This is a genomic window from Nocardia acididurans, from assembly GCF_016741815.1.
Lineage (GTDB): Bacteria > Actinomycetota > Actinomycetes > Mycobacteriales > Mycobacteriaceae > Nocardia > Nocardia acididurans.
The window spans coordinates 55,895-168,564 of record NZ_JAERRJ010000008.1 but is presented as its reverse complement, the minus strand read 5'-3'; the positions used below and the strand labels follow the sequence as shown (position 1 = coordinate 168,564).

The 112,670-nt window shown below is 68.3% G+C and carries 113 protein-coding genes and 1 pseudogene (2 of these 114 running past the window's edge); 48 read left to right on the top strand and 66 right to left on the bottom strand.

Annotation, left to right across the window (positions count from 1 at the left end):
• Together JK358_RS21700 and JK358_RS21695 are read right to left on the bottom strand one after the other, a co-directional pair.
• Positions 1-154, bottom strand: the 5' portion of a protein-coding gene (locus tag JK358_RS21700; RefSeq protein WP_201949608.1) for a hypothetical protein. It extends 269 nt beyond the left edge of the window; the window shows 154 of its 423 coding nt (coding positions 1-154); its start codon is at positions 152-154; its stop codon lies beyond the left edge, outside the window.
• Between the two features lie 74 nt (positions 155-228).
• Positions 229-807, bottom strand: a complete 579-nt coding sequence (locus JK358_RS21695; protein WP_201949606.1) for a TetR/AcrR family transcriptional regulator — start codon at positions 805-807, stop codon at positions 229-231.
• Positions 808-914: 107 nt separating this feature from the next.
• Here JK358_RS21695 and JK358_RS21690 point away from each other — a divergent pair, with 107 nt between their 5' ends.
• Complete coding sequence (locus tag JK358_RS21690; RefSeq protein WP_201949605.1) at positions 915-1,415, top strand: SRPBCC domain-containing protein; 501 nt, start codon at positions 915-917, stop codon at positions 1,413-1,415.
• 4 nt (positions 1,416-1,419) lie between these two features.
• Here JK358_RS21690 and JK358_RS21685 read toward each other — a convergent pair whose 3' ends face one another.
• The 11 genes from JK358_RS21685 to nuoE all read right to left on the bottom strand — a co-directional run bounded on the left by JK358_RS21685 (position 1,420) and on the right by nuoE (position 15,460).
• A complete protein-coding gene (locus JK358_RS21685) occupies positions 1,420-2,325 on the bottom strand; it encodes an NAD-dependent epimerase/dehydratase family protein (RefSeq protein WP_201949604.1) in 906 nt (301 codons plus the stop codon).
• A gap of 57 nt (positions 2,326-2,382) precedes the next feature.
• Positions 2,383-2,757, bottom strand: a complete 375-nt coding sequence (locus JK358_RS21680) for a VOC family protein (protein WP_201949603.1) — start codon at positions 2,755-2,757, stop codon at positions 2,383-2,385.
• Positions 2,758-2,873: 116 nt separating this feature from the next.
• A complete protein-coding gene (gene nuoN, locus JK358_RS21675; RefSeq protein WP_307817664.1) occupies positions 2,874-4,511 on the bottom strand; it encodes an NADH-quinone oxidoreductase subunit NuoN in 1,638 nt (545 codons plus the stop codon).
• Positions 4,508-6,118, bottom strand: coding sequence for an NADH-quinone oxidoreductase subunit M (locus JK358_RS21670; RefSeq protein WP_201949602.1), 1,611 nt, complete (start codon positions 6,116-6,118; stop codon positions 4,508-4,510). The genes nuoN and JK358_RS21670 overlap by 4 nt, the downstream gene beginning before the upstream one ends.
• Positions 6,115-8,004, bottom strand: a complete 1,890-nt coding sequence (gene nuoL / locus JK358_RS21665; RefSeq protein WP_201949599.1) for an NADH-quinone oxidoreductase subunit L — start codon at positions 8,002-8,004, stop codon at positions 6,115-6,117. Before nuoL ends, JK358_RS21670 begins: the two co-directional genes overlap by 4 nt.
• Position 8,005: 1 nt before the next feature.
• On the bottom strand, positions 8,006-8,305 hold the full coding sequence (gene nuoK, locus JK358_RS21660) for an NADH-quinone oxidoreductase subunit NuoK (protein WP_067563639.1): 300 nt from the start codon (positions 8,303-8,305) through the stop codon (positions 8,006-8,008).
• Positions 8,302-9,144: an NADH-quinone oxidoreductase subunit J gene (locus tag JK358_RS21655; protein WP_201950214.1), complete on the bottom strand. Its 843-nt coding sequence runs from the start codon at positions 9,142-9,144 to the stop codon at positions 8,302-8,304. Before JK358_RS21655 ends, nuoK begins: the two co-directional genes overlap by 4 nt.
• A gap of 5 nt (positions 9,145-9,149) precedes the next feature.
• The gene (gene nuoH / locus JK358_RS39385; RefSeq protein ID WP_372440695.1) at positions 9,150-10,970 is read right to left on the bottom strand and encodes an NADH-quinone oxidoreductase subunit NuoH; all 1,821 of its coding nucleotides are present in this window, start codon (positions 10,968-10,970) and stop codon (positions 9,150-9,152) included.
• Positions 10,963-13,434, bottom strand: a complete 2,472-nt coding sequence (locus JK358_RS21645; protein WP_201949596.1) for an NADH-quinone oxidoreductase subunit G — start codon at positions 13,432-13,434, stop codon at positions 10,963-10,965. The genes nuoH and JK358_RS21645 overlap by 8 nt, the downstream gene beginning before the upstream one ends.
• Positions 13,431-14,771, bottom strand: a complete 1,341-nt coding sequence (nuoF, locus tag JK358_RS21640) for an NADH-quinone oxidoreductase subunit NuoF (protein ID WP_307817663.1) — start codon at positions 14,769-14,771, stop codon at positions 13,431-13,433. The genes JK358_RS21645 and nuoF overlap by 4 nt, the downstream gene beginning before the upstream one ends.
• Positions 14,768-15,460 (bottom strand): NADH-quinone oxidoreductase subunit NuoE, encoded by a 693-nt coding sequence (gene nuoE / locus JK358_RS21635; RefSeq protein ID WP_201949594.1) that lies wholly within the window; start codon positions 15,458-15,460, stop codon positions 14,768-14,770. Before nuoE ends, nuoF begins: the two co-directional genes overlap by 4 nt.
• A gap of 113 nt (positions 15,461-15,573) precedes the next feature.
• Between nuoE and JK358_RS21630 the strand changes: the two genes are divergently transcribed.
• Entirely contained in the window at positions 15,574-16,539 is a 966-nt protein-coding gene (locus JK358_RS21630; protein ID WP_201949591.1) for an RNA-guided endonuclease InsQ/TnpB family protein, read from the top strand.
• A 28-nt stretch (positions 16,540-16,567) separates the two neighbouring features.
• Here the strand turns inward: JK358_RS21630 and nuoD are convergent, their stop codons facing one another.
• The 5 genes from nuoD to JK358_RS21605 form a co-directional block, all read right to left on the bottom strand.
• Entirely contained in the window at positions 16,568-17,893 is a 1,326-nt protein-coding gene (gene nuoD, locus JK358_RS21625; protein WP_201949589.1) for an NADH dehydrogenase (quinone) subunit D, read from the bottom strand.
• Positions 17,893-18,690, bottom strand: a complete 798-nt coding sequence (locus tag JK358_RS21620) for an NADH-quinone oxidoreductase subunit C (RefSeq protein ID WP_201949587.1) — start codon at positions 18,688-18,690, stop codon at positions 17,893-17,895. The genes nuoD and JK358_RS21620 overlap by 1 nt, the downstream gene beginning before the upstream one ends.
• Positions 18,687-19,241, bottom strand: a complete 555-nt coding sequence (locus JK358_RS21615; protein ID WP_201949585.1) for a NuoB/complex I 20 kDa subunit family protein — start codon at positions 19,239-19,241, stop codon at positions 18,687-18,689. The genes JK358_RS21620 and JK358_RS21615 overlap by 4 nt, the downstream gene beginning before the upstream one ends.
• Before the next feature lie 80 nt (positions 19,242-19,321).
• Positions 19,322-19,702 (bottom strand): NADH-quinone oxidoreductase subunit A, encoded by a 381-nt coding sequence (locus JK358_RS21610; protein ID WP_201949582.1) that lies wholly within the window; start codon positions 19,700-19,702, stop codon positions 19,322-19,324.
• 259 nt (positions 19,703-19,961) lie between these two features.
• Positions 19,962-20,372 (bottom strand): Rv3143 family two-component system response regulator, encoded by a 411-nt coding sequence (locus JK358_RS21605; RefSeq protein WP_201949580.1) that lies wholly within the window; start codon positions 20,370-20,372, stop codon positions 19,962-19,964.
• 214 nt (positions 20,373-20,586) lie between these two features.
• Between JK358_RS21605 and JK358_RS21600 the strand changes: the two genes are divergently transcribed.
• The 7 genes from JK358_RS21600 (at position 20,587) to JK358_RS21570 (ending at position 26,469) form a co-directional block, all read left to right on the top strand.
• Positions 20,587-21,720 (top strand): FHA domain-containing protein, encoded by a 1,134-nt coding sequence (locus JK358_RS21600; protein ID WP_201949578.1) that lies wholly within the window; start codon positions 20,587-20,589, stop codon positions 21,718-21,720.
• 73 nt (positions 21,721-21,793) lie between these two features.
• On the top strand, positions 21,794-23,170 hold the full coding sequence (locus JK358_RS21595; protein WP_201949576.1) for a dihydrolipoyl dehydrogenase family protein: 1,377 nt from the start codon (positions 21,794-21,796) through the stop codon (positions 23,168-23,170).
• A gap of 90 nt (positions 23,171-23,260) precedes the next feature.
• A complete protein-coding gene (locus JK358_RS21590) occupies positions 23,261-23,689 on the top strand; it encodes a CBS domain-containing protein (protein ID WP_201949574.1) in 429 nt (142 codons plus the stop codon).
• Positions 23,690-23,722: 33 nt separating this feature from the next.
• Complete coding sequence (locus tag JK358_RS21585; protein ID WP_201949572.1) at positions 23,723-24,019, top strand: C40 family peptidase; 297 nt, start codon at positions 23,723-23,725, stop codon at positions 24,017-24,019.
• 38 nt (positions 24,020-24,057) lie between these two features.
• Positions 24,058-24,591, top strand: a complete 534-nt coding sequence (locus JK358_RS21580; RefSeq protein ID WP_201949571.1) for a hypothetical protein — start codon at positions 24,058-24,060, stop codon at positions 24,589-24,591.
• 188 nt (positions 24,592-24,779) lie between these two features.
• On the top strand, positions 24,780-25,967 hold the full coding sequence (locus JK358_RS21575) for a lipase family protein (RefSeq protein WP_201949570.1): 1,188 nt from the start codon (positions 24,780-24,782) through the stop codon (positions 25,965-25,967).
• Between the two features lie 145 nt (positions 25,968-26,112).
• Positions 26,113-26,469 (top strand): hypothetical protein, encoded by a 357-nt coding sequence (locus JK358_RS21570; protein ID WP_201949569.1) that lies wholly within the window; start codon positions 26,113-26,115, stop codon positions 26,467-26,469.
• Positions 26,470-26,805: 336 nt separating this feature from the next.
• Here JK358_RS21570 and JK358_RS21565 read toward each other — a convergent pair whose 3' ends face one another.
• Positions 26,806-27,870 (bottom strand): GlxA family transcriptional regulator, encoded by a 1,065-nt coding sequence (locus tag JK358_RS21565; RefSeq protein WP_307817662.1) that lies wholly within the window; start codon positions 27,868-27,870, stop codon positions 26,806-26,808.
• Here JK358_RS21565 and JK358_RS21560 point away from each other — a divergent pair.
• Positions 27,869-28,789, top strand: coding sequence for an NAD-dependent epimerase/dehydratase family protein (locus JK358_RS21560; protein ID WP_201949567.1), 921 nt, complete (start codon positions 27,869-27,871; stop codon positions 28,787-28,789). The two genes, JK358_RS21565 and JK358_RS21560, sit on opposite strands and share 2 nt — an antisense overlap.
• On the opposite strand, the gene JK358_RS21555 is transcribed toward JK358_RS21560, so the two are convergent.
• The 4 genes from JK358_RS21555 to JK358_RS21540 form a co-directional block, all read right to left on the bottom strand.
• Complete coding sequence (locus JK358_RS21555; protein WP_201949566.1) at positions 28,768-29,754, bottom strand: TAXI family TRAP transporter solute-binding subunit; 987 nt, start codon at positions 29,752-29,754, stop codon at positions 28,768-28,770. The genes JK358_RS21560 and JK358_RS21555 overlap by 22 nt on opposite strands.
• Positions 29,751-31,151: a sensor histidine kinase gene (locus tag JK358_RS21550; protein ID WP_201949565.1), complete on the bottom strand. Its 1,401-nt coding sequence runs from the start codon at positions 31,149-31,151 to the stop codon at positions 29,751-29,753. The genes JK358_RS21555 and JK358_RS21550 overlap by 4 nt, the downstream gene beginning before the upstream one ends.
• Positions 31,152-31,811 carry a response regulator transcription factor gene (locus tag JK358_RS21545; RefSeq protein ID WP_201949564.1) on the bottom strand — a complete coding sequence of 220 codons (660 nt, stop codon included), beginning with the start codon at positions 31,809-31,811 and terminating at the stop codon, positions 31,152-31,154.
• Between the two features lie 100 nt (positions 31,812-31,911).
• Positions 31,912-33,255 carry an MFS transporter gene (locus tag JK358_RS21540; protein ID WP_201949563.1) on the bottom strand — a complete coding sequence of 448 codons (1,344 nt, stop codon included), beginning with the start codon at positions 33,253-33,255 and terminating at the stop codon, positions 31,912-31,914.
• A gap of 208 nt (positions 33,256-33,463) precedes the next feature.
• Here JK358_RS21540 and fadD11 point away from each other — a divergent pair, with 208 nt between their 5' ends.
• The 3 genes from fadD11 to JK358_RS21525 all read left to right on the top strand — a co-directional run bounded on the left by fadD11 (position 33,464) and on the right by JK358_RS21525 (position 36,636).
• A complete protein-coding gene (gene fadD11 / locus JK358_RS21535) occupies positions 33,464-35,281 on the top strand; it encodes a fatty acid--CoA ligase FadD11 (RefSeq protein WP_201949562.1) in 1,818 nt (605 codons plus the stop codon).
• Positions 35,282-35,352: 71 nt separating this feature from the next.
• Entirely contained in the window at positions 35,353-35,952 is a 600-nt protein-coding gene (locus JK358_RS21530) for a TetR/AcrR family transcriptional regulator (protein WP_201949561.1), read from the top strand.
• 21 nt (positions 35,953-35,973) lie between these two features.
• Positions 35,974-36,636: an enoyl-CoA hydratase-related protein gene (locus tag JK358_RS21525; RefSeq protein WP_201949560.1), complete on the top strand. Its 663-nt coding sequence runs from the start codon at positions 35,974-35,976 to the stop codon at positions 36,634-36,636.
• Positions 36,637-36,746: 110 nt separating this feature from the next.
• Here JK358_RS21525 and JK358_RS21520 read toward each other — a convergent pair whose 3' ends face one another.
• The 3 genes and pseudogenes from JK358_RS21520 to JK358_RS21510 all read right to left on the bottom strand — a co-directional run.
• Positions 36,747-37,646, bottom strand: a complete 900-nt coding sequence (locus JK358_RS21520) for an alpha/beta fold hydrolase (protein ID WP_201949559.1) — start codon at positions 37,644-37,646, stop codon at positions 36,747-36,749.
• A gap of 39 nt (positions 37,647-37,685) precedes the next feature.
• On the bottom strand, positions 37,686-37,955 hold the full coding sequence (locus tag JK358_RS21515; RefSeq protein WP_201949558.1) for a hypothetical protein: 270 nt from the start codon (positions 37,953-37,955) through the stop codon (positions 37,686-37,688).
• An 88-nt stretch (positions 37,956-38,043) separates the two neighbouring features.
• Positions 38,044-38,844, bottom strand: a pseudogene (locus JK358_RS21510) (NAD-dependent epimerase/dehydratase family protein); the annotation flags it as partial.
• Positions 38,845-39,034: 190 nt separating this feature from the next.
• Between JK358_RS21510 and JK358_RS21505 the strand changes: the two are divergent.
• On the top strand, positions 39,035-39,955 hold the full coding sequence (locus tag JK358_RS21505; RefSeq protein WP_201949556.1) for a LysR family transcriptional regulator: 921 nt from the start codon (positions 39,035-39,037) through the stop codon (positions 39,953-39,955).
• Positions 39,956-39,972: 17 nt separating this feature from the next.
• Here JK358_RS21505 and JK358_RS21500 read toward each other — a convergent pair whose 3' ends face one another.
• The 5 genes from JK358_RS21500 to JK358_RS21480 form a co-directional block, all read right to left on the bottom strand.
• Positions 39,973-41,118, bottom strand: a complete 1,146-nt coding sequence (locus JK358_RS21500; RefSeq protein WP_201949555.1) for an RNA polymerase sigma factor — start codon at positions 41,116-41,118, stop codon at positions 39,973-39,975.
• Between the two features lie 6 nt (positions 41,119-41,124).
• Positions 41,125-41,532 (bottom strand): YciI family protein, encoded by a 408-nt coding sequence (locus tag JK358_RS21495; RefSeq protein ID WP_201949554.1) that lies wholly within the window; start codon positions 41,530-41,532, stop codon positions 41,125-41,127.
• 126 nt (positions 41,533-41,658) lie between these two features.
• Complete coding sequence (locus JK358_RS21490) at positions 41,659-44,610, bottom strand: type II toxin-antitoxin system Rv0910 family toxin (protein ID WP_201950205.1); 2,952 nt, start codon at positions 44,608-44,610, stop codon at positions 41,659-41,661.
• Between the two features lie 330 nt (positions 44,611-44,940).
• The gene (locus JK358_RS21485) at positions 44,941-45,504 is read right to left on the bottom strand and encodes an adenylate kinase family protein (RefSeq protein ID WP_201949553.1); all 564 of its coding nucleotides are present in this window, start codon (positions 45,502-45,504) and stop codon (positions 44,941-44,943) included.
• 373 nt (positions 45,505-45,877) lie between these two features.
• Positions 45,878-46,465 (bottom strand): TetR/AcrR family transcriptional regulator, encoded by a 588-nt coding sequence (locus JK358_RS21480; RefSeq protein ID WP_201949552.1) that lies wholly within the window; start codon positions 46,463-46,465, stop codon positions 45,878-45,880.
• Positions 46,466-46,554: 89 nt separating this feature from the next.
• On the opposite strand from JK358_RS21480, the gene JK358_RS21475 reads away from it, so the two are divergent.
• Positions 46,555-46,983 (top strand): tautomerase family protein, encoded by a 429-nt coding sequence (locus tag JK358_RS21475; protein WP_201949551.1) that lies wholly within the window; start codon positions 46,555-46,557, stop codon positions 46,981-46,983.
• A 283-nt stretch (positions 46,984-47,266) separates the two neighbouring features.
• Here the strand turns inward: JK358_RS21475 and JK358_RS21470 are convergent, their stop codons facing one another.
• The 3 genes from JK358_RS21470 to JK358_RS21460 all read right to left on the bottom strand — a co-directional run bounded on the left by JK358_RS21470 (position 47,267) and on the right by JK358_RS21460 (position 48,765).
• Positions 47,267-47,557, bottom strand: a complete 291-nt coding sequence (locus JK358_RS21470; RefSeq protein ID WP_201949550.1) for a hypothetical protein — start codon at positions 47,555-47,557, stop codon at positions 47,267-47,269.
• Positions 47,558-47,729: 172 nt separating this feature from the next.
• Entirely contained in the window at positions 47,730-48,293 is a 564-nt protein-coding gene (locus JK358_RS21465) for an alpha/beta fold hydrolase (protein ID WP_201949549.1), read from the bottom strand.
• A 133-nt stretch (positions 48,294-48,426) separates the two neighbouring features.
• Positions 48,427-48,765: a hypothetical protein gene (locus JK358_RS21460; RefSeq protein WP_201949548.1), complete on the bottom strand. Its 339-nt coding sequence runs from the start codon at positions 48,763-48,765 to the stop codon at positions 48,427-48,429.
• Positions 48,766-49,423: 658 nt separating this feature from the next.
• Between JK358_RS21460 and JK358_RS21455 the strand changes: the two genes are divergently transcribed.
• Entirely contained in the window at positions 49,424-49,825 is a 402-nt protein-coding gene (locus JK358_RS21455) for a nitroreductase family deazaflavin-dependent oxidoreductase (protein WP_201949547.1), read from the top strand.
• Between the two features lie 80 nt (positions 49,826-49,905).
• Here JK358_RS21455 and mshC read toward each other — a convergent pair whose 3' ends face one another.
• The 5 genes from mshC to JK358_RS21430 form a co-directional block, all read right to left on the bottom strand.
• Positions 49,906-51,144: a cysteine--1-D-myo-inosityl 2-amino-2-deoxy-alpha-D-glucopyranoside ligase gene (gene mshC, locus JK358_RS21450; RefSeq protein WP_201949546.1), complete on the bottom strand. Its 1,239-nt coding sequence runs from the start codon at positions 51,142-51,144 to the stop codon at positions 49,906-49,908.
• Between the two features lie 169 nt (positions 51,145-51,313).
• A complete protein-coding gene (locus JK358_RS21445; RefSeq protein WP_307817661.1) occupies positions 51,314-52,090 on the bottom strand; it encodes an SCO1664 family protein in 777 nt (258 codons plus the stop codon).
• A 3-nt stretch (positions 52,091-52,093) separates the two neighbouring features.
• On the bottom strand, positions 52,094-52,681 hold the full coding sequence (locus JK358_RS21440) for a DUF3090 domain-containing protein (RefSeq protein ID WP_201949545.1): 588 nt from the start codon (positions 52,679-52,681) through the stop codon (positions 52,094-52,096).
• Positions 52,682-52,710: 29 nt separating this feature from the next.
• Positions 52,711-53,445 carry a histidine phosphatase family protein gene (locus JK358_RS21435; protein WP_201949544.1) on the bottom strand — a complete coding sequence of 245 codons (735 nt, stop codon included), beginning with the start codon at positions 53,443-53,445 and terminating at the stop codon, positions 52,711-52,713.
• 16 nt (positions 53,446-53,461) lie between these two features.
• Positions 53,462-54,403, bottom strand: coding sequence for an undecaprenyl-diphosphate phosphatase (locus JK358_RS21430; protein WP_201949543.1), 942 nt, complete (start codon positions 54,401-54,403; stop codon positions 53,462-53,464).
• Between the two features lie 244 nt (positions 54,404-54,647).
• Here JK358_RS21430 and JK358_RS21425 point away from each other — a divergent pair, with 244 nt between their 5' ends.
• The 5 genes from JK358_RS21425 to JK358_RS21405 all read left to right on the top strand — a co-directional run bounded on the left by JK358_RS21425 (position 54,648) and on the right by JK358_RS21405 (position 59,615).
• Positions 54,648-55,610, top strand: a complete 963-nt coding sequence (locus tag JK358_RS21425; RefSeq protein WP_201949542.1) for an aldo/keto reductase — start codon at positions 54,648-54,650, stop codon at positions 55,608-55,610.
• Between the two features lie 191 nt (positions 55,611-55,801).
• Positions 55,802-56,842 (top strand): heme/hemin ABC transporter substrate-binding protein, encoded by a 1,041-nt coding sequence (locus JK358_RS21420; RefSeq protein WP_201949541.1) that lies wholly within the window; start codon positions 55,802-55,804, stop codon positions 56,840-56,842.
• A gap of 116 nt (positions 56,843-56,958) precedes the next feature.
• On the top strand, positions 56,959-58,038 hold the full coding sequence (locus JK358_RS21415; RefSeq protein WP_201950188.1) for a FecCD family ABC transporter permease: 1,080 nt from the start codon (positions 56,959-56,961) through the stop codon (positions 58,036-58,038).
• Positions 58,035-58,880, top strand: a complete 846-nt coding sequence (locus JK358_RS21410) for a heme ABC transporter ATP-binding protein (protein WP_201949540.1) — start codon at positions 58,035-58,037, stop codon at positions 58,878-58,880. The genes JK358_RS21415 and JK358_RS21410 overlap by 4 nt, the downstream gene beginning before the upstream one ends.
• Before the next feature lie 225 nt (positions 58,881-59,105).
• Positions 59,106-59,615 (top strand): GNAT family N-acetyltransferase, encoded by a 510-nt coding sequence (locus JK358_RS21405; protein WP_201949539.1) that lies wholly within the window; start codon positions 59,106-59,108, stop codon positions 59,613-59,615.
• Positions 59,616-59,663: 48 nt separating this feature from the next.
• Here JK358_RS21405 and JK358_RS21400 read toward each other — a convergent pair whose 3' ends face one another.
• The 3 genes from JK358_RS21400 to JK358_RS21390 form a co-directional block, all read right to left on the bottom strand.
• A complete protein-coding gene (locus JK358_RS21400; protein WP_307817660.1) occupies positions 59,664-61,709 on the bottom strand; it encodes an MMPL family transporter in 2,046 nt (681 codons plus the stop codon).
• A 56-nt stretch (positions 61,710-61,765) separates the two neighbouring features.
• The gene (locus JK358_RS21395) at positions 61,766-62,305 is read right to left on the bottom strand and encodes a WKL family lipoprotein (RefSeq protein ID WP_201949537.1); all 540 of its coding nucleotides are present in this window, start codon (positions 62,303-62,305) and stop codon (positions 61,766-61,768) included.
• A gap of 196 nt (positions 62,306-62,501) precedes the next feature.
• Positions 62,502-62,855 carry a hypothetical protein gene (locus JK358_RS21390; RefSeq protein WP_201949536.1) on the bottom strand — a complete coding sequence of 118 codons (354 nt, stop codon included), beginning with the start codon at positions 62,853-62,855 and terminating at the stop codon, positions 62,502-62,504.
• A 208-nt stretch (positions 62,856-63,063) separates the two neighbouring features.
• Between JK358_RS21390 and JK358_RS21385 the strand changes: the two genes are divergently transcribed.
• Genes JK358_RS21385 through JK358_RS21375 form a run of 3 tightly spaced genes read left to right on the top strand, consistent with a single transcriptional unit; the run spans position 63,064 to position 65,461 of the window.
• Positions 63,064-64,077 (top strand): YncE family protein, encoded by a 1,014-nt coding sequence (locus JK358_RS21385; RefSeq protein WP_201949535.1) that lies wholly within the window; start codon positions 63,064-63,066, stop codon positions 64,075-64,077.
• Positions 64,077-64,346 (top strand): DUF5703 family protein, encoded by a 270-nt coding sequence (locus JK358_RS21380; RefSeq protein WP_201949534.1) that lies wholly within the window; start codon positions 64,077-64,079, stop codon positions 64,344-64,346. The genes JK358_RS21385 and JK358_RS21380 overlap by 1 nt, the downstream gene beginning before the upstream one ends.
• 35 nt (positions 64,347-64,381) lie before the next feature.
• Positions 64,382-65,461, top strand: a complete 1,080-nt coding sequence (locus JK358_RS21375; protein WP_201950187.1) for a quinone-dependent dihydroorotate dehydrogenase — start codon at positions 64,382-64,384, stop codon at positions 65,459-65,461.
• A 75-nt stretch (positions 65,462-65,536) separates the two neighbouring features.
• On the opposite strand, the gene JK358_RS21370 is transcribed toward JK358_RS21375, so the two are convergent.
• Positions 65,537-65,845 (bottom strand): hypothetical protein, encoded by a 309-nt coding sequence (locus JK358_RS21370; protein ID WP_201949533.1) that lies wholly within the window; start codon positions 65,843-65,845, stop codon positions 65,537-65,539.
• Positions 65,846-65,945: 100 nt separating this feature from the next.
• Between JK358_RS21370 and JK358_RS21365 the strand changes: the two genes are divergently transcribed.
• The gene (locus tag JK358_RS21365; protein ID WP_201949532.1) at positions 65,946-66,341 is read left to right on the top strand and encodes a hypothetical protein; all 396 of its coding nucleotides are present in this window, start codon (positions 65,946-65,948) and stop codon (positions 66,339-66,341) included.
• Between the two features lie 444 nt (positions 66,342-66,785).
• Here JK358_RS21365 and JK358_RS21360 read toward each other — a convergent pair whose 3' ends face one another.
• Positions 66,786-67,178, bottom strand: coding sequence for a hypothetical protein (locus JK358_RS21360; protein WP_201949531.1), 393 nt, complete (start codon positions 67,176-67,178; stop codon positions 66,786-66,788).
• Positions 67,179-67,368: 190 nt separating this feature from the next.
• Positions 67,369-67,653, bottom strand: a complete 285-nt coding sequence (locus JK358_RS21355) for a hypothetical protein (RefSeq protein ID WP_201949530.1) — start codon at positions 67,651-67,653, stop codon at positions 67,369-67,371.
• A 770-nt stretch (positions 67,654-68,423) separates the two neighbouring features.
• Between JK358_RS21355 and JK358_RS21350 the strand changes: the two genes are divergently transcribed.
• The 4 genes from JK358_RS21350 to JK358_RS21335 all read left to right on the top strand — a co-directional run bounded on the left by JK358_RS21350 (position 68,424) and on the right by JK358_RS21335 (position 73,730).
• On the top strand, positions 68,424-69,893 hold the full coding sequence (locus JK358_RS21350) for a carbohydrate kinase family protein (RefSeq protein WP_201949529.1): 1,470 nt from the start codon (positions 68,424-68,426) through the stop codon (positions 69,891-69,893).
• A gap of 104 nt (positions 69,894-69,997) precedes the next feature.
• Entirely contained in the window at positions 69,998-71,008 is a 1,011-nt protein-coding gene (locus tag JK358_RS21345) for a GTP cyclohydrolase II (RefSeq protein WP_307817659.1), read from the top strand.
• 77 nt (positions 71,009-71,085) lie between these two features.
• Positions 71,086-71,703: a GTP cyclohydrolase II gene (locus JK358_RS21340; protein ID WP_201949528.1), complete on the top strand. Its 618-nt coding sequence runs from the start codon at positions 71,086-71,088 to the stop codon at positions 71,701-71,703.
• Between the two features lie 197 nt (positions 71,704-71,900).
• A complete protein-coding gene (locus JK358_RS21335) occupies positions 71,901-73,730 on the top strand; it encodes an AMP-dependent synthetase/ligase (protein WP_201949527.1) in 1,830 nt (609 codons plus the stop codon).
• A gap of 235 nt (positions 73,731-73,965) precedes the next feature.
• On the opposite strand, the gene JK358_RS21330 is transcribed toward JK358_RS21335, so the two are convergent.
• From JK358_RS21330 to JK358_RS21320, 3 genes are all read right to left on the bottom strand, one after another.
• The gene (locus JK358_RS21330) at positions 73,966-74,493 is read right to left on the bottom strand and encodes a YbhB/YbcL family Raf kinase inhibitor-like protein (protein WP_201949526.1); all 528 of its coding nucleotides are present in this window, start codon (positions 74,491-74,493) and stop codon (positions 73,966-73,968) included.
• Positions 74,494-74,511: 18 nt separating this feature from the next.
• The gene (locus JK358_RS21325; protein WP_201949525.1) at positions 74,512-75,861 is read right to left on the bottom strand and encodes a M20/M25/M40 family metallo-hydrolase; all 1,350 of its coding nucleotides are present in this window, start codon (positions 75,859-75,861) and stop codon (positions 74,512-74,514) included.
• Positions 75,862-76,024: 163 nt separating this feature from the next.
• Positions 76,025-77,248: a hypothetical protein gene (locus tag JK358_RS21320; protein ID WP_201949524.1), complete on the bottom strand. Its 1,224-nt coding sequence runs from the start codon at positions 77,246-77,248 to the stop codon at positions 76,025-76,027.
• Between the two features lie 179 nt (positions 77,249-77,427).
• Here JK358_RS21320 and JK358_RS21315 point away from each other — a divergent pair, with 179 nt between their 5' ends.
• Positions 77,428-78,357, top strand: a complete 930-nt coding sequence (locus tag JK358_RS21315) for an LURP-one-related family protein (RefSeq protein WP_201950183.1) — start codon at positions 77,428-77,430, stop codon at positions 78,355-78,357.
• 130 nt (positions 78,358-78,487) lie between these two features.
• A complete protein-coding gene (locus JK358_RS21310) occupies positions 78,488-80,020 on the top strand; it encodes an FAD-dependent monooxygenase (RefSeq protein ID WP_201949523.1) in 1,533 nt (510 codons plus the stop codon).
• A 4-nt stretch (positions 80,021-80,024) separates the two neighbouring features.
• Here JK358_RS21310 and JK358_RS21305 read toward each other — a convergent pair whose 3' ends face one another.
• The 4 genes from JK358_RS21305 to JK358_RS21290 all read right to left on the bottom strand — a co-directional run bounded on the left by JK358_RS21305 (position 80,025) and on the right by JK358_RS21290 (position 84,699).
• Positions 80,025-81,527 (bottom strand): serine/threonine-protein kinase, encoded by a 1,503-nt coding sequence (locus tag JK358_RS21305; RefSeq protein ID WP_201949522.1) that lies wholly within the window; start codon positions 81,525-81,527, stop codon positions 80,025-80,027.
• Between the two features lie 10 nt (positions 81,528-81,537).
• Positions 81,538-82,743 carry a DUF7373 family lipoprotein gene (locus tag JK358_RS21300; protein ID WP_201949521.1) on the bottom strand — a complete coding sequence of 402 codons (1,206 nt, stop codon included), beginning with the start codon at positions 82,741-82,743 and terminating at the stop codon, positions 81,538-81,540.
• Positions 82,744-82,765: 22 nt separating this feature from the next.
• Positions 82,766-84,271, bottom strand: a complete 1,506-nt coding sequence (locus JK358_RS21295) for a serine/threonine-protein kinase (protein ID WP_372440694.1) — start codon at positions 84,269-84,271, stop codon at positions 82,766-82,768.
• Positions 84,272-84,339: 68 nt separating this feature from the next.
• On the bottom strand, positions 84,340-84,699 hold the full coding sequence (locus tag JK358_RS21290; protein WP_307817658.1) for a winged helix-turn-helix transcriptional regulator: 360 nt from the start codon (positions 84,697-84,699) through the stop codon (positions 84,340-84,342).
• Between the two features lie 141 nt (positions 84,700-84,840).
• On the opposite strand from JK358_RS21290, the gene JK358_RS21285 reads away from it, so the two are divergent.
• Complete coding sequence (locus JK358_RS21285) at positions 84,841-85,701, top strand: NAD(P)-dependent oxidoreductase (protein ID WP_201949519.1); 861 nt, start codon at positions 84,841-84,843, stop codon at positions 85,699-85,701.
• Between the two features lie 208 nt (positions 85,702-85,909).
• On the opposite strand, the gene JK358_RS21280 is transcribed toward JK358_RS21285, so the two are convergent.
• Both JK358_RS21280 and JK358_RS21275 read right to left on the bottom strand, forming a co-directional pair.
• Positions 85,910-87,133: a hypothetical protein gene (locus JK358_RS21280; protein ID WP_201949518.1), complete on the bottom strand. Its 1,224-nt coding sequence runs from the start codon at positions 87,131-87,133 to the stop codon at positions 85,910-85,912.
• 5 nt (positions 87,134-87,138) lie between these two features.
• Positions 87,139-87,360: a hypothetical protein gene (locus JK358_RS21275; protein WP_201949517.1), complete on the bottom strand. Its 222-nt coding sequence runs from the start codon at positions 87,358-87,360 to the stop codon at positions 87,139-87,141.
• 220 nt (positions 87,361-87,580) lie between these two features.
• On the opposite strand from JK358_RS21275, the gene JK358_RS21270 reads away from it, so the two are divergent.
• Positions 87,581-88,711 (top strand): glycosyltransferase, encoded by a 1,131-nt coding sequence (locus tag JK358_RS21270; RefSeq protein WP_201949516.1) that lies wholly within the window; start codon positions 87,581-87,583, stop codon positions 88,709-88,711.
• An 89-nt stretch (positions 88,712-88,800) separates the two neighbouring features.
• Here the strand turns inward: JK358_RS21270 and JK358_RS21265 are convergent, their stop codons facing one another.
• Entirely contained in the window at positions 88,801-89,916 is a 1,116-nt protein-coding gene (locus JK358_RS21265; RefSeq protein ID WP_201949515.1) for a hypothetical protein, read from the bottom strand.
• Positions 89,917-90,165: 249 nt separating this feature from the next.
• Between JK358_RS21265 and ald the strand changes: the two genes are divergently transcribed.
• On the top strand, positions 90,166-91,272 hold the full coding sequence (gene ald, locus JK358_RS21260) for an alanine dehydrogenase (protein ID WP_201949514.1): 1,107 nt from the start codon (positions 90,166-90,168) through the stop codon (positions 91,270-91,272).
• A gap of 31 nt (positions 91,273-91,303) precedes the next feature.
• Here the strand turns inward: ald and JK358_RS21255 are convergent, their stop codons facing one another.
• The gene (locus tag JK358_RS21255; protein WP_201949513.1) at positions 91,304-91,810 is read right to left on the bottom strand and encodes an Lrp/AsnC family transcriptional regulator; all 507 of its coding nucleotides are present in this window, start codon (positions 91,808-91,810) and stop codon (positions 91,304-91,306) included.
• Between the two features lie 259 nt (positions 91,811-92,069).
• Between JK358_RS21255 and JK358_RS40410 the strand changes: the two genes are divergently transcribed.
• Entirely contained in the window at positions 92,070-92,984 is a 915-nt protein-coding gene (locus tag JK358_RS40410) for an EamA family transporter (RefSeq protein WP_201949512.1), read from the top strand.
• 24 nt (positions 92,985-93,008) lie between these two features.
• On the opposite strand, the gene JK358_RS21245 is transcribed toward JK358_RS40410, so the two are convergent.
• The 3 genes from JK358_RS21245 to JK358_RS21235 form a co-directional block, all read right to left on the bottom strand.
• Positions 93,009-94,445, bottom strand: a complete 1,437-nt coding sequence (locus JK358_RS21245) for an amino acid permease (protein WP_201949511.1) — start codon at positions 94,443-94,445, stop codon at positions 93,009-93,011.
• A 77-nt stretch (positions 94,446-94,522) separates the two neighbouring features.
• Complete coding sequence (locus JK358_RS21240) at positions 94,523-95,551, bottom strand: YdcF family protein (protein WP_201949510.1); 1,029 nt, start codon at positions 95,549-95,551, stop codon at positions 94,523-94,525.
• A gap of 62 nt (positions 95,552-95,613) precedes the next feature.
• Positions 95,614-95,790, bottom strand: a complete 177-nt coding sequence (locus JK358_RS21235; protein ID WP_201949509.1) for a hypothetical protein — start codon at positions 95,788-95,790, stop codon at positions 95,614-95,616.
• An 89-nt stretch (positions 95,791-95,879) separates the two neighbouring features.
• On the opposite strand from JK358_RS21235, the gene JK358_RS21230 reads away from it, so the two are divergent.
• The 5 genes from JK358_RS21230 to JK358_RS21210 all read left to right on the top strand — a co-directional run bounded on the left by JK358_RS21230 (position 95,880) and on the right by JK358_RS21210 (position 100,583).
• Positions 95,880-96,455: an NUDIX domain-containing protein gene (locus JK358_RS21230; protein ID WP_201949508.1), complete on the top strand. Its 576-nt coding sequence runs from the start codon at positions 95,880-95,882 to the stop codon at positions 96,453-96,455.
• Positions 96,456-96,554: 99 nt separating this feature from the next.
• Positions 96,555-98,168 (top strand): FAD-dependent monooxygenase, encoded by a 1,614-nt coding sequence (locus tag JK358_RS21225; RefSeq protein ID WP_201949507.1) that lies wholly within the window; start codon positions 96,555-96,557, stop codon positions 98,166-98,168.
• Between the two features lie 228 nt (positions 98,169-98,396).
• A complete protein-coding gene (locus JK358_RS21220) occupies positions 98,397-99,179 on the top strand; it encodes a helix-turn-helix domain-containing protein (RefSeq protein WP_307817657.1) in 783 nt (260 codons plus the stop codon).
• Between the two features lie 56 nt (positions 99,180-99,235).
• Positions 99,236-100,204 carry an alpha/beta fold hydrolase gene (locus JK358_RS21215; RefSeq protein ID WP_201949506.1) on the top strand — a complete coding sequence of 323 codons (969 nt, stop codon included), beginning with the start codon at positions 99,236-99,238 and terminating at the stop codon, positions 100,202-100,204.
• On the top strand, positions 100,197-100,583 hold the full coding sequence (locus tag JK358_RS21210) for a cupin domain-containing protein (protein WP_201949505.1): 387 nt from the start codon (positions 100,197-100,199) through the stop codon (positions 100,581-100,583). Before JK358_RS21215 ends, JK358_RS21210 begins: the two co-directional genes overlap by 8 nt.
• On the opposite strand, the gene JK358_RS21205 is transcribed toward JK358_RS21210, so the two are convergent.
• Together JK358_RS21205 and JK358_RS21200 are read right to left on the bottom strand one after the other, a co-directional pair.
• Complete coding sequence (locus tag JK358_RS21205) at positions 100,569-100,976, bottom strand: low affinity iron permease family protein (protein ID WP_201949504.1); 408 nt, start codon at positions 100,974-100,976, stop codon at positions 100,569-100,571. The genes JK358_RS21210 and JK358_RS21205 overlap by 15 nt on opposite strands.
• 105 nt (positions 100,977-101,081) lie before the next feature.
• Positions 101,082-102,527 (bottom strand): MFS transporter, encoded by a 1,446-nt coding sequence (locus JK358_RS21200; RefSeq protein ID WP_307817656.1) that lies wholly within the window; start codon positions 102,525-102,527, stop codon positions 101,082-101,084.
• Positions 102,528-102,577: 50 nt separating this feature from the next.
• On the opposite strand from JK358_RS21200, the gene soxR reads away from it, so the two are divergent.
• On the top strand, positions 102,578-103,039 hold the full coding sequence (soxR, locus tag JK358_RS21195; RefSeq protein WP_201949503.1) for a redox-sensitive transcriptional activator SoxR: 462 nt from the start codon (positions 102,578-102,580) through the stop codon (positions 103,037-103,039).
• 102 nt (positions 103,040-103,141) lie between these two features.
• A complete protein-coding gene (locus JK358_RS21190; protein ID WP_232851665.1) occupies positions 103,142-103,642 on the top strand; it encodes a hypothetical protein in 501 nt (166 codons plus the stop codon).
• 58 nt (positions 103,643-103,700) lie between these two features.
• Here JK358_RS21190 and JK358_RS21185 read toward each other — a convergent pair whose 3' ends face one another.
• Positions 103,701-105,290 carry a hypothetical protein gene (locus JK358_RS21185; protein ID WP_201949502.1) on the bottom strand — a complete coding sequence of 530 codons (1,590 nt, stop codon included), beginning with the start codon at positions 105,288-105,290 and terminating at the stop codon, positions 103,701-103,703.
• Between the two features lie 235 nt (positions 105,291-105,525).
• Between JK358_RS21185 and JK358_RS21180 the strand changes: the two genes are divergently transcribed.
• From JK358_RS21180 to JK358_RS21165, 4 genes are read left to right on the top strand one after another with little or no spacing between them, the layout of a single operon-like run.
• Positions 105,526-105,849 (top strand): hypothetical protein, encoded by a 324-nt coding sequence (locus JK358_RS21180; RefSeq protein WP_201949501.1) that lies wholly within the window; start codon positions 105,526-105,528, stop codon positions 105,847-105,849.
• A 47-nt stretch (positions 105,850-105,896) separates the two neighbouring features.
• Complete coding sequence (locus tag JK358_RS21175; protein WP_201949500.1) at positions 105,897-106,274, top strand: ArsR/SmtB family transcription factor; 378 nt, start codon at positions 105,897-105,899, stop codon at positions 106,272-106,274.
• Positions 106,271-107,011, top strand: coding sequence for an aquaporin (locus JK358_RS21170; RefSeq protein ID WP_201949499.1), 741 nt, complete (start codon positions 106,271-106,273; stop codon positions 107,009-107,011). The genes JK358_RS21175 and JK358_RS21170 overlap by 4 nt, the downstream gene beginning before the upstream one ends.
• Positions 107,012-107,026: 15 nt before the next feature.
• Positions 107,027-107,446, top strand: a complete 420-nt coding sequence (locus JK358_RS21165; protein ID WP_201949498.1) for an arsenate reductase ArsC — start codon at positions 107,027-107,029, stop codon at positions 107,444-107,446.
• Between the two features lie 20 nt (positions 107,447-107,466).
• On the opposite strand, the gene JK358_RS21160 is transcribed toward JK358_RS21165, so the two are convergent.
• Both JK358_RS21160 and JK358_RS21155 read right to left on the bottom strand, forming a co-directional pair.
• A complete protein-coding gene (locus tag JK358_RS21160) occupies positions 107,467-108,687 on the bottom strand; it encodes an MFS transporter (RefSeq protein ID WP_201949497.1) in 1,221 nt (406 codons plus the stop codon).
• An 8-nt stretch (positions 108,688-108,695) separates the two neighbouring features.
• The gene (locus JK358_RS21155) at positions 108,696-110,045 is read right to left on the bottom strand and encodes an FAD-dependent oxidoreductase (protein ID WP_201949496.1); all 1,350 of its coding nucleotides are present in this window, start codon (positions 110,043-110,045) and stop codon (positions 108,696-108,698) included.
• A gap of 100 nt (positions 110,046-110,145) precedes the next feature.
• Here JK358_RS21155 and JK358_RS21150 point away from each other — a divergent pair, with 100 nt between their 5' ends.
• A complete protein-coding gene (locus JK358_RS21150) occupies positions 110,146-111,006 on the top strand; it encodes a helix-turn-helix domain-containing GNAT family N-acetyltransferase (protein WP_201949495.1) in 861 nt (286 codons plus the stop codon).
• Positions 111,007-111,038: 32 nt separating this feature from the next.
• Here JK358_RS21150 and JK358_RS21145 read toward each other — a convergent pair whose 3' ends face one another.
• Positions 111,039-111,929, bottom strand: a complete 891-nt coding sequence (locus JK358_RS21145; RefSeq protein WP_201949494.1) for an alpha/beta fold hydrolase — start codon at positions 111,927-111,929, stop codon at positions 111,039-111,041.
• Positions 111,930-112,009: 80 nt separating this feature from the next.
• On the opposite strand from JK358_RS21145, the gene JK358_RS21140 reads away from it, so the two are divergent.
• A complete protein-coding gene (locus tag JK358_RS21140; RefSeq protein ID WP_232851703.1) occupies positions 112,010-112,639 on the top strand; it encodes a winged helix-turn-helix transcriptional regulator in 630 nt (209 codons plus the stop codon).
• Between the two features lie 17 nt (positions 112,640-112,656).
• On the opposite strand, the gene JK358_RS21135 is transcribed toward JK358_RS21140, so the two are convergent.
• Positions 112,657-112,670 carry the final stretch of an SDR family NAD(P)-dependent oxidoreductase gene (locus JK358_RS21135; RefSeq protein WP_201949493.1) on the bottom strand. 736 nt of this gene lie beyond the right edge of the window, so 14 of the gene's 750 nt are visible here — the last part of the coding sequence; the start codon falls outside the window, past its right edge; the stop codon is at positions 112,657-112,659.

Here is a 112,670-nt window from a genome sequence, read left to right as displayed (position 1 = left end):
AGGCGAGCAGCCGCCGTTCGAACGCGGCCACGATGGCGTCCTGCCGCGCGGCGAGTTCGGCCGGGAATCCTGGATCGACCAGGCGCGCCATGCCTAGCGCCAGCGCCGGATACGACAGGTACGCATGCCCGTTCGCGCTGTCGAGGTCGGCCATGCCGTCGACCGTACCCGCCGCCGCGACGGCGGCCGGTGGGCAACGGTCGTGCGGCCGGGCTGCCGAGGTCGTCGTCAGGTGGCCAGGCCGCCCAGGACCGAGCGCAGCACATCGAGGGCGTGCTCGCCGGTGAGCGGCAGATCGCGCAGCAGAACCCGGTAGTAGAGCGGCCCGTACAGCAGTTCGACCATATCGGCGGTCGGGATGTCGGCGCGGATCTGGCCCTGGGCGACCGCGATGTCGAGGCGGCGCGCGCACGCCTCGGCGCGCGGGCCGAGGAAGGTGGCGGCCACGGCCTCGGCTACGCGCAGGTCGGACTGGGCATCGGCGATGACACCGCGGAAGATGCCGGCCATCGGGCTGTTGAACAGCGTGGCCACGGCGGTGATCTGGGTGGTGAGGTCGGCGGTGATGTCACCGGTGTCCGGGAAATCGGTTGCCGCGCCGATGCGGTCGTTCAGGACATCCAGGGCGAGAGCGGCTTTCGAGGGCCACCACCGGTAGATGGTCTGCTTGCCGACGCGGGCGCGCGCGGCGACACCCTCCATGGTGAGTTTCGCGTACCCGTGTGCCATCGCGAGTTCGAACGCCGCGTCCAGAATCTCCTTGCGGGAGCGGGCAGTACGCGGTTTCGGCGTGGAAGACGGCGGCATGAGCCATTCTAAGAACGAGACGTTGCGTTTTGACAAGTCTGCGTGAGCGGCGCATACTTCGACAAACGAGACGCGCGTCTCGTTTTATTGGCTGGGGTGGGCAGGCGATGGCATCCACCGCATCGCACACCCCCTCCTCGAAAGTTGAAGTCCCCATGCGTGAGATCAGCACCTCCATAGAGATCGACGCGTCGCCCGACTACGTCTGGCAGGTCCTCACCGACCTGGATCAATACCCACGCTGGAATCCCTTCATCGTGGAAGCCGTCGGCGATTTGCGGCCCGGCTGCCGGCTGCGCCTGCGCATGGTCCCCGCGCACGCCAAAGAGATGACCTTCGACCCCGAAGTACTCACCGCCGACCCCTGCCGGGAACTGAGCTGGCTCAACCGGCTGCTGCTGCCCGGAATCTTCGACAGCGAACACCGTTTCGCCCTCACCCCGCTGCCCGGCCGCCGCACCCGGCTCGAGCACAGCGCCCGCTTCACCGGCCTGCTGGTGCCCTGCACCCGCGAGGCGATCGACAATTCCGGCACGGCGTTCGCGCGGCTCAATGTGGCCTTGAAGCAGCGCGCCGAACGCATGGTCCGGCTCCAGATGAACCGCTGACGGCTCAGCACCCCCTCGCCCGCCAGGTATCGCGCACCAGCTCGTCGATACCGGAATGCGTTGCCGTCCAGCCGAGTTCGGCCCGCGCCTGTGCCGGGTCGGCGATGAGCACGGCCGCTTCCGGCGCTGCGGGCCGGTGCCGCACCGGCACCGGCCGCCCGGTGACGCGCTCGACGGCCGCGACGATATCGAGAATGCTGGTGCCGCGCCCGCTGCCGATGTTGTAGCGGCGGCTCGTCCCCGGTGCGGCCGGATGGTCCAGGGCCGCGACGCATGCGGCGGCGGCATCGGCGACGTGCACGTAATCGCGGCACACGCTGCCGTCCCCGTTGATCTCGAGCACGCCGTCGCCCAGCGCCGCGGCGAGTGTTCGCGGTATCAGCCGGGTCGGGTTGGGGTCGTGTCCGCCGGTGAGGTTCATCAACCGCAGCACGGTCGCCGCCACGGCCCCCGTGCGCGCCTGCGCGTCGATGGCCCATTCCGCCGCCAGCTTGCTGCTCGCATACGGGTGCGCGGGTGCGGCCGCGGCGTCCTCACCCAACGCCACACCGTCGGCGGTCGCGTAAATGGCAGCGGTGGAGGCGAAGACGAGTGTCTGGACCCCCGCGCCCGCCATGGCCTCGAGCAGGCTGACCGTACCCGCCGTGTTCACCCGGTAGTACCGCAGCGGCTCCTCGATCGATTCGCGCGCATTGCCGAGCCCGGCCAGATGACACACCGCCTCGACCCCGCGCACCGCGCGGCGCAGCGAATCCGGATCGAGCAGATCCGCAACGCGCACCTCCGCAACCCCGCCGATCTCCGCGTTCGGCTTGTGCACCATGGCAATCGGCGCATGCCCGGCCGCGGCGAGCGCCGAAACCACCGCCCGGCCCAGATACCCGGCCGCGCCGGTGACGAGTACACGCACGCGCCTGAGCCTACGGGAGCCGGCCCCGGCCTCACGCGAGCGCGGTCGCCCGCCCGATCAGAGGCCGGCGGGCGGAAGGGTCAGACAGAAGGGGTGGCCTGCGGGGTCGAGGAGGACGCGCCAGTTGTCCGGGGCGGGTTGGTGGCTGGGTTTGGTTGCGCCACAGGCGATCGCGGCGTGTTCGGCGGTGTCGAGGTCGGTGACGAACAGGTCCAGGTGCATTTGTTTGGGGATCTGGTTGGCGGGCCAGTCCGGGCGGATGTGTTCTTCGACCCGTTCGATGCTGAGCATGAGGTGCTCGTTCTGCAGGACTACCGCGTCGGTGGATTCGTAGATCGGTTTGAGGTCCAGCAGGGCTCGGTAGAACTGGGCGAGTGCACCGGGGTTGTCGGTGTCGAGAGAGATCGCACCGAAGGTGGCTATCGCTGTCATGGGTCTTCTCCTTCGTCCGGTTCAGTCCTACCGTCGGATGTCCTGTGCCGCAATGGGTTCTGAAAAGTGCGGGAGGCCCGCCGCTGGTGCGGCGGGCCTCCCGGGTGGGGGTCGGGTCAGCGGGCGAAGGTGGCCGCGTTCTCGGCGAGGTCGAGCAGGGGTTGGGGGAAGATGCCGAGGACGAGGGTGGCCGCCGCGGTGAGGGCGATGACCGAGGTGGTGAGGGTGGGTGAGACCAGGGTGGGTGGGGTGTCGGGGGCGTCGGTGAAGAACATGAGGACGATGACGCGGATGTAGAAGAAGGCGGCGATGGCGCTGGTGATGACGCCGACGATCACCAGGGGGGTGGCGCCGCCGGAGGAGGCGGCCTCGAAGACCGCGAACTTGGCGATGAAACCGGAGGTGAGGGGGATGCCGGCGAAGGAGAGCAGGAACAGGGAGAAGATGGTGGCCAGCCAGGGGGAGCGGCGGCCCATGCCGGCCCAGGCGGACAGGGCGGTGGCCTCGTCGCCGTTCTCGTCGCGGACCAGGCTGACGACGGCGAATGCGCCGAGGGTGCCGAAGCCGTAGACGGCGAGGTAGAACAGGACCGAGGAGACGCCCGCGGTGTTGGCCGCGACCAGCGCCGTGAGAATGAAACCGGCGTGGGCGACAGCGGAATACGCGAGCATGCGTTTCATATCGGTCTGGGTGATGGCCATGACCGCGCCGACGACCATGGTGGCGATGGCGATGGCCGCGAGCACCGGCCGCCAGTCGTCGCGCAGGCCGGGGACGGCGATGTACAGCACGCGCAACAGCGCACCGACTGCCGCGATCTTGGTGGCGGCGGCCATGAACGCGGTGATCGAGGTGGGTGCGCCCTGGTAGACGTCGGGCACCCAGGACTGGAACGGCACCGCGCCGATCTTGAAGAGCAGGCCGACGGCCAGCATGGCCACGCCCAGGATGGCGAGAGTGTGCGAATCGCTGGTGTCGCGGGTGACGGCGTCGGCGATACCGGACAGGCGGATGGTGCCGGCGTAGCCGTAGAGCAGTGCCATCCCGTAGAGGAAGAACGCGGACGAGAACGCGCCCAGCAGGAAGTATTTCAGCGCCGCCTCCTGCGAGAGCAGCCGCCGCCGCCGGGCCAGCCCGCACAGCAGATACAGCGGCAGCGAGAGCACCTCGAGGGCGATGAACATGGTGAGCAGGTCGTTGGAGGCCGGGAAGAGCATGAGCCCGGCGACCGCGAACAGGGTGAGCGGGAAGACCTCGGTGGTGGCGACTCCGGCTCGGGCGGCGGCGATTTCGTCGGAGCTGCCGGGCATGGAGGCGGCCTGCGGGGTGAACCCGTCGACCCCGCGCGAGGCGGTCAGACTCCAGGTGCCGGGGCCTTCCTTGGCGATGGGCAGCCGGTCGGCGCGGCGTTCGGCGATGAACAGCAGCCCGAGGATGGACACGACCAGGATGGTGCCCTGCAGGAACAGGGTGACCCCGTCGACGGCGACCGCGCCGACCACGACGGTCTGGTTGCTGCCGCGCAAGCCGATGACCGCGCCGAGGGCGACGCCCATGCCGCCCAGTCCGAGGATCAGGTGCAGCAGGTAGCGGGAACGCCGGGGCGCGAACGCTTCCACCAGCACCATGACCACCGCGACACCGAAGACGATGAGCATCGGCGACAGGGCGCGGTATTCGATCGAGGGCGCGGGCACCGCCGCGGCCAGCCACGAATCGGCTGCCGCGGCGAGGTTCAGGGGTGTGCCGCTCACTTGTGCGTACCTCCTGTGGGCGAGGCTTCCGGCTTGACGGCCGGCGCCGGATCATGCTGTCCGATGGTGGTGAGGGTGCGGGCCACGGCCGGATCCACCGCGTCGAGCACGGGTTTCGGGTAGGCCCCGAGGAACAGCAGCGCACCGATGAGCGGCACCACCACGAGCATTTCGCGCGGCAGCAGATCGTAGATGCGTTCGTTGCCCGGCTTCACCGGACCGGTCATCATGCGCTGGTACATCCACAGCACGTACAGCGCCGCCAGCACCAGCGCCACGGAGGCGAGGATCGCGGCCACCGGGTAGCGCGTGAATGTGCCGACCAGCACCAGGAATTCGCTGATGAACGGTGCGAGTCCCGGCAGTGACAGGGTGGCGAGCCCGGCGATGAAGAAGGTGCCCGCCAGGATCGGCGCGACCTTCTGCACCCCGCCGTATTCGGCGATCACGCGGGTTCCCCGGCGCGAGACCAGGAATCCGGCGATCAGGAACAGTGCGGCGGTGGAGATGCCGTGGTTGACCATGTACAGCGTGGCCCCGGTGCCGCCCTGGGTGGTGAGGGCGAAGATGCCGAGGATGATGAATCCGAAGTGCGAGATCGAGGTGTAGGCGATCAGGCGCATGACATCGGTCTGCCCGATGGCCAGCAGGGCCCCGTAGATGATCCCGATGACCGCAAGCACGCAGATGACCGGCGCGTAATCGGCGGTGGCGGTGGGGAACAGCAGCAGGCAGTAGCGCAGCATGCCGAAGGTGCCGACCTTGTCGACGATTGCCATCATGAGCACCGCGCTGGCCGGTGTCGCGGCGACGGCGGCGTCGGGGAGCCAGGTGTGCAGCGGCCACAGCGGCGCTTTCACGGCGAAGGCGAACATGAAGCCGAGGAACAGCGCGTTGAGCACCACCGGCCCGGCCCCGAGCTGCCCGGAGTTGGCGGCTTCCATGACGACCCGGAAGTCGAAGGTGCCGTTGCCGTTCGCGCCGAGCTGCTCGCGGGCGGTGAGCACGTAGAGCCCGATGACGGCGGCGAGCATGATGAGTCCGCCGAACAGGTTGTAGAGCAGGAATTTCACCGCCGCGCGCGAACGCTGTTGCCGCAGTGCCGGATCGGTGCCGCGCGGCCCGAATCCGCCGATGAGGAAGTACATCGGGATGAGCATGACTTCGAAGAACACGTAGAACAGCAGGATGTCGAGCGCCACGAACGAGATGAGCACCATGGCTTCGACGACCAGGGTGAGCGCCACGTAGTAGTGCACGACCCGCGGCCCGGAGCCGACTTCGCGGTCGTCGCGCCAGCCGGCGAGCAGCAGCAGCGGCACCAGTCCGGCGGTGAGCAGCACCAGGACGAGTGCGATGCCGTCGATGCCGAGGGTGTAGCCCGCACCGAATGCCGGGATCCACTGGTGGGATTCGACGAACTGGAAGTGTTCGCCGCCGGGCACGAACCGGGAGGCGAGATAGATGCCGACGCCGAGTGTCCCGAGGGATACGATCAGCGCCCAGGCGCGCGCGGCGGTCTGCCAGCGGGCCGGGAACAGCAGTGTCAGCAGCGCTCCGGCGAGCGGCACCGCCCACAGTGTTGTCAGCCAGGGATATTCGCTCAAAGCAACCTCACCGCCAGCAGGGCGGCGGCCACCAGGGCCGCGCCGGTGAACATGGACAGGGCGTAGGAGCGCACGAATCCGGTTTGCACGCGCCGGATCCGGGCCGACAGGCCGCCGATGACGGCGGCGGTCGTATTGACCAGGCCGTCGATGCCGCGGTTGTCGACGAAGACCAGCGACCGGGTCAGGTGCTGGCCGGGACGCATGAACGCGGCCTCGTTGAACGCGTCGCCGTAGAGGTCGCGGCGGGCGGCTTCGATGACCGGGGTTGCGGCGGGCGCGGTTTCGGGGATGGTCTGCTTGGCGTACTGGTCGTAGGCCACCCAGACGCCGGCCGCGACGACGGCGAGGGCGAAGAAGGTGATGGCCCACACCGGGATGACCGGTTCGGCGTGGTGGTAGCCGACGACGGGTTCGAGCCAGTTCTGCAGTGCGTGCCCGTATGCCAGCAGTGCACCCGAGGCGAGAGAGCCGAAGGCCAGCAGGATCATCGGGCCGGTCATGGAGGCGGGGGCCTCGTGCGGATGCGTGCCTTCCTTCCACCGCTTCTCGCCGAAGAAGGTGAGGATCATGACGCGGGTCATGTAGAAGGCGGTGATGCCCGCACCGACGAGAGCGGCGAGGCCGGTGATGATTCCGGCGAATCCGCCGTGCGCGAAGGCGGCTTCGATGATCCGGTCCTTGGAGAAGAATCCGGCGAAGGGCGGCACGCCGAGGATGGCGAGGTAGCCGAATCCGAAGGTGACGTAGGTGATCGGCAGCAGTTTGCGCAGTCCGCCGTAGCGTCGCATATCGGTTTCGTCGTCCATGGCGTGCATGACCGAGCCCGCGCCGAGGAACAGCCCGGCCTTGAAGAATCCGTGGGTCAGCAGGTGCATGATGGCGGCGGCGTAGCCGATGGGTCCGAGGCCCGCCGCGAGGATCATGTACCCGATCTGACTCATGGTCGAGGCGGCGAGCGCCTTCTTGATGTCGTCCTTGGCGCAGCCGATGACCGCACCGAACAGCAGCGTGATGGCGCCGACCGCCATGACGGCCGCCTGGGCACCGGGTGCGAGATCGAAGATCGGATTGGACCGCGCGATCAGGTACACGCCCGCGGTGACCATGGTGGCCGCGTGGATGAGCGCCGACACCGGCGTCGGGCCCTCCATCGCGTCCCCGAGCCAGGACTGCAGCGGCACCTGCGCGGACTTACCGCACGCACCGAGCAGCAGCAGCAACCCGATCGCGGTCAGTGTCCCTTCGCCCGCGGCGTCGGCAGCCCCGAACACGGTGGCGAAGTCGATGCTCCCGAACGTCGCGAACATGATCATCAACGCGATGGCCAGCCCCATGTCGCCGACCCGGTTGACGATGAACGCCTTCTTGGCCGCGGCGGCGGCCGAGGGCTTCTGGTACCAGAACCCGATCAGCAGATACGACGCCAGGCCGACGCCCTCCCACCCCAGGTACAGCACCAGGTAGTTCCCGGCGAGCACGAGCACGAGCATGGCGGCCAGGAACAGGTTGAGGTAGGCGAAGAACCGCCGCCGTTCCGGATCATGGCTCATGTATCCGATGGAGTAGATGTGGATGAGCGATCCGACACCGGTGATCAACAGCGCGAAGCACATCGACAGTTGGTCGAGTTGCAGCGCGAAGTCCACCTGCAGTCCGGTGACGGGCACCCAGCTGAACAGACTGTGGGTGACCGACCGGTCGGCGTCGGCGCGGTCGAGCATCTCGACGAACGCCCACGCCGCGACGCCGAAGGAGCCCAGCGCCATCACGGTCCCGAGGACGTGTCCCCACGCATTGCTGAATCGTCCTGCCAGCAGCAGGATCACGGCCCCGGCGAGCGGCAGGGCGGGCAGCAGCCACAGCATCATCTGTGCGGTATCCATGTCAGTACCGCAGGAGATTCGCGTCGTCGACCGAGGTCGAGCGGCGGGCGCGGAAGATGGTCATGATGATCGCGAGGCCGACGACGACCTCGGCGGCCGCGACGACCATGGTGAAGAAGGCGAACACCTGGCCGTCGAGGTTCGCGTGCAGGCGGGCGAAGGTGACGAAGGCCAGGTTGACCGCGTTGAGCATGAGCTCGATGCACATGAATACGACGATCGCGTTGCGGCGCACCAGCACACCGGCGGCGCCGATGGTGAACAGCAGCGCCGAGAGATACAGATAGTTGTCCGGGTTCACCGCAAGCCTTCCTCGTGGGAGTCGTTGCCGTTCTTGCCATTCGCGTCGTGCCCGTTGCCGTTGCCGTTGTCGCTCACCGACAGCACCGCGGCCTGTTCGTGGGCGCGGTTGCGGCGGTGCCGCAGGATGGTGGACACCGACAGTTCCTCGAAGGAGCCGTCGGGCAGCCGGGCGGGGGTGTCGACGGCGTTGTGGCGCGCGTACACGCCGGGGGTGGGCAGCGGGGTGACCCGCGTGCCGTCCCGGAATCGCTGTTTGGACAGTTCCCGCTGATCTGTCGGCGGACCGAACCGTTCCCGGTGCGCGAGCACCATCGCGCCGATGGTCGCGGTGATCAGCAGCGCGCCGGTGAGTTCGAACGCCCACACGTAGCGCACGAAGATCAGTTCGGCGAGGGCGGCGACGGTGTTGTCGCCACCGAGGCCGGGTCCGGTGGTGGCGACGGACTGTTCGGTCATGCCGCGTGCGATGGCGGCGATGAGCAGCATGCCGAACCCGACACCGACCACGAGCACGGCCAGGCGCTGCCCGCGGATGGTCTCCTGGAGCGATTCGGCGGAGTCGACGCCGACGAGCATGAGCACGAACAGGAACAGCATCATGACCGCGCCGGTGTAGACGACGATCTGCACGATGCCCAGGAACAGGGCGCTCTGCGCGATGTAGAACGCCGACAGTGTGATCATGGTGGCGGCCAGGCACAGCGCCGAGTGCACGGCCTTGCGCGCGCAGACCATGCCGAGCGCGCCGAGCACCGCGACCACCGACAGGATCCAGAACTGCACGGATTCTCCGGTGGAGGTGTGGGTGATGACCTGCCCGGCCTGTGCGAGATTCAGGGTGTTCACTGCTTCCCGCCTTCCGCTGCCGCGAGTTCGCTCGGCGCGCCGGGGACTTCACCGCGGTAGTAGGAGCCTTCGTCCGCGCCGGGATACATGGCGTGCGGCGGGGCGAGCATGCCCGCCTGCAGATCGGCGAGCAGGTCCTTCTTCTCGTAGATGAGGTCGGCGCGATTGTCGTCGGCCAGTTCGTAGTCGTTGGTCATGGTCAGTGCCCGGGTGGGGCAGGCTTCGATGCACAGGCCGCAGCCGATGCAGCGCAGGTAGTTGATCTGGTACACCTGCCCGTACCGTTCACCGGGTGAGTAGCGGGCTTCCTCGGTGTTGTCCGCGCCTTCGACGTAGATGGCGTCGGCCGGGCAGGCCCACGCGCACAGCTCGCAGCCGATGCACTTCTCCAGCCCGTCGGGATGCCGATTCAGTTGGTGCCGGCCGTGATAGCGCGCGGCGGTCGGGGTCTTGACCTCCGGGTACATCTCGGTGTTGGGCTTCTTGAACATGGTGGCCGCGGTGACGAAGAACCCGCCGAGCGGTTCGAGCAGTCCGGGTTTCGGTCCCGCCGCGGCCGGTTCGACGGGCATGGGCGGCACCGGGAAATCGGAGTACATGGTGGTGGCGGTGGGGTCCGGGGCGGCTTTGGTGCGGTCGTCGCCGGCGTGCCCGGCGCGAATCACCATGCCCAGCAGCACGAGTGCCACCACGACCCCGCCGATGATCATGCCCGGCGTCTGCACGTGGTAGCCCTCGTTCTCGAGCGCGCGCAGGGTGGCCACGAACATGACCCAGGCCAGCGACACCGGGATGAGCAGCTTCCAGCCCAGGTTCATGAACTGGTCGTAGCGCAGTCGCGGCAGGGTGCCGCGCAGCCAGATGAACACGAACAGGAACGTCCACACCTTGAGGGTGAACCACAGCATGGGCCACCAGCCGGAGTTGGCTCCGGCCCACAGGCTGATCGGGAACGGTGCGTGCCAGCCGCCGAAGAACAGGGTGGTGGCGAGCGCGGAAACCGTTGCCATGTTGATGTATTCGGCCATCATGAACATGGCGAACTTGAGCGAGGAGTATTCGGTGTGGAAGCCGCCGACCAGTTCGCCTTCGGCCTCGGGCAGGTCGAAGGGGGCGCGGTTGGTCTCACCGACCATGGAGACGGCGTAGATCATGAACGAGGGCAGCAGCAGGAACACGTACCAGGTGCCGTACTGGGCTTCCACGATGCCGGAGGTGGCCATGGTGCCCGAGAGCAGGAACACCGCCGCGAAGCACAGCGCCATGGCGATCTCGTAGGAGATGACCTGCGCGGTGGAGCGCAGGCCGCCCAGCAGCGGATAGGTGGATCCGGAGGCCCAGCCCGCCAGCACGATGCCGTACACGCCGACACTGGCCATGGCCAGCACGTAGAGCACGCCGACGGGCATATCGGTGAGCTGCAGCGGGGTGCGCACCCCGAACATGGACACCTCGGGCCCGAACGGGATGACCGCGAAGGCCATGACGGCGGGGATCAGCGAAATGATCGGGGCCAGAATGAAGATCGGCTTATCCACGATGGCCGGGATGATGTCCTCTTTGAGAAGCATCTTCACACCGTCGGCGATGGACTGCAGCGAGCCGCGCGGGCCGACCCGGTTGGGGCCGACGCGCATCTGCATGAACGCCACGATCTTTCGTTCCGCGTACACCGCCAGCATGGGGGTGAGCAGCAGGAATACGAAGATCCCGACGGATTTGACCAGGATCAGCCACCACGGGTCGCGTCCGAAGACGCCGAGGCCGCCGTAGTCCCCTGGCGCAGCCGCCAAAAGATACAGGGACAGGTCACTCACGGTGGTCCTCCCGTCGAATGCGGACGATATGGCCGGGTGTGGTGCCCAGTTGCACCAGCACATCCGAGCCCGGGGAATTCATGGGCAGCCACACCACGCGGTCGGGCATCTCGGTGATGACCAGCGGCAGGGTGATGTGGCCGTGATCGTTGCCGACCGTCACGGGATCGCCTGTGGTGGCGCCGATTTCGGCGGCGGTGTCCGGGGACAGCCGGACCACGGGGGTGCGGGCGGTGCCGGCGAGGTTGGGTTCGCCGTCCTGGCCGCGGCCGCGGTCGATGAGCATGCGCCACGCCGAGAGCACCGCGGTACCCGAGGCCGGGCGCGCGAGGGGCCGCGGGGCGAGCGCGGGGGTGGCCGGCGCGGGTCCGTCCCATACGCCGAGGTCGGCGAGTTCGGCGCGGGCGCTGGCGGCGTCGGGCAGGCCGAGCCGGATGCCCATCTCGTGGGCGATGGCGTCGAGGACCCGGTATTCGGCCAGGGGCGCGGCTTCGCGGCGCACGGTGGAATCGCGCAGTGCGGCGTCGAATTGGCGGTGGCGGCCTTCCCAGGTGAGGAAGGTGCCGGTCTTCTCCATGGCCGAGGCGACGGGGAACACGACATCGGCGCGGTCGCTGATATCGCTGCGCCGCAACTCCATCGAGACCACGAAGCTGGCGGCGTCGATGGCGGTGAGCGCGGCGTGCGGGTCGGGCAGGTCACCGACTTCCACCCCGCCGACGAGGATCGCACCCAGATGCGGTGCGGCGTCGAGGATGGCGGCGGTGTCGCGGCCGGGCTCGGCGGGCAGTTCGTCGACACCCCAGGCATCGCGGACCTGATGGCGCGCAACGGAATCGGCGACGTGGCGGCCACCGGGCAGCAGCACCGGCAGGGCTCCGGCCTCGAGGGCTCCGCGTTCCCCGGCACGGCGCGGCACCCACGCCAGCATCGCTCCGGTGTCGTTGGCGAGGCGGGCGGCGGCGGACAGGCCGCCGGGGATGCCGCCGAGCCGTTCCCCGGCCAGGATGATCGCGCCGGGCTGGCGCAGCCGGGTGTTGATATCGGCGAGCCAGCGCGAATCCAGTGCGGCGGTGGTGGTTTCCCCGGTGCGCAGCGCCTCGAGCACGTGCGGTTCCGCGCCGGGCGCGGTGGGCACGAGGGTGCCGGACATGCGCTGCAGGCCCCGCGTCTCGTACGGTGCGAGCGACAGGATCCCGGCCCCGGTCTTGCGGGCGGCCTTGCGCAGCCGCAGGTAGATGATCGGGGATTCCTCTTCGGCTTCGAATCCGGCGAGCAGCACGAGGGGTGCGCGTTCGAGGGCCGCGTAGTCGACGGTGAGGCCCTGCCCGGCCACGCGCGCGGCGAGGAAGTCGGCTTCCTCGGCGGAGTGGTCGCGGGCGCGGAAGTCGATGTCGTTGGTGTTCAACGCGACTCGCGCGAATTTCGAGTAGGCGTAGGCGTCCTCGAGGGTGACGCGGCCGCCGACGAGCACCCCGGCGTTGCCGCGCGCCGCGGCCAGCCCGCGTGCGGCGGCGGCGATGGCTTCGGACCAGGAGGCGGGCTCGAGCTGCCCGTTCCAGCTGCGCACCAGCGGGGTGGTGAGCCGGTCGCGTTCGGTGGCGTAGGCGAAGGCGAATCGGCCCTTGTCGCAGTTCCATTCCTCGTTGACCTGCGGGTCGTCACCGGCCAGGCGGCGCATGACCTTGCCGCGCCGGTGGTCGGTGCGCTGCGCGCAGCCCGAGGCGCAGTGCTCGCACACCGCCGGGCTGGACACGAGATCGAAGGGCCGGGCCCGGAATCGGTAGGTGGAGCCGGTCAACGCGCCGACCGGGCAGATCTGCACGGTGTTGCCGGAGAAGTAGGAGTCCATCGGCTCCCCGGCGGCGATGCCGACCTGTTGCAGCGCACCGCGATCCATGAGTTCGATGAACGGGTCACCGGCGACCTGCTGGGAGAACCGGGTGCAGCGCGCGCACAGGACGCACCGTTCCCGGTCGAGCAGGATGGCCGAGGACAGCGGAATCGGCTTGGGGTAGGTGCGTTTCACCCCGTCGAAGCGGGATTCGGCGCGCCCGTTGGACATGGCCTGGTTCTGCAGCGGGCATTCGCCGCCCTTGTCGCACACCGGGCAATCCAGCGGATGGTTGATGAGCAGCAGCTCCATCACCCCCTCCTGGGCCTTCTCGGCGGCGGGGGAGGTGAGCTGGGTGTGCACGACCATGCCGTCGGCGACGGTCATGGTGCAGGAGGCGACGGGTTTGCGTTGTCCTTCCACGTCGACCAGGCATTGGCGGCACGCGCCCACCGGGTCGAGCAGCGGGTGGTCGCAGAAGCGCGGGATCTGGATGCCGAGGAGTTCGGCGGCGCGGATGAGCAGGGTGCCCGGCGGCACGGACACGGTCGCGCCGTCGATGGTGACGCTCACCATGTTCTCGGCCGGGCTCAGGCCGCCGCTGGTGCTCGAGCTGACTGTCGAGGTCATCGTGCTGCTCCTTGCGCCCAGACGGTGGACCGGGCCGGATCGAACGGGCAGGCCCCGAGGCGGATGTGGTCGGCGTACTCGTCGCGGAAGTACTTCAGGGAGGAGAAGATCGGGCTGGCGGCGCCGTCCCCGAGGGCGCAGAACGATTTGCCGTTGATGTTGTCGGCGATGTCGAGCAGCTTGTCGAGATCGGTGTCGTCGCCGCCGCCTTTCTCGATGCGTTCGAGCAGCTGGACGAGCCAGTAGGTGCCTTCGCGGCAGGGGGTGCATTTGCCGCAGGATTCGTGGGCGTAGAACTCGGTCCAGCGCAGCACCGCGCGCACGACGCAGGTGGTGTCGTCGAAGATCTGCAGGGCTTTGGTGCCGAGCATGGATCCGGCGGCGGCCACGCCCTCGTAGTCGAGGGGGACGTCGAGGTGTTCGTCGGTGAAGATCGGCGTGGAGGAGCCGCCCGGGGTCCAGAACTTCAGGGTGTGTCCCTTGCGGATGCCGCCGGCGTGATTCAGCAACTCCCGCAACGTGATTCCGAGGGGCGCTTCGTACTGCCCCGGTTGCGTCACGTGACCCGACAGCGAATACAGGGTGAAGCCGGGGGATTTCTCGGTGCCGAAACCGCGGAACCAGTCGACGCCGTTCGCGATGATCGCCGGAACCGACGCGATGGATTCCACATTGTTCACCACGGTCGGGCAGGCGTAGAGACCGGCGACGGCGGGGAACGGCGGGCGCAGGCGCGGCTGACCGCGGCGGCCCTCGAGGGAGTCGAGCAGCGCGGTTTCCTCACCGCAGATGTAGGCTCCGGCTCCAGCGTGCACGACCACCTCGAGGTCGTAGCCCGACCCCTGGATGTTGCGGCCGAGATAGCCTGCGGCATAAGCCTGTTCGACCGCGGCCTGCAGCCGGCGCAGCACCGGCACCACCTCGCCGCGCAGGTAGATGAAGGCGTGCGAGGCGCGGATGGCGTAGCTGGCGATGATGACGCCCTCGAGGAGGGTGTGCGGGCTGGCCAGCATGAGCGGAATGTCTTTGCACGTGCCGGGTTCGGACTCGTCGGCGTTGACCACCAGGTAGTGCGGTTTGGTGATGCCGTCGGGTCCGGGGCCCTGCGGGATGAATCCCCATTTCATGCCGGTGGGGAAGCCCGCGCCGCCGCGTCCGCGCAGTCCGGAGTCCTTGACGGTGGCGATGACTTCGTCCGCGGGCATGCGCAGCGCCTTGGGCAGGGCCTGATACCCGCCCTGCCCCTTGTACGCGGCGAGGGTCCACGAGTCCGGGTCGGCCCAGTATTTGGACAGGACCGGCGTCAGACCCGAGGGGGAGGGAAGAGTCTGTGTCACCTGTCGCCTCCAGTCGAATCCTGTTCGGCCGCACGCAGTCCGGCGAGGGTGGCCGGTCCGGGCTGCCCGTCGGTGGCGCCGGGGCGCTGGTCGGGGAAGCCCGCGAGAATGCGTGCGGTCTCGCGGAACGTGCACAGCGGGATCGCGCTGCGGCTGCCGGTCACTTCTTCGCCGCGGCGCAGTGCATCCACCAGCGTCTTGGCCGATTCCGGGGTCTGGTTGTCCAGGAATTCCCAGTTGACCATGACCACGGGCGCGAAATCGCAGGCCGCGTTGCATTCGATGTGTTCGAGAGTGATCGCGCCGTCGGCGGTGGTCGCCCCGTGCTTGATGCCCAGATGGTCCTTCAACTCGGCGAGGATCTGATCCCCGCCCATGACCGCGCACAGCGTGTTCGTACACACGCCCACGTGGTAGTCGCCGGTCGGTGTGCGCCGGTACATGGAGTAGAAGGTGGCGACCGCGGTCACCTCGGCATCGGTCAAACCCAGTTGCTCGGCACAGAATTCGATGCCGGTACCCGACACGTACCCCTCCACCGATTGCACCAGGTGCAAAAGGGGAAGCAGCGCCGAACGCGGGTGCGGATACCGCCCGATGATGACCTTGGCTTCTACCTGTAGCCGGTCATGTACTTCCTGCGGGTACGGAATTGGCCGCACGCTCAAGTTGAGAAGGATTTCGGTCATTGGTCGTTTGGCGCGAGTACCGCCCGTATGGGCGAGGCTGCGGTTGCGCCATCCTCCTTGCAGGGTGCTTGTGGCAGCTTGGTTTGTCGGTGGTTGCAGCTAGGTTGTCGACCATGGAAGAGGTTGTCCGGTATAGCTTTCGGTTGCGGCCGGGCCGTACCGCGCAGTCTGCGCTGATGGCCGAGTGGCACCGCTGCCGATTCCTCTGGAACGAGGCCGTCTACCTTCAACAGTCGGGTGAACGGCCGACGTACTCCAAGCTGAGCAAGCTGCTGACCGATGCTCGAACGCGCAGTGCGTGGTTGCGGGACGGGGCGCAGGTCCCGCAACAGCAGATGTTGCGAACCTACGCCCAAGCACTCGCCCAGTCGTTCAGTGTTCAGAGCCGAGGTTGGCCCAAGTTCAAACCGCGCAAATCCACTCGGTTGTCGCTCGAATACACGCGACGTGGATTCACGATCCGAAATGGACGACTGATGCTTGCGAAAGGCGTCAGTGTTCCGGTGGTCTGGTCGCGCAGGCTGCCGTCCGAACCTACGAGCGTTCGCGTTCACCAGGATTCGCTGGGCGATTGGTACGCATCGTTCGTCGTCCGCCGGTCCGCCGAGCCCGTGACCAGCGCCGGAGAGAACACCGGTATAGGCATCGACCAGAGCCGACACGATTCCCGAGTGTGGGCCAAACGGATTGTCGACCACCACAGCTTGATCGCCGTGGAGGACTTCAGACCTCAGTTCTTGGCCAAGTCCACGCTGGCTCGCAAGGCGGCCGATGCAGCCATCGGTTTTGCCAAGCGGGAGTTGGTGAATCGTGGTATCCGGGCTGGCCGGAAGGTGGTGTTGGTACAGCCCGCATACACGACGATGACGTGTTCGAGGTGTTTCGCGAGAGCCAAGCAGCAACTCGAACTCGCCGAACGAACTTTCCGATGTAGCGACTGCGGCTATTGCGGCGGTCGGGATCGGAACGCTGCCAGAGTGATTCTGGCTGTGGCAGAACGCGGCCACACACGTGTTGACGATGTCAGTCAATCGAGTCACCTCCTTCGGGCGGGTGGATCGGTTGCGGTCCGAGCGTGAAAGCTTCTGTTCTCGGATAGGAGCAGCGTTAACGGTCGACGCCACCCATCACTGGATCGATACTGGCCACCGCGGCGATGACGTCGGCGACCATGCCGCCCTCGCACATCGCCGCCACCGCCTGCAAATTCGTGAACGAGGGATCGCGGTAGTGCACGCGGTAGGGGCGGGTGCCGCCGTCGCTGATCATGTGCACGCCGAGTTCGCCGCGCGGGGATTCCACCGCCGTGTACACCTGGCCGGGCGGAACGCGCAGGCCCTCGGTGACAAGTTTGAAGTGGTGGATGAGCGCCTCCATGGAGGTGCCCATGATCTTGCCGATATGCTTGGGCGAATTGCCGAGTCCGTCCGGCCCCAACTGCAGGTCGGCAGGCCATGCAATTTTCTTGTCCTCCACCATGACCGGGCCGGGCCGCAGTTTGTCGAGGCACTGTTCGACGATCTTGAGCGATTCCTTCATCTCGTTGACGCGGATGTGGTAGCGGCCGTAGCAGTCGCAGCCGGTGTCGGTCATGACGTCGAATTCGTAGTTCTCGTACCCGCAGTAGGGCTGGGCTTTGCGCAGGTCGTGCGGCAGTCCGGTGGACCGCAGGACGGGGCCGGTGATGCCGAGGGCCATGCAGCCGGTGAGATCCAGGTAGCCGACGTTGCGGGTGCGGGCCTTCCAGATCGGGTTCTCGTTGAGCAGCAGTTCCATATCGCGCAGCCGTTTCGGCATGAGCTGCAACAATTCCCGGATCTTGGGCACGGCGTCGTCGGGCAGGTCCTGGGAGACGCCGCCGGGCCGGATGTAGGCGTGGTTCATGCGCAGCCCGGTGATGTTCTCGAACACGTCGAGGATCAGCTCGCGTTCCCGGAACCCGAACAGCATGGGCGTGAGCGCGCCCAGTTCCATGCCGCCGGTGGCCAGGGCCACCAGATGCGAGGAGATGCGGTTGAGTTCCATGAGCAGCACGCGAATCACGCTGGCGCGCTCGGGAATATCGTCGGTGATGTCGAGGAGCTTCTCCACGCCCAGGCAGTACGCGGTCTCGTTGTAGAACGGGGACAGGTAGTCCATGCGCGTGACGAAGGTGACGCCCTGCACCCAGGACCGGTACTCGAGGTTCTTCTCGATCCCGGTGTGCAGGTAGCCGATTCCGCAGCGCGCTTCGGTGACGGTCTCGCCCTCGATCTCGAGAATCAGGCGCAGCACCCCGTGCGTGGAGGGGTGCTGCGGGCCCATGTTCACGACGATGCGTTCCTCGGCGGCCCCGTCCAGGGCGGCGGTGAGTTCGTCCCAGTCGCCGCCGGCCACCGTGATCTCGCGCGGGGCGGGCTTGTCGGTGCGGGACCTGGTGTCGATGTCGTTCATTAGGAGTAGGCCCTCCGCTCGTCGGGCGGCGGGATGCGCGCGCCCTTGTACTCGACCGGGATCCCGCCGAGCGGGTAGTCCTTGCGCTGGGGGTGTCCGCGCCAGTCGTCGGGCATCGCGATCCGGGTCAGTGAGGGGTGACCGTCGAACAGGATGCCGAAGAAGTCGTAGGTTTCGCGCTCGTGCCAGTCGGTGGTGGGGTACACCGGGTACAGCGACGGCAGGCGCGGATCGTTGTCGGGCACCGAGACTTCCACGCGGACCCGGCGATTGTGGGTGATGGAGTTGAGGTGGTAGACCGCGTGCAGTTCGCGGCCGGTCTCCTCCGGGTAGTGCGCGCCGCTGACGCCCAGGCACAGCTCGAAGCGCAGGGCGGCGTTGTCGCGCAAGGTTTTCGCGACCACGAGCAGATGCTCACGGTGCACGTGCAGGGTGAGCTCGCCCCGGAACACCACGATCTTCTCGATCGCCTCGCGGAACCGAACCCCCAGCGCCGCATGCAGATCGGCGACCAGGTCGTCGAAGTAGCCGCCGTAGGGGGGCGCGCTACCGCCGGGCAGGGCCACGGTGCGCACCAGACGGCCGTAGCCGGAGGTGTCGCCGGTGCCGCTGACGCCGAACATGCCGGTGCGCACGCCGATCACTTCATCGGCGGGCGCAGCGGATTCCGTTGTGGGCGAGACATTTTCGGCCTGCCCCTCGGATGCTTTCGGATCGATGGGCTCGTTCGATTCACCGTGCGATTTCACGGCATCCTCCGGGGGACTTTCGGTACGGCTCGGTGCGTCGAAGGTCATCGCAGCAGCCCCTTCAGCTGAATGGTGGGGGTGCTGGCCAGGGCGGCGGCCTCGGCGGCGCGGATCGCCTCTTCGCGGTTGACGCCGAGCGGCATCTCCTGAATCTTCTCGTGCAGCTTCAGGATCGCGTTGAGCAGCATCTCCGGGCGCGGCGGGCAGCCGGGCAGGTAGATGTCGACCGGGACCACATGGTCGACGCCCTGCACGACGGCGTAGTTGTTGAACATGCCGCCCGAGGACGCGCACACGCCCATGGCGAGCACCCATTTCGGTTCGGTCATCTGGTCGTAGACCTGGCGCAGCACCGGGGCCATCTTCTGGCTGACCCGGCCCGCGACGATCATGAGATCGGCCTGGCGCGGGGAGGCGCGGAACGCCTCCATGCCGAAGCGGGCGATATCGAATCGCCCGCCGCCGGTGGCCATCATCTCGATCGCGCAGCACGCGAGGCCGAACGTCGCCGGCCACAGCGAACTCTTGCGCAGATAGCCGGCCAATCCTTCTACCGTGCTCAGCAGGAAACCACTGGGCAGTTGTTCCTCGAGACCCATATCGGACTTGTTCTCCTGTGCGGCTCAACACCCCGCGAGCGCGGGGTGTTCTCGAAACGACGAAATCCCCCTGGCGCCGATCAATCCCAGCTGAGGCCGCCGCGCCGCCACTCGTAGGCGTAGGCGACCGAGACGTTGAAGATGAACAACGCCATGGCGGCCAGGCCGAACAGGCCCAGTGCGTCGAAGTGCACGGCCCACGGGTAGAGGAACACGATCTCGATGTCGAAGATGATGAACAACATGGCGGTGAGGTAGTACTTCACCGGAAAGCGTTGTCCGGCAGCGTTTCCCGGACCGCCCGCAATCGCGTGCGGGGTGGGTTCGATACCGCATTCATAAGCTTCGAGCTTGGCCCGGTTGTAGCGTTTGGGACCGACGAGGGCCGCCAAGAGAATGGAAAAGACCGCGAACCCGGCGGCTACCGCACCGAGAACGAGAGTCGGCACCTCGATATTCACAACAGCACTACCCCTCCTGCGAACTGGACGACGCACTACGGACGGCAGCAGAGCCGAGGCGCGGGCCGACACCACGCCTCATGAGGAAACGACGATGTCAGTGATGCATGTCAGTCATACATCCCGCGCACTCGGTGTGAGCTACGGCACAGACTACAACTCGGCCGACACCATACATGACGTTTCGCGATCGGTGTTTGATCGAATTCGGAACGGTCTTTTATGACCGATTAGACGCAATCGCGAGGGGTGCGGAAGATCAAGCCGCAGGGCGATTTCGGAGCACGCCGAGCACCGCGTCGGTCAGGCGAATCGGGTCCAGCGGATGGGGGACCGCCGCCTCGGCCCGCGACCAATTCGCCAGCCAGGCATCATCGGGCCGACCGGTGAGCACCACGATCGGCGGGCAGTCGGCGATCTCGTCCTTGAGCTGCTTGGCCAGACCCAGACCACCGGTCGGCGCGGACTCACCGTCGAGGATCAGCAGATCGAAATCATGGGCGTCGACCCGCTCGATCACGATCGGCCCCGTCGCCACCTCCGAATACTCGATCGGGGGCAACTCGGGGTGCGGCCTCCTGCCCAGGGCCAGCATCACCTGGCTCCGGGTATCGGCATCATTGCTGTACACGAGGACCCGCACCGCGGCGGGACGTTTCGCATCGGCCACGCACCGGATGGTACGTGTTCGATATGAGTCCTGGTGGCAGGTTCGGCGGAACTGCCTCGCGCGTCGTACATCCCACGCCGCCCACGATGTCGAGGGCAGGCGCGAGCGGGGCCGCGGCCGGTACCATCCGGCAAATGCGGGGAGAGCACACCGCGGCGCAGACCGCCCGGGGCCGCGCGGAATTCGAACGACACCGACACGACAGGCACGGGCCATGAGAGGACGCGTGGAAGTGGTGCCCGGCACGCACCTGGTCGCCCGCATCGACGGAGTCGTCGTCGTGGTCGCCCACCGCACCCCCGCACCGGTGACACCCCGCTCGGAATCGGTGGCGACCCTCGACACCCTCGAGAAACTCGTGCGCGAATCCTCCTCGCGCGAAACCCGCCGCACCGGACGCACCTTCGCGCGCCTGGCAACCACCTGGCTGATGAGCCGCGACGACGAGGAATCCGTCGAATTCGGCGTCCTGACACCGGGCACCCGCGGCATGGCCGTCTTCCTGCACGGCGGCGTGACAGCCCTCCTCCACGGCGACGACCACCACGAGATCCTGCACGGCCGCGACGCCGGATTCAGCGTCGACCGCGTCGTCTTCCCCGCCCCCGAACACGCCGCCGGCATCTTCGTCGACACCGAAACCCCCTGGGAACTACCCGAACCGGGCGTGTGGTCCCTGGTCGCGGGCCGCATGCCCGGCGCGGGCGCGGTGCTGTGGCTACGCGAACCACCACACGACCTCGCCGCACCGAGCGCAACACCCGCCGGATCCCCGTGGGAGCCGGCCGATTCGCGCACACCGCGCACAGTTGCACCCGCCGCCGTTCCCACGCCGGCCGACCCCGCCTCGTCCACACCCGCCCACGGCGACGCACCCGTCGCGACCGTGATGGTGCGCGGATTCCTGTGTGCGCGCGGCCATCTCAACGACCCTCGGCTGCCGTTCTGCACGGTGTGCGGTGTCCGCATGGATCAGGGCGACTGCGTTCCCACCGAAGGCCCCCGCCCACCCCTGGGCGCACTGCTGCTCGACGACGGCACCGCCTACCCGCTCGCCACCGACCTCGTCATCGGCCGCGAACCCGAACGCTCGGAGCGAATCCGGCACGGCGCGCAACCGGTCCGCATCCCCGACGCCTCCGGGGGAATGTCCCGCGTGCACGCCGAGATCCGCCTCCTCGACTGGGATGTCACCGTCGTGGATCGCGGCTCGGCCAACGGCACGCACCTGCGCCCACCCGGTCGCGCCGACTGGACCCGCACCGTGCCCGGCCACCCCACGGTGCTCGAGCCCGGCACCCAAATCCTGCTCGGCGGCCGCGTGTTCACCTACGACCCCCACACCTGAGCCGGGCACTCCTGCGCCACCGCCGGGCGCGCCCGCACTAGCGTGGACGACACCTGCGAACAAAGGAGCGGCCATGGCTGCCGAGAACGTGGATGTCGTAGTAGTCGGAATGGGTCCGGGTGGCGAGGACGCGGCGACCCGATTGGCGCAGGCCGGGTTATCGGTGATCGGCGTGGACGGACGGCTGGTCGGCGGCGAATGCCCCTACTACGCCTGTGTTCCCACCAAGGCGATGGTGCGAGCGGCCGGAGTGCTGGCCGAGGCGCGGCGCGTACACGAACTCGCGGGAACGGCGACGGTGACACCCGACTGGTCGATCGTGGCCGCGCGAATCCGCGACGAAATCACCGACAACTGGGACGACACCGCGGCCGTCGTGAAATTCGAGAAGGCGGGCGGGCGCTTCGTGCGCGGGTGGGGGAGAATCACCGCGCCCGGCGAAGTCACCGTGGCCACCGCGGACGGCGCGCGGGTCTTCGCGGCCGGGCGGGCCATCGTGCTCAATCCCGGCACCGCACCCGCGATACCGGGATTGCCCGGCCTCGACGGCACCCCGTACTGGACCAACCGGGACGCCGTCGCCGTCACCGAGGTGCCCGAATCGCTGATCGTCCTGGGCGGCGGACCCGTCGGTGTCGAATTCGCGCAGATCTACGCCCGCTTCGGCGCCCGAGTCACCGTCGTCGCCGGACGCCGGATGGTGCCCAACAACGAACCCGAAGCCGCCGCACTGCTCACCGACGTCTTCACCGCCGAAGGCATCACCGTCCGCACCGGCGCGCGCGCCCGATCCGTCGAACACGACGGCCACACCTTCACCGTGCACCTCGACGACGACTCCACCGTGCGCGGCCAGCGGCTGCTGGTCGCCACCGGGCGCCGCATCGACCTGCCCGCCCTCGGCATCGGCGTCCTCGGCCTCGACGAGTCCGCGAAATCCATCCCCGTCGACGACCGCCTGCGCGCCGCCGACAAGGTGTGGGCCATCGGCGACGTCACCGGACACGGCGCGTTCACCCACACCTCCATGTACCAGTCACGGATCGCGGTCGCCGACATCCTCAACCAGCACACCACCGGCGCCGAATACCATGCCATGCCGCACGTCACCTTCACCGATCCCGAGATCGGCGGCGTCGGCCTCACCGAAGAACAGGCCCGCGCACAGGGATTGACCATCCGGGTCGGCCTCACCCCACTGCCCGACTCCACCCGCGGCTGGCTGCACAAAACCGGCAACCAGGGCTTCATCAAACTCGTCGAAGACGCCGACCGCGGCGTGCTCGTCGGCGCCACGTCCATGGGCCCCGACGGCGGCGAAGTGCTCTCCGCCCTCTGCGTCGCCGTCCACGCCGAAGTCCCCACCAGCACCCTGCGCGAAATGATCTACGCCTACCCGACATTCCACCGCGCCATCGAGGCCGCCCTCGATGCTCTTGTTCCGGGTTAAGCCACCACCTCGGAATCGTTGCTGTTCACCCGCTCGGAAACGCGAGATCCTGATAGGCATCGGCTATCCGAGCGGTTGGACGGTGGACATATGCGAATCTCGGAAATCCTGCGCCGCAAAGGCAGCGGCGTCGTCACCATTGCACCCGATGCCACAGTGCGCGACCTGCTGAGAGTGCTCTCCATCCAGAACGTGGGCGCGGCCATCGTCTCACCCGATGAAGTCCTCATCTCCGGCATCGTCTCCGAACGAGACATCGTCCGCCGCCTGCACGTCGACGGCGCCGACCTGCTCGACCGCCCGGTCTCGGCCATCATGACCGCCGCCGTCCACACCTGCTCGCCGGACGACCGCGTCGAAACCCTCAACCACACCATGACCGAGCACCGCATCCGCCACCTGCCCGTCCTCGCCGACGGCCGCATGATCGGCATCGTCAGCATCGGCGACGTGGTCAAGAGCCAGATCTCCGAACTCGAAACCGAACGCGAGCATCTCGTCCGCTACCTGCACGGCTGACCCACACCCGCGCACCACGCGGAGCATGACGTCATGGCGTCAAACTTTCCCCTCCGGGGCCTCAGCGAGACCGACAGGTACCTGCTGCAGCGCGCCGCCGCACAGCAGGGAATGTCGCAGAACCAGTACGCCCTGGCCCGCCTGCGCGCCGCCCTCGACGCCGACCTGCCCGGCGCCCGGCACGCCTACGAACACCGCGACGAATTCGCCGAACGCGCCATGCGCCGCCTCGGCATCGACCCCGATTCCCCCGAATTCGCCCGCAACCAGGTCGAAGCACGCGCAGTCCTCGCCCGCGCCGACCAACTGCGCCAGGGCAACACCGCGTGAGCGCCGCTGCCGGAATCATCGTTGTCTAGGCTGCAGGAGTGGCAGCCACCGTGAATGTCGTTCGTATCAACCGGCTTCGGGCACTCGTCGAACACCCGCGAACGGGGGAGAGCGAGCGGGCCGCCGCGCAGCGGATGCTCGAGCGGATCCTGGCCAAGACCACGCCGGCGCCGACGGGGGAGCGCAACTACGGGGAGCGGCATCACCGCGGCGGGCGACATGAGCGGCTCGACGCCGTCGCGGAATTGATTCGCGACGATATCCGGTTCGCGCGCAAAGGATTCGGGGTGGCGGGGCAGGCGGGGGAGTTGGCGGTCAGCGATCCCGTGGCCGATGCGCCCGGGGACATCGAGTTCACCGTGGACCTGCCGTTCGAGGGGAGCATCGTCGTCACCCTCGAGAGGATTCCGCGCGACTGGGGGTGGACCGCGGCGGGGGAGGTGAGCCCGGCCCTGCGGAGGCTCGCCGAGGAGGTCGCCACGATCATGAACGCCTACAACCACTCCGGGCCCGACATCGGGCCGCGGTTCTTCGCGAAGGTGCGCACCGAGCAGGAGACGTTGATCTTCTGAAGTGGGGAGTCGTTGTGAGGGTTGACATTTCTCGCCAGCGATGATTGTTTGTTGCCTGATCATTGCCTCGTCGGGGCGAAGTCTAGGGCGTCCCGCCGTAGCTTTCGTTGGGGCTTGCTTCACCGGTCAACGGCGACCGGTGGGCAGGATCCGAAGTCCCAGTGAAATTCTCGTTTCCGAAGGTTGGCATGTTCAGAGCCGCAGCCAAGAGTTTGATCTTGGCGCTGTGTGTTGTTTCGATGGGTTTGCTGGTGACACCGGCGAACGCCAATCCGCTGTACCCCACACCCGACCCTGACCCGTTCTTCCAGGAACCCGGCGACCTCGCCGACCGGGCACCCGGCGACGTCATCCGCGTCAAACGCATCGACACCGGGTTCTACGTCGGCACCGACGGCTGGCAGGTGGCATTCCGGTCCACCAACTCCGCGAACAAACCCATCCTCGCCGTCACCACCGTGCTGATGCCGCAGGGCGTCAAGAACCCGCCCCTGGTGTCCTACCAGGCGCTCATCAATTCGCTGGGCACACAGTGCAGTCCATCGCGCTCACTGTTCAACGGTGAACTCCAGGACTCCGTGGGCGCCATGCTGCCCATCGGACGCGGCTGGGCCATCTCCATGCCCGACTACCTCGGACCCACCGTCGCCTACGGCGCCGCCCGCCTCGGCGGCATGGTCACCCTCGACAGCGTCAAAGCCGTCCAGAAGGTCACCGAACTCGGCCTCTCCCAAGCCCCCGTCGTCCTCGCCGGATACTCCGGCGGCGGCATGGCCACCGCCTGGGCCGGAGCCCTGCAACCCACCTACGCACCCGACCTGAAACTCGCCGCGGTCGTCGCCGGCGGCATCCCCGCCGACCTGCGAGAAATGGCCCTCGCACTGGGCTTCGACCCGCACCCCGGCTTCGGCCTCGCCTTCGCCGCCGCCATGGGCCTCGAACGCGAATACCCCAACCGGCTCCCCATCTCCGACCAGCTCAACGAGAACGGCCTCTGGTTCCGCGACTTCACCAAGGACGCCTGCCGCCGCTTCCTGCTCTTCCACGGCATCACCCGCAACGCCGAACAACTCGCCGCCTCCAAAGACCTCATGAACAGCCCCGAAGCCCACACCGTCCTGCGCGAGAACAGCCTCCGCTACGACGACCACCTACCCACCGCACCCACCTTCTTCTGGCAGGGCCGCTACGACACCATGACCTTCTTCGGCCCCGTCGAAGAAGTCGCCCAACGCTATTGCCGCGGGGGAGTACCACTCACCTTCCGCCCCTACGAAATAGCCGAACACCTCACCACCGCCGTAGCCGGCTTCCCCGAAGCTTGGACCTACGTCGAAGCCCGCTTCCGCGGCGACCCGGTAACCACCACCTGCTGATCCGGAACACAGAACGGCCCTGCCACCAGGCAGGGCCGTTCCCGTGACGTCAGACGCAGGGGACAGCAGATCTTCCCGCGTTCGGCCGGATCAACCGGGGTCGGCAGGCGTAGAGTTGTCTACCCGCGGTGACAGGGAGACGACGATGTCCATACGCGCCAGAACAGTGATGATCCGGACCGCCGTGACCGCTGCGGCCGTGGGTGCCGCGACGCTCTTCGGCACGACCGGTCAAGCGTTCGCCGACGTCGAACCCGGCACGTACATATCCACGACGTGGTCGTCGGGCATCGTGCTCCTGCAACGCGACGCCCGCGTCGAGGGCGGGGAGCTGGTCTTGATCGGCCGCTACCCAATTCACTCGACGCCCGACGGTGGCTACGTGGACCTGTTTCCCGGCCACCGAGTCGTCATGGTCAGCGACGGGAACGGCGGGTACAGGGGACCGGCGTATCTGGGTGGAGTGGAGATCGGCGCCATCACGCTGACGCCCCGGCGCTGACCGATCAAGGCTCTACTTGACATAGTGTAGATTATCGGCGTTCTTACAACGGGCGCCGGAGAAGTTGATCTTGCTGTGCGACAAGCGCATTCGGCTTTGGACGTCGGTTCGGCGTGCACTTACCCGGCGGCCCGAGCTCGCCCGCCGGCTGGTTCGGCACATCGCCATGTGCATGCGTCTGTGACGAATTGATCTGCGCTCCGGAACTTTTCATGATCTCGCCGCCTGGCTGGAAAATTTCCGGATCAGCTTGGAATACTCGAGCGGGGCTCGAATCGGCGGGATGGCCCTTGTTCAGCACTTCTCCCCTAGGTCCCGTTTCATGGCCTCAAATCGTCACTGTGACGTATTGCGGTGGGTGAAGGTGGCACGGTAGGTGCTGGGCGGGACGCCGTTGCGCCGGATCATATGCTGGCGGAGGGATTCTGCGGTGCCGAGTCCGGATCGCCGGGCTACATCGTCCATCGGCAGATCGGTGACCTCGAGCAGTTCTCGTGCTCGGTCCACGCGCTGATGCAGCAGCCATTGCAGTGGGCTGGCACCGGTTTCCGCTCGGAAGCGCCGGGTCAGGGTGCGCGTGCTCATGTGGGCGTGGGCGGCGAGTTCCCGCAGTGTCAGGGGTTCGTCCAGGCGGGCCAGCGCCCAGGCGCGGGTGTCTGCGAGGGATGTTCCGGATTCCGGCGGTAACGGGGTTTCGAGGAATTGGGCTTGTCCGCCCGGCCGGGTCGGGGCGATCACGCCCAGGCGGCCGACTGTATTCGCTACGGCCGCACCGTAATCGCGCCGGATGAGGTGCAGGCACAGGTCCAGTCCGGCGGCGACTCCCGCTGAGGTGAGGATGTCTCCGTCGTCGACGAACAGCACGTCGGGTTGCAGTCGTACCGCCGGGAATCGGTGCCGCATCTCGTCGCTGTAGAGCCAGTAGGTGGTGGCGGGTCGGCCGTCCAGCAGTCCGGCTTGGGCGAGGACGAATGCGCCGGTGCAGATCGACGCGATGCGCTGTCGGTTGCGTGCCGCGTCGCGGAGTGCCCGCAGGATTCGTGGGTCGCCGTCGGTGCGTGCCCCGGTTCCGGCGACGATCACGGTGTCGGCGCTGGTGAGTGCCTCGAGGCCGGTGTCGATGACGACCGGGACTCCGGAGTAGGACGGCACCACGCCGGTGTCGGCGGTGCAGACGACGACCTGGTATCCGGGTTCGCCGTCGATTTGCACTGCGGGGAACAGCAATTCGGGTATCGAGAGGTCGAAGTTCGTCACCGGAGGGACAGCGAGGACGGCGATTCGATGCGTGGCTCGATCCTTGGGATATATGGCATTCCAGCCACTATCGTACCGTGCGGCGGCCCGGCAGGGTGGAGTCCGCGCCGCCGCCGGGTGGCGCGAATCAGGAGGATTCCCCATGTCTTTGCATGTCATCGCCGGTGCCGGGAGTACGGGTGGCCGTGCGGCGCTGTTGTTGGCGGAGCGGGGCGAGCAGGTTCGCCTGCTCAGCCGCGGTGGTGGCGGGCCGGAGCATCGGCTGATCGAGCGTGTGCGCGCCGATGTCACCGACGCCGATCGGCTGACCGAATTGACCCGGGGCGCGGCAACTCTCATCAATACCGCGTGGGCTCCCTACGACCGTTGGCCGACCGAGTTCCCGCCCCTGGCCGCGGCCGTGCTGAGCGCTGCCGAACGAACCGGTGCGGGCTATGTCGCGCTCAGCAACACCTACGGCTACGGTCTGGTGGACGGCCCGATGTCCGAGTCGACCCCGTTGGCTCCCTTCTCCGTGAAAGGCGCTGTGCGAGCGCGGATGTGGCTGGACGCGCTGGCGGCGCACGAGGCGGGCCGGGTGCGTGCCACCGAGGTGCGTGCGTCGGCGTTCCTGGGCGCGGGCGCCGGTTCGGTCTACAACCTCGTGGTGGTCCCCGAGGTGCTGGCCGGTCGCCCCGCCGCCTATCCGGGCGATCTGGATGTCCTCAAAACCTGGTCGCATGTCGACGATGTGGCCCGCACGCTGGTCACCGTCGCCGTGGACGACCGTTCCTGGGGCCTCCCCTGGCATGTGCCGTCCCATGCGATCTCGGTGCGCGCGTTGACTTCTCGGATCGCCGAGGCGGCCGGTGTTCGCGCCCCGCTCCTCACGGCGCAGTCCCGTCAGGATCTGGCGTGGGCGGGTAGTCAGGATCCGGTGATCGCCGAGCTGATCGAAATGTTCTATTCCCTGGAGTATCCCGATCTGATCGATGCGAGCCACACGGAGCGTACGTTCGGCCTGTCCCCCACCCCGTTGGATGTCGTTGTCGCTGACACCGTTCACCCGTGGTTGGTCCGGTAGGCGTGGGCCGCGCCGGGGTGCAGGGGGATGCTGCCGGTGCCGATGAGGGAGCGGGCGTCGAGGAATTGGGTGCCTGCGGCTTCGGTGGGGACGAGGGAGTCGGCGTGGCGGAGCAGGACGTCGGTGAGGGCGGTGGCGGTGTCGTCGGGGAGGGTGGGGGTGGCGACGAGGAGGTTGGCGACGCCGATGGTGTGGATGGCGGGGCTGGCGGGGCTGGCGGGGTAGGTGCCGGCGGGGATGAGGACGGGGTCGTAGAGGTAGCCGAAGCGGTTGCGCATGGGGGTGGTGAGGGTGCCGAGGTCGAGCAGGCGCAGGGCGGGGGTGGTGAGGGCCGGGGTGGGGACGCCGCCTGCCCAGAGGAGGGCGTCGAGGGTGCCGGTGGTGAGGGCGGTGGCGGCTTCTTGCAGGGGTAGGTGGGTGATGGTGAGCTGGGTGGGGTCGAGATCGGCTGCGCGGAGGAGTTTTTCGCCGGTGCGGGTGGCTCCGGAGCCGGCGGAGCCGAGGTTGATGCGGGTGCCGCGCAGGTCTGCGACGGTGTGGAGGGGGCTGTCGGTGGCGACGGCGAGTTGGAGGTAGTTCTCGTAGACGCGGCCGATGGCCTGGGGTGGGTCGGGGTTGTCTTCGAGGGAGTCGGCGAGGATGAGGGCGGTGTCGGCGTCGCCGCGGGCGAGCAGGGCGAGGTTGTCGAGGGATCCTGCGGTGGTGAGGGGTTCGATGCGCAGGCCGGTGGTGGCGGCGGTGCGGGCGAGGAGTTGGGCGAAGGCGTGGTAGAAGCCGCCCTTCTCCCCTGCCGCGAGCCGGATGGTCACCTCGGTGCCCGGGGTGGCGCAGGCGGTGGTCGCGAAGGGTGCGGCGAGGGCCAGAGCCGCTGTGCGGGTGAGGAATCCGCGTCGTGTGATCGCATCGGCACCGGGAGGGAGTCCGGCCGAAGGGAGGTCTGCGGGCGACTGGGATCGGCGGGTCATGTCTGCTCCGCGGCGGGGAGGCGGATGGTGACGGACAGTCCGTGGGGTTCCACGGCTTCGAGGGTGAGGGTGCCGTGGCGGGCGGTGGTGAGGGCGGCGGCGATGGGCAGGCCGAGGCCGGAGCCGCCGATGCCGTCGGCGGAGCTGCCGCGGTAGAAGCGGGTGGTGAGCCGGTCGAGTTCGGTGGCGGAGACGCCGACGCCGTTGTCGGTGAGGATGATTTCGACTCGGTCGGGGCTGGTGGCGACGGTGAGCCGGGTGGTGGCTCCGGGCCCGGCGTAGCGGCAGGAATTGCTCAGTGCCACGTCGAGGATCTGGGCGAGGGTGTCGGCGGAGACGGCGGTGTCGGCGTGGGTGGTGCGGGGTTGGCTGTGCAGGGTCATGCCGGCGGTGTCGAAGGCGCTGTGCCAGGCGTCGACGCGGTCGGCGGCGACCTGGACGGCGTCGCAGGTGTCGGATGCGGCGGGCAGGTCGAAGTGGTTGCCTTCGGCGACGGCGAGGGTGAGCAGGCCGTCGAGGAGTCCGGTGAGGCGTTCGACTTCGCGGGTGGCGCCGTGGAAGGTGCCGCGGGCGGGTTCGGGGATGGCGGCTTCGAGGGAGTCGAGGCGGATGGTCAAGGCGGCGAGGGGGTTTCGCATGGCGTGGGCGGTGTCGTCGACGAGGCGGCGTTGGGCGGCGGCGGAGTCGCGGACGGCGGCGGCCATGGTGTCGACAGATTGGGCGACGGCGCGTAGTTCGGGTGGTCCGCCGTGGTGGCGGGTCATGGTGGCGGGTGTGCGGGGGGCGGGCAGGCTGGCGGTGAGTTCGGAGACGGCGTCGGAGAGTCCGGCCAGTGGTCGCAGGACCCAGCGGGACAGTTGCAGGGCGAGCGCGGTGCATACGGCCATGGCGGCGAGCGCGCCGACGGCGACGATTGCCCAGACGCGGGTGATGTCGGTGCGGGCGGTCTGGGTGGAGGCGGCGATCAGTACGGCTCCGTCGACGTGGACGTCGCTGCCGATGGGGCGTGCGATGAGGACGCTGTGTGTCCCCCACGGGGTGAGTCGTGCGGGGGTGGTGGCGCGTTGGTTGCGGCGGGCGGCGCTGACGGCCGCGGTGACTGCGGGGTCGGTGAGGTCGACTCCGGCGTTGACCACGGGTTCGCCGCGGGCGTCGACGATGAGCACGGGTTCGTTGTACAGCTGGTGGTATCGGTCGACTTCGCGGATGAGGCCGCGCCGGTCGCCGAGGCTGTTGGCGGTGACGGCGAGGGCGGCGAATCGGTCGGCGTCGCCGGTGCGTCCGCCGACGAGTTGCTGGGTGCGGCTGGTCGCGGCGGTCAGGCACAGGGGTACGGCGAAGGCGAGGACCGCGAGTGCGGCGAAGGCGGTCAGTGCGGCGAGCAGTCGGCGTCGCATTCAGTCGCCCCAGCGGTAGCCGTAGCCGCGGATGGTGGTGATGAGTCCGGGCCGGTCGAGTTTGGCGCGTAGTCCGGTCATGTGGACGTCGAGGGTGCGGGAGACCGCGACGAAGGCGTCGCCCCAGATGCGGTCCATCAGCTGCTGTCGGCTCACGGCCGCGCCGGGTCGTTCCACGAGGGCTTCGACGAGTTCGAATTCTTTGGTGGTGAGCGGTATTTCGACGCCGTCGACGTCGACGCGCCGCCGGTCGAGGTCGACGCGGACGTCGTCGGTCTGCACGATCCGGGCCGTGGCGGCCGGGACCGCGAGGGGCCGCCGTGTCACGTTGTCGATGCGGGCGAGCAGTTCGGCGATGCGCGGGGGTTTGATGACGTAGTCGTCGGCTCCGCTGCGCAGGCCGCGCACGATGGAGCGTTCGTCACTGCGCGCGGTGAGGATGACGACGGGCACGCCGCTGACTTCGCGCAGTTGCCGCAGGATGGTGAGGCCGTCGGCGTCGGGTAGCCCGAGGTCGAGGACGACCGCGTCGTATCCGCGGTGGGCGGTGAGTATTTCGCTGCCGCGTCGCATCCGGTCGGCGTGGTGTCCGCGTGCGGTGAACGCCTCCACGAGGGCGTCGCCCACTCCGTCGTCGTCCTCGACCACCGCCAACCGCATATCCCGATTCTCTCTTCCGCTGGAACCACCCGGTCCCCCGCCCTCCCGTGGCCCGGGGCAACCGCTCCCCCGGGCCACTCCCCTCCCGCTGACGGCGTTGTCAGCGCACCGGAACTGGTGCTGCCTCCTCGGCGGAGGCTGGTGCGGTGTCGGCGTCGATGGTGGATTCGGTGGAGGTTTCGCGCATGAAGAAGTAGGTGGCCAGGGAGATGAGGATGCAGCCGGACACGTACCAGAAGTACAGGGATTCGTGGCCGGCTTTCTTCAGGGCGAGGGCGATCATTTCGGCGGTGCCGCCGAAGATGGCGACGGTGAGCGCATAGGGCAGGCCGACGCCGAGGGCGCGGATGCGGGTGGGGAACAGTTCGGCTTTCACGATGGCGTTGATGGAGGTGTAGCCGGTGATGATGACCAGTGCTCCGAGCATGAGCCCGAACGCGAGGACGGGGTCGGTGGTGTCGCCGAGGAGGGTCATGAGCGGCACGGTGGCCAGGGTGCCGGTGACGCCGAAGAAGATGAGGAGTCTGCGGCGTCCGATGCGGTCCGACAGTGCGCCCGCGATGGGTTGCAGGACCACGAACACCAGCAGGGCGAGGAAGTTGATCCAGGCGACGGTCGACTTCGAGATGCCGGAGGTGTTGACCATGTATTTCTGCATGTAGGTGGTGTAGGTGTAGAACGCCACCGTGCCGCCGAGGGTCAGTCCGACCACGAGCAGGCATTCGCGCGGGTACTGCAGCAGCACGCGCAGCGAACCGCGCGACGATTTCGACTGTGCCCCGGCGGCTTCGGCTTGGAACGACGCCGATTCCTCCATCCCGCGGCGCAGCACCATGACCACGAGCGCGCCGGCGGCGCCGATGAGGAACGGGATGCGCCAGCCCCACGAGTACATCTGCTCGGAGGTGAGGAATTGCAGCAGCACGATCTGTACGCCGAGGGCGGTGAGCTGTCCGGCGACCAGGGTCACGTATTGGAAGCTGGAGTAGAACCCGCGTTTGCCCGCGGAGGCGACTTCGGACAGGTAGGTGGCGCTGGTGGCGTATTCCCCGCCCACGGACAGGCCCTGCAGCAGCCGGGCCAGCAGCAGGATCACCGGGGCGGCCAATCCGATGGTGGCGTAGCCGGGGGTGAGCGCGATGAGCAGTGATCCGGCGGCCATGACGGTGACCGACAGGGTGAGTGCGGCGCGGCGTCCGAACCGGTCGGCGTAGCGTCCCAGTGCCCAGCCGCCGAGTGGCCGCATCAGGAATCCGACCGCGAATACCGCTGCGGTGGAAAGCAATTGGGCGGTGGGGTCGCCGTCGGGGAAGAACGCCTTGGCGAAGTACACGCTGAACGCGGCGTAGACGTACCAGTCGTACCATTCGACCAGGTTGCCGATCGAGCCGCGCAGGACGTTGGCGACGACCCGGCGCTCCCCGGCGGGTGGTGTCGTTTTCACTTCGGGTTCTCCTTCCGCGGACGCCGCATCGCGTCCGTGCCGCACCCACTGTGGCGGGCGACACAGCGCGGCAGAAGTGGTGCCGGGATTTCCTAACAGTCGCTTAGGACGATCGGCGCGGGTGCGATGTGCGGCATTCGGCCACGGGCACCCCGGTGCGGGATCTACCGTCTGAGAAAGCCCGGCGGTGAGTGGATCGAGAGTGGTTATGAGCGAACCGAATACGTCCTGTGCAGCGTTCCAGGCGGTGGCCGCGGTGGATCCGGCCGCGGTCGCGGTCCGGTCGATCGGTGGCGCGCATGCGTTGACCTGGGGTGAGTATGCCGAGCAGGTGCGGGCGGTGGCCGGCGGATTGGCGGCGCTCGGGGTGGGCCGCGGGGACACGGTGGCGTTGATGATGGCCAACCGGGTGGAGTTCTATCCGCTGGAGGTGGGTGCGCAGCACACCGGCGCGACCTCGTTCTCGGTGTACAACACGCTGTCGGCCGAGCAGTTGGAGTATGTGTTCACCAATGCCGGGAATCGGGTGGTGATCTGCGAGGCCCAGTACGTGGAGCGGATTCGGGAGGCGGGGGTGCCGATGAAGACGATCGTGTGCGTGGACCGGCCGGTGCCGGGAACGTTGAGTGTGGCCCAGTTGATGTCGTTGGCGCGCACCGATTTCGATTTCGAGGCGACCTGGCGGGCGGTGCGTGCGGACGATATCGTCACCCTCTGCTACACCTCGGGCACGACCGGCAATCCGAAGGGCGTGGAGATCACGCACGCGAGTCTGGCGTTCGAGTGTCGTGCTTACGCGTCGGTGATGCCGGTGCGGTTCGGCGATCGCATCACCTCCTATCTGCCGACCGCGCATATGGCCGATCGGGTGACCTCGCTGTATCTGCAGGAGTTTTTCGGCACTCAGATCACGGTGGTGCCCGATCGCACGCAGTTGCCGGCCGCGCTGGCCGACGTGCATCCCACGATCTGGGGTGCGGTGCCGCGGGTGTGGGAGAAACTCAAAGCGGCGGTGGAGTTCTCGGTGGCCAATGAACCGGATCCGGCGCGCAAGCAGGCGTTGACGTGGGCGCTGGAGGTGGCCGGGCGCAAGGCGGCGGCCCAGCTGGCGGGCACGGCCCTCGACGATACGCAGGCCGCGGAGTGGGCCAAGGCCGATGAGCTGGTGTTGTCGAAGTTGCGCGCGAAGCTGGGTCTGGATCAGTTGACGTGGGCGCTGTCGGGGGCGGCGCCGATTCCGGCGGAGACGCTCGGGTTCTTCTTCGGGCTCGGGATCCCGATCTCGGAGGTGTGGGGGATGTCGGAGCTGACGTGCGTGGCCAGTGTCAGCCCGCCCGAGCAGGCGCGGCTGGGCACGGTCGGGAAGTTGTTGCCCGGCTTGGAGTCTCGTATCGCCGAGGACGGGGAGTTCCTGGTGCGCGGGCCGCTGGTGATGCGCGAGTACCGCAAGGAGCCGGAGAAGACCGTCGAGGCCCTCGACGCGGACGGCTGGCTGCACACCGGCGATATCGTGACCGAGGACGCGGACGGGTATCTGCGGGTGGTGGACCGCAAGAAGGAATTGATCATCAACGCGGCGGGCAAGAACATGTCTCCGGCCAATATCGAGAACACCATCAAGGCCGCGACGCCGTTGATCGGGGCGCTGGCCACCATCGGGGATCGGCGCTCGTTCAATACCGCGCTCATCGTGCTGGATGCCGAATCGGCGGGACCGTATGCGGCGCAACGCGGTTTGCCGGATGCGTCGGCGGCCGCGCTGGCGGCGGATCCGACCGTGGTGGCCGAGATCGCGCGCGGGGTGGCGGCGGGCAATGCGCGGTTGTCGCGGGTGGAGCAGATCAAACGGTTCGTGGTGCTGCCGACCTTCTGGGAGCCCGGCGGTGACGAGGTCACGTTGACGATGAAGTTGCGCCGCAAGCCGATCGCGGAGAAGTACGCCGACGAGATCGAGCGCATGTACTCCCCCGAGCTCGGTGACGGCGTGCTGGAGCCCGCGGCGGACGAGAGCGCGACTCCGGCCTGATTCGTCCGTGGCGTCGGTGGTGGCGCGGACCACACTTCATTTCAGAGCAGTTGCTCTGTTATGGTTCGGTCATGCCTCGCCCCCGCACGCACGATCCGGATACGGTGCTCGACGCCGCGGAATCGCTCGCGGTGGCCTCCGGGGCGGCCGCGGTGACCATCCGCGCCGTGGCCGCCGCCACCGGAATGTCGAACGGGGCGCTTTACCACACTTTCGGCTCTCGGGCGGAACTGCTGGGGCGCACCTGGATTCGCGCCGCGCAACGGTTCCTCGACGTGCAGGCCGAACTCGTCGCCGACTGCGGTGGCGATGCCACGCACGCGGTGATCGCCGCCGCGGAAGCGCCGGTGGTGTTCGCCCGGCGGTTCCCGGCGTCGACCACACTCATGTTCGTCGCCCGCCGCAACGAACTGCTGGGCGGCGAACTGCCCGACACGGTGACCGCGGAGCTGGCCGTTACCGACCGCCGCCTGATCGGCATGCTCAAGCAGCTGGCCCTGAACCTGTGGGGCCGCAAGGACTCCCGGGCCGTCGACACCATCACCACCTGTGTCGTCGACCTGCCGACCGCGATCCTGCTCGACCGCGACCGGCTCGCTGATCCCACCGCTCACGCGCATCTGCGCGCCGCCGTGCGCGCCGTGCTCGAGATCGGTCCGCCACCGCAGTAACCCATCGATGAAGGGACACCGATGTCCGCCTCCCTCACCTACCGTGACAAGATCGCCGTGCTGGATCTCGGCGACGACGAGAACCGCTTCTCCCCCGCCTTTCTCATCGAGATCAACGAGCACCTGGACGCGGTCCTCGCCGACGGCGCGCACGCCCTGATCACCACCGCCGGCGGCAAGTTCTACTCCAACGGCCTGGACCTGGACTGGCTCAGCGCCAACGGCGACCGCGCCGAATGGTATGTGGCGCAGGTGCACGCCCTGTTCGCGCGCGTGCTCACCTTCCCGATGCCGACCGCGGCCGCCCTGCCCGGCCATGCCTTCGGCGCGGGCGCCATGCTCGCCGTCGCCCATGATGTGCGGGTCATGCGTGCGGACCGCGGCTACTTCTGCTTCCCCGAAGCCGACATCCGCATCCCGTTCACCAAGGGCATGGCGGCGTTGATCCAGTCCAAGCTGACCCCGAAAGCCGCCGTGGCGTCCATGACCACCGGCCGCCGCTTCGGCGGACCCGACGCCCTGTCCTACGACATCGTCGATGCCGTCGCCGCCGAAAACGCGGTCACCGACACGGCTTTCGCGCAGCTGGCCCCGCTGGGCCCCAAGGATCCCGGCACCATCGGCGCGATCAAGAACGTCATGTTCGCCGACGCCGTCACCGCCTTGACCCTGCCCAGCGTCTGAGACCGTCCACGGCGCGCCGAGCCGAACTCCACCGACTCTGGTGGCCGGACCCCGCTGATCGCCGCGGCGCGCAGTGCCTGCACGGGACGTCTCGCCGTGCCGGGGTCGAGTCAGTGTGCGGCCGCCGCCAGATGCGGCAGCAGCCGCGCGGCCACCCCGGCAGGATCCTCGGCATGCAGGAAATGCCCGCACTCCGGCAATTCCGCGTGCGCGGCCCCGGCGCCCTCGGCCACGAGCCGCTGCAGCTTCGCCGACAACGCACCATCGCGCGCACCCGCCAGCACCAGCGTGGGCAGCGGTGCGGCGGGCGCGGTCAGCAGCCGATGGAATTCCCGTGTCGCACTCCGGTGCAGCGCGAGCATCGACCGGTAGTAGCGGGTCGCCGCCCAGGCCAGCAGCGGATCGGTGAACACCGCCGCGGTGGGCGCGAAGTCGGCCTGCGAGAACTCCCACCCCGGTGACCAGCGCCGCCACAGTGCCCGCACGAACGCCGCGTCCGCGCGCGTGAGCAGCCGATGCGACGCCCCCGCCTGCATGATCGGAATGTAGAACGACATCATCATCTGCCGGGGCAGCAACGGCAGCAGCGCGGGCAAGAACCCGTCCCCGAACGGCGGTATCGCCAGCATGGTCAGCGAAACCCACTGCGCGGGAGCCTGTTTGGCCAGCACGAGCGCGACGAACGCACCCCAGTCGTGTCCGATCAGATGAGCCGGCGGCGCCCCGAGCTCCTCGCGCCAGGCCGTGATGTCGGCGGCTGCCGCGAGCACGTCGTACCGTGCCGAACGCACCGCCGACCCGTGCGTATACCCGCGCAGCCACGGCGCGAGCACCTGATACCCGGCATCGAGCAGAGTCGGGATGAGCCCGTCGAAACTGTGTGGCGTATCGGGAAATCCGTGCAGCACCACCGCCAGCGGCGCACCCCGGTCCCCGAAATGCCGGGCCGAGAGCGTCAGCCCGTCCCGGTGCAACGTCAGCAGGGTTTCGGCAGTGAACCCGTCGGGCATGCGCTGCCTTTCGATATCGGCGATGATCCGCCGCCAATACTAGAACGCGTTACAGAACTGTCGCGCGGTATCCGGCATTCCGACCGCGAGCGAATCCCTCACCGCGCACCGCCATCCCGCCCCCACACCCACCCGCTCCGCCAGCGCGATGCTCTCCGCGTCGTACGCCTGCCCCCGCAGTGCCAGGCGTTCGGCGGCGAAATCCCCTCCGTTGGGCAAGGTGTCGTGCGGATCCGGCGGGAAGGCGGCAGGCGGTGACCCGGTCATGGCACGACCCTCACGCTCGGGTGCGGCCCCGTGGTCCGTCACTGCCGTGACAATCCTCATCGTGCCTGTCGCTGCGGGAACGCTTCCACGCGAACACATCCGACGACGCCGGTGGGTGTGCGGTGACAGGTCAGGCGTGGTCATAGGCGCCGGAGCGGATGTCGTCGAGCAGGGTGGGGCCGGTCGGGTTCCAGGACAGGAGTCGGCGGGTGTGGGTGTTGGCGGCGGACATGTCCTGGGCGAGGAAGCGGCCGACGAATCCGAAGTGGGTGGCGGCGTTGTCCGCGGGGATCGAGGCGATGGGCAGGTCGAGTCTGGTCCCGATGGCTTCGGCGATGTCGCGGGTGGTGACGGCCTGTTCGGCGACGACGTGCAGGATCGTGGCGGGCGGGGCCTGGTCCAGAGCGAGCCGGATGAGGGTGGCCGCGTCGCCGCGGTGTACGGCTGACCATGCGGTGGTGCCCGCGCCGAGGTAGGCCGAGCGGTGGTGGGTGCGGGCGGCGGCCACGAGATTCGCGAGGAAGCCGGTGTCGCCGGGGCCGTGGACCGAGGGCGCGAATCGGGCCGCGATCACTCGGACGCCCTTGTCGGCGTAGGCGAGTGCGAGGTTTTCCGAGCCGCCACGCGGGGAGTCGGGGCCGACCGCCGGGGAGGGGTCGGTTTCCTCGGCGGGTCTGTCGTGGACCAGGCCGGACAGGACGGAGGCGAGCAGCAGGGGGCGGTCGCTGCCGGCCAGGGTGTCCGCGAGTGCGGTGACGGCGGCGCGTTCGGAGCGGATGGTTTCGGCCGGGTCGGACCAGTCGTGTTTGTTGCCCAGGTGCACAACGGCATCGGCGTTGTCGGCGGCGGCTCGCAGACCGTCGAGATCGTCGAGATCGCCGCGCCACACCAGTGCGCTCTTCCCTTCGAGTCGGCACGGCGAGGTTGATCGCGGCGACCATCCCGACGACGAGCACCACGCAGGCGCACATCACAGTGCGCAGTCCGCGCGGCCCGGCCGCTCTCGGCGCGGTGACGGTCTCGCGGTTCGCGACATTGATTTGCATAGTCGGCACGGTATTGACCTGGGCGATATCCATGCCACGCAACTTCGACAACCCAGAATTGCATACGATGCAACTATGCCCGAGCTGCTGGATCTGAACCTGTTGCGCGTCTTCGACGCGCTGCTCGCCGAAGGCGGCGTGACCGCGGCCGCCGAACGCCTGCACCTGTCGATCCCGGCGACCAGCCGCGCCCTGGGCCGGTTGCGGCGCGCCATGGGTGACCCGATCCTGGTGCGCTCGGGTCGCGCGATGGCCCCGACCCCGTTCGCGCTGCGCACCGCACCGCGCGTGCGCTCCCTGCTGGAGGAGGCGTCGGCGCTGATCAGCACCGACCGTGCCGTCGATCCCGCGACACTGAAGCGCACCTTCGCCATTCGCATCAACGACGGCGTGGCCGCTACCCTGGTGACCGCCGCCGTGGAAGCGACCGCGGCCCGCGCCCCGGGTGTGGTGCTGCGCTTCCTGCCCGAGGGCAACGAAAGCCTGGAGGCGCTGCGCGACGGTTCGGTGGACCTCGACATCGGCGCGAGCACCCCCACCGCCCCCGACATCCGCGCCACCGTGCTCTACCGCGAACGCGTCGTCGGCATCGTCCGCGCCGACAATCCCCTGGGCAGGCATCGCCCTCCCACGCTCGCGCAGCTGTGCCGCCACCCGCACGTGTCGGCCTCCCGTCGTGGCCGCGCCCGCGGCCCGCTCGACGACGCGCTCGCCGCCGCGGGCCTGCACCGTCATGTCGCCGCCGTGGTCCCCACCTCCGCGCTGGCGGCCCTGCTGGTGTCCTCGACCCCCTATGTCGGCCTGGTGCCGCAACGTCTGGCCGAACAGTACGGTGACACCCTGGGCCTGCGCTGGTTCCCGATTCCCGCGCCCCTGCCCGAAATCGACATCGTGCAACTGTGGCACGCCCGCCTCGACGCCGACCCCGCCCAACGCTGGCTGCGCGAAACCCTGTGCACCGCCCTGGGTTCAGCGGTCTCCGGCCCCGATTCCTAGCGCAGGGCGCTGCCCGGTCAGCCGCGCAGTCGTGCGTTGAGTCGTGCGGCCTGCCGGGTGAGGTGGTCGCGTTCGGCCAGGGTGTGCGCGGTGCGGGCGGCCGCGGCGTAGAGGCGCGCCGCGATGGCCGTGTCACCGGCGTGTTCGTGCAGGTAGGCCGAGGCGGCGGTGTGGCGGGGCAGGTCGGGGTCGAGTTCGGCCAGTGCGGCCAGTCCGGCGCGGGGACCGTCGGCTTCGCCGACCGCGACCGCCCGGTTCAGCCGGGTGACCGGGTTGTCGGTGAAGCGCAGCAGTTCGTCGTACCACTCGACGATCTGCACCCAGTCGGTTTCCTCGGCGCAGCGGGCATCGGCGTGCAGGGCGGCGATGGCGGCCTGGGTCTGGTACTGCCCCAACCGGTCTCGCGCCAGCGCCGCCTGCAGGATGTCGACGCCTTCGGCGATCAGGCGGGTGTCCCACCGTCCGCGGTCCTGTTCGGCGAGCGGGACGAGACTGCCGTCGGCGCGGGTGCGGGCCGGGCGGCGCGCGTGATGCAGCAGCATGAGCGCCAGCAGCCCGGCCACCTCCTCGTGTGTGATCTGCCGTGCGAGTTGCCGGGTGAGGCGGATGGCTTCGGCCGCCAGGTCGACATCACCGGTGTAGCCCTCGTTGAACACGAGGTAGAGCACCCGCAGCACGGTGCCCACCTCGCCGGGTTGATCGAACCGCACCCCGGCCACGGTTTTCTTGGCGCGGCTGATGCGTTGCGCCATGGTCGCTTCCGGCACCAGATAGGCCTGCGCGATCTGCCTGGTGGTCAGTCCGCCCACCGCGCGCAGGGTCAATGCCACCGCCGACGCCGGGGTCAGTGACGGGTGCGCGCACAGGAAATACAGCTGCAGGGTGTCGTCCACGGCCGCACCGGGTCCGGGCGCGGGTTCGGCGTCGACGAGTTCCTCGCGTCGCCGCCGCGAGGTGTCGGCGCGGGTGGCGTCGAGAAATTTGCGCCAGGCCACCGCCACCAGCCAGCCCTTGGCGTCGCGTGGCGGATCCTGCGGCCACGCCCGCACCGCTTCGATCAGCGCCTCCTGCACGGCGTCCTCGGCCGCCGCGAAATCGGCTCCGCGGCGGACGAGGACGGCGAGCACGGCCGGGGTGAGGGTGCGCAGCAGCGCCTCATCCATGACGGGTCATTCGGTGATGGTCGGCGCCGCGTGCATGAACGGCCGCAGTTCGAGCCATTCGTGGATCGGTTCGCCGCCCGCGCCGGGCGCCGCGGACAGTTCACCGGCCAGTTCCAGGGCGCGTTCGTAGCTGTCGACGTCGATGATCATCCAGCCGGCGATGAGATCCTTGGTTTCGGCGAACGGCCCGTCGGTGACCGGTGGACGGCCTTCCCCGTCGAAGCGCACGAAGGTGCCCTCCGGGGACAGGGCCTGACTGTCGACGTATTCGCCGGTGCTCTCCAGCCGGTCGGCGAAATCCTGCATGTACTGGATGTGCGCGGTGATCTCCTCGGGGGTCCACTGGTCCATGGGCACGTTGTTCGACGCGGCCGGGGCGCCCCGGTAGTGCTTGAGCAGCAGGTACTTGGCCATCGTTCTCTCCTTGGTTCGGTCCGGCCCGGGTGGGCCGTCTTCACTTCAGGGACGGAGCCGCCACCGGGTTCTCGACATCGCGGCGCGACTTTTTCCGGCGAGTTTTTTCGCGAGTCTGTCCGAAGGTCAGCGGCCGCGCCACACAGGCGGGCGTTTCTCCACGAAGGCGCGCATGCCTTCGCCCGCGTCCTGGGAGGACAGGGCGGGTGCGGCGAGTTGTCCCTGCCGGGCAAAGGCTTCGGCGACCGTCCAGTCCGGGGATTGTTCGATGATCTGCTTGGACGCGTCGATACTGAGCGGCGCGTTCACCGCGATCCGTTCCGCCAGCGCCAACGCCACCTGCAGGGCCTGTCCCGGCGCACTGACCTGGTTGATCAGCCCCAGTTCGGCGGCCCGGCCCGCGCTGATCGGGTCACCGGTCAACGCCAACTCCATGGCGATGGCCCGCGGCAGCCGTTGCGCCAGCCGCAGCACCCCGCCGCCGACGGCGACCAGGCCGCGCTTCACCTCCGGGATACCGAAGGTCGAATTCTCGGCGGCCACAATGAGATCCGCGGTCAACGCCAGTTCACAGCCACCGGCCAGGGCGGGGCCTTCCACGGCGGCGATGAGCGGTTTGGCGGGCGGCGCGGCGACCAGCCCGAGGATGCCGCGCTTCTCGGTGACGGGCACCTCCCCGCGCGCGGCGGCTTTGAGATCCATTCCGGCGCTGAAGTATCCGCCCGCGCCGGTGAGGATGGCGATGCGCGCGTTCGGGTCGGCTTCGTAGGCGTCGATGGCGCGTTCCAGGCCCAGCGCGGTCGCCAGGTCGATGGCGTTGCGGGCGTGCGGGCGGTTGAGGGTGATGATCGTGACGTGTCCGCGGCGTTCCACCAGCACGGGCGCGGGCGGCGGGGCGGGCAAGGCCACGCGGGCGGTGTCCTCGACCCGCACGGTGTCGCCGGTGACGGTGACGGGCACTCCCAGCAGATCCCGGTCGGTGAGATCGGCCAGCAGCGGGGATTCGCTGCTGCGCAGCAGGACTCGCTCCCCCTGCGGGGTGAGCAGGGACAGGATCGCCGCCTCGGGTGCTCCGTCGCGGTCGTAGGGCAGGGTGTAGGCCTCCACCACGGCGGGCCCCTCGTAGCCGGTGCGGGCCGGGCGCGCGGGCGGGTGCTCGATCACCGGGGTCAGATGCCGGTAGCCGGCGGCCGGCGGGGTGGTGGAGTACACGCCGATCGCGTGTTTGGTGAGATACCAGCCCAGCGAGGTCGCCAGCCCGAAACTGCCGGGCTCGGCGCGCAGTTTCTGCACCAGGCTCGCCACCGCGTGCCCGCCGTAGTTGTTGCCGGGGCCGCCGCCGAAGGTCAGCCCGCCGGTCACCGACAGCGGGCGTTTCGGGTCGTCGGCGGGCAGGCCGAGTTCGCGGGCGGCGATCTGCACGGCCACCGGGAAGCACGCGTACAGGTCGACATGGGTGAGGTCGTCGGGTGCGATGCCGGTGTGCGCGAACACCGCCGCGCCCAGGGCGCGGATCGCCGGGGACGCCGCCAGCTCGGCGCGTTCGCTGACGAACCATTCGTCGGTGCCGGAGGCGCCCGCGTGCAGGAACACCCACTGCTCCTGCGGGATTCCGGCGGCTTCGGCGGCGGCGGCACTGCACACGATGATGCCGCTGGCCATGTCGACGGTCAGGTTGGCGCATTCGAGTTTGGTGTAGGGCGCGGAGATCATCCGGTTGGTGTCGGTGACGGTCGCGATCTGCTCGGCCGAGAACTCCTGCGGCTGCCAGGCATTCGGGTTGGCGGCCGCCACCGCTGACAGCCGCGACCACAGCTGGGCGACCGCGTGCGCGTGCTCGTCGGGGCTGCGGCCCAGGGTGTGCCGGTTCGCCGATTCCAGCAGCGCGTACATGTTGATCGGGGCGAGCAGGCCCGCGGTGGTTTCGGCGGCGTTGTTGGCCGGTTTGTCGATGCCGACGGTGCGGGTCGGCCGCACCTGCGCGCCCTGCACCGGCCAGTCGGGGGTGATGCCGGCGCGCTGGGCGGCGGCCTGGGTGGCTCCGGCTTCCGCGCCGGTCACCAGCACGATGTCGTAGTCGCCGGCGGCGATGGCGGCCGCGGCCTCGTTGAGCACCAGTTGCCCGCCGTCTCCGCCGAAGGGGCTGGACTGCACGGTGTCCACCCCGTTCGCGCCGACCGCGGCGGCCACGAGCGCGCCCAGGTCCCGGTACTGCCAGGAGGTGGGGGCGACCGCGTACACGGCGTCGGCGTCGCGCAGCAATCTCTCTCCCGCTCCGGCGTCGGTGGCCGCGCGCCGCAGTGCCCGCACCGCCAGTTGCGCGGGATCGGGGTAGGCCGGGTCGGGGGTGCGGTCCACCACCTGCCCGACACCGACCAGCACGGGCGTCGTCGGCGCGAGGACCGCGCCGGTGGCTTTGTGCCGCACGGCTTTTCGTGCCGTGCGCCCGGCGGTGGGGGTGTCGGCGGCGAGGGCGGCGGGCAGGGCGGCCAGCGAATCCTGCAGTGCCTCGCCCAGGCTGCGCGCGACCGACCCGCCCAGGGGGCCGTCGATCGGCGGCCCGGCCAGTCCGGCGTCGATGTAGACGGTGGATCCGGTGGCGTTGGGTGTCACCGTGATCCAGAAGCCGAGGTGCAGTCCCTGCGGTCCGGTGCCGGACAACCCCAGCCTGTCGCCGGTGGCCTCGGTGACCGTCCAGCGCAGGTCCGCCGGGATACCCATGAATTTCGCCTGCTGCACGAATTCCACGCCCGGTTCGGCTTGTCCGGGGGCGTCTTCGCGCCAGCCGGCGTGGAAGGTGAACCAGGACGGGATCTTCGACAGGTCACCGAGGAACGCGCGCACCGGCTCCGTCGCGGCGTCGATCTGCTGCCGGGCGTGCGCGGTGCGCGGGTAGTCGGCGAGTGCGGCCGGTGGGGTGTGCTCGCCCAGCTCGACGGCGGGTTCCGGCGCGGGGCGGCCGGTGAATCCGGCGATCAGTTCGCGCACGATCCGGGGATCCTTGCGGACCGCGTCGAGCAGTTCGCCTCCCGCGCGGATCTGTTTGCGCACCGAGCGCAGCCGCTCGAAACCGGGCATCGCGGTCACCGTCGTACCTCCACATCGAGGGTGAGTGCTCGTCGAGAATGAGAGCCTCGAACTCTCACCGTATCGGCATCGGGGGCGGGCCGGGAGGGTGCGCGACGAACTGCCCGCGTTCACGCTGGTCGTGCGCGCACGGGGTGCTGGTGCTCGGCCCCGCGCGGATAACCGGTGTCGCCCAGGACGTCTCGGCGGTAGCGCGCACCGCGCACGCCACCGGATTCTCACCGACCGGCGCGGCAGCGTGCACGACCCGACGGCGGCCCCGGCAACCTCCACCGCGCGCGGCGGGGTGATTCGTGCCGCCGGTGGCACAGTGCCGCACCCTCATTCGAGCAGGGCGACGATGCGCTCGAATATCTCGTCCTCGCTGCCGGCGGCGGACACCGAATAGCAGGGGATTCCGCCTTGGCGGGCGTGATCGCGGTAGAACTCGAGGACCGGGCGGCGCAGCGTCTCGAACAGGGCCAGGCGTTCCCGGAATCCGCTCTCGTCGCCGTGTGCGCGTGCCTGTCCGGTCAGGCGGGCCAGGGTCGTCTCCTCCGGTTCGTCCAGCAGCAGCACCGCGCGCAGGGGTGTGCCGCGCATCATGAGTCGCCGTGCCAGCAGTTCGGCCTGCGGTACCGACGCGGGCAGCCCGTGCAGGACGAACCCGCGCCCGTCATCCACGCGATCCAGGTGGCTGAGCAGGATGTCGACCGGCAGCGCGTCACCGAGTTCGGCTCCGCGGTCGAACAATTCGATGGCCTGCCTGCCCAGTGCGGAGTCGGCGGCCAACTCGTCCCGCACCGCCGAACCCAGGCTCACCGCCGGAATCCGCCAGTAGCGGGCCGCACGACTCTGCTGTGCCACCAACCCCGATCCGGGTGGCCCCGACATGATCAATCGCATACCCGAAACCTCCGGAATGGCGCGATGGAACCACCCCAGAGTCGCATGTCCGCCGAACCCCCGCACCCGCAACAGGATTCACCGGGGCGCACGGTAGGGGTCACGCGCACCCGGCGACCTCGACCGCCGCCCGCCGCAACCCGGATGCGACTGCGAAATTCTTGCAGCGCACCGTGATTCGAATAGCCTGAACCGGCGCGCCGACGGACAGCCCGCATCGACCTCGGCGACAGGGCGGCTAACGTGGCGCAATCAGGGGCACCGCACAGGGGTACTCCCGTCACCGTTCGCGCACCGCACGTTGCGGCTGCGACGCCCTGCGTCCATCGCGGCGGCAGCGTGTTCGCGACGGCCGGTCGTGCCGGTGGCGGGTTCAGCCGCCCTGCGCCGGGGTGGTGACGGCGCGGACGAGTGATTCCAGTTGGGCGGCGACACGGTCCATGGGTGTGGTGCTGCGTTCGGCGCGGGACATGGCGATCGCGCCTTCGGCGGCGGCGACGATGAGGGTGGCGGTGGATTCGGCGGCGGCCTCGCCTGCGCCGTGCTCGCGCAGGGAGGCGGCGAGCAGCGCGGTCCATTGCGCGAAGGCGGTGGCGGCGGCCTGGTGCGGGGCGGATTCGCCGTCGGGGAGGTCTTCGACGGAGACGGCCAGGACGGGGCAGCCGGCGCGGAAGTCGCTGGATTCCACGACCTTTCGCCACAGGGCGAGGAACGAGCGCAGTCCTTCGATCGGGCCGGGGCGCAGATACTCGGTGAGCAGTCGCGCGATGTGGTCGCCGGTGAAGGTGACGGCTTCGGCGGCGAGTTGCTGTTTGCCGCCGGGGAAGTAGTGGTAGGTGGAGCCGAGCGGGGCCGAGGCGTGTTTGGCCAGTTCGCGCACGCTGGTGGCGTTGAGGCCGCGGCGGCGGATCATATCGGCGGCGCCGGCCACCATGCGGTCGCGGGCCACAGGGTCGGCCATGCGCACACTCCTTGTCTATAACGCTCGTCATAGCTTACCGTGAGGGTTCTATAACAGTCGTTATAGACCGAGTATCGAGGAGTCACGTCATGCCGATGATCCAGCTGACCCTGCCCGCCGGGATCCTGACCGCCGAAACCCGCGACAGCCTGCGCAAATCCCTGCCCGCGACACTGCTGCGCTGGGAGAACGCACCGGACAACGCGTTCTTCCGCGCGCAGGCGTGGGTCCGCATCGAGGAGACCGCGCCCGGCGAGTTCGGGGCCCTCGAAGACGACCTGCCGCGCTTCCGCGTGGATGTCACCGCACCCGAGGGGGCGCTGTCCGAGCGGCGGATCGCCGGACTGGTCAAGGAGGTCACCGACCAGGTTCTCACCGCCGCGGGCCTGCCGGTCGAGGACGCGCTGCGCGTGTGGGTGCTGGTGCATCCGCAGCCCGAGGGCACCTGGGGTGCGGGCGGGAATGTGGTGCGCTTCCAGGAGATCGCCGCGGCGGCGAAGGCCGCCGCCAACGCCTGAGTGGGTGCTTCCAATCCCTGGAGACAACCGCAGGTCGTTGTCCGTTCCTAGGCCTGTGGGTTGAGGCTGGGTGGTCGTAGCCTTGAGATGTGGCCGGGAGTGGCCGGTCGGGTGCGCGGCGGTGTCCAGAGTGCGGGCGTGCTTTGCCTGCTCGGATGCGGTCGGTCGCGGCGTGCCTGCGCGCGAGTGTCACCAAGTCGCGCAGGAACCACGTTGCCGGGAACAGGGGTGACGCAGTCCGGTTCGCCGGGATCTCAGCGGGCCGGGATCGGGTGCCGCCTGATCAGCCTGGCGAGACCTCACACACCTTCCATTCACCGGATTGCTTGGTGAAATGTTGCCTGAAAGGGGGATTCGGCAACACTGCACCGTTCTTCTCGTCGTTCTCGTAGTGCGTCACGATCGTCGCGCTGCCGGTATCGCCCACTGTCACCGGACTGATGAAGCTGTCCAGGATCATCTTGCCGTCGGATGTGAAGTCCTTGGCGAGCAGTCGTTCCGGAGTCTGCCCTTCGTAGGGTTGCTGTAGAGGTTCGGCCCTGGCAGGGCAGACTGCGGCGATCATCGCGTCCAAGTCCTGCGCATTGTATGCAGCAGCAGGGTAGGGGCGGACAGTTCACCGAGGCGGGGAGCCAGATCCCATGCGCGGTGGCCTTGGTCGAAGATCGCGCGCTGGGTGGCGGTGAACGCGTCTCCGGCGCCGGGACGTCGCCCGCTGGCCACGACCGCGTCGACCAGGTCGTCGGTCAGGGCGGCTCGATTGCGGACGATGCGCCGAAGTCCCAGCCGTGTTGCGGTACGGCCGAATCCGACCGAGGCGCGCACTGCCGCGCGGTTGGCCCGTGGATGGTGTGCCAACCATCGCGCCACCACATCCACGGCAAGGTTTCACTGAGGCCGGCCGGATTGATCAGTACAAGCCGCCGCACCAACCCCGGGCGGTCCAAGGCGGTCTGCAAGGCGATGAACCCGCCCAGCGATAACCCGCCCAGGTCTATCCGATCCAATCCCATTGCCCGGCACAGGTGTTCGACCCAGTCGACATACCACCCGATATCGGGGACCGCGCCCGGTGGCAGGGCACTCGCACCGTACCCCGGAAGGTCCGGGGCCACGACCCGCCGATGCGGCGCGAACGACGTGAGCACACCGGCATAGCTGATCAGCGCCGAGTCCGCCCCCGCGCCGTGCAACAGCACCAGAGGCGTGTCCGTACCGTGGAGGTTCGCCGAGTAGCAGCGTGTCCGCGACTCACCGGCAGCCAGATCGGTGTAGTCCACACCGATCGGCAGAAGCGACATCTCCGCCATTCCCCACCTCCTGCAGGCTTGTCTCAGACAGTCTATCGGGGGTGATCACTCTCGATACCGCAATCGATGCGAACCGCACACGCTCACCGGCTGTCGTCCAGGGTCCGCGGCATGCCCACCATTGGTTTGGCCATCACGGTGAACATCCGAAATCGGCCGCAGCGGTGACAAAGCGCGCGTACACCGCGAGGCGGCCGGTGCCCAGATCGAAGCCTTGGTAGGCCAGTGCCACCGGCCCACCACCAGTGCCCTTGTCGACTACACGCAGCACGTCGTCCGGAAGCGGGTCGGGCCGACGCACACACAGTTCAGGGAAGGCGAGCACGAGCGCCCGCGCGGTCTCGATCAGATCATCAGTGGTGACTCCGGCACACCACACCGAGTCGGCGGTGTCGAAAAGAAACCGCCGAACCGGATCCTGCCTCCGATCCGGTGCGGTGCCGTTGTCCGAGTAGCCGACCCTAGCCAGCAACCAGCGCCCCGAACACTCGGGCCCGGACCCGAGGTTCGCCGCATGATCCCCCGCTCCTCGATCCATCCCGGCACACGCCACCGTGCCGAGAAGCGCGCTCGTGACGAGCACTGAACTACAGAAAAGCCGCCCCATGACTGGCCCCTCGCCGTCGTTCGATATCGCCTTCGTTCATACCAATCGGCGAGGCTGAGGCGGAGAGCCTGCCCAACATGAATGCGACATGGCGGCCTCGGGGCTTTCGGTTCTGGGTAAGGCCGACCTAGGCGGGGATAGCAGAGCTTCTTAGCGCCGGATCCCGACCAGTTGCGCCACTACCCCCGGGACGACCCGTCGTTATCGCCCGGTCATCGACCGGCGGGCGCGGACCTCCCGCTCACCCGCACACGAGTGCGTCGCCAGGAAACATTCGTGACTCGCACCACATCGCGACCGTTATCGAACCGCATGGGGTGTGTTCGCGCTGTTCAGCGCCGTCGAGACGTTAGGGTCCGATGCGGTCTGTTGATTCCTCGCGATCACCGACCGCGCAGGGAACCCCCGCCAGCCCCACCGGATTCTCCGAAACCGGGTGGCCGCCGTCGGGCAGGGCCGGTGTCGTCGCGCGTCGTTCATCCCCGGACGCCCGCGATCGAGGGCCTGGTTCTAAGGTCGATTCATGGTGGCGAATGCGAGACCTCGCGGCACGATCCGGTTCTGGCACATCATCAATCCGGTCAATTCGGTACTGGCCGCGCTGGCGCCGTGGTGGGTGCTGCTGGAGACGACCGGCCGCAGATCCGGTCGGCGACGCCGGATTCCGCTCGGCGCGGGCCCGCGTGACAGCGAGGGGATGGATCTGCTGTCGGTGCACGGGCGGCGCGCCGATTGGGTGCGCAATATCGAAGCAGATCCGCGGGTGCGGTTGCGCAAGGGTTTCCGGTGGCGGACCGGCACCGCGACCGTGGCGGCGGCGACACCGGAGCGTTTGAGCCGTTTCAACTCCTATGTCCGCAACGCGCCGAATGCTTTTCCGTTGGAAGGCGAGTCGCCGGTGATCGTGCGCGTCGTGTTCGGCTGACCGGCGCGACTACCCCCGGACAGCCGTGTGCCCCGCCGGGTATGCCAGGCGGGGCACACGGTGCGGCCGGAGCCGGTCGCTCAGAGCTCGATACCGAGCAATGCGTCGACGGCGTCGCGGACGAGGCCGGGCGCGGCGGTGTCGGGGCCACCGTATTCGAGCGCCTGCTGCACCCAGCTGTCCACGGCGGCAAGGGCTTTCGGGGTGTCGAGGTCGTCGGCGAGGTGGCGGCGCAGCCGGGCGACGGTGTCCTCGGCGGCGGGCCCGGAAGACAGCGCGGCGGCCTGACGCCAGCGGTCCAGACGCGAAAGCGCTTCGGCGAGAACGGCATCGGACCATTCGCGGTCGGCGCGGTAGTGGCCGGCGAACAGGCCCAGCCGGATCGCGGCCGGGTCGGTGCCGGAGCGGCGCAGCGCGGAGACGAACACGAGGTTGCCGCGCGACTTCGACATCTTCTCGCCGTCGAGGCCGATGAGCCCGGCATGCACGTAGTGGCGGGCGAAACGACGGCCCTTCACCAGTGCTTCGGCGTGCGCGGCGGAGTATTCGTGATGCGGGTAGATGAGGTCGCTGCCGCCACCCTGGATATCGAATTCGGTGCCGATGCGGTTGAGCGCGATCGCCGCACACTCGATGTGCCAGCCGGGACGTCCCGCCCCGAACGGCGCCGGCCAGGACGGTTCGCCCGGACGCTCCACCCGCCACAGCAGCGGGTCGATGGGGTCGCGTTTGCCCTTGCGGTCGGGATCGCCGCCGCGTTCGGCGAAGAACCGGTCCATGGTGGCCCGGTCGTAGCCCGATTCGTAACCGAACTGCTCGGTGGCGTCGTGCCGGAAGTAGATGTCGGGGTACTCGGGGTCGTCGACCACATAGGCGGCGCCGGTGACGAGCAGTTTGTCGACCAGTTCGACGACCTCCTGCACCGATTCGATGGCCCCGATGTAGTCGCGCGGCGGGATGACGCGCAGGGCGGCCATGTCCTCACGGAACAGGTTGATCTCGCGGGTGCCGAGCTCCCGCCAGTCGATGCCGTCGCGCTGGGCGCGTTCGAACAGCGGGTCGTCGACGTCGGTGGTGTTCTGCACGTAGTGCACGTCGTGTCCGGCGTCGCGCCACAGCCGGTTGACCAGGTCGAAGGTCAGGTAGGTGGCGGCGTGCCCGAGGTGGGTGGCGTCATAGGGGGTGATGCCGCAGACGTACATGGTGGCGATGCTGCCGGGGGTGACCGGGCGGACCTGCTTGTCGGCGGTGTCGTACAAGCGCAACGCTGGTCCGGATCCGGGGACGGTCGGGACAGCGGTATCGGACCAGGACTGCATGATTCGAGGTTAACTGGGCGCACGACCTCGACCCCGCGCGGCCCCGGTCATCGGGTGCGTGGCGTCGCCGCGCACACCGGCTCCGACCTGGACCTTAATAAATCATGCGCACACGTCAATGGTTGAAATCATGATGCAGGCAACGTTTTCGCCGTTGCGCTCGCAGCGATCAGAATGCGGGCCACGGGATGGGGCGGGCGGAGGTGGGCAGCGGCATGACGGGTTCGTCGAGCAGTTGCTGGGCGCGCGCTTCGAGGGCGTCGACTTCGGCGTCGGTGATCAGTTCGCGCAGTCGCGCACCCGGTTCGCCCGCGAGGGCTTTCACCAAAGCTTTGATGTCGGTGAGTAATTCGTCGTCGATGGGCTCTCCGGCCCAGCCCCACAGCACGGTGCGCAGCTTGGGTTCGCTGTGCAGGCTGATGCCGTGATCGACGCCGTAGACGCGGCCGTCGACACCGTGCAGGGCGTGTCCGCCTTTGCGGTCGGCGTTGTTGATCAGGACGTCGAGCACCGCCATCCGGTACAGCCCGGGGTTCTCGGCGTGGACGAGCGACACCTGATGGCCGGCGGGGTCCAGGGCGCGCAGCACCTCGCGGTAGCCGTCGGGGATTTCCCCGACGGGGCACAGGTCCACCAGATCGGGTCCGTCCTCGGGCGTGTCGATCCAGCGTTGCACCATGCCCGGCCCGTAGGGGCCGTCGCGCAGGATGGTTTCGGGGATCACGCCCCACCCCAAGGCTTCCGACACCTGGTAGGCGGCGACTTCGCGGCCGGCGAGGGTGCCGTCGGGGAAGTCCCACAGCGGCCGTTCCCCGCGCACCGGCTTGTACACCACGCGCAGCACCTGCGTGGCGTCGTCGGGGATCTCGCACACCAGGGTGGCGTTGCTGGCGGTGGTGACCTGCCCGATCACCGTCATCGCACCGGCGGATAGCGGGTCGTTCACTGCTCAGTCCTCGATGGTGCCGGTGGCGCCGAAGATGTCGCCGCGCTTGTAGCCGTTGGTGCGCACGCACATGTGCCCGGCCGGGGACAGGGGTTCCCCGCACAGCGGGCACGGCGGCCGCCCGGCCGCGATCACCCGCGCCGACCGCAACGCGAACTCGCGCGCCTGCACCGGGGTGAGGAACACGCGCACCGCGTCGGGGCCCTCCTCGGTGTCGTCGAGCACCACCGATTCGTCGACCTCGGTTTCGGTGATGGCCAGTAATTCGACCACCACCGCGCCCGCGTCGGCATCCCAGCCCAATCCCATGGTGCCGACCCGGAATTCGGCGTCGATCGGGGTGAGCAGCGGCGCGGTGTCGGCGACGTCGGCCGCGGTGGGCGGTACGGGCGTGCCGAAGCGGCGCGCGACTTCGTCCAGCAGTAAACCCATCCGATCGGCCAGCACTTTCACCTGCTGCTTTTCCAGCAGCACGCTGACCACGCGCGGTTCCTGCACGGCCTGCAGGTAGAAAGCGCGGTCGCCCGGCTCGCCGACAGTGCCGGCGACGAAACGATCGGGGGTGCGGAAAATATGGATTGCTCGGCTCATCTGCACCTCCTGACAGCTTTCAACGACACTTAAGAATCGGGGCGTTCCGCAACCCCATTATCCGTACTCCCGGTGTTTCCCGTTTCGCCGCCGGGTACCGGCCCCGACCTGGCCTCGGTGCCGGATTGTGGCGAAATCGCCGCCAGGCTGGTCAGATCCGAACCGGTGTCGTTCACCCGCCACACGTAGGGGGCGGTCGGGGTGTATCTGATGACGCTGATCGACGCCGGTTCGACCACGATGCGCTGGAAGCCGTCGAGGTGGATGCCGAACGCGTCGGCGATGATCGACTTGATCACGTCGCCGTGCGTGCACGCCACCCACAGCACGTCCCTGCCGTGTTTCCCGGCGAAGGCCCGGTCCAGTTCCCGGATGGCGGTCACGGCGCGAAACTGCACCTGCGCCAAGCCTTCTCCGGCCGGGAACACCGCCGCCGACGCGTGCCGCTGCACGACCTTCCACAGCGGTTCGCTCACCAGCTCGGCCAGCGCCCGCCCGGTCCAGTCACCGTAGTCGACTTCCAGGAGCCGTTCGTCGGGTTCGGTTTCGAGGCCGAGTTTGTCCGCGAGCGGGGCGACGGTGCGCTGGCAGCGCAGCAGCGGCGAGCACACGATGTGCTCGATGGGCAGCGAACCCAGCCGCTGCACCAGGCTCTGGGCTTGGTCGCGGCCGCGGTCGGTCAGATCGACGCCCGCGCTGCGGCCGGCCAGGGTGCGGGCAGTGTTCGACGTGGATACGCCGTGCCGCAACAGGATCACCGTCACCGTGTCAGCCTACTGTCTAGGTCGCGGGGACGATGCCGGTCGCCAGCAGCGCCATCACCGTCAGGCCGAGGATGATGCGGTAGCCGACGAACCAGTCCAGGGAATGTTTGGCCACGAACTTCAGCAGCCACGCCACCGACGCGTAACCGACCACGAACGAGATCACGGTCGCCACGAAGATCTGCGGACCCGACGCGTTGAGGCCCTCACCGGCGGGTTCGAACGCGTCGGGCAGGCTGAACAGGCCCGAGGCCAGCACCGCCGGAATGGCCAGCAGGAACGAGAACCGCACGGCGGCTTCACGAGTCAGGCCCAGGAACAGACCGGCCGTGGATGTCGCGCCCGACCGCGACACGCCCGGGATCAGCGCGAGGCATTGCGCGAAGCCCATGACGAGGCCGTCGCGGGTGGTGAGCTGCTCGATCGGGCGCTGTTTGCGGCCGTAGTACTCACCGGCGGCGATCACCAGCGCGAACACGATCAACATGGTGGACACCAGCCACAGATTCCGTGCGCCGGTACGGATTTCGTCTTTGAACAGGAATCCGAGCACGCCGATCGGGATGGTGGCGATGATCACATACCAGCCCACCCGGTAGTCGAGCCGGCGCTGCTGTTCGGTGTCCATGGCGTAGCCGCCGGGCATGTCCGGGTCGTAGACGGGCAGCACCTGGGTGGGTTGATCGTGCAACGGCACGGTCTGCGCGACCTTGGACCGTCCGGTGATCTTCTCCCAGTTCACGCCGAACCAGGCCAGCAGGATCCGCCAGATGTCCTTGGCGAAGTACACCAGCACCGCGGCCTCGGTGCCCAGCTGGGTGACCGCGGTGAACGACGCGCCCGCGTCGTCACCGAAGAACACCGCCGACACGATGCGCATATGCGCCGACGAGGAGATCGGCAGAAACTCCGTCAAGCCCTGCACCAGGCCCAGCACCAGGGCCTGAACCCACGTCATCGCCTCGCCCACACACACCCTCCAAATCCGAATCGTCGGCTGCCGCTGGACAATTCGCCCAGCGGCGGCGGTGTCCGGCCGATGCCCGCAGGCACGCCCCGAACACCGCAGCGACCCTACAGGGCGGGCGCGAAACATGAACGGGGGAACCACATCGAATCCGAGACACGGGCCGCCGGTACAGCACGGCATGTGGGACATGTGCGCTTAGGCTGACTCATGTGACGGAAGTGCATGCGCGGTGATGGAACAGCGGACGGTCGGACGCAGCGGGCTACGGGTCTCCCGCCTCGGATTGGCCACCCACACGTGGGGCAGGGAAACCGATGCCGAGGACGCGGCGGCCCAACTCGAGGCCTTCGTCGAGCAGGGCGGCACGCTGGTCGACACCTCCCCCGCCTACGGTGACGGCGCCGCACAGCGAATTCTCGGCGAACTCGTCGGGGAGATCGGGCGCGAAGAACTCGTGCTCAGCGGAACCGCCGGGCACACACCGGTTCTCACCGATCCCGCCGCCGGGCCGGTGCCCGCGCCCACCCGCTGGACCGTCGACGCCTCCCGGCGCACCATGATGCGCCAGCTCGACCAGACCCTGCACCTGCTCGGCACCGACCACCTCGACCTGTGGACCGTGGCCGCCTGGGATCCGCACACCCCCCTCGAGGAGATCGCCGACACGCTCTCCTGGGCGGTGCGCACCGGACGCGTCCGCTATGCCGGCGCCCGCGGCTACGACGGCTGGCAGCTGGCCACTTTGTCCGCGGCCGCGCCGATCACCGCCGCCCAGACCCCGTACTCGCTGCTGGCCCGCGGCGTGGAACACGAATTCGTGCCTGCCGCACAGCATCACGGCATCGGCGTCATCGCCACCGCGCCGCTGGCCGGCGGCATCCTCACCGGCAAATACCGTGACGGCGTCCCCGCCGACTCCCGCGGCGCCGACGAGGCCACCGCCGCCGAGATCAACGCCCGCCTCGACGACCACGCCGTACGGGTCGTGGACGCCGTGGTCACCGCCGCCGACGGACTGGGCACCTCCCCACTCGCGGTGGCGCTGGCCTGGATTCGCGATCAGCCCGGCGTGGCCAGCATGCTCGTCGGGGCGCGCGACATCGGCCAGCTCACCGGAATCCTCGCCGCCGAAGCCCTCGAACTGCCGCGCGCGATCGCCGCGGCACTGGGCGATGTGAGCGCCCGCACGGAATGACCTGGGCCGACCGTCCGGCGCGGAAAACCGTGGCACACCGGCCACGGTCATTTCCGTGCGACACCGGCCCGCGCACCCGGATCCGGGTGCGGCGCGAGGTTCCCGCACGTCGGATTCGGGGCGGCCACATGGTGATCGATCAGCGGCACCGGGTTGGTTCGGCCATGATCGAGGAGGCTAGCCTTACCTGCATGAGGTTCCTCGCGCGTGGTCGAACGGTCACCCTCCGGCAGCTGCTGCTCGTCCTGCTCGGCGCGAGCCTCGTCGCCGGCAGTGCCGCCTGCTCCAACACCGACACCGCAACCGGTGGGCAAACCGGGCCGAGTACGGCCAGCATCGGCGACGCCGACCCCACGCCGATCGGACCCGAACCCACGCCTGTGCTGCCGGTGACGGTGAAATCGTTCGACGGCAGCGAGGTCACGGTCACCGACGCCAGCCGCATCATCGCTGTCGACCGGTACGGGACGCTCGCACAGACCGTCTATGCGCTGGGCCTGGGGCCCAAACTGGTCGGCAAGTCGAACTCCGCCGCCTTCCCCGGCGTCGCGGACGTGCCCACCGTGAGCAGCGGCGGCGGCACGCTGAGCGTGGAATCTGTTGCGGCACTGCGGCCCACGGTATTCCTCACCGACACCACCACCGCGACGCCGGCGATCCGGGACCAGCTGCGCGCACTGGGCATCACCACCGTCTACGTCGATCCGCAGCGCACCATCGACGCGGTCGCCCCGCAGATCCAGGCCGTCGCCAACGCTCTCGGGGTGAGCGACACAGGCAAGAAACTCGCCCAGCGCACCCAGGACGAGATCAACGCCGCGAAAGACGCTGTCCCGCACGAGCCCAACGCACCGCGCATCGCCTTCCTGTACCTGCGCTCCACCGCCATCACCATGATCGCGGGCCCCGGTTCCGGCGCGGACTCGCTCATTTCCGCCATCGGCGGCGTCGACGCGGGCACCGCCTCCGGAGTCACCGAGCAGTTCCTGCCCATCACCAGCGAAGCCATGATCGCCGCCGCGCCCGACGTCATCCTCGTGATGAGCGACGGACTGTCCTCGGTCGGCGGCGTCGACGGCGTCGAGAAGATCCCGGGCATCGCCCAGACCCCCGCGGGCAAGAACCATCGCGTCATCGACATGGCCGACTCGGTCCTGCTGTCCTTCGGCCCCAACACCGGTCGCGTGCTGGCCGCCCTCACCAAATCCGTCTACGGCACGCCCGCCGCATGACCGAATCCGGCACACCGGCCCCCGGCCACCCGAAACCCGAGCACACCGATCCCGCAGTCCAGCCCGGCACCGACCGTGAGCGGGCCCTCGCCACACATGCCGTTATGCCGCACGAGATGTCAGCCGACGCGGTCGATCCCGAACCGGCGCCCGGCACGCGGCGATGGTCGCGCACCGCGTTGATCTTCACAATCGGAGTGACCGCGCTCGTGCTGCTCGCGATCGTGTCGGCCCGGGTCGGCCAGGTGCCGACCAGCTTCGCCGAAGTGGTCGGCAGCGTATTCCATCGGATGGGGCTGGACTGGGGACCGATGCCCGAACATCCCGCGGGGTACGTGACCCTCTGGGAAGTGCGCTTCCCCCGCGTCGTGATGGCCATGCTCGTCGGTGCGGCCCTGGCCACCGCCGGCGCGCTACTACAGGGCGTATTCGCCAATCCGCTCGCCGAACCCGGTGTCATCGGCGTCTCGGCCGGTGCGGCGGTCGGTGCGGGCACGGTCATCGTATTCGGCGGGGCATTCGCGGCCGCCTGGTCGGTGGCGGGCGGCGCCTTCATCGCCGGGCTCGGCACCACCCTGCTCGTCTATGTGCTGGCGCGATCCAACGGCCGCACCGAAGTCGTGACACTGGTGCTCACCGGTGTGGCCATCAACGCCTTCACCGCCGGACTGCTGTCGTTCCTGCTGTTCACCGCCTCACCGGCGGCACGGGACCAGATCGTGTTCTGGCAGCTCGGCAGCCTCAACGGCGCCACCTGGCAGTCCGTCGCCGTCGTCGCGCCACTCACGCTGATCGGGGTGACGGCGGCGATCATCATGGCCGCCAAACTCGACCTGCTCGCCCTCGGCGAATCCGCTGCCCGGCATCTGGGCGTCGACGTGGAACGATTGCGGCGCAACGTGATCCTGGTCGTGGCGATACTGGCCACCGCCGGTGTGGCGTTCACCGGTGTCATCATGTTCGTCGGTCTGATCGTGCCGCACCTGGTGCGCATGCTCGTCGGACCCGCCCACCGGGTACTCATCCCGCTCTCGGCGATCCTGGGCGCGATCGTGCTGCTGGCCGCCGATATCGGCGCCCGCTCCCTGGTACACAACGCCGACCTGCCCTTGGGCATGCTCACCTCACTGGTGGGCGGACCGTTCTTCTTCTGGCTGCTGCGGCGCACCCGCGCCAGTTCGGGAGGCTGGGCATGAGCGGAAAACGCACGCTCACAACACTGTTCGCCAAATCGCACGCCCTGCCACGGCCACCCGAATCCGGCACCGCCACCCTGCGGGCCCGCAACGCGGTACTCGTCCGCGGGGCCGGACGGCGCATCCTCGACGGTGTCGACTTCGAAGTGCGCGCCGGACAGATCATCGCCCTCGTCGGCCCCAACGGCGCGGGAAAATCCACACTGCTGGCAGCGTTGGCGGGCGAACTCGAACTCCTCTCCGGCACGGTCGAACTCGACGGCAGAGCACTCACCAACTGGACACCCCTCGATATGGCGCGCCGCCGCGCCGTACTGCCGCAGTCACACACCGTCGGATTCCCCTTCACCGCACGCGAAGTCGTCGCCATGGGCCGCGCGCCCTGGGCCAACACCGACCGACAGGACCGCGACGAGCAATGCATCGCCGCCGCCATGACCGCCACCGACGTCACCCACCTCGCAGCCCGGCCCTTCCCCGCACTCTCCGGCGGAGAACGCGCCCGGGTCGCCCTGGCTCGCGTACTGGCCCAGGACACCCCCACCCTGCTCCTCGACGAGCCCACCGCCGCACTGGATCTCGGACATCAGGAGCAGGTACTCACCCTCGCCCGTGAACGCGCGGCAAAGGGCGCCTCGGTCGTCGTGGTGCTCCACGATCTCGGAGTAGCCGCCGCCTACGCCGACCGAGTCGCCGTACTGGACTCCGGGCGCATCGCCGCCGACGGGCCACCGCGCGAAGTGCTCACCACCGAACTGCTGACTCGCGTCTACCGGCATCCGGTGGAAGTGCTCGACCACCCGGTCACAGGCGCGCAGCTGGTACTGCCAGTACGCCGGTAACGCAAACAACTGGACGGTTGCTCCAATGCTGGTAGGCTGAAGCCGCTAGACCACCCCTTCGATCGATGACCAGGAGTTGATGTTGATGACCGTGCGACCAGCCGTTGCCGCCCGTCGGATCACCGCATCCTCCCCGGTGACGGCCTGACCGTCCCCCACACCGCACACACGAGCCCCACCGCTCGCCCCTGCGGTCCCTCATCGACTCGAAAGAGCACTGCCACCATGGCAATTCAGCACTGGAACACGCGCGCCGAAAACAACACCGACACCCCCGCCGTATACGAGATCATCCATGCCGCCTTCGCACAGCGTGACGAAGCCGACCTCGTCGACGCACTCCGCGCCGACCCGGCCTGGATCGACGGACTCTCCCTCGTCGCCACCGACGACAACGGCACCGTCATCGCGCACGCCCTGCTCACCCGCAACCACATCGGCGACCAACCCGCACTGTGCCTGGCACCCTGCTCGGTACGCCCGGACCACCAGCGCACCGGCGCCGGCACAGCCGTTATTCGCGCCGCACTGCGCGCGGCCGCCGAACAGGGGGAACGATTCGTCACCGTACTCGGGCACCCCGAGTACTACCCGCGCTTCGGATTCCGCCCCGCCTCGCGCTACGGCATCCGGATGAGCGTCGACGTCCCCGACGACGCCCTGCTGGTACTCGCCCTCCACGGCGACCCGCTGCCCAGCGGCATCATCCGCTACGCCGCACCGTTCGGCGTGTAACCATCGAAAACCGTTCGGGCCGAGGGTTTCCCTCGGCCCGAACCGGTCTCACCGCCACACCAGCTTCAGCACCGCGGGCGTCAACAGCATGCGGATCACCGTCGCATCCAACACCAGGGCGGCGATCATGCCGTATGCGATGTACTTCATCAGCACCAGATCAGAGAACCCGAACGCACCCGTCACCACGATCAGAATCAAAGCCGCCGAGGTGATCACGCCACCGGTATGCGCGATGCCGTAGCGGATAGCCTCCTGCGGCGGCGCGCCATCCGCCCGCGCCTCCGCCATCCGAGACTGCAGGAACACCTCATAGTCCGTCGACAGACCGAACAGCACCGTCACGATCAACACCAGCACCGCGAACATCAACGGCCCCGGCGTGAAATCGAACAACCCCGCCCCGTGACCCTCCACGAAGATCCACGTCAGAATGCCCAGCGTCGCACCCAAACTCAACGCACTCATCACCACGGCCTTCACCGCCAGCACGATCGACCGGAACGCCGCGTACATCAACGCCAGCGCCGCCGCGATCAGAATCGCCACCAGCAGCGGCAAACCCTTGATCAAACCCTGAATGCTGTCGCGCTCCAACGCCGGAACACCCGCCACCATCACCCGCACCCCCGGCGGATCCGGAATCGCCCGCAACTGCGCGATCACCGCGTCCGCGTCACGCTTGTCGATCAAACCCGACGCCAGCACCGTCACACCGTCCGTCGTCGGCGCCACCGGATCGAACGGGCCCGTCATGAACCCGGCCGTCGACCGCATCGCCTCGAACCGGATATCACTGAGCTGCTGCGCGTTCGCATCCGTCACCACCAGCTTCAACGGCTCGGTGCGGAAACTCGGGAACCAGCGGTCGAAATCCTGCTGCGCCACCCGCGCCGGATTGTCCGCCGCCAGATACCGCTCACTCAACCCACCGAACTCGATATTGCGGAACGGCACGATCAACAACAGCAGACCCGCCACGATCGGCACGATCACCAGCCACGGCTTCCGCATCGCGAAAACCGCCAGCCGCGAAAAGAACCCGCTGTCGATCTGCTCGGCCGTACGGATACTCGCCAGCCGATGCCAGCCGAACAGATCGATCCGCCGGCCCACGATCGACAACACCGCCGGCAACGCCGTCACCGACAGCACCGCCGCCAACAGCACCGAACTGATACCGCCCAACGGCACCGACCGCAGCACCCCGTTCGGATAGATGAACAACGCACCCAGGCTCACCGCGATGATCGCCGCCGAGAACAACACCGTGCGACCCGCCGTCGCCACCGTGCGCGCCGTCGCCTCCTCCACACCACGCCCGGCCGCCAGCTCCTCCCGGAACCGCGTCACCGCGAACAAGCCGTAGTCGATCGCCAAACCCAGGCTCACCAGAGTCACCACGGCGGAAGCGAACACATTCACTTCCAGATGATTCGTGAGCATCCGCATGATGCCCTGCGTGCCCAGAATCGTCATACCGCCGATCAGCACCGGCAGCAGCGCACCGATCACCCCGCCGAACACGAAATACAGCAGAATCGCCACGATCGGCAGCGCGATCAACTCGGCGCGCACGATATCGTTCTGCATCCCGGTGTTGATGCCCTCCACCACCGGCTGCATCCCCGCCAGCTGCACCGTCGTGCCACCCGGGCCCGAACCCGGTGCGCCCGCACCGAATTCGTCCTTGATCGCCATGTAATTGTTCACCGTGTCCGTACCACCGTCGCCGCGCAAACCGATCGAGGCGAACGCGTGCAGGCGATCCGGGGTCGCGAACTGGCCCATCAGGGCGCCGTCCCAATACGAGTCGACCTTCAGGATGCGATCGGAATACTTGTCGCGCAGCCGATTCAGATCCGCGGCCACCGCGTCCGACACCTGCTCGTCATCGAAGCTGCTACCCTCCGGCGCGGAGTACACGACGATCAGATCGCTGTCGGTGTCACGACCGAACGTCGAATCGGCCAGCTTCGACGCCGCCACCGACTCGCTCGACTCGTCGAACCAGCCCTCCTGGGTCAGGTGATCGTTGAGATCCCGGCCGTAGAAGCCCGAACCCAGCACCGCCAGGGCGAAGAGCGCGAACACGAGATACCGGTTCCGGTGGATGAAACGCCCCCACCGTAGGGATCCGGTTTCGAGCATCAGCCGCAGGCCGCGGTCTTGTAGTCGGCCGAGCGCAGAATGCCGCACAGATCGGTGCGCGAGATCTTCCAGCGGCCGTCCTTGGACACGAAATGCACCACCGTGGTGCGGACATTCGTGCCGGTGCCGTCCTTGTCCAGGCTCAGCGTGGCGGTCAGGGTGCCGTCGTGGTTGTCGAAGACCGGATCCTTGACGCCGTAGACAGCGCGCGGATTGTCCTGCAGCGCTTTGTACATGTCCGGGATGGCGTCCTTGAACGCCTCACCGTCCTCGATGAGCGCGGTGCGCTCACTGTCGGGCAGGTTCGGGTCCAGCGCGGCTTTGATCTGGGCATCGAGTTCGGCGGCGGTGGGCAGCGGCGGTTTGGTCGCGCTGCTGGTCGCGGCGGCGGCCGCGGAGGACGAACTCAACGCGGCGTAGGCCGAGGAACGGGCCGCGTCCACCGAGGCGTCGTCGGAACCGCTTCCGCCGCAGGCGGTGACCACCGCGGTGAGAGTGGCGAGAATCAACACGGAGATGACCGGTCGTCGCAATGCCATGAACATCCTCGGGCTCGAACTGCGGTTGCTTGCCGTCATTTTGGCACCCTTCCCCCTCATTTGCGGTTTTGGGGTGAGTGGGTGTTTTCGTGACAGATGATAAGGATGGAATTCATGTATAGATGCGCATATGGCCGTATACGTATGTTCTTTCCAACTGGATGGCATGCGCCAGCACTCGATTCCCAGCCGCAGCTCACATGCCGTCGATGACCGCACCCAGGCGGCCCAGCAGCGCGCGCACAGTGGTGGCCTCCCGCGGTGGGGCCGCGACCGGACTCGCCTGGGGCACCAGATCACGCACCAGGGCGATCACGCTGCGTTCATCGTCGAGGTCGATATCGGTGACGGGGGCTTCGGCGACCGCCACCACGTCCTCGGCGGAAGGCACGTCGCCGTCCAGGTCGGGGCGGTAGATCTCGAGCGTCAGCGTCGATCGGACGGTGCGGAAGGCGAATGAGCGCCCGTCCCCGGTGCTGCCGAAGCCGTGCGCGTAGCGACCCACGGTGACGTCTTCGACGGTGAAGCCCGAGGTGTGGCCGGTTTCCAACGAAACTCCCAGAAAGTGCCTGCGTTCACCATCCACCGTAGCGGCTGCGACCGACACGGGCATCGAATGCGCATGTCACGTCATACGACTGGGTACTCCCCCGGGACGAAGTGACGACACGGCCACCCCCGGCCGCCGGGCTCGCCCGGTCGGCATGGTCAGATTAGGGAGCACGCATGATTTCGTCGGCAGGTAAGGAGTTCGCTGCATGCGCCGTCGCGGCTGGATCCGCTCGGCCCTCGCGGGCATGGCAGCGGTGACTCTGCTCGCCGGATGTTCGTCCACGGACGACGCGTCGGGCAAGCCCACCATCGAACCCCCCTCCCCCGCGATCGCGCCGGCTGCCACGGTGGCTCCCGCGGGCGATGTCGTGGCGAGTGCGCCGATCCGATTGCTGCTCTCCGAACCGTCCACCGGCGTACTCGGCGCGGTCCACGGCACCGACGACCGGACTCTGCATCTGGTCGATCCGGCCACCAAGGCGGACCGACCGGTCGCGCTGGGTGGGTCGGCGGCGTCGCTGGCCGTGGGCGAACCCGGTGAGCTGCTGGTCGCGCTGCCCGGACAGGTGCTGCGCGTGGACGTGGCCACCGGCCGGACCACCGCTGTCACCGTCGACGGCGACGCGCGTTCGGTCGCGGTGCGCGGCGACGGGCTGGTCGTCGGGCTGGCCAACGGTAAGGTGCTGCTGCTCGACGCGAACGGTGCTGTGCAGCAGACTATTTCAGGTCTGGTCTCCGCCGATGTGGTCGATGCCGCCGACGAGCACGTGGTGGTGCTGGACCGCCGCCAGACCCTCATCAGCGAACTGAACCTCTCCGACGAGCGCGTCGGCCTGTCGCTGCGGGCCGGGGACGGGGCCGTCGCCATGATCGGCGATCACTACGGCCGGCGCATCGTCGCCGATACCGCGGGCCGCGAGCTGCTGGTCTACACGGCCGATCCCTTGGTTCTGCATCAGCGTTTCCCGGTAGGCTCTTCGCCCTACGCACTCGCCTACGATCAGCGGTCCGAGACCGCGTGGGTGACGCTGACCGGCAGTAACGAAGTCGTCGGCTACGACCTGTCGACGGGTATACCGGTAGAGGTGGGGCGCTACCCGACGGTGCGCCAACCCGACTCGGTGACCATCGACAGCCGCACCGGGGACATGTTCGTGGGTTCCGCGACCGGCGACGGTCTGCAGCGGATCGCCGCGGACCAGCGGAAGAGAGGGCAGTGATGGCTCGGGCCTCACGTTCAGCGCACGCGACGCGCACACTACCGGCGAGCTGGGAAGAAGAAGCCGCCGATGACGAATGGGAATACGTCCCGCTCCGACTACCCCGAGAAATGAATCGCGTGACCGCCTCCATGCGGCTCGCGATTCAAGCCGAATACGGCGGCTGGGAGCTGTCGCGGGTGCGTGCCTACACCGACGGCAGCCGTCGCGTGTTGTTACGCCGCCGCAAGAGCACCCAGTTGTCCCCGACACCCGAGGCGGTGATGTAACCCGCATGGCGGTTAAAACAGGTACAGGCGAGCGTCTGTACGCCCTACTGCTCAAGATGATGTTCCTGCTCCCCCCGGAGCGTATCCATCATCTTGCTTTCGGTGCCATGAAACTGGCCACCCGCTTCGGGATCGGTCGCCGGCTCACCGCGAAACTGCTGGTGGCCGACGACCCGATCCTGCGCACCCGGGTCTTCGGCGTGGACTTCCCCGCGCCGCTCGGGCTGGCGGCCGGCTTCGACAAGAACGCCGAAGGCGCCGACGCATGGGGCCCGCTCGGCTTCGGCTACGCCGAGATCGGCACCGTCACAGCCCAGGCGCAACCGGGCAATCCGGCGCCCCGCCTGTTCCGCCTGCCCGCCGACCGTGCGCTCATCAACCGCATGGGCTTCAACAACCACGGCGCGGCGCAGGCGGCCGCCCACCTGGCCCGCCGCTCCCCCGGCGGCATCCCCATCGGCGCCAATATCGGCAAGACCAAAGTGGTCGAACCCGCCGACGCCGCAACCGATTACGCGACCAGCGCCCGCCTGCTCGGCCCCCTCGCCGACTTCATGATCGTGAACGTCAGCTCGCCGAACACCCCCGGCCTGCGCGACCTGCAGGCGGTCGCCTCACTGCGCCCGCTCCTGCAGGCCGTACTCGACAAGGTCTCGGTCCCGGTCCTGGTCAAGATCGCCCCCGACCTCTCCGACGAGGACATCGACGCGGTCGCCGACCTGGCCGTCGAACTCGGCCTCGCCGGAATCGTGGCCACCAACACCACCATTCGCCGCGACGGCCTGGCCACTCCGGCCATCGACGTCGAAGCCATCGGCGCGGGCGGCCTGTCGGGCCCCCCGGTAGCCGACCGCTCCCTCGAGGTCCTGCGCCGTCTCTACGCCCGCGTAGGCGACCAACTCGTCCTCATCTCGGTAGGCGGCATCGAAACCGCCGACCAGGCCTGGGAACGCATCCTCGCCGGAGCCTCCCTCCTGCAAGGCTTCACCGGCTTCATCTACGGCGGCCCCTTCTGGGCCCGCCGTATCCACCGCGGCCTCGCGGACAAACTCCGCGCGAACGGCTACTCCAGCCTGTCGGACGCCGTCGGCGCGGGACATACCGCCCGCGCCTGATCCACATTCGCGTTCAGCACAACAAGATTCGAACCACCGCCCGTCGACGTGTGTCGGCGGGCGGTTCGTCATCGATCAACCGGCCAGCGCCGCGCCGGGGATGTGCTCATCGACGATCTCGACGACGTGCACCGTGTGGGAGACGAGCAGGGCCTGGGATTGCGGGCTGGCGGTGACCTTGTGCAGTGCCTCGCGGAAGGTTTCGGCATCGGCGAGATTGTCGAAGCCGAGGCCGATCAGGACGCGGGCCGGGTTGTCGTGGAGGCGGGAGACTCGGCACGAGCGGACGTGGAGTTCGCTGCGGAAGCGGTCGAACTTGTCGAACACGGTTTTCCACGCGTCGTAGTCGTGCACGGTGTTGTCGATGTGCAGGTTGATGGTCATGGCGGCCTCCTCGGTTGCTGGGCTGTGCTTCGAAGTGTCGGCCGGATCGGGCTGCCGCCATATCCCGGATCTTGGGGATATCTGTTCCTAGACTGAGTCGGTGCCGAGCGCACGGGAACTGGCCGACCGGGTCGAACGCCACGATCGGGACCGCTACATCGCGAAACGGTTTCGCGAGCTGGTGCTCGCGGACCTGCGGCGGGCGCTGCCGTTCGACGGGTACGTCTTCGCCCTCACCGATCCGGTGACCCGGGTGGCGACCTCACCGCTGGCCGACATGCCCGGCCCACCGTGGCCGCGGCTGCCGGAGTTGATCCGGGCCCGCTATCTGACGCCGATACACCGCTGGGATCGGCTGCTCGGGCTCAGCGGTCGTTCGCTGCTGGAACTCACCGCAGGGGATCCGACGCGGTCGCTGGTCTGGCAGCAGGTGCACCGCGATCTCGGCGTTCTCGATACCGCCGCGGTGGCCTTCGCGGATCGCTACGGCTGCTGAGGTTTTCTCGAACTGCTGCGCACCTCCGGCGTCGCGTTCGATCGTGCCGAGACCGCGCATCTGACCACGCTCGCGGGTCCCGTCACCACCGGATTGCGGCATGCCCTCGGCCGCACTTTCGCCGCACCGGATGCGGGCCTGCCGCCGATCGGTCCCGCCGTGATCGTCCTCGATCCCGGTTTGCGGGTGCGGGCGCAGACGGCGGCGGCCGCCGCCGCGCTGTTCCAGCTCAATCCGCCCGACGAACCCATGCAGCCGATTCCCGCGTGCTCGCAGCCGGACATGATTCCCGCCGCATGGCAGCGGAATTGGTGCTCTCGGAGCACACCGTCAACGATCACGTGAAGTCGGTGCTCGCCAAATGTGGCACGCGAACCCGCAATTCGCTGCTGTCGCGGGCGCTCGGCATCGGCTGACACCGGGTCCGTTGGGTGAAGTTCTCGCTCACCCCCATAGGTGCCGTGACCGCGCTCCGGAGCTCACCGGTGTGCAAGCCGCGATTTTTCCGTCGAGTGTGAAGTCGGGCCATTCGGGCTCCGTATCCGGCTCGGCGACCGAGCCGTCGCCGTCGCCGTGCATCCGATCGGCCATGCGCTGGGCGAGCATGATCACCGCGTGCTCGACCAGGATGCCCAGGCGGGCGGCACGATCAGCGGCGCGCGTATGGGCATCGTCGTCGTACACGATGGCGGGGTTGGAGAGAATTTCGTCCAGTTCCATTCCGGCATGGGCCTGTTCGCGGGTGAGGCGGTGTTCGGGGAGCCAGCTCAAGCGCCACCCCGGCTCACCGTAACCGCGGGAGCGGACGGCGTATTCGGGTGTGATGTCGCTAGTCATTGCCCGCGTGCTGAATTCGATGGTCACTGGTCCTCCTCGGGCCTATCCCACGTGTGGCAGGGTCTCTGCGCACCCGTGCCTAGTTGCTGACGCCGGCGGTCACCCGCGCCGAATATTGCTACCTTCATCGAATGCCGAGCGGTCGGTATTTCATCGAATCTCCGCACACCGTCCGGTTTGTCGGAATTTCTCATCGCAACCTTCGCCCTTGCAGTGCCGACATCGCCTCACCCACCGCTATGCCCAATTCCGCGGCACTGATGATTGCCCGGGCCGCGACAATCACATCCCGCTGACAGTGGTTACCGGAAAAGAACTCCGCGAGTTCCATCCCCGCCACCGCCTGCCCCCGAGACACCAGCCGCTCCGGCAACCAACTCAACCGCCACTGTGGTTCGCAGCCGCCACCCTCCTGGTGCGCGGCCTCCCCGGTGAGATCGCTACTCATCCACCCCGCGTTGTAGAAGATCGTCACGGCCTCCCCCTCTCGAGCATTCTTTGATGCAGCACCGCCATCACATGCTGGACAGTGGTGCCGAGTTGCGCCGCAATCTCCTCGGCTCGCACCCCAGGCTCCTCTCCCCCACTGCACCACTCGGTCAATTCCATTGCGGCCCTGGCCTGTTCACGTGTCAGTAAAGGCTCCGGCCGCCAGCTCAACTCCCAGGCGGGTTCTGCCCGCCCATGCCGGCAGTCCGCCCATTCCGAGCTGAGGCTGCTGGTGATCGATCGGCTGCTCTCATAGATCACGACATCTCCCAGAGGTGAGGGGTGTCGCCGTCGCGAATTGAACCGGTTTTCCGGGATGCCTCGAGCCGGCCGATCGATGATCATGATCGGCCGGTGCGGTCGCTGCCAACGAATTGTGAACGCGGATCGAGCGATACGACGACAGGGCAGTTGAATTGTCGAGGTCCGGACAGGCGAGTCCGCCCGCCTACACGGCCTCCACTTCGGTGTCACGCTCAGCCTCGGGCTCGCACTCCACCCGCCTGCCCCGCCGGATCCGCCGAATCAGGAACACCACTCCCATCACCAGCACCTCCCGAACCGTCTGGTGGGGGCGATATTTCGCCAATCCCAGTATGGCATTTGCCGTCGACCGTGCGGCATTTGCCGTTGTCGCAAGGGGATTGACGTTTTTCCAGCTCACTAAACCTGTACCACCGGGTATTCTTAGCCTGAATGGTTACTAGCAACCCACCCCCGCGAGCCGGGTCTGCCATGGTGCCGCAGGACCCCGGCATGGTCGCTGTGCGCAGCATCCTCATTCGTCTACGCAAGCGATCGGGCTTGAGCCCAGATCGCCTGCAGAGCACCGAGATCGACACCCGGACGCTTCTCGAACTGAGCAGCGTCCGGCGCCACGCACATGTGAGCCAGACGACACCGGAGCAGGCGTTACCTGAGTTGATCGGCAAGATAGCTCGCACCCTGCCTGTAACCCAACGCCTCATCGTGGATGTCGAACTGTGTCTCGAGCTACTCCGCGAGCATCCGCCGGCGGGCGTCGATCTCGACCAGCTCTACGCCGCAGACCTGGGTGACCGTCGCCGATCCCTGGCTCGACAATGGCGCAGGTTGCACACGACCTTGGGCGCCGCGCGCATTCCATCGACGCCCACGGCCCGCAGCCTACGCGACTCACCCGAGACCGGCGCCTTCACCGCGCTTGCCGAGCTGCTGGCATCCGGCTACGAACCTGATGGTGCGCAATGGAATACGGTCACCGTGGTCGGCGACGCGGTATTCGATCAGATCCACCGAGTCGAACAGATTCCCGAGGTGGGTATGTCGGAATGGGGCAGGATCAGTCGACATCCCGGCGGGAAAGGGCTCAACCGGGCCGTCGCACTTGCGCGACTCGGTCTAGATGCCCGCCTGCTCGCCGCAATCGGCGACGACGATGACGGCCGGGAAATCCGCGAATATCTCTGCGAGCACCGTGTCGACATCAGTCTCGTGAAGGTGCGGCGTAACGCACGAACACCGGTAACGACCGTACTGATGCCCCGAGCCGGCGGATACGCGTCCATCGCCGACAAAGAGGGACGAACCGCTTTGACCGCGGCCGATCTGAACAGCGCTCCCTACCGACAGGCGATCGCGGGCGCGAATGTAGTGTTACTCACCTTCGAACAATCCCCGGAGGTCGTAGAGCAGGTACTCAACGTCGTTGCCACACTGAAACGTTCCCGCGGTCACAGCACCGGACCGCCCTGGTTGATCGTCAATGTCTCACCGCCGCGGAGCCTGCGGCAATCGACGCTTGCACACCTTGCCGCCATCGACTTCCTGGTGGGCTCGCCGCGAGAGTTGGACGGACTATGGCCGGGCGAACCAACCGCGACGGTGATCAAGTGGCTGCTTGACCATCGAGTGGGCACCGTGTGCGTCATCGATGGCTTCCAGTGCAGAATTCACCGCGCTGGAGCGGAACCTGCCGTCGTTCCCGTCGCCGCTGATCTTTCCAGCTTCGCAGGTGCCGCGTCCGCCTTCTCATCGGCACTGACATACAGGCTGGTCACCGGAGGCGGCGCTGTCGCTTCGGATGACTTCCTCTTCGCCGTGGTGATGGCCGAGGCCGTAGCCTCCGATCAGCCTGTCGAGAGCGTTCCTGATCTGATGCCGTCGATGACGGCCGTAGACACAACCGCGTTCCAGAAACCCCCCGAACATCTCAACTTCCAGCGCGCCGAGAATGACGCGCCGTAGCGAACTTCTCGTAACGAGGGATCGCAGGTTAGCATCTCCGACGGCCCCGGGTGACGTGGCTAACACAGCGCCGTGTTGTGTTCGGCCACTCTCCGGAGGACCGTGTGACGATTGCAGGCGACCCGCCGCTCCCCGCCCTGCTCGCAGATACGACGCATGTGTTCACCCGTCGGCGACGCGATATCCGGCTGAGCGTGGTGGAGGTCGGCAACAACCAGGGGCACGCTCTCGTCTTCGGGGACATCGGCAACGATTGTCTCGTCCGTGTGCATTCGCGATGCCTCTACGGTGACGCACTCCGGTCGGACGATTGCGATTGCGGCCCTGAGCTCGACGCGTCACTCGATATGATCCAGGCCGCTGGGCGCGGCGTGTTGCTCTATCTCGAGCAGGAAGGTCGCGGTGCCGGTTTGGTAGGCAAAGCCCGCGGCTATCGGGTCAGTCAGCTCGAGCACCTCGATACCTTCTCCAGCTATCGGAAGCTGGGCTTCTCTCCCGATTCGCGCACATATGGCGAAGCAGCCCGTACCCTCAGCGCCTTGGGACTGACATCAATCAGATTGTTGACGAACAACCCTGACAAGGTCGGCGCTCTCGAATCCGAAGGGTTACGGGTCCAATCGGTTCCGTTGCACATCCTTCCGCCAAACCGGTCCGTCGAACGGTATCTCGCTGCCAAGCGACAGCAACGCGGCCATAGCCTGCCTGAGAACTGGCGGGTCCATCGCCTCCGCTATGCCCTGGCCATGGCAACCTTCGCCGTCATTGTCATCGCAATGATCACCGGACTCAGCGCATGTGCGATCGACCTCGCCAACCCCGGCCCTCCGGATACGAGCGTCTCTGGCCACGCCGAGCTTCTGAGCACCGCTTCGGGCCAGACGGATACAGATATCAACATGGTTGGCGCACAGTTCACATGGTCGCCGCAGAAGACACGTGTACTTTCGCCCGCGAATTCACACGCGTCCGTGGACGATGGCAGAACGACCGTCCTGGTTGCGATCGCCGCCGCAGCCGCTGCGATAGGCCTGGCGGCCGGTTACTGCGGATCCAGGGCCAGCCGCCGTGTACTGACACGAATCCGTTTGTTGCGCAGCAACTCTCTCCTGTAGCGAATGAAAGATCCTGCGATCGAAGGCTTTCCACTTCGGTCATAATTGCCTGAAGTGAGACATCGGCGGGAGCTGCCGTGAAAGATCTTCGGGCGACTGCACATTCGCTGTCCCGCAAGGGCCAGGAGTTGCAGGTACAGGTAATGGAGCTGCGCGATGACACTGAGCAGGTCAGTGGCCACCTGCTGCTGTTCGGTAGTCCGTGCAACGGCTGCCTGGTCCGTATCCATTCGCGATGCCTCTACGGCGACGCCCTGCAGTCCGACGATTGCGATTGTGGGCCGGAGTTGGAGTTGGCCCTGGACATGATCCAGGCGGAAGAGCATGGAGTGCTGCTCTATCTCGAGCAGGAGGGACGCGGCTCGGGGCTCGTGGTGAAGGCGATGGGGCTACGTCTCGCGGCGGAGGCCGATGTCGACACCTTCACCAGTTATCGAATGCTGGGGCACCCCATCGACTCGCGGTGTTACCGGCGGGCGGCGGAGTCGCTGGTCAAGGATCTGGATCTGCAGTCTGTGCGCTTGATGACCAACAATCCCGCGAAGGTCGAGGCCGCACGCGCGGTTGGCCTCGAGGTTCGGCAGGTGCGGTTGCGGACCGCACCACGCAGCGCACGAGCGCTGCGGTACATGCGGGACAAGCAGCAGTTGGGTGGTCACGACCCAGCGATATCCGAGTCCGGCGATCGCCAATGAGACCGAGCGTAATGAAAAGTTAAAGGTTGTCCGCGACACAGTCGGGGGTTTGTGTCTACGATGAGTGAGCCGCGCCACAGAGGGCGCGCGGCCATCGCGTGAGTCGGGTTGGTCGTTCTCTCGGTCTTTCGGGGTTCGCGCAGGTTGGGATGGGTGCGCGTGTGGCCGGTACAGCGAGAGGCAATCGGAAAAGGGTTATGACGACAGACATCGGCTATACGCACAAATCGGGCAAAACGGTCTTCACGGTGCCGGAGGCGTTTCAGGAGACGCTGACGCTGCGGCCTGATCAGGTGGCGATTCGGACTGTGGGGGGCACGCAGGAGATCACCTGGCGTGAGTATGGGGAGCGGGTGCGCGTGATCGCGGCCGGGCTCGCCGGGCTGGGGATCGGGCACGGGGACACGGTCGGGATCATGCTGACCAACCGGCCCGAGTTCAACCTCGTGGACACCGCGGCGCTACACCTGGGTGCGACGCCGTTCTCGATCTACAACACCAGCTCCGCCGAGCAGATCACACATCTGTTCACCAATGCGGAGAACAAGGTCGTCATCACCGAACCCGTGTTCCTCGACGCGGTACGCGGCGCGGGCGTCGAACTCGAGCACATCGTGCTCGTCGAGGGGGCCGCGGAGGGGACGATCAGCCTCGCCGAGGTCGAAGCCGCACCCAAGGCCGATTTCGATTTCGATGCCGCGTGGCGGGCCGTCACACCCGATGATGTGGCGACGCTGATCTACACCTCCGGCACCACCGGGCCGTCCAAGGGCGTCGAGCTGACCCACCGCAATGTGGTGGCGCAGATCGTGGGCCTGGTCAGCGGACCGCTCACGGTCGGCATCGACGACCGGTCTGTGTCGTACCTGCCGGCCGCCCATGTGGCCGACCGCATTTCGGGCCACTGCGCCAACCTGTTCACCGGCGTGCAGATGACCACCGTGCCGGATCCGCGCGAGATCGCGGCCGCCCTGCCCGATGCCCGCCCCACCGCGTTCTTCGGTGTGCCGCGCGTGTGGCAGAAGATCAAGGCCGGAATCGACGCCAAGCTCGCCACCGAGGCCAGCGGCGTGAAGAAGGCGCTCGCCAACTGGGCCATCGGCGTCGGCGTCAATGCCGCGCGGGCGGACCTGGCCGGCAACGGCCGCGGCGCGCTGCTCGATGTCCAGCACAAGCTGGCCGACGCGCTGGTGCTGTCGAAGCTGCGCCACGCTCTCGGCTTCGACGAGCTGAAGGTCGCCGCCTCGGGCGCGGCCGCCATCCCGCCGGAGACCCTGGAGTACATGCTGGGCCTCGGCTTCACCGTCACCGAGGTGTGGGGCATGTCGGAGACCTCCGGCGTCGGCACCTACACCCCGCTCGACAAGCCCAAGCCGGGCACGGTCGGTATTCCCATGCAGGGCGTGGAGATTCGCCTCGGCGAGGACGGCGAGCTGCTGCTCAAGGGCGATATCGTCACCCGCGGCTACCGCAAGATGCCGGACAAGACCGCCGAGGCCATCGACGCCGACGGCTGGCTGCACACCGGCGACGTGGCCACCATCGACGGCGACGGTTACGTCTCCATCGTGGACCGCAAGAAGGAACTCATCATCAACGAGGCGGGAAAGAACCTGTCTCCCACCAATATCGAGAACTCGGTGAAGGCGGTGTCCTCGCTGGTCGGTCAGGTGGTCGCGATCGGTGACGCCAAGCCGTTCATCGCCGCGCTGGTGGTGCTGGATCCCGATACCGCGGTCGTGCGGGCCAAGGCTCTGGGTACCCCCGACGCCGATCTCAAGACCCTGGCCACGCGGCCGGAGATCATCGAGGAGATCAAGGCGGCCGTCACCGCGGCGAACGCGAAACTGTCCCGCGTGGAACAGATCAAGCGTTTCGTCATCCTCGACAGCGGCTGGGAGCCGGGCGGCGACGAGCTGACCCCGACCCTCAAGCTCAAGCGCAACCCCATCGCGAGCAAGTACGCGGCCGAGATCGCCGCGCTCTACACCACGCCTGCTCCGGACAATGTGATCAACCTGTCCTGATCGGCTTTCGAGACCGTGGCCCTGGGCGAACAGCCCAGGGCCACAGTTGTTTCCGCACCACCTCTGTGCGGGTTTCAACCGGAGGTAACTCCTGGCGTACAAACCCGAACGCGACACACATGCGTAGATGCGCATATCGCCGTGTATGTATTACCCATATCCGAGCGAGCAGAGAAACGCCTGTGGCCGCGGTTTTTCCGCGGCCACAGGCGTCAGCGTCGCAGCAGACCCAGCGCTACTTCTCCTCGTGCGTGGCGATCAGCGTCGCCCGCCCGATGGCATTGAGGAACAGGTTGAATCCCAGGTACGCGGGCGAAGCGCTCTCGTCGACCTCGAGCTTCTCCACCCCCACCGCGTGCACGACCACGAAGTATCGATGCGCCCCGTGCCCGGCGGGCGGGAACGCGCCGACGTACTCGTTCTTCCCCGTGTCGTTGCGCAGCGTCACCGCACCCTCGGGCAGCTTGACGCTCGCCCCGGTCTCCAGCGAGGTGGTGGTCACCGGGATGTTCGCGACCACCCAGTGCCAGAACCCCGACGCGGTCGGCGCGTCCGGGTCGTACACGGTGACGGTGAAACTCTTGGTCCCCTCCGGGAATCCGGACCACGACAGCTGCGGGGAGATGTCGTTGCCCTTGGAGTCGGCGAACGCGCTGACCTGATCCAGCTTCAGCGGCTGCCCCTCGGTGATGTCGGTGGAGGTGAGGGTGAACTCCGGCAGCTGCGGCAGCGCCGCGTACGGGTTGTAGGTGTAGTCGGGCACGAGGCCGTCCTTTCGTCGTCAGCTGTTCAGGAGGAAGTGTTCCAGGACGCGGGTGCCGAACTCGAGCGATTCCACCGGCACCCGCTCGTCGACGCCGTGGAAGAGCGCGGTGAAGTCGAGGTCGGGCGGCAGTTGCAGCGGCGCGAAGCCGAAGCAGCGAATTCCCAAGCGCGCGAAGGCTTTCGCATCGGTGCCGCCGGAGAGCATATAGGGGACGGTGCGGCCCTGCGGGTCGTGGGCGAGGATGGCGTCGTTCATGGCGTCGACCAGGTGCCCGTCGAAAGTGGTTTCGTAGGAGTCGAGTTTGGTGATCCACTCGCGTTCGACGTCGGGTCCGATGAGTTCGTCGATCTCGCGTTCGAAGGCGGCCTGGCGGCCCGGCACCACGCGGCAGTCGATGACGGCCTCGGCGGTCTGCGGGATGACATTGGCCTTGTAGCCCGCGCGCAGCATGGTCGGGTTGGCGGTGTCGCGCAGGGTCGCGCCGATGATGCGGGAGATGGTGCCGAGTTTGGCGAGCTGGCCTTCGATATCCGGGCTGGACGGATCGAATTCGAGCCCGGATTCCTCGGCGACTGCGGCCAGGAATTCGGCCACCGAATCGGAGACGACCAGGGGGAAGGTGTGCGCGCCGATCCGCGCGACCGCGGACGCGAGGATGGTGACGGCATTGTCCTCGTGCAGGAACGAGCCGTGCCCGGCGCGGGCCTTGGCGCGCAAACGCATCCAGCCCAGGCCTTTTTCCGCGGTTTCCACCAGGTAGAGCCGTCGCTCGGTGCCGTCGGGCCGGGGCACGGTGAGCGAGAATCCGCCGACCTCGCCGACGGCTTCGCTGATGCCCTCGAACAGGTCGGGCCGGTTGTCGACGAGCCACTGCGAGCCCCAGCGTCCGCCGTTCTCCTCGTCGGCGAGGAAGGCCCAGACGATATCGCGCGGCGGCACCGTGCCTTCGATCTTGAACTGCCGGGCGACGGCCAGCATCATGCCGACCATATCCTTCATGTCGACCGCGCCGCGGCCCCACACGTATCCGTCCTGCACGGCCCCGGAGAACGGGTGCACGCTCCAGTCGGCGGCCTCGGCGGGCACCACGTCGAGGTGCCCGTGCATCATGAGCGCGCCGCGGCTCGAATCCGCGCCCTTCAGCCGGGCGAACACATTGCCGCGACCGGGCGCTCCGGATTCCACGTATTCGGTGGTGTACCCGGCCTCCTGCAACTGCTCTATCACCCACTCGGCGCATTCCTGTTCGCCCTTGGTGGTTTCCAGTTCGCCGGTGTTGGAGGTGTCGAACCGGATCAGCGTGCTGACCAGGTCGACGACTTCCGATACAGCGCGGGAGGTGCTGAGTTCGCCAGTTTCGGACACGTCACCTGTTTACCATCCCGCCTCCCCGAGACTTCAGCGCCCGGCCAAGTGCCGTCACCGCCGTGCACGCGTGCCGGCGGTCACGTAACGAGCCGATTTCGGACGTCCCCGGCGAGTTACCCGGACAATGCGAAATCAGTTGTCGCCTTTCGAATCACACCGATCACAACGGCCGCAGTACGCGCAATGTTGCGGTCAGTGTCGCGAGCAGGGAGTCCAGGCGCTGGTCGGTGATGCGGCGTTCCAGGAAGTCGGGGTCGAGCCGGGTGCTGGTGGCCCAGAGTTCACCGAGTCGGGCTTGGACGTCGACGTCGGTGGCGGCGAGTACCCACAGCAGCGGCGCCCACAGCCGGGCGGCCTGGGCGATGGCGGGCAGCAGGACCAGGGTGGCGGTATCCAGTTGGGCCAGACGGGCTCCCGCGCGGCGGCGCACGGTCTCGGGGGTGCGGGCCAGGGGTTCGAGTACGCCGCGCCACAGGGCGAGTTCGCTGCTGCCGTCGACCGCGCCGACGAGGTCTTCGGCGATATCGCCGGTGACGGGGTTGAGGGCCAGCCGGGTCAGGGTGGGCGGGCTGAGCTGGCCGAGGAAGCGCAGCATGTCCGCGGTGGCGCCGGCGCCGAGGAAGGTACTGATGAGGTCGGCGATGGCCGAGGGCGGGGCGGTGTCGAAGAGGATGTCGCCGACGTCGGAGATCACGTCGGGGGCGCAGCGCGCGAAGACCGAGAGCGCCGCCAGCCGTAGTTCTTTGGAGCCGTCGATCACGGTGCGCAGCAGGCCGGGTAATCGGCGGCTGTTGCCATCCAGCAGTTGACGCACGATGGCACTGATGTGCTCGCCGGAGTAGGCGTAGGCGGCGGAGCGGATGAGGCCCTCGTCATCGGGCACGCCCGCTTCGACGGCGCGGATCAGTTCCGGCGTGGCGAAGGCGAGGAACGGTCCGGCGGTGATGTAGTCGCGGCGGCGCAGCAGTTCGTTGACGATCTCGATGACGGGCGCGGGTGGCGCGTCGTCGGCGAGCTGGCCGACCGTGCGGGGGTCGAGGAAGGGTGCGCAGTCGGCGGCGTAGGCGACGGTGAGCCGGGTGAGCGCGTCGACGGCCTTCTTGGGGTGCTGGACGCCGACGGCGCCGGCGGCGCGTCCGGTCATGGTGGGCGGGACGACGCGTTGCACGATGGGCAGCGAGATGCCGAGGGGAACGATGGGGACCAGGGAGCTGATCCGGTCGAATACCGGATTGTGCTGATCGAACAGTTTGCCCGACATGCGCTGTTGCAGTTCATGCAACCGTGGCGCGCCGAGTCTTTCGAGGTGGGCGATGCGTTCCAGGGGGACGTGCAGGGTGCGGGCGAGCAGGACCAGCTGGGCGTTGGTGACCAGATCCGTCATCGCGACGACCGGGGCAGTGACAACCTGTCGGCGGTGAATTCGACTGCGACGGACATACTTTCCCCGTTTCCCCGGCCGCTGCCGACCGGTCACCCCTGGTTCGACCGCCCATCATAGAGGCGCGAATGCGACGAAAAGTGCATTCAGTGCATACTCACAACGCCCGCTAGGGTGCACCCATGAGTCAATCCCCGGGGTGGTACCCCGAACGTCCTGGATCGCCCGTTCTGCGCTGGTGGGACGGGTCGCAATGGACCGAACACACCCAGCAGCAACAGCAATCGGCACAGCAAACCGTGCCACCGCAGCAGCCCGTACCGCAGCAACCGCAACAGCAGTACGCGCAGCAACCGCAGTATCAGCAGGTTGCACAACAGGGTTACGCGCCGCAGCAGCAGCGCGGTGACGCCAGCCCATGGGAGTTCGAGCTCGGCGGGCCGAACAATCCCGCCGATATTCAACGGCAGGTGCAGCAGCAGGCCGGGGTCGCGCCGTCGCACGCGGGTGGCGGGACGCTGTTCACCGAACCGGTGCTGGTGGTGAATCAGAAGGTCAAGCTCATCGAGATGGCCAACGAGTACAGCGTTTTCGATCAGCACGGCCGTCAGATCGGTGCGGTGGTGCAGGTCGGGCAGTCCGCCTTGAAGAAGGCCGCGCGCTTCCTCACCAGCTACGACCAGTTCATGACGCACAAGCTCGAGCTGCGCGACGCCTACGGGCAGACGCAGTTGCGGATCACCCGGCCCGCCAAGGTCTTCAAATCGAAGTTCCTGCTCGAGGACGGTCAGGGCAGGCCGATCGGGGAGATCCTGCAGGACAATATGATCGGCAAGATCAACTTCTCCTTCGTGGTGAACGGCCAGAAGATCGGCGGCATTCGCGGCGAGAACTGGCGGGCCTGGAATTTCGCCATTCACGACCACACCGATCAGGAGGTCGCGCGCATCACCAAGACCTTCGAAGGCGTGCTCAAGACCATGTTCACCACCGCGGACAACTACGTGGTGCAGATCCACCGCCCGCTGCCGCAGCCGCTGCTGGCCATGGTGGTGGCCTCGGGTCTGGCCATCGACACGGCCCTGAAGCAGGATTCGCGCGGCTGGGGCTGATCGGCCATCGCGCGGACGGAGGGTGCGCGCGACGACTGTGATCAACCAGCACGACCCGCGCTCACCCGGCGCAAGGACGACGCAAGTCGACGCAAGCGCCGGGTGATCGCGGCCGCGCACAGTCGTATCCATGAACGAGGCACATGATGTGGTGGTGGTCGGAGCCGGACCGGTAGGGCTGATGCTGGCCTGCGAACTGCGGCTCGCCGGGATCGATGTCCTGGTGCTCGAACGTCTCACCGAACCGGATATGACGGTCAAGGCAGGCGCGATCAATGTGCCGACGGCACAGGCGTTCGCCCGTCGCGGCCTGCTGCCGAAGCTGGCCGCCGTGCACGAGGAATCGATAGCGAGCGTCGGCCAGTTCTTCGGCGGCGGTGGCGGGAAGATCCCGACCCCGGGACACCGGCCCCCCGGCGGCCACTTCTCGGGCATCACGCTCGACACCGCGGCGATCGATTTCGACGATCCGGATTTCGCCGATCTCGGTCCGGCCGCGGACTACTTCCTGATCCCCCAGCAGGCGATCGAGGCGATCCTGACCGAGCGCGCGCTCGAACTGGGTGTGGAGATTCGACGCGGCAGCGAGGTCAGCGGCTTCACCGACGACGGCGTGGGCGTCACCGTCGAGGCGGCAGGCCGCACCATCCGCGCCTCCTGGTCGGTCGGCTGCGACGGCGGCCGCAGCACCGTGCGCAAGCGCGCGGGCTTCGAATTCCCCGGCCTGGACCCCGAAATCACCGGCCGCCAAGCCATCGCCGACATGACCGGCGCCGAGCAGCTCCGGATGGGCTGGAACACCACACCCACCGGCATCTACACCTACGGACCGTTTCCCGGCCGCATCCTCACCGTCGAACTCGACGGCCCGCCCACCGACCGCGAATCCCCGATCACCCCAGCCGAACTCGAGGCGAGCATCGAGACGGTCACCGGAATCTCCGTCCGTGTCAACGCCATCCACTCAGCGACACGCTTCACCGACAACACCCGCCAGGTCCCCGACTACCGCCGTGGCCGTGTCCTGCTGGCCGGCGACGCCGCCCACGTCCACTCCCCCTTCGGCGGCCAGGGCCTCAACCTCGGAATCGGCGACGCGGTGAACCTCGGCTGGAAGCTCGCCGCGGTGGTCCGGGGCCTGTCCCCCGACACCCTCCTCGACACCTACACCGCCGAACGCCACCCCATCGGCGCCTGGGTACTGGAGTGGACCAGAGCCCAGGTCGCCCTCATGCGCACCGACCCACGCTCCCGCGCCCTGCGCACCCTGGCCACCGAACTGTTCGCCACCACCGACGGCGCGACCACAATCCTCAAGAAGATCTCCGGCATCCTGCACCGCTACGACCTACCGGGCACCCACCCCCTGACCGGCGCACGAACCCCCGACCTCGACCTCTCCGACGGCACCCGCCTCAGCGACCACTTCACCTCCGGCCGAGCGGTTCTCGCCGACCTCACCGACTCCCCCACCCTCCGCACCCTCACCACCCCCTGGTCCGACCGCCTCCACCAGATCACCGCCAAACCCACCACCCCCCACAACCTCGCAGCCCTGCTCATCCGCCCCGACGGCCACATCGCCTGGGCCACCGACACCCCAGACATCACCGGCCTCGAGCAAGCCCTGACCCGCTGGCTGGGCAACCCCGGGCTCCGGTGACCGATCAGATCGGCGCGCCAGGCCACCAGTCGTCGTGCAGTTCCTGCCCGCCGGCACCGCCCAGCGCCTCCACCACGCAGAAATTGCGTGACGGCTCGTCGAAGAAGATTCGCAAGCGCCCGTAGGGTTTTCCGGTGCTGTCGGTACTGTCGCGCCAGGCGACGAGTCCGGATCCGCTGGACCGGGTCCAGGTCTCCTGGGCGGCGAACTCGCCGGTCGCGGGCCGCTCGATCGGTGTCCGATCGGTATTGCACAGGACCTGGAGCACGCGCACCGGGCGGTAATCGCCTCCGCACATGAGCTGGGCCAGCCGTCCGAGCTGATCGAGAGGCAGGGATTGCCCCTGCTCGTCGATGGCCGAGCAGCGCAGCCCCTGGTAACCGGCCACACTCGGCGTGGCGGGAAGCAACCGCGGGACAGTGTCGACGACGAATTGGTGTGCCGCCCAGCTCGATACAGCTGCCGCACTGGTCGATACAGGCGCGGTGGTGACCGCCGCGCCCGGCGAATCCGGGGACGACATTCTCGACACCGCGATCGCCGTCCCGGCCGCGAGCACCGCTGCCACGAGCCCGGCACGGATCCACCGACGCCGCGGACTCGCGGCTCTCCGGACGTTCCGGCCCGCGTCCCCGACGCGCGGGGTGCCTTCGGCGGCATCGGCAGCGGCTTCGAGGGCACGGCCCGCCGCCCACGCCAACGCCCCGCAGCTGTCGTAGCGGTCGTCGGGATCCTTGGCGAGCGCGCTTCGCACCACCGCGTCGAGGGCCACGGGCACAGCGGGACTCACGGTGCTGGGCGGTGGTGGTGCCACGGTGAGATGTGCGTGCATCACGGCCGCCGGATTCCCGCGCGGGAACGGCACTCGCCCGGTGAGCAACTGGTAGAGGGTGCAGCCCAGGGAATAGATGTCGGAGCGGCGATCGGCGGGCCGTCCGCTGATCAGTTCGGGCGCGGTGTAGGCGAGGGTTCCCACCGTCCGCTGCGGTCCGTCTCCGAATTCGTCTGCGGCACGGGCGATTCCGAAGTCGGCGACCAGCACTCGATCCCCCGCTCGGTCGCCGCCGGGTTCGATGAGCAGGTTGGCGGGTTTCACATCCAGGTGCAGCAGTCCGGCGTGGTGGGCGGCGTCCAGCCCCGCCGCGGCGGCGGTCACCAGCGCGACGGCGCGCTCCGGTGAGAGGCCTGCGGGGTGGCGGCGGATCAGGGTCGCGGCATCGTATCCATCCACGAATTCCATGGCGATCCACAGCAGTTCGCTGGTGCTGCCGCAGTCGTGAACGGTGACGATATTCGGATGGTCCAGGCGCGCGGCCAGTTCGGCTTCGCGCAGGAATCGTGCCCGGAATCGCGGATCATCGGCGCGGATGCCCGCGAGGACCTTGACCGCGTCGTGGCGTGGCAGCCGGGGATGGCGGGCCAGGTACACCTCACCGCTGCGCCCGGCGGCGATCAGTCGTACGACCTGGTATCCCGAGACGACCGCTCCGGGCGGTAGTCCCCCCATGCGTCTCACACTATCGACTGCGCACCAGTAATGCGTACTGTGCGGTCGCCCTGGCATGCGCGGTCGCCAGATCGGGGCCGTACACCCGGGCGAGATACCGGCCGTCGAGTATCTGGCAGGTGAAGCGTCGTTCGCGGGCGTGATCGGAGACGTCCGGCGTCTCGAAACAGGTCGCATCCGGGATGTGCCCCGGTGCGGCAACCGGATTGCGGCCGGTCACCGGGCCGGATCGTTTCGCGAGGGCGCGGCGCGCGGTGGCGGCATCGGGAAACCTTGCGGCATAGGTGAATCCGACGTACGCCACCCGCTCGATCGGGAGGATCTCGCTGTCGCCCGGCTCGTTGAACCAGGTGGTTCCGACGACCGGGCCGTAGACGACGCCGGTCACGAAGCGCGCTCCGCCCCAGCCGGCGAGACTGTTGCGGTTGTCCTGATACAGGCTGGGGTACGGCCACTGTCCCGGCGCGGCGGGCAGGGTGCGGGCGAGCATATCGTCCCGATCCAGCGGCAGTTCCGCGATCCCGTCGGCGGGCGTCGGGGTGAAGGTGTCCAGCTTCGGCAGCACGGCGTCGAAGGCAGCCTGGATTGGCGCTGTCAGTGCCACCAGATCGGTGGTCGGCTGAATGGAGAGCACGGTGACGACATAGGGGCCGTGCGCGAGGGTCGCGGCCACTGTCGGTACGCGCGGACGCCAATGTCCGCGCGCGTCCGCGTATCCGGGGATGGTGACGGCCACATTCTCGGGACTGACGGCGAAGTCGTCGGCGTCCACCGCTCGCGCGGCCGCACGTGCCGCGGAGTCGTCGCGCATCCGCAGCACGGTGATCCGCATGGCCCGGGACACGCCCAGCTGCGGCCACCCGGTCGGATTGTCGTGACCGCCGAAGCTCATTCCGGCCAGCATGCCGTTGGCGGTGAGCGTGGCGCGTGTGGCGGCGGCGAGCACGCCGACCGCCTGATTCGGTGTCGGCACCGGGAACACCGAGTAGTAGCGCAGCGCGGAATCGATCGCCGACGGCGCCACCGCCACGTCGAACATGCGGATCGATTCGACCATGCGGCCTCGGCTTTCCCCGGTCTCGGCGGGCATGGTGAGCGGTTCACCGCTGTAACCGCCGAGATCGAGGCCGGTGAAGTCGGGCGTCACCGGACGGGGCGAGCCGTCGATCACACAGCCGCTCACCAGCAGCGCGACCGACAGCAGTGCACCCAGCACGGGAAGCATGCGAAAAGCACGGTCAGATGGGCGCATTCGGCCACCACCCGTCGCGCAGATCCTGCCCGGTGACCAGATCGCCGAACACCGCGATCTGGCAGTGATTGCGGGTGGTGCTGTCGAAGTACAGTGCGACCTGTCCGCCGAGGGTGCCGGACATGGCGGACATCCCCCACATGATCGAACCGCTACCCGTTGCGCGCGTCCAGGTTTCGGTTGCCGGTGTTCCTTCGAACGGCACCAGGCCCTGTGTGTTCGGCATCGGATTCCGCGCGGTGTAGCAGGCCACGATCAGGTTCGTCACCGGATCACGGTCGCCCAGACACTGCAGTGCGGCCAGGGTCTGGGCCTTGTCCAACGGTGGGGATGCGCCGTACTGGGCTTTGTCCTCGTTGGTGGTGGCGAACGCGGTGCAGTGGATGCCGCGGTATCCGGTATCGAAGGGGGTGCGGGGCAACAGGTCCGGGAAGGCGTCGACCACGAACTGATAGGTGCTCCACGGTCGTGCATTCGACACGGTAGGTGAGGGTTGCGCGGACGCGGGCGCGGCCGGTGTCTCCCCGAAGGGCCTGCGCCAGAACACGACTCCGGCGATGACGGCGAGCACGAGGGCGACCACGGCGACCACGGTCACCGGACGTCTGCCGCGCCGCGGGGGTGGGAGCGGCTCCACGCGCACCGGCATGTCCGGTTCCCGTTCCCCGCGCAATGCGGCCGCCGCGGCAGCCGCCAGCGCGCCACAGCTCGGGTAGCGGTCCGCCGGATTCTTGGCCATCGCCCGGGCGATGACGGCATCGAATTCCCCTGGGACACCCGGCTTTTCGTGCGACGGCCGCGGCGCCTGCTCGTAGAGGTGCGCGTACATCACCGTCGCGGGCGTCGGCCGGGGAAAGGGTGTCCGACCGGTCAGCAGGTAGTAGAGCGTCCCACCCAGCGCGTACACATCGGCCCGATGATCGACCGTCCCCGCACTGATCTGCTCGGGTGCGGCATAGGCGAGCGTGGCGAGCACCTCGCCCTCCTCGGTCAACGCCGTCGAATCCCCCACCGCCCGGGCGATTCCGAAGTCCGTCACCAGCACTCGATCGGGTCCGGCCGACCCCTGGGCGATCAAGATATTGGCGGGCTTCACGTCTCGATGCAGCAGCCCTGCCGCGTGCGCCGCGTCCAGGCCCCGCGCCGCCTCCTCGATGATGTGCACCGCCCGCCACACGGGCAGCTCCCCGCTCCGCGCGACTTCCGCGGCATCACTCCCGGCCACATACTGCATGGCGATCCACAGGCAGCCGGCGTTCTCGCCCCGATCGTGGATCGTGACGATATTCGGATGCCGCAGGCGCGCCGCGAGTTCCGCCTCGCGCAGGAACCGCGCCCGGAACGTCTCATCCGCACTCGCCGCCGGCAACAGCACCTTCACCGCGTCCTCGCGCGGCAAGCGCGGATGTCGCGCCAGGTACACGGTCCCCATCCCCCCGGCGCCCAGCACCCCGGTAATCCGGTACCCCGCAAAGATCTCACCCGGTCGCACGACCATGAGTCTTACGCCCCGAAGCCGCTCAGCGCCAACCGTTTCGGGGCAGTCACGAATAACCCTGCTCAGGCGACCTCGACGATGACCTTCTCGGCGTTGATGCGCTTGTTGCGGCGGGTGCCCCAGGCGCCGAGGGGGGCCAGGGCCTCGTTGAGGGCTTGGCCTTCGGGGGTGAGGGAGTATTCGACGCGGGGTGGGATCTCCGCGTAGATCTCGCGGTGGACGATGTCGTCCTCGACCAGTTCGCGCAGTTGCTGGTTGAGCATTTTCTCCGAGACGCCGGGCAGGCCGCGACGGAGTTCGCCGAAGCGGCGGGTGCCGTACGCCTGCAGTTCCCACAGGATGAGGGCTTTCCACTTGCCGCCGACCACATCCATGGCGGAGTCGATGCCACAGATGTATGGCCCGGATCTCTTTTCGCCCACCGGTCGAACCTCCTCGCTCGATACATACCTTTTGGTCAGTACCAAAGAAAATAGTGCGTACTTGTGGGGCAACGCCGGGGCGGGCAACCTCGATTCCAGCGCGCGCCGATGAATCTCGACTATCGAAGGAGTTGTCCCACAATGACGAACACTCAGGTGACCGTGCTCGGGCTCGGCGCGATGGGCAAGGCACTGGCCGCGACCTTCCTGACCGGTGGCGTGTCGGCGACCGTGTGGAATCGGACGGCCGGGCGGGACGCGGAATTGGTGGCCGCCGGTGCGGTCGGGGCCGGGTCGGTGGCCGAGGCGATCGACAACGGTGAGGTGATCATCGCGGTGCTGCTCGATCACGCGTCGGTGCATCAGACCCTGGATCCGGTGGTCTCGCAGCTGCGGGGCAAGCGGCTGATCAATCTGACCAGCACCGCGCCGGAGGAGTCGCGAGAGCTGGCGCGCTGGGCGGACGAGCACGGTATCGAGTTCCTCGACGGCGGCATCATGGCCGTCCCGTCGATGATCGGGACGCCGGCCTCGTCGATCCTCTACAGCGGGGACAAGGCGCTGTTCGAGGCGCACCGGGCCACGCTCGAACTGCTGGGCACGGCCGAATTCCTCGGTGACGACCCGGGGCTCGCGGCGCTCTACGACTTCTCGCTGCTGTCGGGCATGTACATGATGTTCGCCGGGTTCTTCCACGGGGCCGCCATGATGAGCTCGGCCGGTGTCAGCGCGCAGGAGTTCGCGCAGCGGGCGGTGCCGTGGGTGACCGCCATGGCGCAGGGGTTTCCGGGATACGCCGGGGCCATCGATTCCCGCGACTACAGTGCCGAGGTGCAGCATCTGGAATTCCAGCAGGCCGCGGTGAACGCGATCGTGCGGGCGTCCCGGGATGCCGGGGTCGCGACCGATCTCATCGCACCGATCGCCGAGCTCATCGACCGGCAGATCCGGGCCGGGCACGGCGCCGCCGCGTTCGCGCGCACCATCGAGGAATTGCGCTGAGCGGCAATGGCTCTCGGACCCGTGGCGGGGCGTGCAGATCTCGCACCCGCGACAGGTCGGGGCAGGTCTCGACCCGCGAGGGGTCGAGGCCGGGTCTCCCGGTGCGGATCCCGCCCGCACCGGGAGCCGCCGCGCAGGCGGTTCCCGTGCGGACGTGATCCCACTGTCGCCGAACGCATCTCGGTGTTTCGGGACGAGATCCGCGGACTCAGCGCGAGATGCGCACCGTGGCCGTCAGTGAGGCCAGCGCCTCGTCCAGTTCCAGCTCGCTGATCCGCTGTTCCAGCTCCGCGCAGTCGGATTCCGGTAGCGCCGACCACGATGCGCCGATCCGCGACTGCGCGTCGGGTTCGGCGGCGGCCAGTACGCGCAGCAGCTGTGGCCACAGCTGCGCTTGGGTGGCCAGCGCGGGCAGCTGGGCCAGGGTGTCGTCGTCGAAACGCGAGATCTGGCCGCCGATTCGGCGCGCGGCGGCCGGTGCGGTGCGAGAACCGAATTCCAGCAGGCCACGCCAGACGGCCGCCTCGGTGATGCCGTGCACCGCCGCGGCGATCGCGTCGATCGCCTCCGGGTCCTCGGCGATCGGCGTGGCGGCCAGCTTGTCCAGGGCCGAGCCGCTCAGCTGCCCGGTGAAGCGCAGCGTCTCGGGGATCGCGCCGTCGGCGATGAACGCCGAGACGAGGTCGGTGATCTCATCCGGCGTGCCGAGTTCGAACAGGATGTCGCCGATGCCCTCGACCACGTCGGCGTCGCAGCGTGCGAACACCGACAGCGCGGCCAGCCGCAGATCCTTGGAGCCGCTGATGATGGTCTGCACCAGCTTCGGTATCCGCTTACCGCTGCCGGCGAGCAGATGCCGGATGATGACGCTGATGTTCTCGCCCGAGTACGCGTAGGACGCGGCCCGGATGAGCCCTTCGTCGTCGTGCACGCTGTCCTCGACCGCGCGCACCAATTCCGGTGTGGCATAGGCGAGGAATGGTCCCGCTGTCACGTAGTCGCGGCGGCGCAGGATCTCGTTGATGATCCCCATGACCGGTTCGGCGGGCGCGACGTCGGCGAGCTGCCCGACGGCGTGCGGGTCCATATACGGTGCGGCGTCCGCGGCGTAGGCGGGTTTCAGCATGCCGACCGCCTCGGCGGCCTTCTTCGGATGATCCACCCCGATGGCGCCCGCCGCGCGCCCGGCCATGACCGGCGGCACCATACGCTGCACCAGCGGCAGCGAGATGGTGAGCGGAATGATCGGCACCAGCAGCGTCAACCGCGAGAACGTCGCATTGTGTTGCGCGAAAATGACTTTCGCCATGCGTTCCTGCAGATCGTGCAGGTTGGCCGCCCCGAGCTTCTCCAGGTGGGCCAGCTTGTCGTCCGATACGTGCAGGGTCCGGGACAGCAGGGTGATCTGCGCCCGGGTCACCAGATCGCTCATCTCCCCTACCCGAGCTTGTTGCCGAACATGATCTTCTTGGCCGCGGTGCTCAGCGGCCAGGGCAGCGCGCCCACCGTCTTGTCGACGGCCTCGACCATGGCGGCCGCCTCGGTGCGCTGCGCGTCCTTGAACATCTGCAGCAGGTCCGCGATCTCGGACTCCGACAACATCTCGAGCGCGGCGACAGGCCCACCCAGTTCCCGCTCGAGCTCACTTCTGGCACTCATACATCTCCCCTTTCCCGGATGGCCGGGATCACGCATCCGCCCCCACTTGATCACAGATTCTTTGTCGCCACAAACGTTTGCGCGCCTCGCACCCGGTGAACAGGCATCAGGTGACCTCAGTTGCGTTCGCGCCCGGGTTGGCCGGTTCTTTCGCGGGTGTTCACACGGAATTGGCGGTGCGGGTGCCGTTGGTTACCCGTAGCCCTGCCACGATCGGCCCGTGCGCATAGTGCAGCTGGCTAATTTCTACGGTCCGCGGTCCGGGGGGTTGCGCACCGCACTGCATCACCTCGGCGAGGGGTATGTGGCGGCGGGGCACGAGGTGGTGCTGATCGTGCCCGGCGCACGGCCCGGCGAGGAGGTGCTGCCCAGCGGCGTCGTGCGGATCACGGTGCCTGCCATGGCGATTCCGTGGACGGGCGGCTATCGGGCGGCGGATCCGCGCCGGGTGGCGGATGTGCTGGGCGGGCTGCGCCCGGATGTGCTCGAGGTGTCGGATCGGCTGACCCTGCGCGGTTTCGGCGGCTGGGCGCGCCGCCGGGAGGTGGCGAGCGTGATGATCTCGCATGAGCGGCTGGATCGGCTGCTGGGCCAGGTGCTGCCGGGGCCGATGGCGCGGCGGGCGGCGGACGCGGCCAACCGGCGAACCGCGCAGAACTACGACATCGTGGTCTGCACAACGGCTTTCGCGCGGGAGGAGTTCCAGCGCATCGACGCCGAGAATGTGGAACTGGTGCCGCTAGGCGTGGATCTGGACCTGTTCAGCCCGCACCGGCAGGACCGCCGCCTGCGCACCGACCTGGGCGCGGCGGATCGGCCGCTGCTCGTGCACTGCGGGCGGCTCTCGGTCGAGAAACGCGTGGACCGCAGTATCGAGGCGATCGGGGCGCTGCGCCGCGAGGGCGTCAACGCCCGGCTCATCGTGGCCGGGGACGGACCCCGCCGCGAAGCCCTCGAACGCCGGGCCCGCTCCCTGCCCGACCTCGACGACGGCCTGCCCAGCGTGCATTTCACCGGATTCATCGACGACAGAACGCATTTGGCCACCCTGCTGGCCACCGCCGACGTCTCCCTGGCCCCCGGCCCGCACGAAACCTTCGGCCTGGCCGCCCTCGAAGCCCTCGCGGCGGGCACCCCCGTGGTGGCCAGCCGCTCCTCGGCCCTGGCCGATATCGTCACCGCCGACTGCGGCGCGGTAGCCGCCGACCACCCGGACGCCTTCGCCCAGGCCGTCACCGACGTCCTCGCCATGCCCACCGACGGCCGCCGCCTCGCCGCCCGCACCCGAGCCGAACAGTTCACCTGGCCCGCCGCGGTGGCGGGGATGCTCGAACTGCTCGGCTCGGCATAGCGCCATCCCGGTAGGATCGACGCGCGCCAGGACGCAATCGTGCACTGCCCCTGAGGATTCCGGCTGCGGACGCGCCGGAGCTGCCGCCGTCAGTCGCGGGATGGGTCGGGCTGCCACGGTATGTAGGGCACGCCGTCGCTGTCGGCGACGCTGCGGGCGGAGTTGAGCTGATACGGCGTGATGCCGCCGGCCTGCCACGGTCCGACCGAGCCCGCCGCGACCGCGGTCCCGGATTTGGCGACGAGGCCGATATCGTTGCGCACCACGGTGATCGGGCGGTCGGCGAGGGTGAACCAGTCCAGGTCCAGGAAGTCGTGACTGCCCTGGGTGAGCGCGCCGCGGCGCATGGCGTCGCCGAGGCGGGTGGCCATGCCGGTCGAGCGCAGATGGCCCTCGTTGGCTTCGAACAGGCCCGCGCCCGCGCGCAGATAGCCGGTTTCGAAGAGTGAGATCACCATGGCGAGCAGGCTGAAGGCGCGCGGGTCGTCGTTGGCGCGGGCCATGAAGGCGAAGACCTCGATCTCGTTCTCGAGGGTCGTTCCGTAGCCCGCGAGCACGTGCACCCAGTCGTGCTGGGCGAGCAGCGGCGGGGCCGAGCCGGGTTTGCCTGGCGTGACGAATCCGCGGTCGCGGTAGAAGTCGGCGACGCCGCGGCCCAGCGTGCCGACCGGCAGGCCGGCGAGTTCGGCCCAGCGTCCGGCCAGCGCCGGATCGTCGGAGACCTGTCCCCACGAGGTGTCGAGGTCGTGAGTGTGCAGGGCGTCGAGGCGGCTGAGGTCGAGCCCGCCCAGGTAGCCGTTGCGGGCGAAGTCGACGGCGGCGAGATCCACCGCGCCGTCGGCGTACTTGCGCGCGACCGCGATCATGTCGTCGTCCACGCCCAGCGCGTCGGCGTATTCGCGCAGCCGATCGGCGACGGCGGCCGGTAGCGGCCGCACGACCAGCGCGGCCAGCAGCATGGTCTGCACGATGCGCTCCCGGAAGACCCGGTTGCGCCGGGCCAGCCGGTGCGCGAATTCCTCGGCGCTGAGCGGCCGGACCGCGTCGAGTTCGATCGGATGCCCGGTCATGGACAGGAACAGTGCGGGAATCAGCAGCTGCTGCAACGGGGTGAGCCCGTCCTCCCCGGTGACCGCGGCGCAGACGCCACAGGCCAGCAGATGCACCTCGTCGGCGTCCGGAGGGGTGAGCAGGATGTCGTCCATGGCGCTCATTCTCGAGGCGAATCAGGTTTGGCGCGTGTCCATTTCACTGTGGGCGTAGTCGCGACGCGGCCGAAGATGATTCACCGAGCACCGGTGACGACCGCCACAGCGCTGAACATATCGACGCCATATAGCTCATCATCAGAATCTTCTTCAGCGATATGGAGATGATCTCGCAGAAACTTCATACTCGAAACAGAAGAAGCGGCGGTCGCCCCGACTGCTCGAGACGACGCTCAGGAGTACAGCATGAAGATCGGAATCCCTCGCGAGGTCAAGAACCACGAGTACCGGGTCGCCTGCACCCCCTCCGGTGTGCACGAGCTGGTCGCGCGCGGGCACGAGGTGTACATCGAATCCGGCGCGGGCGTCGGATCCACCTTCGACGATGCCGCCTACTCCGTGGCCGGTGCGCGCGTACTCGGCACCGCCGACGAGGTCTGGGGCATCGCGGATCTGGTCCTCAAGGTGAAAGAGCCTGTCGCCGAGGAATACTCGCGCCTGCGCGCCGGCCAGACGCTGTTCACCTACCTGCATCTGGCCGCCTCCAAGGAGTGCACCGACGCCCTGCTGAACTCCGGCATCACCGCCCTCGCCTACGAGACGGTCACCGCCCGCGACGGCTCCCTGCCGCTGCTCGCCCCCATGAGCGAGGTCGCCGGACGCCTTGCGCCGCAGGCGGGTTCATACCATCTGATGCGCAGCGGCGGTGGTCGCGGCGTGCTCATGGGCGGCGTGCCCGGCGTGCGCCCCGCGCAGGTGGTCGTGATCGGCGCGGGCGTGGCCGGGCGCAATGCCATCGCCGTCGCGCACGGGATGCACGCCGAGGTCACCGTGCTGGACCTGAACATCGCCCGCCTGCGCGAGATCGACGATCTCTACCACGGCCAGGTCCGCACCATCATGTCGAATCGGCTCGAGGTGGAGAATCTGGTGCGCGAGGCCGATCTGGTGATCGGCGCGGTGCTGGTCCCCGGCGCGAAGGCCCCCACCCTGGTGTCGAACGAGCTTGTCGCGCAGATGAAGCCGGGTTCGGTGCTGGTCGACATCGCCATCGACCAGGGCGGCTGCTTCGCCGACTCGCATGCCACCACGCACGCCGAGCCGACCTACCGCGTGCACGATTCGATCTTCTACTGCGTGGCGAACATGCCCGGCGCGGTGCCGCACACCTCCACGGTGGCGCTCACCAACGCGACACTGCCCTACGCGATGGCCCTGGCCGACAAGGGCTGGCGCGCCGCCGTGGCCGCCGATGCGGGACTGGCCGCCGGACTGAGCACCCACGACGGGGTTCTGCTGTCGGAATCCGTTGCGGCAGCGCACGGTTACGCCGCACACAGCCTGGCGGCCTGACACCGGACCGACGAACGGCGGTGCCACCAGCTCAGGGTGTGCGACCGCCGCCCGGCCGGAGATGTTCGAAGATGAGGATCGTCTCGGTGGAGGCGACCGCCGGATGCGCACTGAGATTGTCGAGGACGAATCGGCGCAGCTCTTCGGAATTCGCGGTGGCCACATGGATCAGATAGTCGTCCGCGCCCGCGATGAAGTAGACGTTCTCCACCTCGGGCAGCGCGCCCATCTGCTCGCCGAACTGCGCCAGGTGGCCGCGTGCCGAGGATTGCACCCGCACCGCGATCATGGCCTGCAGATCCCGGCCGAGCGCGGCGGGGTCGATATCCGCGTGGAATCCGCGGATCACGCCGCGTTCCACCAGGGCGCGCACCCGCCCCAGGCAGGTGGAGGGCGCGATCCCCGCCGCCTCGGCCAGCGCGTTGTTGGTCATGCGGCCGTCGCGGGCGAGATGGTCGAGCAGCACCCGGTCGATCTCGTCGATCGGTGGACGCGGGCGCGGCACACTCGGCGCCGGCACCGAAGGAACCTTCTTCACAGCCGGACTCTATCGAATATTCTTCGTCTCCGCTCGGAGGCACTTCGCATGTTCTTCGACGCGGATCGACGCCCGTTATGCTCGACCAGGTGGGTACCTACTGGCATACCGTCACACCGCCGCCGGCCGCCTGATCGGGCGCACCGGCTGATCGTCGCCGCATCTCTCGGCTGATCTCCGTACCGGGGACAGGCCGGTTTCTCGTGCGCCCGTTTCGATTCCATCCTTCATCCGGAATTCGACGACGGAGTGCACGACTGTGCCGCATCACCACGCCACCACCCCCTCCCCGGCCGAGGTTTCGACAACCTGGAACGGCCCCGCTCGAATCCTCGCCGCTGCCGTGCTGTGGGGCACCACCGGGACCGCCGCGTCCTTCGCCCCGGCCGGAACACCCGCCGCCGCAACGGGTTGCGCGGGCCTCGCACTCGGCGGCCTGCTGCTCTTCGCGACCGCGCGCGGGAAACGCTTGCGCTGCACCGGCTTCGAGCGCCGACTGCTCGTGCTCGGCGCGTGCGCGGTCGCCGCGTATCCGGTCACCTTCTATCCGGCCGTGGCGCGTACCGGCGTCGCGGTCGCCACGGTGCTGGCACTCGGTGCGGCACCGGTCTTCGCCGGTCTGCTGGCCTGGCTGACCGGGCACGGCAGGCCCACCGCCCGCTGGTCCGTCGCCACCGGACTGGCCGTAATCGGTTGTGCCGTACTGGTATCGAATCCGGCCGCGAGCGGCGAGCACGCGGCAGTCGACCCGCTCGGCGCGGTCCTGGCCCTCTGCGGCGGCTTGACCTACGCCGTCTACTCCCTGGTCGGCGGCACGCTCATCACACGCGGCCATGCCTCCGATCGCGTCCTCGGCGCGATGTTCGGGCTCGCCGCCGTACTGGTGCTGCCGGTGCTGCTGAGCACCGGCGGCACCGGGCTCACCACTGCGCGCGGTGCGGCCGTGGCACTGCATCTGGCGGTGTTCACCACCTTCTTCGCCTACCGCCTGTTCGGATACGGCCTGCGCCACACCACCGTCGCCACGGCCACCACATTGACCCTCGCCGAGCCGGCAGTCGCCGCCGTACTGGGTGTCTGCGTGCTCGGCGAGCGGCTTTCCCTCATCGCGTGGTGCGGGATGGCGGTGCTGGCGGCGGCACTGGCCGTGCTCACCCGCACCGCCCGTGCGTGAAGGTGTCCCGGAACCGGCTGCCGCTCAGCCGTTTCCGGCGACCTCCGCGCCGGGCCGGCGCTGCAACCGCGAGTGCGTCCGCGAATACGCGAAGTACACGATCAATCCGAGCAGCAGCCAGAATCCGAAGCGCAGCCAGGTCTCCCACGGCAGCGACCAGATGAGATACACCGAGAACCCGATCCCGACGACCGGCACCACCGGCATGAGCGGCAACCGGAATTCGCGGGGTTCGTCGGGCCGGCTGTAGCGCAGCACGATCACCGAGATGCTCACCACGATGAACGCCATCAGGATGCCGATATTGGTCAGCTCGGCCACGGTGTTGATGGGCAGCACCCCGGCCAGGATCGCGGACGCGACGCCCACGATCCAGGTGACGCGGGTCGGAACCTTGCGCTGCGGATGGGTTTTCGCGAACCACTCCGGCAGCAGTCCGTCGCGGCTCATGGCGTACCAGACGCGGGTCACGCCCAGCATGAAGGTGAGCACCACGGTGATGATGCCGACGATCGCGCCCACCGCGATGATGTTCGCGACACCGGGCATCCCCACCGATTTGAACGCGGTGGAGAAGCCGCTGGTGGGGCTGATCTCGGTGTACTTCTGCATGCCGGTGAGCACCAGGGTGGCCAGCACGTACAGCACCATGGCGATGCCCAGCGAGTACAGAATCGCTTTGGGCAGTTGCTTTTTCGCCTCGGTGGATTCCTCGGCGGCGGTGCTCATGGCGTCGTAGCCGAAGACGGCGAAGAACACCGTCGCCGCACCGGTCCACACCGCGGCGGTGCCGTACGGGAAGTACGGGCTGTAGTTGGCGCTGTTGATGTGGAAGACGCCGAGTCCGATGATCAGCAGCACCAGCGCCACCTTGATGGCCACGAACACCGTCTCGAAGCGGCCCACGCTGCGGATGCCCCGGGACAGCACGTAGGCGGTGCCGAGGCAGAACAGCACGGCGAACAGGTCGACCCGATGCCCCTCACCGGTATCGGGCGCGCCGAGCATCCAGGCGGGCAGTTCCAGCCCGATCTGTTCCAGCAGGAAGTTGAAGTAGCCCGAGACGCCGATGGCGACCACGGCCGCCACGGCGATGTACTCCAGCAGCAGATCCCAGCCGATGAACCAGGCCGCGAGTTCGCCCAGCGACACGTAGCCGTAGGTGTAGGCGGATCCGGCCCTGGGCACCATGCCCGCGAATTCGGCGTAGCAGAGCGCCGCGCAGGCGCTGGCCACACCGGCGATGAGGAAGGAGATGAGCACGGCCGGTCCGGCGGTCTTGTTGGCGACCGATCCGGCCAGGGAGAAGATGCCCGCGCCGATGATGCCGCCGACACCGATGGCGGTCAGCTGCCACAGGCCCAGGTGCCGGGATAGTCGTTCGTCGTCGGGTGTGTCGTCGTCGATATCGGTGAGTGGTTTGCGGCGCAGCAGCTGGCTGCGCAATTCCGCGAGCGACATGCGGTGTCCTTTCGGTTCACCGCGCCCTGCCCCGTTGCAGGAACGCGGGCCGCATACGAGCAGTCTGTGTAACCACCCTAGACGCGAAGGGCCTCGTGCCACACCGGATCGGACGGGATGGCCAGCAGCGCCAGGATCGGCAGGGCCGCGAGGACCAGGCAGATGAGCGCGTTGGTCCACTTGTGCTCGAACAGGATTCCCGCGAATTCCCGCAGGATGGCGCTCGGCAGATAGTAGGGCGCGGTGCGGGAGCCGACCACGGCCGCGTCCAAACCCATTCGGCGCGCGAGGATCGCGGTACGCAGGGCGTGAAAGTTACTGGTCACCAGCACCATTCGCGGGGCGATCCCGTGCTGGGCGAGCAGATTCCGGGTGTAGAGCAGGTTTTCGCGGGTGGTGGTGGAGCGGTCCTCGCGCAGCACGGCCGTCTCCGGCAGGCCCCGGTCGATGAGGTATCCGGCCATGGCGTCGGCCTCGGCCACCGTCTCGTCCGATCCCTTGCCGCCGCTGGTGACCAGCAGTGGCCGATGCCCGGCGGTGATCTCGGCGGAGTACACGCGCAGGGCGCGATCCAGGCGGCTCGCCAGCAGCGGCGGCACCCGCGATCCGATCAATCCGGACCCGTGCACCACGATCGCGCCCATCCCACGCCGATACGGCAGTCTCAGGTAGACGAAGGAATACAGCAGGAAGGCCAGCAGCAGGAAACCGATATAGCTGACCACCAGCGTGATGGAGGCCATGGCTGCCGCGAACCAGGGGCTGCCGAGCAGCAGGGTCACCACGAACAGCACGTAGGGCGCGATCAAGGCCAGTCCGAGCCCGAACGACAGGAAGTTGGCCACCCGCCGCCCCTCGCGACGCACCATGAGCACGCCGTTGGCGATCAGCAATCCGGCCAGCACCAGCACGAGGAGCGGTGACAGCACGATGACCACGCCGACCGCGAAGGTCAGCCCGCTGCTGTCCTCGGAATCCATCAGCCCGATGATGGTGAACGCCAACGCGATCAGCAGCACGATCCCGTTGCCGAGGCGCCGCGGCTCCCGGCTCACGCGCAGCGCGAAGATTCCCAGCAGCACCAGACCGAGCACGAGAGCAATCACTCAGCAACCGTAACGGCGGTTCGATCAGCTCCGCCCCTGCGGCACGCCGGAGGGGACCGGGCTCACTCCTGCTCGTCGGCGGGCTGATCCGCCACCGGCTGCGCGGCCGGGGGCGACAGCCGGATCACCCCGGCATCCAGGTCGAGCGCCAGCCGGGGCCGGTGCGTCTGCCCGTCGCCGCTCTGCCCGCTCTCGTCTTCCAGCTTCTTGCCCGGGAACAGTTCACCGATCACGCCCATGCCCTCGACGATAGTCCCGGTCGGGATCACTCGCCCCGCGCGGCATTCCCGGCGGTCGATGTCGTACCCGCCGCGTAGGGTGGCACGCCATGCAGACCGCCACCGCTGTCGTCGCCGATCTCGTCACCGCCCTCACGCCCTGGGACGAGCGGGAGCGGGACCATATCGCGCAGACCCTGGCGTGGCTCGGTTCGACCGATGACATCTTCCGGCGCATCGAACCCGTCACGCCGTCACCGCATCTGGTGACGTACATGGTGCTGGTGGATCCGGACGAACGCGGCATCTATCTGGGTATGCATCGCAAAGCCGGACTGTTCCTGCCCATGGGCGGGCATGTGGAGCCGGGCGAACATCCCCTCGCGGCGGCACAGCGTGAGGTGCGGGAGGAACTCGGCATCGAGGGCAGCTTCGATGTCGTCGGGGAACGACCGCTGTTCCTCTCGGTGACCGCGGTACCGTTCCCGCAGCCGCACGTGGACATCTCGCTGTGGCATGTGATTCGCGGAAACCGTTCGCACGCTTACAGTCTGGATCCCGGCGAGTTCGACGGCGGGCGGTGGTGGCCGCTGGATGCCGCGGCGCTACCCGAGTCGGATCCGCACCTGCCCCGGTTCGTCCGGAAACTGGATCACACGTTGCGGGCGAGCGTCGCGCGGCGATAACAGTGTGAACTCGCCACGCGCACCGGTGCGGAAGTGCGAAACTCGGGGTGGGGTTCGGTTTCCGATACTGTGCTTGTTCCGAATGGGTGGGAGTTCGGCATGGCTGTGGCGGACGTCGAGGTGGAGGTACTGATCGTCGGCGGTGGTCCGGTGGGGCTGGCCGCGCGGGCGCTGCTGGACCGCTGGGGTGTGCGCACCCTGCTGGTCGAGAAACATGATGGGCTGTCGCCGTTTCCGCGATCCCGGCTGGTGAACGTGCGCTCGATGGAGATCTTCCGGCGGATCGGCGTCGCCGAGGCGATCACCGCGCAGGCCTTCCCGCCGGAGTTCGGCCGCATCCGGTTCCGGGATACGCTGCGCGACCACGACTTCGCCACGGCGGGCATGGTCGGCATCAATGCCCCGATTCCCGAGAGTCCGGCGCTCGGGGTGATCACCTCACAGGACCGGCTGGAACCGACACTGCTCGCCGCGGCCGACTCGCCGGTGCGGTTCTGGGTCGAGCTCACCGACCTGATCGAGGCGGGCGACGGTGTCGTGGGTGTGCTCACCGACCATCGCGGGGGTGGGACGACCCGGGTGCACGCCCGCTATGTGCTCGCGGCCGACGGCGCGAATTCCACTGTGCGCCAACTACTCGGCATCGGCACCACGGGCCCCGGCGCGCTCGGCCGCTTCACCATCGTGGTCTTCGACGCCGATCTGCGGCGCTGGAGTGCCGATCAGCCGGCCGGTGTGTACTTCACCGCGCGCGGGTCGTTCGCACCCCTGTATCCCGAGGGCGGCTGGGCCTGGGTCGGTCCGTCTCCCGAGCAGGGATCGGATCCGGAGTGGCCCGATCTGATCAGCCGCTCCCTCGGCCCCGGCCCCGAGGTGAAGGTCGAGGTGCTGCGGCTACAGCACTGGGTGATGAATGCCTTCGTCGCCCAGCGCTTCACACACGGACGTATCCTGCTGGCCGGTGACGCGGCGCACGCCGTGCCGGTCTTCGGCGGTATGGGGATGAACGCCGGGATCGCCGATGTCCACAACCTGTGCTGGAAGCTGGCGGGCGTCCTACGCGGCTGGGCGGCCCCCGGCCTGCTGGAAACCTATGAGCCCGAACGACATCCGGTCGCCGAGCGCACACTGGCGCAGGCGGTGGCGAACACCCGCCGCGCCGTCGAGGTCCAGCGCCGCCGCCACGACCAGCTCCAGCACGGCTCCACAGCATCGGAGCAGGTCGAATTGCCGTGGACGGACCGGTTCTTCGACCAGCTGGAACTGATCCTGGGCTACGCCTACGCCTCCGACGCGGTACTCGCCGAGAACACGGCCCCGGCGAGCGCGGATGCCGCGCTACCAGCAAGCGCAGCACCCGCGCTCGCGGCCGGCACGACACCCGCGTTCTCCGATGCCGACCCGGCGGCTCCCGGCCGCCGGGTTCCGCATCTGGTGGCGGCAGGCCGCTCGACACTGGACGCCTGCGGCGAGTGGTTCACCGTCCTCACCGCCGACCCGGCACGTTGGCGACGATATGCGGCGGCCCAATCATCCACTGCCGCATACCCACTGCGGGTCGAACCGCTGTCCGTGGCGCAGGCCGCGCACTGCGGTCTCGGCCCACACGGCGCGCTCCTGGTGCGCCCGGATGATCACATCGCCGCCCGGTTCGGCGGGCCCCCCGGAGACGACACGCTCGGCACCGCCCTGGCCGCGGTAACCGGGCACTAACCGCTGGTCAGCCAGGCGACGGTGTCGGTGGGCAGGGTCGCGGTCCTGCGCGGCGACGGTCTGTGCGGCCCAGTGCTCGGGCTGCGGCAGCCAGGTCGGGCGGGTGGCGGTCACGGGTGAGAATCCGCAGGGCGCGTGGTCGCCGGACCACGGCATCGGTATCCGGCGGCCGCACCGCATCCGCAGTGTTCTCGGCTCGGCGCACGCGGGCCGCGTAGCCTGGACCGGGTGCGACCGATCGTGTCCGACGGAGAACTGGGCGGTGGGTGGGAAGTCGTGCGCGCGAGCGCCGCCGGGGCCTCGATGACGGGCTTCCGGGACCACGCCGCGTCCGGTCTCGACATGCACGTCGTGGCACGACCCGAGGTCGTGGTGGTCATCCAGTTCGGCGACAGTCCGCTGGCCGTCGAGAATGCCTGCGGGGAACCGGCTTTCGGCGGGGTCGTCGCCGGACTGTCACCGGGCACGCCCCGGATCCGGACCACGCGGGTCGAATGCGTCGAATTGCGTTTGTCGCCGCTGGCCGCGTACTCCCGATTGGGCGTCTCACCGCGTGAACTACACGGCACCCTGACCGATCTCGACCACCTCTGGGGCGCGCGCGCCCGGCTGCTGCGCGACCGATTGGCCGAAACCGATTCCTGGGAAGCCAGATTCGCCCTGACGAGCCGCTTCCTGATCGACCGCGACTCGAGCCGGAGCCCTGATCCCGAGGTCGCCGCCGCCTGGGCTCGTATCGTCACGGATGTGGGCGGTGTGACCGTGCGGGAGCTCACCGAACTCACCGGGTGGAGCCGGAAACGGTTGTGGTCCAGGTTCACCGCGCAGATCGGCGTCACCCCCAAGCACGCCGCGATGGTGGTGCGCTTCCGGCGCGCGTTCGACCTGCTGCTCGCGGGCACACCGCCCGCCCGGGTCGCCGCGGCCTGCGGGTATGCCGACCAACCGCATCTGCATCGCGATATCGCGCTGTTCGCCGGCACGACGCCGGGTGCGCTCGCCCGAAACTGACGCGGCGGGAACATTCTTCCAAGACACCGGCATGCCCCGATCGCGACAGTGGGGGTATGAGTACTGCACAGTCCCTCGAGGCGCGCATCCGGGCGGCCGAGCGGCGCGTCGCCGACAGCTACGGGCTGACGATCGGCGAGCACATGATCACTCTCGATGATCCGTCCGTCCGGGTGCGCGTCCTGACCATCGGTTCCGGGCCGCCCGTCCTCTCCGTCAACGGCATCGCGACACCGGGGATGGGTTTCGCTCCCCTGATCGCACGCCTGCCCGGATTTCGTCATCTCCTGCTCGAGCTGCCCGGCCACGGCCTCTCCGCTCCCTGTCGCTGGCAGGGACGATCGGTCCGCGAATCGGCGGTTCGTATTGTCACCGGCACGCTGGACGCGCTCGAGCTCCCCCGGGTGGCGATGATCGGTAGTTCGCTCGGCGGCCTGTTCGCCCTCGCGATGTCCCTCGACGCCCCGGCACGCCTGTCCCAGGCGACGATCCTGGGCACACCCGCCACGGCACTGCCGGGCTGTCGCCCGATCCCCTCGATGGCGGCACTGGCCTCCCCGATCCGCGGACCGATCGAACAACGCCTGGCCGCTCTGGCGTCCCCCCGATTCGCCGCCCGGATCGCCCTGGCCGAAGCGATGGGATCCGCTGCGGCACAGGCCATGTCGAACGACATGCTCGACCTGCACCGGCTCCCGCTCCGGCTACCCGGGCAGGCCGCCTCCTACCGCGCCCTGATCCGCCGTCTGATCCAGGGGCGCGACCCCCGACCCGAGAACATTCTCACCACAGCGGAACTGACACGGATCGCCACGCCGCTGCTCTTCCTCTGGGGCCGGCAGGACGCGTTCTGCCCACCCGAACAGGGCAGGCGGTCCGTCGAGCGGATCCCCGGCGCGCGGTTCGAAATCGTGCCGGGCGCTCACACCCCCTGGCTCGACGACGCCGACCACTGCGCCGCCATGATCCGCACCGTCCTCCCCGAACCCGTCGCACCCACGATCGGAGCATCCCGACATGCGTAGCCACGACCCACTCGACCTCGCGAAAACCCTGGACCCCTTCGATTTCCGCGAACTCGCCCCGTTCAACGATTCCGCGTTCTGCATGTACTACGGCGACAGCCTCGAATCCTCGGATTGGGAACTCCACCCCGATACCGACGAACTCCTCATGGTCCTGCGGGGCAGTGTCACCGTCGAAATCCTCACCGCCACAGACCGATACCGTATTCCGCTGACGGCCGGGCAGTTCGCCATCGTCCCGAAGGGCCACTGGCACCGGCATATCGACATCGTCGAGGTGGTCGAACTGTTCTTCACGCCCGGCGCCACCGTGGAGTCCACCGCCGTCGACCCCCGCCTCGAGTCCACCAGCGCAGCGGTCCCGTCACCGATGCCGTGATCCTTCCCGGCGCTCGAGCCCGACCGCGTCGGCCAGCTCGCTGCGGTGCCGTTCGAGCTCCGGGTATTCCGCGCTGAGTTCCCCCATGAAGGCGGCCAGCGCGCCCGCGACCGCGTTGAGCTTCTCCTGAATCGCGGCATCGCTGCGGCTCTGGGTGTTCTGCAGCAATGCCACCAGCAGGAAGGTGATGATCGTGGTGGCGGTGTTGATCACCAGCTGCCAGGTGTCCACGCTGGGCAGCACCAGGATGGTCGGCGCCCAGATCACCACCAGCACGACACAGAAGACGAAGAATCCGGCACGCGACGCCCACTCGCTGGCCTTGCTGGCGAATCGGTCGAACACCGACAGTGCGCCGGCCCGGCGGCCCGGTCCCCGCTCGGGTGTTTCCACGACATACTCCTTCACCTCGAGGTCTCGCCTGCTGTGGCGGTACCACCGGGACCGCCACGCAAACGATCCGCGAACCTCGGCGCCGCGGAGCTCGCGGGCCGACGGCTACCGGCGTCGGGTCGCGAGCACGGCGGTGGCCACGCCGAGGGCGGTGAGCACGGCGATGCCGACCGTCATCAGGCGGGCCGAATCGACCAGGGAGTCGTCGCCGAGGCGGATGAGGGTACCCGCGATGGCCGAGGTCACCGCGTAGGAGATGAGCTGGGTGGTGTTGAGGGCGGCCGCGGCCTTGGCACCCTCGGCCTGGTCGTCGGTGCTGCTCATGGCGGCGACGCTCAGATGCGGGAAGGCCAGGCCGATTCCGGTGCCGGCGAGGAACAGCGCACTCGCCCAGAGGATTACGAGCGCGGGCGAAGCGTCGTCGGTCTGCGTCAGCGCGTAGGCGAGCAGGCCGCCGGTGAGCAGCAGCGGTGCGATGCGAATGGCCCGGCGCGCACCGGCGGCGGCGAAATTTACGCTGAAGAGCTGCGCGACAACCCATCCGACGGACAGTGCCGCACCGAGCAGACCTGCGGCGAGCGGGGTCAGGCCCGCCAGTTTCTGCCCGAACAAGGGAATGAAGTTCTCCGTCATGACGCCCGCGCAGAGTGCGGCGACGGTGAGGTAGATCCATGTGAGGCCGCTGCCACGGGTGTAGGTGAGCTTGGGCAGCACGCTCACCGACCCGGTGATCTCCGCGAGCAGGAACGCCGCGATGAGCAGCGCGCCGACCACGAGTGCGATGGTGGTCGCCACGCCCGGGGCGACGGTGGAGCTGAGGCTGAACGCGCTCGCCGCGAGGGTGAGCAGCACCAGCGGCACCACCGGGATCGGGCTGGGGCGGGCCGTGGATTTCGCGGTGCGCGGCAAGGCTTTCCGGGTGAGCGAGGCCAGTACTACGGCGACAGCCAGCAGCAGCCCGTACGCCCAGCGCCACAGGCCCAGTTCGGCGAAGACGCCACCCAGCGCCGGGCCGACGAGCGTGCCCACACCCCACATGGCCGAGACCAGTCCGGCCGCTCGCGCCCAGAGCCGCGCCGGCAGTGCGGTTCTGATGACGGCGTAGCCGAGCCCGGCCAGCAAACCACCGCCGAAGCCCTGCACCACGCGGCCCACGATGAGGACCTCCATGGTCGGGCTCACGACGTTGACGGCGGCTCCGGCCGCGAACACCAGGAAGCCCACCAGGTAGGCGGTCGCGGCTCCGCCCACCGAGAGGAGTCTGCTGACCAGCATGGAGGCGATGACCGCGGCCATCAGGAACCCGGTCGCCACCCACGCGTAATACCGTTCACCGCCGATGTCCTCGACGATGGAGGGCATCAGCGCGGCGGTGAAGTACAGGTTCATGGCGTAGAGCGCCACACCGCCCGCGAGGATCGCCACCGTGGCCAGATACCGTCCAGCGAACAGCTCCGACCACCGTCCGGCGCCTTCGGTGTCCGGTTCCGGCTCCGCGCTCGCACGCGTATTCGCCGCTGCGGCGGAGGCTTTCGATGATGTTGCGGTCACCCGCGCTACGCTAGAACTTCAAGCTCACTTGAAGTCAAGAGAGAGTGTCCATGGCCGCACCCACCGATCTGATCACCATCGGCGAGCTCGCACAGCGCGCCGGCGTCGCTACGTCCGCGGTGCGCTTCTACGAGGATCAGGGCCTGATCGCCTCGGTCCGCACCTCGGGCAACCAGCGCCGATACCCGCGCCACGTCCTGCGGCGGCTGTCCCTGGTGCTGTTCGCCAAACGCCTCGGCATCCCCCTGTCCGAGGTGGCCGAGGCCTTCGAGGGCCTGCCCGCGGAACGCATGCCGAGCAAACGGGACTGGGATCGAATCGCCAAGCGCTGGAGCGATCATCTGGAGGCGCGCCGCCGCGAAATCGAACAGCTGCAGCGCGAGCTCACCGGCTGCATCGGCTGCGGCTGCCTCTCGCTACGCCGCTGCTACGTCCTCAACCCGAGCGACACCCTCGCCGCGCACGGTGCGGGTCCGCAGCGGCTGCTGCACCCCGATGATGAGCGGGAGTAGTTGTCGCCCTGGGCATTTCCGGCGTTAACACGGGAAGTGCCCCCAAAATTGGGGTTGATTGCTTGCGCTAATGATCGTCTGGCCACCACCGACGCAGTGGTCATGAGCACAACACAGCGCCCCGCCCGCAAGCCGTCGATGTTCCTGCGCGCCGGCCTCGCGGCCACCTCGGTGGTGGCGGCCCTGGTCGGCGTCGCCGGTCCCGCCACCGCGCTCCCCACCGATGCGGCCACCATCTTCTCCACCACCCTCACCCGCATCCCCGGCCCCAGCTGCGCCGCGATCATCAATGCCACAGTGGTACCGCAGCCGCGCTCCGGCGAGTTCGGCGTCCGCGTGCGGATCACCCAGGACGGCGAATTCTGCAGCCGCTACCGCGTCGCCGTGCGCTGGCGCAATCTCGACACCGGCCGCACCAATGGGCAGTCGCACCAGGTCAACGAGCGCGGTGAGATTCAGCAGGCCCCCGACGGCGTGATCACGGGCTTCGGCATGGGTCCGGGCGCCGGGCGCGTGGAAGCCTCGATCGTCACCCTCTACGACGACGGCTCCCAGCGCGAACTCGAACAGATCAGCGGCACCGCGAGTTTCACGCTGGGCTGATCGGCCCGTATCGGTGCACCGGGCTCGCCTTCCCTCGAGCCCGGTGCACCCACGACGGCTAACCGAATTTCGGCGTGATCGACACCCAATTCGGATTCGTGTTCAGGCCGGTGTAGTAGGCCTTGGACGATGTTCCTGGGGGCGATTGCGGGGTCACCGCGTCGCCCTGCCAATAGGTTTTCGGAGTTTTCGGCGAATCCTGGCTCTGCCAGACCGCGCGGATCTGCGGTATTACCGCGGTGGGGTCGGCGGTGTTGTAGTTGTACTGGTATCCGAGCACCCAGGTATTGCCGGAGGGATCCACCGCGGTGGTCAATGTCATCGTCTGATATCCCGGGTCGGCGTAGGCGGTGACAGTGCCCGAGGCAGGGCCGAGCAGTTTGAAACCGGGGGTATTCGTCGACCATGTCACCGTCGCGGAGGAGCTCGCCCAGACCAGCGCGAAATCAGCGTTGGCGACAATAGGATTCGTCAGCGAGGTGTCGCTCAGGGAGAGTCCGATCTGACCCTGGCTCGATTGCTGGCCGACGGGTGGTTGACTGCTGCTGGCGACATTGGTGATCGGGAAGAAGAGGTCACTGCCGCCGTCCCAGGTGTAATCCTTCGACAGGGTGAGCACCACATTCAGATTCCCCAGCGGGCTGACGACCGTCGACGCCGTCCATCCCGAAAGCTCTATCTTCATCGCGGCGACATCGTCGTTGGTGAAATAGCGCGGCATGCTGATCGTCATGGTCGCCCCGGAACGCAGCGGGATGTCGTCGCCGGTGTTGTGCAGTGTCGCCTCCAGCGTCGCAACCTCCTTCACGGCGATGGTCGCCGTGCCGTTGGCCTTGTTGACGACGTCCAGGGTCGCGCGCCGCGTTCTGTCCCAGGCCTTCTGCGCGGCCGCGTACACCGCGAGCACCACGTCCTTGCCCTTGTCCAGCCGATACGGGAAACCGATTCCGAACGGGAATTGCAAAGAGACACCGGCGAATTCGAACTCGGTCGCGCCCTGCGGCCGCTGGTTGATGTACATGAACCGGATGAACACCACCAACTTGAACTCCGGGTTCGGGACATAGAGGTCGACCAGGAACCCGTCGATCGCCCCGCTGAGCGGTTTGTCACCGATCCAGAAACTGAGCTCGAGACCCGCGCTGAGGGACAGTCCGCCCTTGGCCGAGAGGCCCGCCCAGGCCCGGCCGTGCACCTGGGTCCTGTCCTTGAAGTCGAATACGAGATCGGCGCCCGCGAGGGCGCCGACCACCGCACTGGCTCCCGCCGAGACGCCGATGCCGAATCCCCGCAATCCCTGCGGCTGTGCCGTCGCGAGATGGAATTCGCCGTGCGTGAGTATCTGCGATGCGATCTCCTCGCTCAACGGATTCGGCTCGGCACTGTCGAAGGACCCTTCCAGCGCTTTGACATACGCGATTCCGTCGGGCGATGCCAGGAACCGCACGGCGTCGTCCACCGCGCGATCCATCACCGTTCGATTCTTGCGGTAGAAGTCCGCGCACTTCTTGACGAGTTCGACATTGGTCGTGGTGCGGCGCGGGCGCATTTCACCGGCGCCCGCCGGACGGATCCCTTGTTTATCGAGTCGAGCGGCTCCGGCCAGCGCATCGGCGAAGGCTTGTTCGAGAGGGGTGGGCTGGGGCATGGATTCCTCCAGGGGAGACCGAACAGAGCGCCCGTCACCACCCACTTGTCCCGCACCAATAGTACTGCGGCACAACCCGTCTCACATTCGAATTCACCCGGCGACCCAGGATTGATTCCGTGGCGCGCGCCGCATTTTCGGCAACGGTTCGGCAATATTTCCCGCCGACCCAATTCGGCACTGGAATGATGGCCTGATCAAGATCTCGAGATCATCGATCACATCGAGGCGCACCATGATTCACCGTAAACTCCCCCAGCTCGCATTTCTCGCCACGGCAGCATCCGCCGCCGTGCTCGCCGGTTCCGCGGGCGTCACCGTCGTGGACGGCTCCCTGGAGCAGATGTTCGAAGGCGGCCTGGGCGGACCCATCGCCATCCGGCTCGACGGCCCCGTCCTCGTCGACTGCGACGGCACCCTCCAGCACTGGACGGGCAACCTCATCGCCCCCGGTCGCGTGCTGCCCAGCAGCTCCGGCGGCCAACTCACCGTCACCCTCTCCCAGGGCCAGACCACACTCGCCAGCACCGGTGCCCGACCGGCCTACATCGTCAGCTGAATCCGGCCCGCCTTGCCCACGGATTCGACAGCTGTCAATATCGACAGGTGTCGAAATCAGAACTGCCCCCGGTAACAGTGGGCGAACCGGCGTGCGAGGCCGCACCCGTCGTGCGGGAACCATTACGCCCCGACGACGCCGGGCGGATAGCGGTCGTGTTCAAAGCGCTGTCCGATCCGGTACGTCTGCGCCTGCTGAGCGTGATCGCCAGCCACGCCGGGCAGGAAGCCTGCGTATGCGACCTGTCGGACGGTTTCGACGTCGGCCAGCCGACCATCTCCCACCACCTGAAAGTGTTGCGCGAAGCGGGATTGCTGAGCAGTGAGCGCCGCGGATCCTGGGTGTACTACCGGGTCGAACCAGCCGGGTTGCGGCAGCTGTCGCTGGTGCTCGAGGCGCTCGAGCCCGCGAGCGTCGCGGGGTGAACACGGTGACGCGCAAGCTGGTAGCCGAGTTCCTCGGTACCGCACTGTTGGTGACCGTCGTCGTCGGTTCCGGCATCGCGGCCGAGCAGCTCTCACCGGGTCAGACCGGATTACAGCTACTGGAGAATTCGACCGCGACCGCGCTCGGCCTGGCCGTGCTCATCCTGGTGTTCGGCCCGATATCCGGAGCGCACTTCAATCCCGTTGTGTCGGTGGCGGATTGGTTCCTGGGGCGGCGGCGCGGTACCGGCCTGCGCGCGATCGAACTCGCGGGCTACATTCCCGCGCAGGTCGCCGGCGGCCTACTGGGCGCGGCGCTGGCCAATGCCATGTTCGATCTCGGTGTCATCCAGATCTCCCGCCACGACCGCCTCACCGCCGGCCATCTGCTCGGCGAGGTGGTGGCGACGGCCGGGCTGCTCGCGGTGATCTTCGCGCTCGCCCGCAGCGGCCGGGCGGCCCTGTCCGCGGCGGCAGTGGGCGCGTATATCGGTGCGGCGTACTGGTTCACGAGCTCGACCTCGTTCGCGAATCCGGCGGTCACGGTGGGCCGGATCTTCTCCGACACCTTCGCCGGGATCGCGCCCGGTTCGGTGCCTGGCTACATCGCCGCGCAGGTCCTGGGAGCCGCGCTCGGGTTGACAGCCGTCACCTGGCTCTACCCCGACAGCGCGGCCACGGCCGACGCCGTCACGGTGCCGCACGAGCGCACCGGAAACCTCCCCACCTCTTCCTGAAAGGCCGCTCCGACAATGGCTTCCAAGCCCAGTGTGCTGTTCGTCTGCGTCCACAACGCCGGCCGCTCACAGATGGCCCAGGGGTTTCTCACCCATCTGGCCGGTGACGCGATCGAGGTCCGCTCGGCGGGCAGTGTGCCCGCCGACAGTCTCAATCCGGCTGCGATCGAGGCCATGGCCGAGGTCGGCATCGACATTACGGATCAGTCCCCCAGAATCCTGACCCCGGATGCCGTGGAGACCTCCACGGTCGTGATCACGATGGGGTGCGGCGACACCTGCCCGTATTTTCCGGGCGTGGACTACCGCGACTGGGAACTCGCGGATCCGGCGGGCAGGGCGGTGGCGGCTGTACGGCCGATCCGCGACGAAATCCACTGGCGTGTGGCAGATCTCGTCGCCGAACTACTTCCCCACCGGATCGTGCCGTCCTGACTCCGGCTATCCGCTGATCGTCACGTCCTGGACAGTTTGAGCGATACGCCGGTGGCCGTTCCGGTCACCACGGCCAGCGCCGCGATGGCGGCGAGGACCAGGTAGGCGTGGGCGTAGCTGCCGGTCCAGGCCGACAGGATGGTGCCCGCCCAGGGGGCCAGCGCCATCACGATCACGACGGGCGCGGACAGGAGTCCATTGAGGCGTCCGTAATGTGTTGCGCCCCAGCGGTCGGTGATCGCCATGGCCTGTACCAGCGTGAGTACGCCGCGCACCAGACCGGCGCCGATCGAGACCGCGATCAAGGCGGCCGTACCGGTGACCACGCCGAGCATGGCCGTCGCGACGGCGGTCGCGGCGAGGATGATCAGCGTTCGGAGGGTGACGCTGCCGCGGGTCGCCAACGGCAGGTACCCGAGCCGGCCGAGCACCTGACCGGCGCCGCCCAGGCCGAGGGCCAGTGCGGCCGTCGCCGGGGTGAATCCTCGTTCCTGCAGTAGCGGAACGAGATTGAACACCGCCGCGGCGGTGGTGAAGGCCGCCAGGCACAGGGTGATCATCAGCATGATGAAGGCGCGACTGCGTGCCACGACGGCATGGTCGGCGAAGTCGTCACGGATGGGCGCTGGTGGATGCGGCCACCGGCCGCGCAGCCCGAACCCGTGCGCGGGGACGGTCACTACCGCGAGGATGCCCGCGAGCACGAGATAGGTTGTGCGCCAATCACTGCGTGCGTCGAGGTAGGCGGTGAGCGGCGCGAAGACCGTGCTCGCCAGCCCGGCCGCGAGGGTCACGATCATCAGCGCCGTCAGCCGCTGTTCACCCCACCATCGGGTCAGGGCGGCGAAGGCCGGCGGATACAGGGTCGCGCCCATGGCCACGCCCGCGAGGATCCAGCCGGTGAAGAAGACTGCCGGATTCGGGGCGAGCGCCACCACCGGCACGGACGCCGCGGCGAGGACCGATCCCAGTGTCATCACCAGGCGAGGTCCGGTGCGATCCAGGATGCGCCCGACGGGAATTCCGACGAGTGCGGCGGCGAGCTGGCCGAGGGAGAAAGCGGCGGTGATGGTCGGCAGTGACCAGCCGGTGTCGCGGGAGATGGAGACCGCCAGCACGGGGAAGGCGTAGAACAGGATGCCCCAGCTGGTGATCTCGGTCAGGCACAGCACCGCCAGGACCCGCCGCAGACCGGTGCGGGTGAGAGCGCCGGTCCCGGAGGTGGTTTCGAGGTTGAACATGGGTGGGATCAGTTGCCGACGCGCACCGTGCCCAGCGAAATCAGTTCCGGGGCGGCGCTGCCACCGCAACAGCCGCCGCCGGATGCGATGGCGGCGTCGGGTTCGTCGAAAGCCCCCGCGCCACCGCAGACCCCGGTGTCGGGCAGGGTCAATTCGACGCGCGCGGCGGATTCATGGTCGCCCGCCAGCTCGGCCGCGATACTGCGCACCTGCTCGTAGCCGGTGAGCGCCAGGAAGGTCGGGGCGCGCCCGTAACTCTTCATTCCCGCCAGGTAGAAGCCCGGTTCGGGTTGTGAAAGTTCTTTCACCCCATGCGGATACACGGTGCCGCAGGAGTGCACGTTGGGGTCGATCAGCGGTGCGAGTTCCACCGGAGCCTGCAGCACCGGGTCCAGGTTCAGGCGGATCTCCGACAGCCACGACAGCTCGGGGCGGAATCCGGTCAAGACGACGACCCGGTCCACGTCCTCGACCCGGCCACCGGCCTCCGATACCAGCGCCACCCGGCCGTCGCGGGCGGGTTCGACTGCGGCGGTGCGGAATCCGGTCACCACCTGGAGCATTCCGTCCTCGAGGGCCTGCTTGGCCCGCAGGCCCAGCGCGCCACGGGCGGGCAGTTGGTCGTCCTTGCCGCCACCGAAGGTGTTGCCCACGTCCCCGCGTCGCAACACCCAGGTGATCCGCGTGCCGGGTTCGGACTTCGCCAGCCCGGCCAGCGCCACGATCGCGGCCAGCGCCGAATGCCCGCTACCCGCGATGACCGTGTGCTTCCCGGCATAGCGGGCCCGCTCGGCCGCGTCCTCGAGATCCGGCACCCGATACGAGATGGTTTGGGCGGCAGCGGATTCCCCGAGCGCGGGCAGTCCGTCGCCGCCGAGCGGGTTCGCGCCGCCCCAGGTGCCCGAGGCATCGATCACCGCGCGTGCCAGGACCCGTTCCTCGCGACCGTCGGCGTGACGGATACGCACCGACAGCGGTTCGCTGTCACGCCCCGCGTCCACGACCCGGTCGCGACCGCGCCGTGCCACGCCGACCACCTCGGCGCCGAGCCGCACGATGTCGTCGCCGAGGGCCTCGGCCAGCGGAATCAGGTAGTCTCCGGCCCATTCCCGTCCCGTCGGGTACGAATCCGCGTGCGGGGCAACCCATCCGGTGCCGTCCAGCAGTCGGCGGGCGGCGGGCGCGATCAGCTCAGCCCAGCGGGAGAACGTGCGCACATGGTTCCATTCGGCCACGGCCGCACCCGCCGCGCCGCCGCGTTCGAATACCAGTGCACGCAGTCCGCGCTCACGCAGTTCGGCCGCGGCGGCCAGGCCGATCGGCCCGGCTCCCACCACGATCACGGGCAGCTCGTTCATAGGAGTTCCTTTCATCGATGTGTATCGATTTATTGAGGAGAGCTCTATCGACCGTCGTCGATGAACGCAACCATCGATCCCTATCGATATAGTGGAACCCATGACGTCGCTGGACATGCCGGTCGTACGCACCGACCACCGTGTGAACACGCTCCCGATCGCGGAGGCGACCACCTACGCGAGCTGGTTCTCCTGCCTGGCCGACCCCACCCGCGTCCGCCTGCTGCACCACGTCGCCACCCGGCCCGCCGGCATCACCGTCGGCGAACTCGCCGAAGCGCTCGGCGTCGGCCAGCCGACCGTCTCCCACCACGTCCGCAAACTCGCCGAGGTCGGATTCGTGAAGGTCCACAAGGACCGCACCAGCACCGTCGTCACGGTCAACCCCGCCTGCTGCACCGGCCTGCCGCACGCCGCCGACGCGGTCATGGGCGTCCTGCCACCGCAGCCGTGCTGCCCGGACGACGTCCCCGACGATGTCACCGTCCGCGCCCTCACCGACGCCGACTGGGACGTCGTCCTGCGCATCTACGATGAGGGAATCGCCACGCGCACAGCGACTTTCGAAACGGAAACCCCCACCCGCGACACCCTCGAGACGACGTGGCTCGCCGAGCACCGCTGGGTCGCCGAGATCGAAGGCGAGGTGGTCGGCTGGGCCGCCCTGTCCCCCGTCTCCGATCACGACCACCACCGGGGCGTCGCCGAAACCTCGGTCTACGTCACCGACGGCATGCGCGGCCGGGGCGTCGGCAAGGCCCTGATCCGCACCCAGGTCATCGCCGCGGACCAGGCCGGATTCTGGACCCTGCAGACGTCGCTGTTCCCCGAGAACCGCGCGGGCATCGCCCTGCACCACTCCGCGGGCTTCCGCACCCTCGGCGTCCGCGACCGCATCGCCCAACTCGATGGCCGATGGCGCGACACCGTCCTGCTCGAACGCCGCAGTGCCGCAAACTGATCCGTGGACGCGATCGCCTTCGTAGGCGGAGGCTAGCCCCGCTGGGCCGCGGTCCAGTCACGGATCGCGGCGATGAACTCCTCGGGCGCATCGGACTCGACGTACAGGCCCGCACCCTCGACTATCACGGTCTTGTGCCGGGGGAACGTCGCTTCCAGGCGCGCGAGCTCCCGAGGGCGGAAACCGATCTGCGCGTCACCCCACACGATCAGGGTCGGCAATCCGGCCAGATCGGCGCAACCGGCCTCCACTTCGCCGAAGAAGGCCCGGCTGGCGGTGAGCCGGCCGGGGAAGACCGCGCTGGCGTGCCGCCGATCAGGTGATTCCAGCGCCCGGAGGTAGTGGGTTGTTTCCGCCGCGGTCACCTTCCGCCGGTGATGGCCCATGGGGATGAAGGCCTTGGCGACAAGGTTGAACCGCCTGGCCAGCAAGCGCGTCAAAGGGCCACCGGCGATGCGCGCGAAGGCCTCGAAGTAGAGATCGCCGGTGACCGGCCATGCCCAGGCGTTGGCCAGCACCAGTCGCTCGAAGACGCCCGGCCGGCGTATCGCCGCGGCGAGCCCGATCGGGCCGCCCCAGTCCTGCCCGACCAATGTCACCCCCCGCAGGCCGAGCGCGTCGACGAAGCCCCTGACCACCGCCGCGTGCTCCTCGGGCAGGTACCGATACCCGGGCTTCGCCGCCGACAGCCCGAATCCCGGGTAATCCAGTGCGACGCAGCGGAAGTCACCGCGCAACTCGCGAATCACCTCGCGCCACAGGAATGACCAGGTCGGATTGCCGTGCAGGAGAAGCAGAGTGGGCCCCGACCCCTCGTCGACGTAATGCACGCTGTGCCCGTCGATATCGATGAATCTGCTCTCGAACGGAAACAGTGCGTCGTCGACCCAGGCGGGCCGCACGTTCTGGGTGGTGTCGGCCATGGTGGACCCCTTCCGGGTTCGGCATCGAGGTATACTTGAGAATCTCACGCATACTTGAGATTCTCAAGCGATTGAAGGACATGATGCGCAGCTACGGCCAGTTCTGCGGCCTCGCCCGTTCCCTCGAGGTGGTCGGCGACCGATGGAATCTGCTCATCGTCCGCCAACTCCTGCTCGCCCCCGCCCGCTACCGCGACCTGATCGACGGCCTCCCCGGCATCGCGACCAACCTGCTCGCCGACCGCCTGCGCGATCTCGAAGCCGCGGGCGTCCTCGAACGGCGACTATCGGGCGCGGGCGGAGTGGTTGAATACGCCCTCACCCCGTGGGGCGCCGAGCTACGCGGGCCGATCGAGAGCCTCATCCGCTGGTCCACTCCGCTGATGCTTCGCGGCCCGGACGGCGACGCCTTCCGCCCCGAGTGGCTCGCCCTCGCCGTGCCCGCGCTGCTCGACGCCAGGATCGCGCAACGCCCCACCGCCACAATAGGTCTCGACATCGCCGACCCCGCCTATCAGCTCCGCGCCACCCCTTCCGGTTTCGCGGTCATCCCGCGTGACGGCAGCGCCCTCGACGCCACCGTCCGCGCGGATCCCGCCTACATCCTCGGCCTCGCCGCCGGCGCCCTCACCCTCGACGACGCCCGCGCCCTCGGACTGATCGAGATCGACGGCGACGAGTCCGTCCTGCGCGCGGTCTTCGCCGCATGATCGCTCGGCCGCGCGCGTCAGTTCGCGTATG

Bases quoted from the DNA above. Each gene is read 5' to 3' on its own strand.
- JK358_RS21695 (WP_201949606.1), bottom strand. From the start codon at position 807: ATGCCGCCGTCTTCCACGCCGAAACCGCGTACTGCCCGCTCCCGCAAG.
- JK358_RS21690 (WP_201949605.1), top strand. From the start codon at position 915: ATGGCATCCACCGCATCGCACACCCCCTCCTCGAAAGTTGAAGTCCCC.
- JK358_RS21680 (WP_201949603.1), bottom strand. From the start codon at position 2,757: ATGACAGCGATAGCCACCTTCGGTGCGATCTCTCTCGACACCGACAAC.
- nuoL (WP_201949599.1), bottom strand. From the start codon at position 8,004: ATGGATACCGCACAGATGATGCTGTGGCTGCTGCCCGCCCTGCCGCTC.
- JK358_RS21645 (WP_201949596.1), bottom strand. From the start codon at position 13,434: ATGACCTCGACAGTCAGCTCGAGCACCAGCGGCGGCCTGAGCCCGGCC.
- nuoE (WP_201949594.1), bottom strand. From the start codon at position 15,460: ATGACCGAAATCCTTCTCAACTTGAGCGTGCGGCCAATTCCGTACCCG.
- JK358_RS21630 (WP_201949591.1), top strand. From the start codon at position 15,574: ATGGAAGAGGTTGTCCGGTATAGCTTTCGGTTGCGGCCGGGCCGTACC.
- nuoD (WP_201949589.1), bottom strand. From the start codon at position 17,893: ATGAACGACATCGACACCAGGTCCCGCACCGACAAGCCCGCCCCGCGC.
- JK358_RS21620 (WP_201949587.1), bottom strand. From the start codon at position 18,690: ATGACCTTCGACGCACCGAGCCGTACCGAAAGTCCCCCGGAGGATGCC.
- JK358_RS21615 (WP_201949585.1), bottom strand. From the start codon at position 19,241: ATGGGTCTCGAGGAACAACTGCCCAGTGGTTTCCTGCTGAGCACGGTA.
- JK358_RS21600 (WP_201949578.1), top strand. From the start codon at position 20,587: ATGAGAGGACGCGTGGAAGTGGTGCCCGGCACGCACCTGGTCGCCCGC.
- JK358_RS21595 (WP_201949576.1), top strand. From the start codon at position 21,794: ATGGCTGCCGAGAACGTGGATGTCGTAGTAGTCGGAATGGGTCCGGGT.
- JK358_RS21590 (WP_201949574.1), top strand. From the start codon at position 23,261: ATGCGAATCTCGGAAATCCTGCGCCGCAAAGGCAGCGGCGTCGTCACC.
- JK358_RS21585 (WP_201949572.1), top strand. From the start codon at position 23,723: ATGGCGTCAAACTTTCCCCTCCGGGGCCTCAGCGAGACCGACAGGTAC.
- JK358_RS21575 (WP_201949570.1), top strand. From the start codon at position 24,780: ATGTTCAGAGCCGCAGCCAAGAGTTTGATCTTGGCGCTGTGTGTTGTT.
- JK358_RS21570 (WP_201949569.1), top strand. From the start codon at position 26,113: ATGTCCATACGCGCCAGAACAGTGATGATCCGGACCGCCGTGACCGCT.
- JK358_RS21560 (WP_201949567.1), top strand. From the start codon at position 27,869: ATGTCTTTGCATGTCATCGCCGGTGCCGGGAGTACGGGTGGCCGTGCG.
- JK358_RS21565 (WP_307817662.1), bottom strand. From the start codon at position 27,870: ATGGGGAATCCTCCTGATTCGCGCCACCCGGCGGCGGCGCGGACTCCA.
- JK358_RS21555 (WP_201949566.1), bottom strand. From the start codon at position 29,754: ATGACCCGCCGATCCCAGTCGCCCGCAGACCTCCCTTCGGCCGGACTC.
- JK358_RS21550 (WP_201949565.1), bottom strand. From the start codon at position 31,151: ATGCGACGCCGACTGCTCGCCGCACTGACCGCCTTCGCCGCACTCGCG.
- JK358_RS21545 (WP_201949564.1), bottom strand. From the start codon at position 31,811: ATGCGGTTGGCGGTGGTCGAGGACGACGACGGAGTGGGCGACGCCCTC.
- fadD11 (WP_201949562.1), top strand. From the start codon at position 33,464: ATGAGCGAACCGAATACGTCCTGTGCAGCGTTCCAGGCGGTGGCCGCG.
- JK358_RS21530 (WP_201949561.1), top strand. From the start codon at position 35,353: ATGCCTCGCCCCCGCACGCACGATCCGGATACGGTGCTCGACGCCGCG.
- JK358_RS21525 (WP_201949560.1), top strand. From the start codon at position 35,974: ATGTCCGCCTCCCTCACCTACCGTGACAAGATCGCCGTGCTGGATCTC.
- JK358_RS21520 (WP_201949559.1), bottom strand. From the start codon at position 37,646: ATGCCCGACGGGTTCACTGCCGAAACCCTGCTGACGTTGCACCGGGAC.
- JK358_RS21505 (WP_201949556.1), top strand. From the start codon at position 39,035: ATGCCCGAGCTGCTGGATCTGAACCTGTTGCGCGTCTTCGACGCGCTG.
- JK358_RS21500 (WP_201949555.1), bottom strand. From the start codon at position 41,118: ATGGATGAGGCGCTGCTGCGCACCCTCACCCCGGCCGTGCTCGCCGTC.
- JK358_RS21495 (WP_201949554.1), bottom strand. From the start codon at position 41,532: ATGGCCAAGTACCTGCTGCTCAAGCACTACCGGGGCGCCCCGGCCGCG.
- JK358_RS21490 (WP_201950205.1), bottom strand. From the start codon at position 44,610: ATGCCCGGTTTCGAGCGGCTGCGCTCGGTGCGCAAACAGATCCGCGCG.
- JK358_RS21485 (WP_201949553.1), bottom strand. From the start codon at position 45,504: ATGCGATTGATCATGTCGGGGCCACCCGGATCGGGGTTGGTGGCACAG.
- JK358_RS21480 (WP_201949552.1), bottom strand. From the start codon at position 46,465: ATGGCCGACCCTGTGGCCCGCGACCGCATGGTGGCCGGCGCCGCCGAT.
- JK358_RS21475 (WP_201949551.1), top strand. From the start codon at position 46,555: ATGCCGATGATCCAGCTGACCCTGCCCGCCGGGATCCTGACCGCCGAA.
- JK358_RS21465 (WP_201949549.1), bottom strand. From the start codon at position 48,293: ATGGCGGAGATGTCGCTTCTGCCGATCGGTGTGGACTACACCGATCTG.
- JK358_RS21455 (WP_201949547.1), top strand. From the start codon at position 49,424: ATGGTGGCGAATGCGAGACCTCGCGGCACGATCCGGTTCTGGCACATC.
- mshC (WP_201949546.1), bottom strand. From the start codon at position 51,144: ATGCAGTCCTGGTCCGATACCGCTGTCCCGACCGTCCCCGGATCCGGA.
- JK358_RS21440 (WP_201949545.1), bottom strand. From the start codon at position 52,681: ATGAGCCGAGCAATCCATATTTTCCGCACCCCCGATCGTTTCGTCGCC.
- JK358_RS21430 (WP_201949543.1), bottom strand. From the start codon at position 54,403: ATGACGTGGGTTCAGGCCCTGGTGCTGGGCCTGGTGCAGGGCTTGACG.
- JK358_RS21425 (WP_201949542.1), top strand. From the start codon at position 54,648: ATGGAACAGCGGACGGTCGGACGCAGCGGGCTACGGGTCTCCCGCCTC.
- JK358_RS21420 (WP_201949541.1), top strand. From the start codon at position 55,802: ATGAGGTTCCTCGCGCGTGGTCGAACGGTCACCCTCCGGCAGCTGCTG.
- JK358_RS21415 (WP_201950188.1), top strand. From the start codon at position 56,959: ATGTCAGCCGACGCGGTCGATCCCGAACCGGCGCCCGGCACGCGGCGA.
- JK358_RS21410 (WP_201949540.1), top strand. From the start codon at position 58,035: ATGAGCGGAAAACGCACGCTCACAACACTGTTCGCCAAATCGCACGCC.
- JK358_RS21405 (WP_201949539.1), top strand. From the start codon at position 59,106: ATGGCAATTCAGCACTGGAACACGCGCGCCGAAAACAACACCGACACC.
- JK358_RS21395 (WP_201949537.1), bottom strand. From the start codon at position 62,305: ATGGCATTGCGACGACCGGTCATCTCCGTGTTGATTCTCGCCACTCTC.
- JK358_RS21385 (WP_201949535.1), top strand. From the start codon at position 63,064: ATGCGCCGTCGCGGCTGGATCCGCTCGGCCCTCGCGGGCATGGCAGCG.
- JK358_RS21380 (WP_201949534.1), top strand. From the start codon at position 64,077: ATGGCTCGGGCCTCACGTTCAGCGCACGCGACGCGCACACTACCGGCG.
- JK358_RS21370 (WP_201949533.1), bottom strand. From the start codon at position 65,845: ATGACCATCAACCTGCACATCGACAACACCGTGCACGACTACGACGCG.
- JK358_RS21360 (WP_201949531.1), bottom strand. From the start codon at position 67,178: ATGACTAGCGACATCACACCCGAATACGCCGTCCGCTCCCGCGGTTAC.
- JK358_RS21350 (WP_201949529.1), top strand. From the start codon at position 68,424: ATGGTCGCTGTGCGCAGCATCCTCATTCGTCTACGCAAGCGATCGGGC.
- JK358_RS21335 (WP_201949527.1), top strand. From the start codon at position 71,901: ATGACGACAGACATCGGCTATACGCACAAATCGGGCAAAACGGTCTTC.
- JK358_RS21320 (WP_201949524.1), bottom strand. From the start codon at position 77,248: ATGACGGATCTGGTCACCAACGCCCAGCTGGTCCTGCTCGCCCGCACC.
- JK358_RS21315 (WP_201950183.1), top strand. From the start codon at position 77,428: ATGAGTCAATCCCCGGGGTGGTACCCCGAACGTCCTGGATCGCCCGTT.
- JK358_RS21310 (WP_201949523.1), top strand. From the start codon at position 78,488: ATGAACGAGGCACATGATGTGGTGGTGGTCGGAGCCGGACCGGTAGGG.
- JK358_RS21305 (WP_201949522.1), bottom strand. From the start codon at position 81,527: ATGGGGGGACTACCGCCCGGAGCGGTCGTCTCGGGATACCAGGTCGTA.
- JK358_RS21285 (WP_201949519.1), top strand. From the start codon at position 84,841: ATGACGAACACTCAGGTGACCGTGCTCGGGCTCGGCGCGATGGGCAAG.
- JK358_RS21280 (WP_201949518.1), bottom strand. From the start codon at position 87,133: ATGAGCGATCTGGTGACCCGGGCGCAGATCACCCTGCTGTCCCGGACC.
- JK358_RS21275 (WP_201949517.1), bottom strand. From the start codon at position 87,360: ATGAGTGCCAGAAGTGAGCTCGAGCGGGAACTGGGTGGGCCTGTCGCC.
- JK358_RS21265 (WP_201949515.1), bottom strand. From the start codon at position 89,916: ATGGACGACATCCTGCTCACCCCTCCGGACGCCGACGAGGTGCATCTG.
- ald (WP_201949514.1), top strand. From the start codon at position 90,166: ATGAAGATCGGAATCCCTCGCGAGGTCAAGAACCACGAGTACCGGGTC.
- JK358_RS21245 (WP_201949511.1), bottom strand. From the start codon at position 94,445: ATGTCGCTCGCGGAATTGCGCAGCCAGCTGCTGCGCCGCAAACCACTC.
- JK358_RS21235 (WP_201949509.1), bottom strand. From the start codon at position 95,790: ATGGGCGTGATCGGTGAACTGTTCCCGGGCAAGAAGCTGGAAGACGAG.
- JK358_RS21230 (WP_201949508.1), top strand. From the start codon at position 95,880: ATGCAGACCGCCACCGCTGTCGTCGCCGATCTCGTCACCGCCCTCACG.
- JK358_RS21225 (WP_201949507.1), top strand. From the start codon at position 96,555: ATGGCTGTGGCGGACGTCGAGGTGGAGGTACTGATCGTCGGCGGTGGT.
- JK358_RS21215 (WP_201949506.1), top strand. From the start codon at position 99,236: ATGAGTACTGCACAGTCCCTCGAGGCGCGCATCCGGGCGGCCGAGCGG.
- JK358_RS21210 (WP_201949505.1), top strand. From the start codon at position 100,197: ATGCGTAGCCACGACCCACTCGACCTCGCGAAAACCCTGGACCCCTTC.
- soxR (WP_201949503.1), top strand. From the start codon at position 102,578: ATGGCCGCACCCACCGATCTGATCACCATCGGCGAGCTCGCACAGCGC.
- JK358_RS21190 (WP_232851665.1), top strand. From the start codon at position 103,142: ATGAGCACAACACAGCGCCCCGCCCGCAAGCCGTCGATGTTCCTGCGC.
- JK358_RS21185 (WP_201949502.1), bottom strand. From the start codon at position 105,290: ATGCCCCAGCCCACCCCTCTCGAACAAGCCTTCGCCGATGCGCTGGCC.
- JK358_RS21180 (WP_201949501.1), top strand. From the start codon at position 105,526: ATGATTCACCGTAAACTCCCCCAGCTCGCATTTCTCGCCACGGCAGCA.
- JK358_RS21165 (WP_201949498.1), top strand. From the start codon at position 107,027: ATGGCTTCCAAGCCCAGTGTGCTGTTCGTCTGCGTCCACAACGCCGGC.
- JK358_RS21160 (WP_201949497.1), bottom strand. From the start codon at position 108,687: ATGTTCAACCTCGAAACCACCTCCGGGACCGGCGCTCTCACCCGCACC.
- JK358_RS21155 (WP_201949496.1), bottom strand. From the start codon at position 110,045: ATGAACGAGCTGCCCGTGATCGTGGTGGGAGCCGGGCCGATCGGCCTG.
- JK358_RS21150 (WP_201949495.1), top strand. From the start codon at position 110,146: ATGACGTCGCTGGACATGCCGGTCGTACGCACCGACCACCGTGTGAAC.
- JK358_RS21145 (WP_201949494.1), bottom strand. From the start codon at position 111,929: ATGGCCGACACCACCCAGAACGTGCGGCCCGCCTGGGTCGACGACGCA.
- JK358_RS21140 (WP_232851703.1), top strand. From the start codon at position 112,010: ATGATGCGCAGCTACGGCCAGTTCTGCGGCCTCGCCCGTTCCCTCGAG.